Origin of the sequence: Lachnoclostridium sp. An196 (assembly GCF_002160135.1) — a bacterium.
Lineage (GTDB): Bacteria > Bacillota > Clostridia > Lachnospirales > Lachnospiraceae > Hominiventricola > Hominiventricola avistercoris.
This window is the reverse complement of record NZ_NFJZ01000006.1, coordinates 1-115,343: the sequence shown is the minus strand read 5'-3', so window position 1 is coordinate 115,343 and position 115,343 is coordinate 1. Positions and strand designations below refer to the sequence as shown.

112 protein-coding genes and 3 pseudogenes (1 of these 115 running past the window's edge) are annotated in these 115,343 nt (G+C 50.8%); 98 read left to right on the top strand and 17 right to left on the bottom strand.

Annotated features, from left to right (window positions below; genetic code table 11):
• From B5F29_RS08710 to B5F29_RS08700, 3 genes are all read right to left on the bottom strand, one after another.
• Window positions 1–56, bottom strand: the 5' end (the start) of a protein-coding gene (locus B5F29_RS08710) for a TrkH family potassium uptake protein (protein WP_087154234.1). The gene continues 1,249 nt to the left of window position 1, outside the view; only the first 56 of its 1,305 coding nucleotides appear in the window; its start codon is at window positions 54–56; its stop codon lies off the left edge, out of view.
• Window positions 57–154: 98 nt separating this feature from the next.
• Window positions 155–1,435: a 3-phosphoshikimate 1-carboxyvinyltransferase gene (gene aroA, locus B5F29_RS08705; RefSeq protein WP_087154233.1), complete on the bottom strand. Its 1,281-nt coding sequence runs from the start codon at window positions 1,433–1,435 to the stop codon at window positions 155–157.
• Between the two features lie 9 nt (window positions 1,436–1,444).
• Window positions 1,445–2,533 carry a prephenate dehydrogenase gene (locus B5F29_RS08700; RefSeq protein WP_087154232.1) on the bottom strand — a complete coding sequence of 363 codons (1,089 nt, stop codon included), beginning with the start codon at window positions 2,531–2,533 and terminating at the stop codon, window positions 1,445–1,447.
• 256 nt (window positions 2,534–2,789) lie between these two features.
• Here B5F29_RS08700 and B5F29_RS08695 point away from each other — a divergent pair, with 256 nt between their 5' ends.
• The 18 genes and pseudogenes from B5F29_RS08695 (at window position 2,790) to B5F29_RS08610 (ending at window position 20,636) form a co-directional block, all read left to right on the top strand.
• Window positions 2,790–3,506 (top strand): Crp/Fnr family transcriptional regulator, encoded by a 717-nt coding sequence (locus tag B5F29_RS08695; protein WP_087154231.1) that lies wholly within the window; start codon window positions 2,790–2,792, stop codon window positions 3,504–3,506.
• Window positions 3,507–3,521: 15 nt separating this feature from the next.
• Window positions 3,522–4,493 carry an adenosine deaminase gene (gene add, locus B5F29_RS08690; RefSeq protein WP_330397571.1) on the top strand — a complete coding sequence of 324 codons (972 nt, stop codon included), beginning with the start codon at window positions 3,522–3,524 and terminating at the stop codon, window positions 4,491–4,493.
• A gap of 17 nt (window positions 4,494–4,510) precedes the next feature.
• Window positions 4,511–5,347, top strand: a complete 837-nt coding sequence (locus B5F29_RS08685; RefSeq protein WP_087154230.1) for a purine-nucleoside phosphorylase — start codon at window positions 4,511–4,513, stop codon at window positions 5,345–5,347.
• A gap of 14 nt (window positions 5,348–5,361) precedes the next feature.
• A complete protein-coding gene (gene udp, locus B5F29_RS08680; protein ID WP_087154229.1) occupies window positions 5,362–6,141 on the top strand; it encodes a uridine phosphorylase in 780 nt (259 codons plus the stop codon).
• 81 nt (window positions 6,142–6,222) lie between these two features.
• A complete protein-coding gene (locus B5F29_RS08675; protein ID WP_087154228.1) occupies window positions 6,223–7,326 on the top strand; it encodes a BMP family lipoprotein in 1,104 nt (367 codons plus the stop codon).
• 32 nt (window positions 7,327–7,358) lie between these two features.
• On the top strand, window positions 7,359–8,903 hold the full coding sequence (locus tag B5F29_RS08670) for a YjjI family glycine radical enzyme (RefSeq protein ID WP_087154227.1): 1,545 nt from the start codon (window positions 7,359–7,361) through the stop codon (window positions 8,901–8,903).
• On the top strand, window positions 8,904–9,752 hold the full coding sequence (locus B5F29_RS08665; protein WP_087154226.1) for a YjjW family glycine radical enzyme activase: 849 nt from the start codon (window positions 8,904–8,906) through the stop codon (window positions 9,750–9,752).
• Window positions 9,753–9,787: 35 nt separating this feature from the next.
• A complete protein-coding gene (locus tag B5F29_RS08660; RefSeq protein ID WP_087154336.1) occupies window positions 9,788–11,314 on the top strand; it encodes an ABC transporter ATP-binding protein in 1,527 nt (508 codons plus the stop codon).
• On the top strand, window positions 11,307–12,374 hold the full coding sequence (locus tag B5F29_RS08655) for an ABC transporter permease (protein ID WP_087154225.1): 1,068 nt from the start codon (window positions 11,307–11,309) through the stop codon (window positions 12,372–12,374). The genes B5F29_RS08660 and B5F29_RS08655 overlap by 8 nt, the downstream gene beginning before the upstream one ends.
• A 1-nt stretch (window position 12,375) precedes the next feature.
• Window positions 12,376–13,311, top strand: coding sequence for an ABC transporter permease (locus B5F29_RS08650; RefSeq protein ID WP_087154224.1), 936 nt, complete (start codon window positions 12,376–12,378; stop codon window positions 13,309–13,311).
• Window positions 13,312–13,320: 9 nt separating this feature from the next.
• Window positions 13,321–13,953, top strand: a complete 633-nt coding sequence (locus B5F29_RS08645) for a YczE/YyaS/YitT family protein (protein ID WP_087154223.1) — start codon at window positions 13,321–13,323, stop codon at window positions 13,951–13,953.
• 32 nt (window positions 13,954–13,985) lie between these two features.
• A complete protein-coding gene (gene deoC, locus B5F29_RS08640) occupies window positions 13,986–14,651 on the top strand; it encodes a deoxyribose-phosphate aldolase (RefSeq protein ID WP_087154222.1) in 666 nt (221 codons plus the stop codon).
• A gap of 26 nt (window positions 14,652–14,677) precedes the next feature.
• Complete coding sequence (locus B5F29_RS08635) at window positions 14,678–15,100, top strand: cytidine deaminase (RefSeq protein ID WP_191430533.1); 423 nt, start codon at window positions 14,678–14,680, stop codon at window positions 15,098–15,100.
• Window positions 15,101–15,124: 24 nt separating this feature from the next.
• Entirely contained in the window at window positions 15,125–16,315 is a 1,191-nt protein-coding gene (locus tag B5F29_RS08630; RefSeq protein ID WP_087154221.1) for a phosphopentomutase, read from the top strand.
• Between the two features lie 125 nt (window positions 16,316–16,440).
• Entirely contained in the window at window positions 16,441–18,843 is a 2,403-nt protein-coding gene (leuS, locus tag B5F29_RS08625) for a leucine--tRNA ligase (protein ID WP_087154220.1), read from the top strand.
• 182 nt (window positions 18,844–19,025) lie between these two features.
• The gene (locus B5F29_RS17165; RefSeq protein ID WP_087154219.1) at window positions 19,026–19,238 is read left to right on the top strand and encodes a helix-turn-helix domain-containing protein; all 213 of its coding nucleotides are present in this window, start codon (window positions 19,026–19,028) and stop codon (window positions 19,236–19,238) included.
• A gap of 68 nt (window positions 19,239–19,306) precedes the next feature.
• Window positions 19,307–20,066: pseudogene (locus B5F29_RS08615) on the top strand (SPASM domain-containing protein); the annotation flags it as partial.
• 3 nt (window positions 20,067–20,069) lie between these two features.
• Window positions 20,070–20,636, top strand: a complete 567-nt coding sequence (locus B5F29_RS08610; RefSeq protein WP_087154218.1) for a DegV family protein — start codon at window positions 20,070–20,072, stop codon at window positions 20,634–20,636.
• Here B5F29_RS08610 and B5F29_RS08605 read toward each other — a convergent pair.
• On the bottom strand, window positions 20,623–21,282 hold the full coding sequence (locus tag B5F29_RS08605) for a Crp/Fnr family transcriptional regulator (RefSeq protein WP_087154217.1): 660 nt from the start codon (window positions 21,280–21,282) through the stop codon (window positions 20,623–20,625). The genes B5F29_RS08610 and B5F29_RS08605 overlap by 14 nt on opposite strands.
• Before the next feature lie 94 nt (window positions 21,283–21,376).
• Here B5F29_RS08605 and B5F29_RS08600 point away from each other — a divergent pair, with 94 nt between their 5' ends.
• Together B5F29_RS08600 and B5F29_RS08595 are read left to right on the top strand one after the other, a co-directional pair.
• A complete protein-coding gene (locus B5F29_RS08600; RefSeq protein WP_087154216.1) occupies window positions 21,377–21,967 on the top strand; it encodes an ATP-binding protein in 591 nt (196 codons plus the stop codon).
• 133 nt (window positions 21,968–22,100) lie between these two features.
• A complete protein-coding gene (locus tag B5F29_RS08595) occupies window positions 22,101–22,778 on the top strand; it encodes a DUF4405 domain-containing protein (RefSeq protein WP_087154215.1) in 678 nt (225 codons plus the stop codon).
• Window positions 22,779–22,790: 12 nt separating this feature from the next.
• On the opposite strand, the gene B5F29_RS08590 is transcribed toward B5F29_RS08595, so the two are convergent.
• Window positions 22,791–23,597 (bottom strand): aldo/keto reductase, encoded by an 807-nt coding sequence (locus tag B5F29_RS08590; RefSeq protein WP_242955615.1) that lies wholly within the window; start codon window positions 23,595–23,597, stop codon window positions 22,791–22,793.
• On the opposite strand from B5F29_RS08590, the gene B5F29_RS08585 reads away from it, so the two are divergent.
• The 3 genes from B5F29_RS08585 to B5F29_RS08570 all read left to right on the top strand — a co-directional run bounded on the left by B5F29_RS08585 (window position 23,589) and on the right by B5F29_RS08570 (window position 26,190).
• Window positions 23,589–23,897: a hypothetical protein gene (locus B5F29_RS08585; RefSeq protein ID WP_087154214.1), complete on the top strand. Its 309-nt coding sequence runs from the start codon at window positions 23,589–23,591 to the stop codon at window positions 23,895–23,897. The two genes, B5F29_RS08590 and B5F29_RS08585, sit on opposite strands and share 9 nt — an antisense overlap.
• Before the next feature lie 89 nt (window positions 23,898–23,986).
• Window positions 23,987–25,132, top strand: coding sequence for a cyclophilin-like fold protein (locus B5F29_RS08580; RefSeq protein ID WP_242955614.1), 1,146 nt, complete (start codon window positions 23,987–23,989; stop codon window positions 25,130–25,132).
• 20 nt (window positions 25,133–25,152) lie between these two features.
• Entirely contained in the window at window positions 25,153–26,190 is a 1,038-nt protein-coding gene (locus B5F29_RS08570; protein ID WP_087154213.1) for an aromatic acid exporter family protein, read from the top strand.
• Between the two features lie 84 nt (window positions 26,191–26,274).
• On the opposite strand, the gene B5F29_RS08565 is transcribed toward B5F29_RS08570, so the two are convergent.
• Entirely contained in the window at window positions 26,275–27,264 is a 990-nt protein-coding gene (locus B5F29_RS08565) for an alpha/beta hydrolase (protein WP_087154212.1), read from the bottom strand.
• 14 nt (window positions 27,265–27,278) lie between these two features.
• The gene (locus tag B5F29_RS08560) at window positions 27,279–27,500 is read right to left on the bottom strand and encodes a hypothetical protein (protein ID WP_087154211.1); all 222 of its coding nucleotides are present in this window, start codon (window positions 27,498–27,500) and stop codon (window positions 27,279–27,281) included.
• Window positions 27,501–27,678: 178 nt separating this feature from the next.
• Here B5F29_RS08560 and B5F29_RS08555 point away from each other — a divergent pair, with 178 nt between their 5' ends.
• The 7 genes and pseudogenes from B5F29_RS08555 (at window position 27,679) to B5F29_RS16425 (ending at window position 31,897) form a co-directional block, all read left to right on the top strand.
• Complete coding sequence (locus B5F29_RS08555; RefSeq protein WP_087154210.1) at window positions 27,679–28,569, top strand: LysR family transcriptional regulator; 891 nt, start codon at window positions 27,679–27,681, stop codon at window positions 28,567–28,569.
• A gap of 265 nt (window positions 28,570–28,834) precedes the next feature.
• Window positions 28,835–29,728: pseudogene (locus B5F29_RS08550) on the top strand (radical SAM protein); the annotation flags it as partial.
• Window positions 29,729–29,826: 98 nt separating this feature from the next.
• Window positions 29,827–29,982, top strand: coding sequence for a hypothetical protein (locus tag B5F29_RS16555; protein WP_164488376.1), 156 nt, complete (start codon window positions 29,827–29,829; stop codon window positions 29,980–29,982).
• Entirely contained in the window at window positions 29,982–30,350 is a 369-nt protein-coding gene (locus B5F29_RS08545) for a hypothetical protein (RefSeq protein WP_087154333.1), read from the top strand. The genes B5F29_RS16555 and B5F29_RS08545 overlap by 1 nt, the downstream gene beginning before the upstream one ends.
• Window positions 30,351–30,497: 147 nt before the next feature.
• Window positions 30,498–31,289, top strand: coding sequence for a protein-ADP-ribose hydrolase (locus tag B5F29_RS08540; protein WP_087154209.1), 792 nt, complete (start codon window positions 30,498–30,500; stop codon window positions 31,287–31,289).
• A 15-nt stretch (window positions 31,290–31,304) separates the two neighbouring features.
• Window positions 31,305–31,745, top strand: coding sequence for an Rrf2 family transcriptional regulator (locus B5F29_RS08535; RefSeq protein WP_087154208.1), 441 nt, complete (start codon window positions 31,305–31,307; stop codon window positions 31,743–31,745).
• Window positions 31,742–31,897, top strand: a complete 156-nt coding sequence (locus tag B5F29_RS16425) for a hypothetical protein (protein WP_162608391.1) — start codon at window positions 31,742–31,744, stop codon at window positions 31,895–31,897. Before B5F29_RS08535 ends, B5F29_RS16425 begins: the two co-directional genes overlap by 4 nt.
• 9 nt (window positions 31,898–31,906) lie before the next feature.
• Here B5F29_RS16425 and B5F29_RS08530 read toward each other — a convergent pair whose 3' ends face one another.
• Window positions 31,907–34,411 carry an excinuclease ABC subunit UvrA gene (locus tag B5F29_RS08530; protein WP_087154207.1) on the bottom strand — a complete coding sequence of 835 codons (2,505 nt, stop codon included), beginning with the start codon at window positions 34,409–34,411 and terminating at the stop codon, window positions 31,907–31,909.
• A gap of 211 nt (window positions 34,412–34,622) precedes the next feature.
• Here B5F29_RS08530 and B5F29_RS08525 point away from each other — a divergent pair, with 211 nt between their 5' ends.
• The 3 genes from B5F29_RS08525 (at window position 34,623) to B5F29_RS08515 (ending at window position 38,571) form a co-directional block, all read left to right on the top strand.
• Complete coding sequence (locus tag B5F29_RS08525) at window positions 34,623–35,048, top strand: amino acid-binding protein (RefSeq protein WP_087154206.1); 426 nt, start codon at window positions 34,623–34,625, stop codon at window positions 35,046–35,048.
• An 80-nt stretch (window positions 35,049–35,128) separates the two neighbouring features.
• Window positions 35,129–37,201: an elongation factor G gene (locus B5F29_RS08520; RefSeq protein ID WP_087154205.1), complete on the top strand. Its 2,073-nt coding sequence runs from the start codon at window positions 35,129–35,131 to the stop codon at window positions 37,199–37,201.
• A gap of 113 nt (window positions 37,202–37,314) precedes the next feature.
• A complete protein-coding gene (locus B5F29_RS08515; protein ID WP_087154332.1) occupies window positions 37,315–38,571 on the top strand; it encodes a chloride channel protein in 1,257 nt (418 codons plus the stop codon).
• 24 nt (window positions 38,572–38,595) lie between these two features.
• Here B5F29_RS08515 and B5F29_RS08510 read toward each other — a convergent pair whose 3' ends face one another.
• From B5F29_RS08510 to B5F29_RS08500, 3 genes are all read right to left on the bottom strand, one after another.
• Window positions 38,596–38,889 (bottom strand): hypothetical protein, encoded by a 294-nt coding sequence (locus tag B5F29_RS08510; RefSeq protein WP_087154204.1) that lies wholly within the window; start codon window positions 38,887–38,889, stop codon window positions 38,596–38,598.
• A gap of 7 nt (window positions 38,890–38,896) precedes the next feature.
• Complete coding sequence (locus tag B5F29_RS08505; protein WP_087154203.1) at window positions 38,897–39,220, bottom strand: hypothetical protein; 324 nt, start codon at window positions 39,218–39,220, stop codon at window positions 38,897–38,899.
• A 116-nt stretch (window positions 39,221–39,336) separates the two neighbouring features.
• Window positions 39,337–39,627: a hypothetical protein gene (locus B5F29_RS08500; protein WP_087154202.1), complete on the bottom strand. Its 291-nt coding sequence runs from the start codon at window positions 39,625–39,627 to the stop codon at window positions 39,337–39,339.
• Window positions 39,628–39,745: 118 nt separating this feature from the next.
• Between B5F29_RS08500 and B5F29_RS08495 the strand changes: the two genes are divergently transcribed.
• Both B5F29_RS08495 and B5F29_RS08490 read left to right on the top strand, forming a co-directional pair.
• Complete coding sequence (locus B5F29_RS08495) at window positions 39,746–40,543, top strand: zinc dependent phospholipase C family protein (protein WP_087154201.1); 798 nt, start codon at window positions 39,746–39,748, stop codon at window positions 40,541–40,543.
• Window positions 40,540–41,778, top strand: coding sequence for an MFS transporter (locus B5F29_RS08490; protein WP_087154200.1), 1,239 nt, complete (start codon window positions 40,540–40,542; stop codon window positions 41,776–41,778). Before B5F29_RS08495 ends, B5F29_RS08490 begins: the two co-directional genes overlap by 4 nt.
• Here the strand turns inward: B5F29_RS08490 and B5F29_RS08485 are convergent.
• A complete protein-coding gene (locus B5F29_RS08485) occupies window positions 41,766–42,710 on the bottom strand; it encodes a CobW family GTP-binding protein (RefSeq protein ID WP_162608390.1) in 945 nt (314 codons plus the stop codon). The genes B5F29_RS08490 and B5F29_RS08485 overlap by 13 nt on opposite strands.
• Window positions 42,711–42,880: 170 nt before the next feature.
• On the opposite strand from B5F29_RS08485, the gene B5F29_RS08480 reads away from it, so the two are divergent.
• From B5F29_RS08480 to rnhA, 12 genes are all read left to right on the top strand, one after another.
• On the top strand, window positions 42,881–44,335 hold the full coding sequence (locus B5F29_RS08480) for a helix-turn-helix domain-containing protein (RefSeq protein ID WP_087154198.1): 1,455 nt from the start codon (window positions 42,881–42,883) through the stop codon (window positions 44,333–44,335).
• Window positions 44,336–44,510: 175 nt separating this feature from the next.
• The gene (locus B5F29_RS08475) at window positions 44,511–45,650 is read left to right on the top strand and encodes a uroporphyrinogen decarboxylase family protein (protein ID WP_087154197.1); all 1,140 of its coding nucleotides are present in this window, start codon (window positions 44,511–44,513) and stop codon (window positions 45,648–45,650) included.
• A 39-nt stretch (window positions 45,651–45,689) separates the two neighbouring features.
• Window positions 45,690–46,715 carry an aldo/keto reductase gene (locus tag B5F29_RS08470; protein WP_162608389.1) on the top strand — a complete coding sequence of 342 codons (1,026 nt, stop codon included), beginning with the start codon at window positions 45,690–45,692 and terminating at the stop codon, window positions 46,713–46,715.
• A 123-nt stretch (window positions 46,716–46,838) separates the two neighbouring features.
• Window positions 46,839–48,581, top strand: coding sequence for an ABC transporter ATP-binding protein (locus tag B5F29_RS08465; RefSeq protein ID WP_087154195.1), 1,743 nt, complete (start codon window positions 46,839–46,841; stop codon window positions 48,579–48,581).
• Window positions 48,574–50,469 (top strand): ABC transporter ATP-binding protein, encoded by a 1,896-nt coding sequence (locus tag B5F29_RS08460; protein WP_087154194.1) that lies wholly within the window; start codon window positions 48,574–48,576, stop codon window positions 50,467–50,469. Before B5F29_RS08465 ends, B5F29_RS08460 begins: the two co-directional genes overlap by 8 nt.
• Window positions 50,470–50,564: 95 nt before the next feature.
• Complete coding sequence (locus tag B5F29_RS08455) at window positions 50,565–52,262, top strand: S8 family peptidase (RefSeq protein WP_087154193.1); 1,698 nt, start codon at window positions 50,565–50,567, stop codon at window positions 52,260–52,262.
• A 68-nt stretch (window positions 52,263–52,330) separates the two neighbouring features.
• Window positions 52,331–53,746 carry a 2-isopropylmalate synthase gene (locus B5F29_RS08450; RefSeq protein WP_087154192.1) on the top strand — a complete coding sequence of 472 codons (1,416 nt, stop codon included), beginning with the start codon at window positions 52,331–52,333 and terminating at the stop codon, window positions 53,744–53,746.
• On the top strand, window positions 53,743–54,423 hold the full coding sequence (locus B5F29_RS08445; RefSeq protein ID WP_330397567.1) for a GntR family transcriptional regulator: 681 nt from the start codon (window positions 53,743–53,745) through the stop codon (window positions 54,421–54,423). The genes B5F29_RS08450 and B5F29_RS08445 overlap by 4 nt, the downstream gene beginning before the upstream one ends.
• A gap of 34 nt (window positions 54,424–54,457) precedes the next feature.
• On the top strand, window positions 54,458–55,672 hold the full coding sequence (locus B5F29_RS08440) for an NADP-dependent isocitrate dehydrogenase (RefSeq protein ID WP_087154191.1): 1,215 nt from the start codon (window positions 54,458–54,460) through the stop codon (window positions 55,670–55,672).
• Between the two features lie 74 nt (window positions 55,673–55,746).
• A complete protein-coding gene (gene spoIVA / locus B5F29_RS08435) occupies window positions 55,747–57,237 on the top strand; it encodes a stage IV sporulation protein A (RefSeq protein WP_087154190.1) in 1,491 nt (496 codons plus the stop codon).
• A gap of 121 nt (window positions 57,238–57,358) precedes the next feature.
• Window positions 57,359–58,054: an MBL fold metallo-hydrolase gene (locus B5F29_RS08430; protein ID WP_087154189.1), complete on the top strand. Its 696-nt coding sequence runs from the start codon at window positions 57,359–57,361 to the stop codon at window positions 58,052–58,054.
• Window positions 58,048–58,524 carry a ribonuclease HI gene (rnhA, locus tag B5F29_RS08425; protein WP_087154188.1) on the top strand — a complete coding sequence of 159 codons (477 nt, stop codon included), beginning with the start codon at window positions 58,048–58,050 and terminating at the stop codon, window positions 58,522–58,524. Before B5F29_RS08430 ends, rnhA begins: the two co-directional genes overlap by 7 nt.
• Here rnhA and B5F29_RS08420 read toward each other — a convergent pair.
• Window positions 58,516–59,787, bottom strand: a complete 1,272-nt coding sequence (locus B5F29_RS08420; RefSeq protein WP_087154187.1) for a polysaccharide deacetylase family protein — start codon at window positions 59,785–59,787, stop codon at window positions 58,516–58,518. The two genes, rnhA and B5F29_RS08420, sit on opposite strands and share 9 nt — an antisense overlap.
• Before the next feature lie 242 nt (window positions 59,788–60,029).
• On the opposite strand from B5F29_RS08420, the gene alaS reads away from it, so the two are divergent.
• From alaS to B5F29_RS08305, 23 genes are all read left to right on the top strand, one after another.
• A complete protein-coding gene (alaS, locus tag B5F29_RS08415; protein ID WP_087154186.1) occupies window positions 60,030–62,669 on the top strand; it encodes an alanine--tRNA ligase in 2,640 nt (879 codons plus the stop codon).
• A gap of 119 nt (window positions 62,670–62,788) precedes the next feature.
• Window positions 62,789–62,965, top strand: coding sequence for a 30S ribosomal protein S21 (gene rpsU / locus B5F29_RS08410; RefSeq protein WP_021737899.1), 177 nt, complete (start codon window positions 62,789–62,791; stop codon window positions 62,963–62,965).
• A gap of 67 nt (window positions 62,966–63,032) precedes the next feature.
• A complete protein-coding gene (locus B5F29_RS08405) occupies window positions 63,033–63,521 on the top strand; it encodes a divergent PAP2 family protein (RefSeq protein ID WP_087154185.1) in 489 nt (162 codons plus the stop codon).
• Window positions 63,522–63,611: 90 nt separating this feature from the next.
• The gene (locus B5F29_RS08400; protein WP_087154184.1) at window positions 63,612–64,745 is read left to right on the top strand and encodes a D-alanyl-D-alanine carboxypeptidase family protein; all 1,134 of its coding nucleotides are present in this window, start codon (window positions 63,612–63,614) and stop codon (window positions 64,743–64,745) included.
• A gap of 16 nt (window positions 64,746–64,761) precedes the next feature.
• On the top strand, window positions 64,762–65,559 hold the full coding sequence (locus B5F29_RS08395) for a metallophosphoesterase (RefSeq protein ID WP_087154183.1): 798 nt from the start codon (window positions 64,762–64,764) through the stop codon (window positions 65,557–65,559).
• Between the two features lies 1 nt (window position 65,560).
• Window positions 65,561–66,304: a segregation and condensation protein A gene (locus B5F29_RS08390; RefSeq protein WP_087154182.1), complete on the top strand. Its 744-nt coding sequence runs from the start codon at window positions 65,561–65,563 to the stop codon at window positions 66,302–66,304.
• Entirely contained in the window at window positions 66,301–66,906 is a 606-nt protein-coding gene (gene scpB, locus B5F29_RS08385; protein WP_191393454.1) for an SMC-Scp complex subunit ScpB, read from the top strand. The genes B5F29_RS08390 and scpB overlap by 4 nt, the downstream gene beginning before the upstream one ends.
• A 59-nt stretch (window positions 66,907–66,965) precedes the next feature.
• Window positions 66,966–68,117: a D-alanyl-D-alanine carboxypeptidase family protein gene (locus B5F29_RS08380; protein WP_087154181.1), complete on the top strand. Its 1,152-nt coding sequence runs from the start codon at window positions 66,966–66,968 to the stop codon at window positions 68,115–68,117.
• A 132-nt stretch (window positions 68,118–68,249) separates the two neighbouring features.
• Window positions 68,250–69,686, top strand: a complete 1,437-nt coding sequence (locus tag B5F29_RS08375) for an acyl-CoA carboxylase subunit beta (RefSeq protein WP_087154180.1) — start codon at window positions 68,250–68,252, stop codon at window positions 69,684–69,686.
• A gap of 15 nt (window positions 69,687–69,701) precedes the next feature.
• Window positions 69,702–70,514 carry an OadG family protein gene (locus tag B5F29_RS08370; RefSeq protein WP_242955613.1) on the top strand — a complete coding sequence of 271 codons (813 nt, stop codon included), beginning with the start codon at window positions 69,702–69,704 and terminating at the stop codon, window positions 70,512–70,514.
• A gap of 19 nt (window positions 70,515–70,533) precedes the next feature.
• A complete protein-coding gene (locus tag B5F29_RS08365; protein WP_087154179.1) occupies window positions 70,534–70,926 on the top strand; it encodes a biotin/lipoyl-containing protein in 393 nt (130 codons plus the stop codon).
• 39 nt (window positions 70,927–70,965) lie between these two features.
• Complete coding sequence (locus tag B5F29_RS08360; RefSeq protein ID WP_087154178.1) at window positions 70,966–72,117, top strand: sodium ion-translocating decarboxylase subunit beta; 1,152 nt, start codon at window positions 70,966–70,968, stop codon at window positions 72,115–72,117.
• A gap of 20 nt (window positions 72,118–72,137) precedes the next feature.
• The gene (locus B5F29_RS08355) at window positions 72,138–73,550 is read left to right on the top strand and encodes an oxaloacetate decarboxylase subunit alpha (protein WP_087154177.1); all 1,413 of its coding nucleotides are present in this window, start codon (window positions 72,138–72,140) and stop codon (window positions 73,548–73,550) included.
• A 95-nt stretch (window positions 73,551–73,645) separates the two neighbouring features.
• Window positions 73,646–74,878 carry an NAD(P)/FAD-dependent oxidoreductase gene (locus B5F29_RS08350; protein WP_087154176.1) on the top strand — a complete coding sequence of 411 codons (1,233 nt, stop codon included), beginning with the start codon at window positions 73,646–73,648 and terminating at the stop codon, window positions 74,876–74,878.
• Between the two features lie 62 nt (window positions 74,879–74,940).
• Complete coding sequence (gene cmk / locus B5F29_RS08345) at window positions 74,941–75,597, top strand: (d)CMP kinase (RefSeq protein WP_087154328.1); 657 nt, start codon at window positions 74,941–74,943, stop codon at window positions 75,595–75,597.
• Window positions 75,588–77,513, top strand: a complete 1,926-nt coding sequence (locus B5F29_RS08340; RefSeq protein WP_087154175.1) for a bifunctional 4-hydroxy-3-methylbut-2-enyl diphosphate reductase/30S ribosomal protein S1 — start codon at window positions 75,588–75,590, stop codon at window positions 77,511–77,513. The genes cmk and B5F29_RS08340 overlap by 10 nt, the downstream gene beginning before the upstream one ends.
• A gap of 115 nt (window positions 77,514–77,628) precedes the next feature.
• Window positions 77,629–78,957 carry an electron transport complex subunit RsxC gene (gene rsxC, locus B5F29_RS08335; RefSeq protein WP_087154174.1) on the top strand — a complete coding sequence of 443 codons (1,329 nt, stop codon included), beginning with the start codon at window positions 77,629–77,631 and terminating at the stop codon, window positions 78,955–78,957.
• A 5-nt stretch (window positions 78,958–78,962) separates the two neighbouring features.
• Window positions 78,963–79,907: an RnfABCDGE type electron transport complex subunit D gene (locus tag B5F29_RS08330; RefSeq protein WP_087154173.1), complete on the top strand. Its 945-nt coding sequence runs from the start codon at window positions 78,963–78,965 to the stop codon at window positions 79,905–79,907.
• Window positions 79,904–80,506, top strand: a complete 603-nt coding sequence (locus B5F29_RS08325) for an RnfABCDGE type electron transport complex subunit G (protein WP_087154172.1) — start codon at window positions 79,904–79,906, stop codon at window positions 80,504–80,506. The genes B5F29_RS08330 and B5F29_RS08325 overlap by 4 nt, the downstream gene beginning before the upstream one ends.
• A gap of 3 nt (window positions 80,507–80,509) precedes the next feature.
• Window positions 80,510–81,211 (top strand): electron transport complex subunit RsxE, encoded by a 702-nt coding sequence (gene rsxE, locus B5F29_RS08320; RefSeq protein ID WP_087154171.1) that lies wholly within the window; start codon window positions 80,510–80,512, stop codon window positions 81,209–81,211.
• Window positions 81,208–81,783, top strand: a complete 576-nt coding sequence (locus B5F29_RS08315; RefSeq protein ID WP_087154170.1) for an electron transport complex protein RnfA — start codon at window positions 81,208–81,210, stop codon at window positions 81,781–81,783. Before rsxE ends, B5F29_RS08315 begins: the two co-directional genes overlap by 4 nt.
• Before the next feature lie 10 nt (window positions 81,784–81,793).
• The gene (locus tag B5F29_RS08310) at window positions 81,794–82,585 is read left to right on the top strand and encodes an RnfABCDGE type electron transport complex subunit B (protein ID WP_087154169.1); all 792 of its coding nucleotides are present in this window, start codon (window positions 81,794–81,796) and stop codon (window positions 82,583–82,585) included.
• Between the two features lie 27 nt (window positions 82,586–82,612).
• Window positions 82,613–83,290 (top strand): DUF554 domain-containing protein, encoded by a 678-nt coding sequence (locus B5F29_RS08305; protein ID WP_087154168.1) that lies wholly within the window; start codon window positions 82,613–82,615, stop codon window positions 83,288–83,290.
• Window positions 83,291–83,313: 23 nt separating this feature from the next.
• Here the strand turns inward: B5F29_RS08305 and B5F29_RS08300 are convergent, their stop codons facing one another.
• Window positions 83,314–83,937: a DUF3786 domain-containing protein gene (locus B5F29_RS08300; protein ID WP_087154167.1), complete on the bottom strand. Its 624-nt coding sequence runs from the start codon at window positions 83,935–83,937 to the stop codon at window positions 83,314–83,316.
• A 2-nt stretch (window positions 83,938–83,939) separates the two neighbouring features.
• Complete coding sequence (locus tag B5F29_RS16760) at window positions 83,940–84,059, bottom strand: DUF6019 family protein (RefSeq protein WP_242955612.1); 120 nt, start codon at window positions 84,057–84,059, stop codon at window positions 83,940–83,942.
• 364 nt (window positions 84,060–84,423) lie between these two features.
• On the opposite strand from B5F29_RS16760, the gene ruvA reads away from it, so the two are divergent.
• From ruvA to B5F29_RS08170, 26 genes are all read left to right on the top strand, one after another.
• Window positions 84,424–85,041: a Holliday junction branch migration protein RuvA gene (gene ruvA, locus B5F29_RS08295; protein WP_087154327.1), complete on the top strand. Its 618-nt coding sequence runs from the start codon at window positions 84,424–84,426 to the stop codon at window positions 85,039–85,041.
• A gap of 31 nt (window positions 85,042–85,072) precedes the next feature.
• Window positions 85,073–86,074: a Holliday junction branch migration DNA helicase RuvB gene (gene ruvB, locus B5F29_RS08290; protein ID WP_087154166.1), complete on the top strand. Its 1,002-nt coding sequence runs from the start codon at window positions 85,073–85,075 to the stop codon at window positions 86,072–86,074.
• Window positions 86,075–86,140: 66 nt separating this feature from the next.
• A complete protein-coding gene (zapA, locus tag B5F29_RS08285; protein WP_087154165.1) occupies window positions 86,141–86,569 on the top strand; it encodes a cell division protein ZapA in 429 nt (142 codons plus the stop codon).
• Window positions 86,570–86,636: 67 nt separating this feature from the next.
• On the top strand, window positions 86,637–88,823 hold the full coding sequence (locus tag B5F29_RS08280; RefSeq protein ID WP_206414192.1) for a peptidase U32 family protein: 2,187 nt from the start codon (window positions 86,637–86,639) through the stop codon (window positions 88,821–88,823).
• A gap of 3 nt (window positions 88,824–88,826) precedes the next feature.
• On the top strand, window positions 88,827–90,173 hold the full coding sequence (locus tag B5F29_RS08275; protein WP_087154163.1) for an FtsW/RodA/SpoVE family cell cycle protein: 1,347 nt from the start codon (window positions 88,827–88,829) through the stop codon (window positions 90,171–90,173).
• Complete coding sequence (locus B5F29_RS08270) at window positions 90,133–91,563, top strand: peptidoglycan D,D-transpeptidase FtsI family protein (RefSeq protein WP_242955611.1); 1,431 nt, start codon at window positions 90,133–90,135, stop codon at window positions 91,561–91,563. The genes B5F29_RS08275 and B5F29_RS08270 overlap by 41 nt, the downstream gene beginning before the upstream one ends.
• Before the next feature lie 9 nt (window positions 91,564–91,572).
• Window positions 91,573–92,949: an RsmB/NOP family class I SAM-dependent RNA methyltransferase gene (locus tag B5F29_RS08265; protein WP_087154162.1), complete on the top strand. Its 1,377-nt coding sequence runs from the start codon at window positions 91,573–91,575 to the stop codon at window positions 92,947–92,949.
• Window positions 92,946–93,662, top strand: a complete 717-nt coding sequence (locus tag B5F29_RS08260; protein ID WP_087154161.1) for a pseudouridine synthase — start codon at window positions 92,946–92,948, stop codon at window positions 93,660–93,662. Before B5F29_RS08265 ends, B5F29_RS08260 begins: the two co-directional genes overlap by 4 nt.
• Window positions 93,659–95,551: a YgiQ family radical SAM protein gene (locus tag B5F29_RS08255; protein WP_087154160.1), complete on the top strand. Its 1,893-nt coding sequence runs from the start codon at window positions 93,659–93,661 to the stop codon at window positions 95,549–95,551. The genes B5F29_RS08260 and B5F29_RS08255 overlap by 4 nt, the downstream gene beginning before the upstream one ends.
• Window positions 95,548–96,144: a hypothetical protein gene (locus tag B5F29_RS08250; protein ID WP_087154159.1), complete on the top strand. Its 597-nt coding sequence runs from the start codon at window positions 95,548–95,550 to the stop codon at window positions 96,142–96,144. The genes B5F29_RS08255 and B5F29_RS08250 overlap by 4 nt, the downstream gene beginning before the upstream one ends.
• Window positions 96,145–96,154: 10 nt before the next feature.
• Complete coding sequence (locus B5F29_RS08245) at window positions 96,155–97,126, top strand: RluA family pseudouridine synthase (protein ID WP_087154158.1); 972 nt, start codon at window positions 96,155–96,157, stop codon at window positions 97,124–97,126.
• Between the two features lie 7 nt (window positions 97,127–97,133).
• Complete coding sequence (locus tag B5F29_RS08240) at window positions 97,134–97,673, top strand: Holliday junction resolvase RecU (RefSeq protein ID WP_087154157.1); 540 nt, start codon at window positions 97,134–97,136, stop codon at window positions 97,671–97,673.
• 89 nt (window positions 97,674–97,762) lie between these two features.
• Window positions 97,763–98,941 (top strand): ATP phosphoribosyltransferase regulatory subunit, encoded by a 1,179-nt coding sequence (gene hisZ, locus B5F29_RS08235; protein ID WP_087154156.1) that lies wholly within the window; start codon window positions 97,763–97,765, stop codon window positions 98,939–98,941.
• A gap of 13 nt (window positions 98,942–98,954) precedes the next feature.
• Window positions 98,955–99,590 (top strand): ATP phosphoribosyltransferase, encoded by a 636-nt coding sequence (gene hisG / locus B5F29_RS08230; RefSeq protein ID WP_191393475.1) that lies wholly within the window; start codon window positions 98,955–98,957, stop codon window positions 99,588–99,590.
• Between the two features lie 10 nt (window positions 99,591–99,600).
• On the top strand, window positions 99,601–100,908 hold the full coding sequence (gene hisD / locus B5F29_RS08225) for a histidinol dehydrogenase (protein ID WP_087154154.1): 1,308 nt from the start codon (window positions 99,601–99,603) through the stop codon (window positions 100,906–100,908).
• 1 nt (window position 100,909) lies between these two features.
• Window positions 100,910–101,500, top strand: coding sequence for an imidazoleglycerol-phosphate dehydratase HisB (gene hisB, locus B5F29_RS08220; RefSeq protein ID WP_087154153.1), 591 nt, complete (start codon window positions 100,910–100,912; stop codon window positions 101,498–101,500).
• On the top strand, window positions 101,497–102,741 hold the full coding sequence (gene hisIE / locus B5F29_RS08215) for a bifunctional phosphoribosyl-AMP cyclohydrolase/phosphoribosyl-ATP diphosphatase HisIE (protein ID WP_330397566.1): 1,245 nt from the start codon (window positions 101,497–101,499) through the stop codon (window positions 102,739–102,741). Before hisB ends, hisIE begins: the two co-directional genes overlap by 4 nt.
• 59 nt (window positions 102,742–102,800) lie before the next feature.
• Window positions 102,801–103,070 carry a hypothetical protein gene (locus tag B5F29_RS08210; protein ID WP_087154152.1) on the top strand — a complete coding sequence of 90 codons (270 nt, stop codon included), beginning with the start codon at window positions 102,801–102,803 and terminating at the stop codon, window positions 103,068–103,070.
• A gap of 67 nt (window positions 103,071–103,137) precedes the next feature.
• Window positions 103,138–103,722, top strand: a complete 585-nt coding sequence (locus tag B5F29_RS08205; RefSeq protein WP_087154151.1) for a xanthine phosphoribosyltransferase — start codon at window positions 103,138–103,140, stop codon at window positions 103,720–103,722.
• A gap of 158 nt (window positions 103,723–103,880) precedes the next feature.
• The gene (locus B5F29_RS08200; protein ID WP_087154150.1) at window positions 103,881–105,365 is read left to right on the top strand and encodes an aspartate aminotransferase family protein; all 1,485 of its coding nucleotides are present in this window, start codon (window positions 103,881–103,883) and stop codon (window positions 105,363–105,365) included.
• 34 nt (window positions 105,366–105,399) lie between these two features.
• Entirely contained in the window at window positions 105,400–106,515 is a 1,116-nt protein-coding gene (locus B5F29_RS08195; RefSeq protein WP_087154149.1) for a class II aldolase/adducin family protein, read from the top strand.
• Window positions 106,516–106,520: 5 nt separating this feature from the next.
• The gene (locus tag B5F29_RS08190; RefSeq protein ID WP_087154148.1) at window positions 106,521–107,177 is read left to right on the top strand and encodes a TetR/AcrR family transcriptional regulator; all 657 of its coding nucleotides are present in this window, start codon (window positions 106,521–106,523) and stop codon (window positions 107,175–107,177) included.
• On the top strand, window positions 107,161–108,774 hold the full coding sequence (locus B5F29_RS08185; protein WP_087154147.1) for a xylulokinase: 1,614 nt from the start codon (window positions 107,161–107,163) through the stop codon (window positions 108,772–108,774). Before B5F29_RS08190 ends, B5F29_RS08185 begins: the two co-directional genes overlap by 17 nt.
• Window positions 108,771–109,196: a GtrA family protein gene (locus B5F29_RS08180; protein WP_087154146.1), complete on the top strand. Its 426-nt coding sequence runs from the start codon at window positions 108,771–108,773 to the stop codon at window positions 109,194–109,196. Before B5F29_RS08185 ends, B5F29_RS08180 begins: the two co-directional genes overlap by 4 nt.
• 34 nt (window positions 109,197–109,230) lie before the next feature.
• Entirely contained in the window at window positions 109,231–110,022 is a 792-nt protein-coding gene (locus tag B5F29_RS08175) for a nitroreductase family protein (RefSeq protein WP_087154324.1), read from the top strand.
• A gap of 168 nt (window positions 110,023–110,190) precedes the next feature.
• A complete protein-coding gene (locus tag B5F29_RS08170; RefSeq protein WP_242955610.1) occupies window positions 110,191–111,510 on the top strand; it encodes an ATP-binding protein in 1,320 nt (439 codons plus the stop codon).
• 11 nt (window positions 111,511–111,521) lie between these two features.
• On the opposite strand, the pseudogene B5F29_RS16755 reads toward B5F29_RS08170, so the two are convergent.
• A pseudogene (locus tag B5F29_RS16755) lies at window positions 111,522–112,145 on the bottom strand (ABC transporter permease); the annotation flags it as partial.
• A gap of 54 nt (window positions 112,146–112,199) precedes the next feature.
• On the opposite strand from B5F29_RS16755, the gene B5F29_RS16750 reads away from it, so the two are divergent.
• Window positions 112,200–112,763 (top strand): hypothetical protein, encoded by a 564-nt coding sequence (locus B5F29_RS16750; protein ID WP_330397564.1) that lies wholly within the window; start codon window positions 112,200–112,202, stop codon window positions 112,761–112,763.
• A 254-nt stretch (window positions 112,764–113,017) separates the two neighbouring features.
• Window positions 113,018–113,656: an SAM-dependent methyltransferase gene (locus B5F29_RS08160; protein ID WP_087154143.1), complete on the top strand. Its 639-nt coding sequence runs from the start codon at window positions 113,018–113,020 to the stop codon at window positions 113,654–113,656.
• 271 nt (window positions 113,657–113,927) lie between these two features.
• Here B5F29_RS08160 and B5F29_RS08155 read toward each other — a convergent pair whose 3' ends face one another.
• The gene (locus B5F29_RS08155; RefSeq protein WP_087154142.1) at window positions 113,928–115,241 is read right to left on the bottom strand and encodes an IS30 family transposase; all 1,314 of its coding nucleotides are present in this window, start codon (window positions 115,239–115,241) and stop codon (window positions 113,928–113,930) included.
• Window positions 115,242–115,343: the final 102 nt, after the last annotated feature.

Below are 115,343 nucleotides of genomic sequence, written 5' to 3'. Positions count from 1 at the left end.
CCCAGAGCGATGATGCGGCCGGGCGGCTGCCGTTTGATAAATTTTGCAGGTGTCATAAATTTGTACCTCAACATTATTGTATTGTATAGTAAGCACTACGTGCCCATTATACCATGTATTCTGTAAAGAAGGTGCTAAGCTTTACAACTTTTAATTAATTTACGTTCAGGGATCTGAGATCTTCATAAAAATCCGGATAGCTGATGTTGACGCAGTCTGCTCCCAGTATGCGTGTCTCTCCGTCCGCGGCCAGCGCGGTGACGGCAAAAGTCATAGCGATGCGGTGGTCCAGATGGCTGTCGATGACAGCTCCGTGAAGCGGTCTGCCGCCCCTGATGATCATCCCGTCGTCCGTGGCCGTGACGTCCGCTCCCATGGCGCGCAGATTCTCTGCCATCACATCAATTCGATTGGATTCTTTGACTTTCAGTTCCTGTGCGTCCCGGATCACGGTGGTTCCCTCCGCGAAACAGGCGAGAGCTGCGACGACCGGGAGTTCGTCGATCAGCGAGGGTATTATGGCGCCTCCCACGTCCGTTCCGTGCAGGTCGCTGCTTTTGACCAGCAGATCCGCATAAGGTTCTCCTGCATCCAGACATTCATTCAACAGCGTCACATCAGCGCCCATTTTCCGGCATACCCTGAGAAGACCGTCTCTGGTGGGATTAATGCCTACATGACGGATGAGAATCTCAGAACCGGGCACAATCAGACCGGCGGCAATGAAATATGCCGCAGATGAAATATCGCCGGGAACATGGATTTCCTGAGCATGCAGTTCCGGACCCGGCTGAAGGGTGACGGTAGTACCCGTTGTTGTCAGATCTGCTCCGAAGTACCGCAGCATGATCTCGGAGTGATTCCGCGAGAGACTGGGTTCTGTGACGCTGACCGGGCTGTCTGCATAGAGCCCGGCCAGCAGCAGGCAGGATTTTACCTGTGCGGAGGCCACTGGAGAGGTATAGCGGATGCCGTGCAGGGCGGAACCGCGGATCTTCAGAGGAGCGCAGCCATTACCCTTCAGGCTCTCGATACTTGCGCCCATCCGGGACAGCGGATCTATAATCCGTTTCATGGGACGGGTTCTTATGGAATCGTCTCCGTCCAGCTGCGAGTTAAAAGACTGTCCCGCCAGTATGCCGCAGATCAGACGGGTGGTGGTGCCGCTGTTTCCCACGTCCAGGATGGAAGAAGGCGCGGAAAGTCCGTGCAGTCCTTTCCCGTGCACCAGGATCTCCTGGGGAGATTCTTCGACCTCAATGCCCAGTTTGCGGAAACAATCGATGGTGGACAGACAGTCTGCGCCGCGCAGAAAATTAGTGACGCGGGTGGTCCCTTCCGCCAGCGCGCCAAACATGACGCTGCGATGGGAGATGCTTTTGTCTCCCGGCACGGTAACGGTTCCTTTTAAAGTGTTTGCTCTGGTAAATATCATGGCTGCTCCTTAACGTTCATATATAATATAGCGGTATTTTCGAAGAATGTCGGCGGCCTTTTTCATAGTCGGCCCGTCGTAGAATTCGATGCGAAGGACAGCGTCGATGAATTCTCTGCTGTGGACAATGCCGATATTCTTAAGATTGATCTGGTTGCTGGCAAGGATCGTGGCAAGGGCGGCGATTCCGCCGGCCTCATCCACCATTTCACAGTAAATTTCGTAAGCAGGTTCTATCGGCCCGTGCCCCTGGATGGGGAGGCTGTTCCGGTAGTCTCTGGAGCTCTCAAAAAGATTATAGATAGCGTCCGACCGGGCTTCGTCCAGTTCCTGGCGGATACTGGTCAGAGAGTCAATATAATCCTGCAGAATCGAGGAAATATTTGCCCGGTTAGTCATGCAGATCTGTTCCCACATCTCGGGAGAAGAAGACGCTATCCGGGTAATATCGCGAAATCCGCCGGCAGCAATCATTTTCATAATCCCGTCCCTGGTATCTGAATCCCGCACCAGATTTACCAGAGCGGAAGCGATGATATGGGGCAGGTGGCTTACACCGGCTGTTACATAATCGTGGGTCCGGTAATCCAGAACCAGGGGAAGCGCCTTCAGACTGGCAATAAAATCGCGGAATGCCAATACGGTTGTTTCCGGTATCTTTTCGGTGGGCGTAATCATATAGTATGCGTTCTCGATCAGGATCCTTTTAGAATTGGCATAGCCGGTCTTTTCAGAGCCAGCCATGGGATGGCCTCCGATAAAGCAGCTTTCCATGTCCAGTTCCTTCACTCTTGCGTGAATATCACTTTTGGTACTCCCTACGTCCGAGACAATGCATCCCGGGGAGAGAAAAGGCCGGAGACTGGCCAGGTATGCGGCGTTACAGGATACGGGAGCGCACAGAAATATGTATGTACAGTCCGAAAAATCCGGTCCGATCCGGTCCGCGATCCGGTTTACTACGCCGTCTTCGACTGCCTGTTCCACAGAGGCTCTTGTGCGGGAATGGACGACGATCTCTGCGTCCGGATAAAAATGGCGGATGGCTCTGGCGATAGAGCCGCCGATCAGACCCAGTCCAATAAATCCAATTTTCATATCAGGTTCTCCTATTCCTTTCATAAACGCCGTAAGTATATCATATTTAAAAAAAAATGAAAAGTGTGAACAAAATATGTTAAACGAGACATATGTCCTTTTATATTGTAAAAAGTGACGGTAAAATATGAAAAAAAGGAACAAAACAGAAAACTTTTCACGAAAATATGGCAGGCTGTGATATAATTAAATTGGTAACTGTTCTGAACGGTTGCTCAAGTTGCAGAATTATAAAAACGGTATGTTGAGGTGACGCATGAATCTGCAGGTATTGATGGCACAGCTGGGTTTTATGTCCGCAGAGAACAGAGAATATTTAAGACGGATGTTCAGCCGCGCGCCGGAAGGTTTTCTGGAACATCTTTCCCTGAAAAAAATTGAACAAGGAACATTGTTCATCCATGAGAATGCTCCGGTGGGGAAGGTATTTTTCCTGTTGAATGGACGTGTACGGGGAATGGAGCACCGGGTGCTGGGAGTGAAATACCAGTATACTCAGTTTGAACCGGTGGAAATCTTCGGCTCTATGGAGATTCTGCTGGGATTTGACCGATATATGGCTACTTTGGAGACGGGGACAGACTGCTGGTTTCTGATCACCGGAAGAGAGGACTATCGCCGCTGGATCAGCCAGGATATTGATGCCCTTCTGATGGAGACCAGAAGCATGGGCCGGTATCTTCTGGAGCAGGGGCGCAAAGAAAGGCTGCTTTTGTTTTTACAGGGGCGGGATCGACTGTTTTTCCTGTTCTGTCAGGAGTACCAGATTACCGGCTCTGAAGAAAAATGTACGATCCGTTGGACGAGGCAGGAGTTGTCCGACTGTTCAGGGCTTTCCACCAGGACGGTGAACCGTCTGGTAAAAACCATGCAGGAAGATGGTTATATCGAATATCATCGGGGACGGATCCGTATAACCCGTGATCAGTATGAGCGGATGCAGGAATACCTGAACGGTATTACATTTGAATAGAAAGAGGTGAGGGCATTGGAAGACGCAGTGCGGCTTATGCCGAAGATAGATCTTCATTGTCATCTGGATGGTTCTTTGACCCTGGAAAGCGTCAGGAAAATAACCGGACGGAACGTGGCGCCGGAGGAACTGCAGGCAGATGACAGGTGCCGGGATCTTGCGGAGTATCTGAAAAAATTTGATATTCCCATCGCGTGTCTGAAAACCGCAGAGGCGCTGAGGATTGCGGCGAGAGATTTCCTGCTGGACGCGGCGAAAGAAAATATTTGTTATATCGAGACCAGATTTGCGCCCCTGCACTCGGCGGGAGAAGGCCTGAACAGCAGGCAGGCGGTGGAGTCTGTGCTGGAAGGGCTGGCGGAGGCAGAGAAAATCTGTCATGTACGGTATGGAGTTATTGTCTGCGCCATGCGTCATCACCGTCAGGAGGACAGCCTGGCTATGTTCAGAACATGCCGGGAATATCTGGGCGAAGGAGTCTGTGCGGCAGATCTGGCGGGAGACGAAGCTTCCTGGCCCATGGAGAATTACCGGGCATTGTTTCAGGAAGTGAAGAAACTGGATTTTCCTTTTACTATTCACGCAGGGGAATGCGGGAACGCGGAAAATATACGGGAAGCAGTGGAATGCGGCGCCGCCAGGATCGGACATGGCATCGCCATGAGCGGGCGGGCGGATATACAGAAACTCTGCGCGGAGCGCGGGGTCGGTATTGAGATGTGCCCGATCAGCAACCTGCAGACCCGGGCGGCAAAGTCGCCGGATCATTATCCGCTCAGGGAATTTCTGGATGCGGGACTGAAGGTGACTTTGAACACGGACAACCGTACCGTAAGCAGGACCAGCATTACCCGGGAGATGGAATTTGCCAGGAAATACTGCGGAGTGACGGATGAGGAACTGCTGCGTCTGGAACAGAACGCGGCGGATCTGGCTTTCGCAGACGACTCGGTAAAGCATGAACTCTGGAAATTATGGAATCATTAGAAGGTCAGGAGGAATATATGGAAAACGCAGTCTATGAGAAACTGATGAGATGTTATAAGACAGTAAAAGAGAAAGTGGATTTTCAGCCGAAAGTAGCGCTGGTGCTGGGGTCGGGCCTGGGAGACTACGCAGACCGGATGGAGATAGAAGCGGAACTGGATTATCATGATATCGACGGGTTCCCGGTCTCTACGATCCCCGGGCACAAGGGAAGATTCGTATTCGGACATGTGGGAGAGGTCCCGGTGGTGGTTATGCAGGGACGCGTTCATTATTATGAAGGTTATTCGATCCAGGATGTGGTGCTGCCTGTCCGCCTGATGCGTATGATGGGCGCGGAGGTGCTTTTTCTTACCAATGCGGCAGGGGGCGTCAATTATGATTTTCATGCGGGAGACCTGATGATGATCACAGACCAGATCAGTTCGTTCGTTCCTTCTCCGCTGATCGGACCGAATATGGAAGAATTGGGTGTGCGTTTTCCGGACATGAGCGATGTATATGACAAAGAATTACAGAATGTGATCCGTGCCACTGCAAAAGAGCTGAATATTCCGCTTCAGGAAGGCGTATACCTTCAGCTGACCGGACCTGCCTATGAATCTCCGGCAGAAGTACGGATGTGCCGGATCCTGGGGGCCGACGCGGTGGGGATGAGCACCGCCTGCGAGGCGGTGGCTGCAAATCATATGAAGATGAAGATCTGCGGGATTTCCTGTATCTCTAATCTGGCGTGCGGTATGACAGATCAGCCATTGGATCATAAGGAAGTACAGGAAGCGGCCGACCGGGTGGCGCCGCTGTTCCGGAAACTGGTGACAAGAAGCATTCAGGAGATTGGAAAACAGTTGTAGGAGGGACGGAGACGATGCATTATTCGGAAGATCCTGATAAACAGTATCATATTCAGGTGGGAAAAGGAGAGGTGGGACGTTATGTGATCCTGCCGGGCGATCCTAAGCGCTGCGCGAAAATCGCCAAGTATTTCGACAACCCCAGACTTGTGGCGGACAGCAGAGAGTTTGTTACTTATACCGGATATCTGGACGGAGAGATGGTAAGCGTGACGTCCACAGGGATTGGAGGTCCGTCTGCATCCATTGCCATGGAAGAACTGGTGAAATGCGGGGCGGATACTTTTATCCGGGTTGGGACCTGCGGAGGTATGCAGCTTAAAGTGGAAAGCGGCGATCTGGTAATTGCCAGCGGGGCGATTCGTATGGAAGGGACCAGCCGGGAATACGCACCGATTGAATTCCCCGCCGTAGCGGACGTGGGTATCGTGAATGCTCTGGCAGAGGCTGCGGAGGCGCTGGGAAAGAAACATCATGTGGGAGTAGTGCAGTGCAAGGATTCTTTTTATGGACAGCATGAGCCGGAGATTATGCCGGTCAGTTATGAGCTTCTGAATAAATGGGAAGCCTGGAAGAGACTGGGATGCCTTGCTTCCGAGATGGAGTCTGCGGCGCTGTTCGTGGTGGCCAGCGCGCTGGGAGTCCGTGCAGGTTCCGTTTTCCTGGTAGTGGCCAATCAGGAACGCGAAAGAGAGGGACTTTCCAATCCGGTTGTCCACGACACAGATCTTGCGATCCGAACCGGAATAGAGGCGGTCCGCAGGCTGATCTGCCGGGAGAAAACGGACAGATAAAATTGCCGCTTTTCATTTTGGCATAAGGATGGTATGATAGAAATAAGGCCCAGGCCTAAAAAAAGAAAAGGAGAGAAACATATGAAAAAGAAAGTACTGGCAGTATTACTGTGCGCGGCTATGGTAATGTCCATGACCGCCTGTGGTAACAGCAGCACCGAGGAGCCCGCAGAGACCGCAGATACGACTGAGGCAGCGGACGACAGCACGGAGGCGGCAGACGAGAGCACTGATACGGCCGCAGCCGGAGGAGACTTCAAGATCGGTCTTGTTACCGATGTAGGAGGAGTAAACGACGGCTCCTTCAACCAGTCCGCATGGGAAGGCCTGCAGAGAGCCGCGGAAGAATTCGGCATCGAGGCAAACTATCTGGAATCTTCCACTGACGCGGACTATACCCCGAATCTGGAGACCTTTATCGATGAAGAATATGACTTGATCATCAGCGTAGGATACATGCTGGCAGACGCTACCAGGGCGGCGGCCGAAGCGAATCCGGATGTGAATTTTGCCATTATCGATGACGCGACCATCGAACTGGACAACGTGACCTGCCTGATGTTCGAGCAGGAGCAGGGATCTTATCTGGTAGGTTATGTGGCAGGTATGATGACTGAGACAGACAACGTCGGTTTTGTCATCGGCATGTCCAATGAGAATATGAACCTGTTCGGATACGGTTACTGCGCGGGTGTTCTGGATGCAAATCCGGATGCGACGATCCAGCAGTTCAACGCAAACTCTTTCGCAGATTCCGCTACCGGTAAATCCATGGCGAATACGGCGATTACCAACGGCGCCGACATCGTCTTCCATGCGGCAGGCGCAACCGGTCTGGGCGTGATCGAAGCATGCCAGGAAGCCGGCGTATACGCGATCGGCGTTGACAGCGACCAGTCCAGCATCGCGCCGGAGACCGTCATCACCTCTGCTATGAAGAGAGTAGACAATGCGGTATATGATTCTGTAGAATCTCTGATCAACGGCACCCTGGAGGGCGGCGTGGTAACCTATGACCTGTCTATGGGCGGCGTAGACATCGCACCGACTCAGGATCTGCTTCCGGAAGATGTGATCTCTGCAGTAGAGGATGTAAAACAGCAGATCATCGACGGAGAGATTGTAGTTCCGAACGATCAGGCAAGCTTTGAAGCTGCACACGGAGATGTGTACGAATTAGACTAATGAATGAATCGGGATGGAGGAGTGATTAAGTAATGAGAGATATTTCCATGGAAAGGGTAAACGCGACGCGTGAGCAGATCCTTGAGATTATCAAGAGCCCCACGCTGACACATGAGCAGAAGCTGACCAATCTGGCGAACCAGGCGGATTCACTGATGGAGGTTCTGGATCTGCCGGAAGGACTCGACGAACTTCTGAATACGGATATTGAGACGAAGTGCATCTGTGATCTGTCGGAGGGACATGCTCCGGTGCGTCCGCGGTATATTGTCCCGGACTATGCGAAATTCATGAAGGAAGGCTGCAGCTTTCTGCAGCTTCCTCCTCCAACCGATCTTCTGGAAGCATTGAACGGCCTGCTGATCTTTTATAAGCATGTGCCAAGCGTGACCAATTATCCGGTGTACGTAGGACAGCTGGATGAGCTGCTGGAGCCGTTTATGGACGGAGTAGACGACGAGCAGGCTAAAAAGCTTCTTAAAATGTTTATGACTCATGTGGACCGTACTGTGCTGGATTCGTTTTCACACGCGGATATTGGTCCTAAAGCGACCAGGGCAGGGCGTCTTCTTCTGGAAGTGGAAGCGGAACTGGAGAACGCGGTTCCGAACCTGACCCTGAAGTATGAAGAAGGAGTGACAGACGATGACTTCGCCCTGGCGGCGGTGAACTGCGCTCTTCACAGTGCGAAACCCAGTTTCGCCAACCATGCCATGTTCAAAAAGGAACTGACGGAGAATTATGTGATCGCCAGCTGCTACAACGGTCTTCCGTTGGGCGGCGGTTCCTATACGCTCTGCCGTCTGATTCTGGGCAATATTGCAAAGAGGGCGAAGAACATTCAGGACTTTAAAGAGAATCAGCTTCCGTATGTACTGGATATCATGGCGCGCTACATGGATGCCCGGATTAAATTTGAGGTAGAAGAGAGCGGATTCTTCGAGAACAACTTCCTGGCCAAGGAAGGATTCATTCACAGAGACCGGTTCACCGCGATGTTTGGAATGGTGGGCATGGCAGAGTGTGTGAATATCCTGCTTGAAAAGGAAGGCAGAGAGGGAAGCTTCGGCCATGATAAAGCGGCTGATGACCTGGGTGTGGAGATCATGGAGATCATTAAAGATTTCAATGATCATCATGTAAATCCTTATTGCGAAGTGACAGGAGGACATTTCCTGCTTCATGCGCAGGTGGGGCTGGCGGACGATGTAAATGTGACGCCTGGTACCCGTATCCCCATCGGGGAAGAACCGGAAGAACTGGTTGATCAGCTTCTGGTGCTGAGCCGTTTCCATAAGTATTTCCCGTCAGGAACCGGCGATATTTTCCCGATCGACGTAACGGTGCATAAAAATCCGGAATTTGTACTGGATATTGTGAAAGGAGCGTTCCGGAAAGATCTGAGGTATCTTTCTTTCTATTCCAGCGACAGCGACGTGATCCGGGTTACCGGATATCTGGTCAAGCGTTCCGAGATGGAAAAGCTGGATCAGGGTAAGGCTGTACTGCAGAATACGACCGGTTTGGGACTTGGAGCGTCCAAGAACGGACATATTCTGGAGAGAAAGGTTCGATAGATGGAGACAAAAGCAGTGGTGAACCGGATCATCCCGTTCAGCAGCGTGGATGGTCCGGGCAACCGGACGGCAGTATTTCTTCAGGGATGCAATATCGACTGTAAATACTGTCATAATCCGGAGACAAGGCACATGTGCGAGGAGTGCGGCGTCTGTGTGGAACAATGTCCTGTGGGCGCGCTGTCCATGGGAGAAAACGGAAAGATAGACTGGAAGGAAGAACTCTGTGTCCAGTGCGACACCTGTATTCATGTCTGTCCGCACGGAAGTTCACCCAGGACGCATGTGATGACGGCGGGGGAAACATATAAGAAAGTTAAGAAACAGATTCCTTTTATCAGAGGAATCACCGTGTCCGGAGGCGAGTGCATGCTGCAGCCGCAGTTTCTGTTGGAGCTGTTCCGCCTGGCGAAAGAAGACGGGCTGTCGACGATGATTGACAGTAATGGAATGGTTCCGTTTCAGGACTATCCGGAACTTTTGGAGATAACGGACGGGGTTATGCTGGATATTAAAGCGTTTGACCGGGAGGAGCACAGGAAAGTGACCGGCGCCTACAATGATATTGTTCTGGCGAATGCAGAGTATCTGGCCCGAAAATCGAAACTGTTCGAAGTGAGAGCCGTAATTGTTCCCGATCTGTATGACACAGAAAGAAGTGTGCGTCAGATGGGAGAATTTCTGGCCCCTTTTTTAAAAATAAATAAATTCAGGATCAAGGTAATCGCCTATCGGCCCATGGGAGTCAGGGAGATCTATTCTCATTACGAGGTACCGTCCCGAGAATATCTGGAGTATCTGGCCGGGATCCTGAGAGAACAGGGATTTGAGGATATTATAATCATCTGAACAAAGGAGGCAGGGAAGTGGGAAAAGAGAGCCATATGGATGAAAGCACGGTCGTGATCTCCATGAAGGACATCGTGAAGAAGTTCGGGGACTTTGTAGCGAATGACCACATTAATCTGACTGTGCACAAAGGCGAGGTACACGCGATCCTGGGTGAAAACGGAGCCGGGAAAAGTACCCTGATGAATGTGCTTTGCGGGCTGTATAAGCCTACCAGCGGGCAGATCTTCATCAATGGGAAAGAAGTTCAGTTTTCAAGCCCGAAGAATGCGATTGACATGGGAATCGGTATGGTACACCAGCATTTCATGTTGATTCAGCCGTTTACCGTAACAGATAATATTATTCTGGGCGTGGAACCTACCAAAGGCCTGGTGGTGGATAAAAAAACGGCAAGAGAGAAAGTGATGGAACTCTCTGAGCGGTATGCGATGAAGGTGGATCCGGATGCCAGGATTGAGGATATTTCCGTAGGCATGCAGCAGCGAGTGGAGATTCTGAAGGTTTTGTACAGAGGCGCAGATACGCTGATTCTGGACGAGCCTACCGCATCCCTGACTCCGCAGGAGATCGAAGGTCTGATGGAAATTATCAGCAATCTGACTGCCGATGGAAAGAGTGTGATCCTGATCACGCACAAACTGAAGGAGATCACAGCATGTTCGGACTACTGCACCATTATCCGCCAGGGCAAATATATCGATACCGTAAAAGTGGACGGCGTCAATGAGAATGAACTTGCAGCCATGATGGTAGGCCGCGAGGTTAATTTCCGCGTGGAAAAGAAAGACCAGGAACCGGGAGAAGTGGTGCTGGATGTAAAAAATCTCCATGCGAAAGATTATCGGGATGTGGAGATTGTAAAAGGCTTGAATCTTCAGGTCCGCCGGGGCGAGATCGTAGGTCTGGCAGGCGTAGACGGCAACGGACAGACAGAGCTGGTAGAGGTGCTGACCGGACTTCGCAAGGGAGAGAGCGGAGAAGTAAAGGTACTTGGAAAAGATCTGTTCAACAAAAGTCCGCATGATACTTTTGAGGGAGGAATATCCAGCATTCCTGCTGACCGTCAGAAACACGGACTGATTCTGGAGTTTTCCAATGAGGACAATCTGATTCTTCAGCATTTTGAAGAAGAGCCGTTTGCCAGAAAAGGCATTCTGAACCGGAAAGCAATCCGGGAACATGCTACAGAACTGATCGAGAAATTTGACATCAGACCAAGAGGGTGCGAAGAGGCACCGTCGGGTACGTTATCCGGCGGTAATCAGCAGAAAGTGATCATCGCCAGAGAAGTTACGAATGACAAGGATCTCCTGATAGCAGTAAATCCGACCAGAGGTCTTGATGTGGGCGCTATTGAGTTCGTGCATAAATATCTGGTGGAGCAGAGAAACAAAAACAGGGCGGTGCTTCTGGTTTCTTTTGAACTGGATGAGATTATGAGCCTGTCCGACCGGATCGAAGTAATCTTTGACGGACAGATCACGGGAAGTGTTCCAGGCAAAGATGCGGACGAAAAGGAACTGGGATTCATGATGGCGGGAGGTAAAAAGCATGAATAAAAAGAAAAGTATTTTAGAGAGCAATGTGCTTTATACCATTATCGCAATTTTAGTCGGTTTTGTGATCGGCGCAGTGTTTCTGCTGATTGCCGGTATCAGTCCGGCCGTGGCGTATGGGAAATTGATTGACAGTGTATTCAGCAAACCCAAATACCTTATCTGGACTCTTACCTATGCGAGTCCGCTGATCTTTACCGGCCTTAGCGTGGCGTTTTCATTCCGCACAGGTGTTTTCAATATCGGCGCGGAGGGACAGTTTGTAGTGGGATCCCTGGCGGCCTGCGTATTGGGAATTCTTCTGGATCTGCCGCCGGTGATTCATGCGATTGTATGTATTGCTGCCGCCGCGGCTGCCGGATGTATCTGGTCTTTGATCGTAGGTATCCTGAAAGTGAAAAGAGGCATTCATGAAGTGCTTTCTTTCATTATGTTTAACTGGATAGCTTTCTACCTGTCCAATTATGTGGTAAATATTCCCGCTATCCATAAAGGAAGCGGAGAGGCCACGAAAGATGTGCTGGAATCAGCCCGTATATTATTTCCGGAAAGTCTTCGCTCTTTCCTGGACTGCAGTGCTGCGAACTGGGGCATTATACTTGCAGTGGCCGCAGGTATTGTTATGTGGGTGATTATCGAAAAGACGACGCTGGGCTATCGTTTGAAAGCAGTCGGATACAACAGCCACGGAGCGCTGTATGGCGGTATTAATGCCAATAAGTCTATACTTACGGCTCTGGGGATATCCGGGGCATTAGCAGGACTAGGCGGAGCAGTACAGATCCTTGGTATGTCCGGCCGTCTGAGCCAGTTTGCCGCTCAGGAACAATATGGATTCCAGGGAATTACAGTAGCGCTGATTGGCTCCTCCAGTCCAATCGGGTGTATTTTTGCGGGAATCTTTTACGGGGCTATGAAGTATGGCGGCTCGAAGCTGAGTATTATCAAGGCTCCGTCGGAAGTCGTGGATATTATTATGGGGTGCGTGATTTTGTTTATCGCTGTTTCCCAGGTATTCCGTATCTTACTGAAGAATCTCACAAAGAAGAAGGAGGTATCATAGTATGGATGTTATCATCAAAGATCTTGGGCTTTTGATCAATGCGACGCTGATTGCCACGCCTCCTCTTCTGTTTGCGGCGCTGGGTTCCTGTTTTTCCGAACGATGCGGCGTGGTAAATATCGGTATCGAGGGAATGATGACGATCGGCGCTTTTACAGGGGCCGTGGTTGGTCTGTTCAGCGGGAACGGCTGGCTTGCTTTTCTGTGTGCCGGACTTGCAGGGGCGGTCTTTGGAGTGATTCATGCGATTGCGTGTGTTTCATTTCATGCGGACCAGACGATTGCCGGTACCGCTATCAATTTCTTAGGGCCTGGACTTGCGGTATTTCTCTGTAAGGCCATGTTCGATAATTCTTCGGATACGCCGGCTATGGATCCGGCGAGCAAGCTTCCAAAGCTGTTTGAAGGGGTGTTCCCGACCGGATCTTTCTTGAGCAATGTGCTGAATGTATATTCGGTGGCGTATCTGGTGTTTGTAGTTGCGCTGGTGTGTTGGTTTGTCTTCTATAAGACCCGTTTCGGAGCGCATCTGCGCGCGGTGGGAGAGCATCCGGAAGCATGTGAGTCTCTGGGTATCGACGTATATAAGATCCGCTATATCTGCGTGATTCTCTCCGGATTTCTGGCAGGACTTGGCGGAGCGTTTGTGACGCTGGCGACGATTAACCAGTTCCGGCCGAATGTGATCGTGGGACAGGGCTTTATCGCGATCGCGGCGGTCATTTTCGGCAAATTCTCACCGGAAGGAGCTGTAAAAGCGTGCCTGCTGTTCGGTTTCTGCAGCGGTATCCGAAGTCTGGCCAGCCAGAGTAATATGGTATCGCCGAATCTGATCTCCATGATCCCGTATATTGTGACGATCCTGGCGCTGGTGCTGTTTGTGGGCAAGGCTCATACCCCGGCTGCCAACGGAAAGATTTTTGTAAAGTCGAGATAGTGGTATTTTATGGAACAAGGTAAGGTAACGGCAAAAAGCGTGCTCATCGCGCTCATTGGCGTCCTGCTGGTGGGCGTGGGAGTCGCGTTTAACAACTGCGCCGGACTGGGCAACGATCCGGTCGGCATTGTATATGATGGAATCCGGAATGTGACGGGCATGGGCGCGGAACAGTTGGGCCTTGCGTCCAATATTGTGAACCTGTCGCTCGCACTTCTTGTATTTTTCACAGGCAGAAAGTATATCAGCGTGGGAACGCTGGTATATTTTCTTCCATATGGTTTTTTCGTGGAGCTGGGCATTCTGCTGTATCAGCTTCTGGCTCCGGAGACCGGCGGCCTGGCGGTGCAGATTGCATTCAGCGTGGTCGGGTGCCTGCTGCTGTATCTGGGTGTGGCGGTTTATATCACCATGGATATCGGGGTGGATCCTTTTACGGGAATTGTGCTGGTGATCCGCGACGCTGTGAAAAAGGAATACCGGATAGTTAAAATTATATTTGATATAACTATGATTATCCTGGGAACAGTTCTGGGAGGAAAGCTGGGGGCAGTGACGATCATCACGGCACTGACCGCCGGACCGGTGATCCAGTTTTTCTCGGGAGAACTGCACAGACTTCTGATACGTGAACCATCATAACAGAGAAACAATAGCGGAGGGGAGAAGAGAACATGGATAACAAAGAAATCCTGAAACATGTGGATCATACATTACTGGCGCAGGGAGCTACCTGGGATGAGATCCGGAAGATCTGCGATGACGCCATAGAGTACGGTACTGCTTCGGTGTGCATTCCGCCCAGTTACGTGAAGCAGGCAAAAGAATATGTGGGAGACAAGATGGCTGTCTGCACAGTGATCGGATTTCCTAACGGGTACTCTACGACGAAAACAAAAGAGTTCGAGACGAAGGACGCGCTGGCAAACGGCGCGGACGAGATCGATATGGTCATCAATATCGGCTGGGTAAAAGACAAAAAATACGATCTGGTGGAGGAAGAGATCCGTACGCTGAAGGCAGCATGTAAAGATAAGATCCTGAAAGTGATTATCGAGACCTGCCTCCTGACAGAGGAAGAAAAGATCCGTATGTGCGAAGCGGTGACAAAAGCAGGGGCAGATTATATCAAGACCTCTACCGGTTTTTCCACAGCAGGAGCTACGTTTGAAGACATTGAACTGTTCTCCGGACATATCGGACCGGATGTGAAAATGAAAGCGGCCGGCGGAATCTCCTCTCTGGCTGATGCGGAGAGATTTCTGGAACTGGGGGCGGATCGGCTGGGAACCAGCCGGATCGTCAAACTGGTCAGGAATGAAGAAGCGTCAGGATATTAAGAACGGTTGGAAGGGAGAACGGTTGCATGCTGGATAATACACGTATAAAAGAACTGATAGAGATCGCATTACAGCAGCTTCCTTATGCCTATGTTCCTTATTCACATTTTCATGTGGGAGCCGCGCTGCTGGCAAAAAACGGGAAGATTTACACCGGCTGCAATATCGAAAATGCAGGATATACGCCCAGCAACTGTGCGGAGCGCACGGCTTTTTTCAAAGCAGTCAGCGAAGGCGTGAAAGAATTCGACGCAATCTGCGTGACCGGAGGAAAAGACGGAGTGCCGACGGAACTTACTGCTCCATGCGGTGTATGCCGCCAGGTGATGATGGAGTTCTGCGATCCGGAGACATTTGAGATCATTCTGGCGGTCAGCACGGAGGAATATCAGATATTCAGACTGAAAGATCTGCTTCCCATGGGATTCGGACCGAAGAATCTGGCATAAACGAGGGAAGAGGAAAGGAGCAGCATGGAAAAATATAAGCGTATTTTTGTGGTAGTGATGGATTCTCTGGGCGTAGGCGCCATGGAAGATTCTCCGGAATTCGGGGATGTGGGGGTCAATACCCTGGGACATATCTCCCAGGCGGTAGACAGCTTTGAGATCCCGAATCTGCAGAAGATGGGTATGGCAAATCTCTGCCCCCTGAAACAGGTGGGACCGGCAGTAAAGCCGCTGGCCTATTACACAAAGTTGAAAGAACGCAGCCGCGGGAAAGATACGATGACCGGTCACTGGGAAATGATGGGGTTGGAAGTGACGAAGCCCTTTAAGACATTTACAGAGACGGGATTTCCGCCTGAGTTGATTCGGGAACTGGAAGAACGGACCGGACACAAAGTGATCGGCAATAAGAGTGCCAGCGGAACTGAGATTCTGGACGAACTGGGAGAGGAAGAGATCGCGACCGGGCACATGATTGTCTATACATCAGCGGACTCTGTGCTGCAGATCTGCGGAAACGAAGAGACCTTCGGCCTGGATGAACTGTATCGCTGCTGTGAGATTGCCAGAGAAATTACAATGAAAGATGAGTGGAAAGTGGGCCGCGTTATCGCCCGCCCGTATGTGGGCAGAAAGAAGGGCGAGTTCAAGAGGACCAGCAACCGCCATGATTATGCGCTGAAGCCTTTTGGAAAGACGGCGCTGGATGCACTGAAAGCGGCCGGATTTGACGTGATCTCCATCGGGAAGATCAAAGATATTTTTGACGGGGAGGGAATCACGAAAGCGTTGAAGTCCAAGAGCTCCGTGCATGGTATGGAGCAGACCATCGATACGGCGAAGGAAGAATTCCATGGGCTTTGCTTTGTGAATCTGGTGGATTTTGACGCGCTTTGGGGCCATCGCAGAGATCCGGAAGGGTATGCCCGCGAGATTGAGAAATTTGACAAAAATCTGGGCGTGCTGATGGATACGCTGAAGGACGACGATTTACTGATCATTACAGCGGATCATGGGAATGACCCGACATATACCGGAACGGATCATACCAGAGAAAAGGTGCCGTTCCTGGCATGGTCTCCTTCCATGAATGGAAGCGGAGAATTGCCGGAGACGGATACATTTGCGGTGATCGGAGCGACTGTGGCGGATAATTTCGGGGTGCCGATGCCGGAAGGGACGATCGGCACGTCGCTGTTGGATCAGCTGGCATGACATAGATGACGACAATTATAAAGGGCTGCCATGGGCAGCCCTGATTTTGTTTTGTTGACAAAAAAGCCCGGCTATATTAAACTTATATAGTTGATTCCGGTATACGGAAAAGGAGGATGTACGAAATGAAACATAATTTCCGGAAAATAGAGGCAAAATGGCAGCAGAAATGGGAGGACGCCAAGATCTTCCGGGCGGTGGACGGAAGTCCGAAACCGAAGTTTTACGGTCTGGTGGAATTCCCTTATCCCAGCGGCGCGGGTATGCACGTGGGGCATATCAAGGCATATTCCAGCCTTGAAGTAATCTCCAGAAAGAGAAGGATGGAAGGGTATAATGTGCTGTTCCCCATCGGGTTTGACGCGTTTGGTCTGCCTACGGAGAATTATGCGATTAAAACGGGCACGCATCCTCGGATTATTACGGACGAAAACATTGCGAAATTTACGAATCAGCTGAAGAAGGTCGGCTTTTCCTTTGATTGGGACAGAGTGATCGACACGACGGATGAAGATTATTATAAATGGACCCAGTGGATTTTCCTGAAAATGTTTGATGCAGGACTTGTGTTCCGCAGCAAGGCGCTGGTCAACTACTGCCCGTCCTGTAAGGTGGTGCTTTCCAACGAGGACAGCCAGGGAGGCAAATGCGATATCTGCCACAGCGATGTGGTTCAGAAATCCAAAGACGTATGGTATCTGCGCATCACCGAGTACGCGGACAAGCTGCTGGAAGGCCTGGATCATGTGGATTATCCGGCGAACATTAAGCAGCAGCAGGTCAACTGGATCGGAAAATCCACAGGCGCTTTCGTGGATTTCACGCTGGACGGACTGGATGAAAAACTGGAGATCTATACCACGAGGCCGGATACCCTGTTCGGCGTGACTTTTATGGTAATTGCTCCGGAACATCCGCTGATCGACAAATATGCGGACCGCATCGCCAATATGGATGCGGTAAAGGCATACCGCGTGGAATGCGCGAAGAAGACCGAGTTTGAGCGTACTCAGCTGGTAAAAGATAAGACCGGTGTGAGACTGGAAGGGATCGAAGCGGTCAATCCGGTGAACGGAAAGAAGATACCGGTATTTATCGCAGACTATGTCATGATGGGATACGGTACCGGAGCGATTATGGCGGTGCCTGCGCATGACCAGAGAGACTATGATTTCGCCAAGGCGTTCGGCGCTGATATTATAGAAGTCATCAAGGGCGGAGATATTTCCAAAGAAGCCTATGCGGGAGACGGAGAGATGGTAAACTCCGGTTTCCTGAACGGTTACACGAATAAAAAAGACTCCATCGAGCGGATGCTGGAAGAACTGACGAAGATGGGCGTGGGACATGCGGGCGTTCAGTTTAAGATGAAAGACTGGGCGTTCAACCGCCAGAGATACTGGGGAGAGCCGATCCCGATCATCCACTGCCCGCACTGCGGCGTAGTGCCGGTACCGTACGAAGAGCTTCCGCTGCGTCTGCCGCCGGTGGAAAATTTTGAGCCGGGCGAAGAAGGCGAGTCTCCGCTGGCGAAGATTGAATCCTTTGTGAATTGTACCTGTCCGAAGTGCGGCGGCAAGGCGAGAAGAGAGACGGATACCATGCCTCAGTGGGCAGGGTCATCCTGGTATTTCCTGAGATATATTGATCCGCACAATGACGAAGCGCTGGCAGATCCGGAGAAATTGAAATACTGGATGCCGGTGGACTGGTATAACGGCGGTATGGAGCACGTAACCAGACATATGATTTATTCTCGTTTCTGGCATCACTTCCTCTATGACATCGGGGTGGTGAATACACCGGAGCCGTACGCAAAGCGTTCCGCGCAGGGACTGATCCTTGGGCCGGACGGCGACAAGATGAGTAAATCCAAAGGAAACGTCGTGGATCCGCTGGACATCGTGGAAGCATACGGTGCAGATACGCTGCGTACCTATGTGCTGTTTATGGGAGATTACGGCGCCGCGACTCCGTGGAGCGATAACTCTGTAAAAGGCTGCAAGCGTTTCCTGGAGCGTGTGGCCGGATTTACGGATCTGCTCTCCGAGGATCCGGAGACGCAGAAGCTGGAGACGGCGTTCCACAGGGCGATCAAGAAAGTCAGCTCCGACATTGAGGATATGAAGTTTAATACGGCGATCGCATGTCTCATGTCCCTGACCAACGACATTTACAATCTGGGCAAGATCAGTAAAGAACAGCTTCAGATCTTCATCGAACTGCTGTGTCCGTTTGCTCCGCATCTTTGTGAGGAGATCTGGGAGTTCACAGGCGGAGAGGGATTCCTTTCCCAGCACGCATGGCCTCAGTATGACGAGAGCAAAACGGTGGAAGCTCAGACAGAGATCGGCGTACAGGTGAATGGAAAAGTCCGTGGAAAAGTGGTGATCCCCACCGGAGCGGAGAAAGAAGAAGTATTCGCCATCGCGAAGGCGGATTCCAGAATCGCTTCGTTCCTGGAAGGCAAGACTCTGGTAAAAGAAGTGTATGTGCCGAACAGACTGGTGAACTTTGTAGTAAAATAATGAAAACGTGGAAGAACGGGACAGCTTGCCTGCACCCGTTCTTTTTCTCGTGAGATATTTTCTTGACATAGCCGTACGGCTAAGAATATAATAATAAAGAATAAATTAAGCCGTACGGCTAAGAAAAATCACGTGGATATAATTGAAAGCCGTACGGCTATATCTATAAAGGGAAAGGTAATATGAAAATCGTAGACGCGGAAAGTCTGGGAAAAGCTATCAGACGGAGAAGGAAAGAATTGCATTATACACAGGCGTATTTAGCAGAATACACAGGATTCAGTGCCAGTTTTATTTCCGATTTGGAACGGGGAAAAGAAACGGCAGAGATTGGTAAAACCATTTTTTTGATTCAGATCCTCGGTATGGATTTATGCTTGGAGAAGAGAGGATAATATTTTGAGAAAACTGCAGGTATATGTAGAATTAAGCGGTAAACAGGTGCATGTAGGGAATATTCATGGAAATGGTCCGGATGATTTTTGTTCCGGCCATCAGTCTGGAAGGATTCGAGGAAGCCAACGACGGCCGAGAGGCAGCGGAGTCTATCAGAAAGTGCAGAACGCCATGGCCCTGCTGAAAGAGCATAAACTGCCGTTTGGCATTTCCACCTGTTATACCAGCAAAAACGTGGACGACGTCAGCAGCGAAAAATATTTTGATATGCTGGTGGACTGCGGGGCGCTGTTTGTATGGTTCTTCATTATATGCCGGTGGGAAGCGACGCGGCTACGGAGCTTCTGCCTACGCCCGAACAGCGGGAGAAGATGTACCGCCGCATCCGGGAATTCCGCGGCAGCAAGCCTATCTTCAGCATGGACTTTCAGAATGACGCCGAGTATGTGGGCGGATGTATCGCGGGAGGACGCAGATATCTCCATATCAACGCGAAGGGAGATGTGGAACCTTGCGTATTTATCCACTATTCCAACGTGAATATCCATGACACCTCCCTGTTGGATGCGCTTAAGAGCCCCATCTTCATGGCGTACCACAAGGGACAGCCTTTCAATGACAATATGCTGCGCCCATGTCCAATGTTGGAAAATCCGGAATACTTAAGGAAGATGGTCAAGGAAACAGGCGCGGTCAATACGGACTACCAGAGCCCGGAGGAAGTGGACGCCCTGTGCGACCGGACGACGCCTTATGCCGAGAACTGGAAACCTACGGCGGACAGACTCCGGGAATCAAGCAAAAGCGGATGCCGCAAAGGAGAGTAATTTATGGCGGACTATCAGATCTTTACGGACGCCACTGCGGATCTTACCGCCAAGATGGTGGAAGGCTTGCCTTCCGTGAAGGTCATACCCATGCTGCAGGTTGAAATCGGAGGCAAAGAATATACATACGGTTCTTCCGGAACGATCACAGCGGAAGAATTTTACGGATTGCAGAGAAGCGGACAGTTTGGCTCCACTTCTCAGATCAATCCGGCAGTCTATCTGGAGTATCTGGAACCTGATCTGGCAGAAGGAAGAGATGTCCTCTATCTGTGCTTTACCTCCGGAATGTCGGGAACCTACCAGACTTCCCGGCTGTGCATGGATGATCTGCGGGAGAAATATCCGGAGAGGAAAATCGTCTGCGCAGATACTTTGTGCGCATCCGTGGGAGAAGGACTTCTTGTGACAGAAGCGCTGAAAAAACAGGCGGAAGGATTTACGATAGAAGAACTGGAGGACTGGGTCATGGAACACCGGCTCCAGGTCTGTCACTGGTTTTCCGTGGATACGTTTGATCATCTGCGTCACGGCGGCCGTAAAGCGGACATAAACTTTACAACAAAATAAAATGGTTCTTTTGAAAATCAATCAGGCCTTCATTTTTCATTTTGCTCAGCTCATTGGACATTGCGCTCCTGTCAACGGATAGAAAATCTGCCATCTGCTGACGGTTGAAAGGGACTGAAAAACGGTTGCTGCTCTGGCGTTTCGCCTCATCAGAGAGATAAGCGATCAGTTTTTCGCGGGTTGTGCGCTTTGACATATAACCGAGCTTCTGCACCAGCGACCGGTTTCTTTCGGAAATCGCATAGACAAGATTCTCCACCACAGCCGTATGGAACCGGCAGGCAGAAGAACAGACCGTAAGTATTTTTTTTACATCAAAGAATATCACATCGCTGTCTTCCACAGCCATGACGTCATTCATCACGAAGCCGCTTTCCGGCGCCGCATAGGATTCTCCGAACATTTCCCCGGGATTTACGACATTGAGAATACTCCGGTTCCCCCAGTAATCATCCTGTTGGATGTATAATTTTCCATCGAGAAGAATCAGGAGGTTGTCCAGTCTCTGCCCCTGGCTCAGCACAAATTCGCCTTTTTTGAAATGGTATTTTTTCGCCTGCAGGCAGGAAAGCATGAATTCTATTTCGCTTTCTTTTACGCCGGAAAACAGCACGGTCTTTTTTAAAATTGGTATATAATTTTTCATAAAAACCTCAATTTAGTTGTAAAAACAACATACTTGCTGCAAAAATCATAATATACTTGATACAGAAAGTCAAGAGAACGGGAGATGAAGAGCCATGATTAGAAAAATTATTAAAATTGATGAAGAAAAATGCAACGGCTGCGGAGTCTGCGCCAACGCCTGTCATGAGGGGGCGATTGAAATGATAGATGGAAAAGCGAAGCTCACCCGGGAAGATTACTGCGACGGGCTCGGGGACTGTCTACCCGGCTGTCCCACGGGCGCGATCACTTTTGAAGAAAGGGAGGCTCCGGCCTATGACCAGGCCGCTGTCCTTGCGGCAAAGAAGTTGTCCCAATGGCCGGTACAGATCAAGCTGGTACCGGTAACTGCTCCTTATTATGAAGATGCGAATCTTCTGATTGCGGCAGACTGTACTGCCTACACCTACGGAAACTTCTATGCTGATTTTATCCGAAAATATATCACGCTGATTGGATGCCCGAAGCTGGATAACGTGGATTATACTGAAAAACTGACTCAGATCATAGCGAATAACAACATCAAAAGCGTCACCATCGTGCGGATGGAAGTTCCCTGCTGCGGCGGCATAGAGCATGCCGTAAAGAACGCCCTGCAGGAGAGCGGGAAATTTTTCCCATGGAATGTTGTGACGATTTCAACAGACGGAAGAATCTTAGACTGACCGACTGGTCCCAATGACCCCGATGGCCCTCAATGCGTTTTCTGTATGAAAGGCGATAATCTACAAGTATTTTACTTGTGCGCAATTTGCAGATATAATCAGAACTGAGAAACAGCAGAATGGAGGACAGCCTATGAAATCGAAGGCGACTTTGAAGATAGTGATTGACCTGGCGATGACGGCGGCGCTTCTTTTCCTGATGGGATATCAGTTCTGGAGCGATACGGCGCACGAATGGGCGGGAGCAGGGATGTTCGTCCTGTTTATCGCGCATCATATCCTGAACCGGGGATGGTACAAGGCATTATTCAAAGGAAAATATACACCCGCGCGCTGCTTTCAGCTTGCAGTCAGCCTGTTGTTGCTCCTGACAATGCTCGGACTGATGGTCAGCGGTATTTTGTTGTCGCGCCATGTGTTTGATTTTCTGAATATCAGCGGCGGCACGGCGTTTGGACGGCTGCTGCATATAGTCTGCGTACATTGGGGATTTGTATTGATGGCGCTGCATCTGGGATTGCACTGGAGTATGGTGATGAGCAGGATCTGGAAGGCGGCGCATGCAAAGGAAAATTCCCGCGCGAGGCGGACCGCTTTCCGGATCGCGGGAGCGTTGATAGCGGTATGGGGATTCTATCAGTTTATTCACAGGAATTTCCTGACCTATATGTTTCTTCAGGCCCATTTTGTCTTTTTGAATTATGAAGAGCCGATCTTTTTGTTTTACCTGAATTATCTGGCCATGATGGGATTCTTCATTTTCATCGGCCATTATGTGTCGGGATTTTTGAAACGGAATAAAAAAGCTTAGTTTATAGCTTTGTTACAAAGCTTCTTCAAATCTCTCGGCAACTTTTTTCAGCCATTCTCGGATAGGAATGTGCTGCGGGCACATCTTTTCGCATTGTCCGCACTCGATGCAGCTGCTTGCTTTTCCAAACTGTTCCGAAAAATGGCTGTACAACATTGTTTGTGCAGTCCATGCTTTTGCTTCTAACTTACGCATATCCGCATTGTAGAGGGAAAAGTATTTTGGAACGGCTATATTTTTCGGACAATTGTTGATACAATAGGCGAACCCCGTACAGGGTATGGCAATACTGCCATTGATAATATCTGCCGCTTTTTGAACCAGCGTATATTCTTCCTTTGTAAATGGGGTGAAGTTTTCCATATAGGACAAGTTATCTTTGACCTGTTCCAAATCGCTCATGCCGCTTAAAACCAACATCACATTTTCATGGCTTGCCGCAAATCGGATTGCCCATGAAGCGCCAGACAGATCAGGACGGCAGGTGCGGAACAGATTTTCCGCTTTCTGCGGGATATCGGCAAGAGTTCCGCCCTTGACCGGCTCCATAACAATCACAGGTTTTCTGTGTCTTTTTGCGGTTTCATAGCATTTACGGGATTGGATCGTATCGTTTTCCCAGTCAAGATAATTCAGCTGTATCTGAACAAAATCAACTTCGGGGTGTTCGGTCAAAATCCCGTCCAGCACATCGGCGGTATCATGGAATGAAAACCCGATATGCTTTACAAGTCCGTCTCTTTTCTTCTCGGAAAGGAACGCAAAGACATGCGTATCTTCTGCCGCTTTGCGGCGGTTGCCGCCCATGTCATGGACCAAATAGTAATCGAAATAGTCTACACCACACCGCTCAAGGCGGGGCTTCTAATAAAAGATATGCAGCATTATATTGCTTTGGCGTTAAAAGGTGAAAGCACTTTGCAAGAGCGATATGATATTTTTTTGGAGCAAGAAAAAGTTCTTAAACATAAGATTGAAGTATTGCAAAATGCTATGGAGGTAACTCAAAAGAAGCTTGCATATTATAAAACCGCAATAGAAAGTGGTTCGGAGAAAGATTTGCCGCCGGCATTTAACCTCAGCAGGTCAGGCTCAGGGTCAGCGGTTAAGAATCCATAGATAAAACGCATGGAGAGGCATAAAATACGGGTATTAGACATTGAACGCCTCCTTACTTATAATGTACACAAAGGAAGGAGGAGATTTGAATGAGAAGAATAGGTTCCCTTTTTATGGCTTTGACGTTGATCCTGTCTCTTGCGGCGTGCGGGAGTACAGGGGAGGGAACGTCGGGATCAGAAAGCTCTGTGAGCGTGTCCGGACAGGAAACGCCGGCATCCGATTCCGCAGAGGATGCGGAATCGGACGCGGATACGGCAGATACAGCGGAAGAGACCGCGGCAGCTGGAGATACGGAAGAGAGTTCTCAGGACAGTCGTATCCTGGTAGCATATTATTCCTGGGCGGATAATGCCGTCCTGGCGGAAGATGTGGACGCGGTAGCGTCGCCCAGCGTGATTCCTCCGGGAAATGTACAGCAGCTGGCAGGCTGGGTACAGGAAGCAACCGGCGGAGATCTGTTCTCAATCCAGGTGACAGACCCTTATCCCAGCGACTGGGATGCCTGTCTGGAGAGGGCAAATCAGGAGCGTGGAGATGATGCCCGCCCGGAACTGGCCGCAGATGTGGAGAATATGAATCAGTATGATGTGGTTTTCCTGGGGTACCCTAATTGGTGGTACGGCGTGCCGATGGCGCTTCTTTCATTCCTGGAGCAGAATGATCTTTCAGGAAAAGAAGTATATCTGTTTTGTTCCCATGGAACCGGAGGGCTTGCCAACAGCGTGTCGCTCATCACGGAGGCAGCGCCCGGCGCGGTGATCTCCGATAATATTTTTGACTGTTACGAAGAGGATGCTTCTTCCTCGCAGGAGAACATTCAAAACTGGGTGGCAGAACTGGGATATACAGATATGGACGATACAGAAACGGAGGCAGATGATATGGCGCGTCAGATCGCGGTACAATTTGGAGACAACACGGTGATCTATGAACTGAACGACAGCACGGCTGCGGATTCTCTTTACACGCAGCTGCCACTCACAGTGGAAGTAGAAGATTACAGTACGAATGAGAAAATCTTTTATCCGCCGCAGGAGCTGGATACCGGCGATGCTCCGACGGCGCAGAGTGGAGCAGGAACTCTGGCTTATTACGCTCCGTGGAGAGATGTGGTCATGTTTTATGATGCTTACAGTCCCAACGCGTCTCTGTATGAACTGGGACAGGTAGTGTCCGGAGGCGAACTGGTAGGGCAGATGACCGGGACGGTTACGATCGATATCGCAGAGTAAGAGATGAAACGGGGGTAAACATGAGCAGAAAAAAGGAATGGAAGAAGATCGTGATACAGACGGGGAAAATCGCGGTAGGGAGCAGCGCGGCAATTTATATTGCCCAGACTCTCGGATTGGAGAACGCGGCCTCGGCAGGGACGATTACTTTACTCACGATTGTGACTACGAAGTGGGAGACGTTAAAACTCTCTGCATATCGCCTGATTACATTCGCGGTCTCCGTTCTCCTGGCGGCGATGACGATCGGCTGCCTGGAGAGCGTGTGGATCGCCTATGCGGTCTATATCTTTGCGGTCATTTTTATCTGTCAGATGTTTGGCTGGCAGGCGACCATATCGGTCAATTCCGTGATCGGTATTCATTTTCTCACATCAAAGGATTTTAGTCTGTCATTTATTTTCAATGAATTTCTCCTGGTTTTTATCGGCATCACCATCGCCGTGCTGTTAAACTTGTTCCATGATTATAAATCTCAGGAAGATAAGCTGATTCAAAGTATGCGCGATACGGAAGAATGTCTGCAGATGATCCTGGGCGGACTGGCGGCTTATCTTTCCGGCAAAAACATGCAGTGGGATATATGGAACGATATCCGACGGCTGGAACAGGATCTGGAGGGCTATATTAAAAACGCCTATGAATACCAGGGCAATTCCTTTCAGTCGCATCCCGGTTATTACACAGAATATTTTGAAATGCGGTTAAATCAGCTGGGTATGCTCCATAACCTGCATTATGAAGTGAAAAAGATCCGCAGTATGCCCCGTCAGGCTATGGTGATTGTGGACTATATCCTGTACATGATGGATTATGTGGTGGAGGTCAATTCTCCGGATGAGCAGATCGCCAGGCTGGAAGAAATTTTCGCTGATATGAAAAAAGAGCCGCTGCCCGAGAGCAGGGAAGAATTTGAAGCAAGGGCAGTGCTGTACCATATTCTGATGGACATTGAGGAATTTCTGCTCTTCAAAAAAAGATTTGTGGAAAGCCTGGATGAAAAGAAACTGGAAAGATACTGGAAAAAGGACAAGGAGACAGGATCTGACGTGAAATAAAAGATATGTGAAGAAATACATTGGAAAAGGAGAGCTGCCCATAAATCTGTGAGGCAGCTCCCCTGCGTGCAGCATATCTTTTATTTACTGCAGATATTTTTTGAAAAATTCCGTCATTTTATCAAAGGGAATGATGTCTGTCCGGTCGTACAGATCTGTGTGCACAGCGCCCGGGATGATCAGCAGTTCTTTATTGTCCGTATACGGATTATTCTTTATCATATTTGCATAAGCATCTTTGCTGAAATAGCAGGAGTGCGCTTTTTCTCCGTGCATGATCAGTACCGCGCTGCGGATCTCATTGCTGTACTGCAGGATCGGCTGGTTCATAAAGGACATGCATCCGGTCACGTTCCATCCTCCGTTGGAGTTCAGAGAACGCGCATGATAGCCGCGGGAGGTCTTGTAATAGTCATGATAGTCTTTTACAAAGAATGGCGCGTCTTCCGGAAGCGGATCCACCACGCCGCCGCCCAGGGCGTAGGAGCCGTTTTTGCAGTCCTGGATTCTCTGCGCGTTCAGCGCTTTCTTTTTCTCATAGCGGGCTTCTTCGCTGTCCTCGGAATCAAAATATCCTTTCGCGTTTACCCGTGTCATATCGTACATCGTGGAAACGACCGTCGCTTTGATCCGGGTATCCAGCGCCGCCGTATTCAGAGCCATGCCTCCCCAGCCGCAGATTCCGATGATGCCGATCCGCTCCGGATCCACATTTTCTTGAACAGAGAGAAAATCTACCGCTGCCTGGAAATCTTCCGTATTGATATCAGGAGACGCCATATAACGGGGAGTACCGCCGCTTTCTCCGGTATAAGAGGGATCAAAAGCGATCGTGAGAAATCCTCTCTCCGCCATGGCCTGCGCGTACAGCCCGGACGCCTGCTCCTTTACTGCCCCGAACGGTCCGCAGACTGCGATGGCAGCCAGTTTTCCCGCTGCTCCCTTCGGCTCATACAGGTCCGCAGCCAGCGTGATGCCGTAGCGGTTGCGAAAAGTCACTTTGCGGTGGTTTACTTTGTCGCTCTGCGGGAAGGTTTTGTCCCATTCTTTTGTTAATGTCACTTTCTCTTCCATGTGAAATCCTCCGTTTAATTTTTTTCTTCTTTCTGCATGGTATAGACCATGTAGTCCAGACAGTCGATTTTATACTGTTCCTGATGAAGTTCTTCCAGAAGCGAGGCTCTGTGCTGAGATAGTAAGCGATATTGCGCCTGACGGTCTTTTTCCTGCTCCATTTTGAGAAAGTGTTCAATCTGGGATTCGTCGCATCCGGCGTCCGACAGATTTCGTCGTATTTTGAATATTTCCATCTGAGCCTGCCTCCTTGTTGTTATCATTATAATTCCATGCCTGAACAATGGCAAATGCCAGTTTTTTATGGAGTGATATGCTTTACGGGTATATGATAAAGATGTATAATAAAAGAAAATACGTAACAGTTCGGGACGTCCTGAGCAGTTATAAAAAGCAAAAGAGGAGAACAGAAACATGGAGATACGGGTACTACGTTATTTTCTTGCCATTGCGCGGGAGAGGAATATCACAGGTGCGGCCAACTACCTTCATCTGACGCAGCCCACCTTGTCAAGGCAGATTCATGATCTGGAAGAAGAACTGGGACAGCAGCTGCTGATCCGCAAAAGTCATCGGGTTGAACTGACGCCGGAGGGTGTCCTGCTCAGGAAACGCGCGGAAGAGATCATCGCCATGGTGGATAAAACGGAAGCAGAATTTGCCTCTATGGAAGATACCGTAAGCGGAGATATCTACATCGGGAGCGGAGAGACTCAGGCCATACGTCAGATCGCAGAGCTTATCAAAGACCTGGGAGAAGCATGCCCAAACATTCATTACCATCTGCACAGCGGCAATGCGGAGGATGTGACAGAACGGCTGGACAAGGGCCTGCTGGATTTTGGCATTCTGATACAGCCTGCGGATCTTACAAAATATGATTATCTGGATCTTCCGGCCAGAGACCGATGGGGTGTCATCATGCGAAAGGACAGTCCGTTGGCAGAGAAAGAAGCCATTGAGAAGAATGAGCTTCTGGAAATCCCGCTGCTTTGTTCCAGACAAGTGGTAGGATCCCGTCATTCCGAAAATAAATTTGCCGAGTGGTTTGGAACAGACTATGAAAAGCTGAATATCGTAGCGACCTATAACCTTATGTATAATGCGGCGATTCTGGTGGAAGCGGGGGTGGGATATGCGCTGACGCTGGACAAGCTGGCGAATACCTCCGAAGACAGCGTGCTGTGTTTCCGACCTCTGCGTCCGGAACTGGAGTCCGGCCTGAATGTGGTCTGGAAAAAATATCAGGTCTTTTCCCCTGCGGCGGAACTGTTTTTGAAGACTTTGAAAGAAAGATTTTCATAGGGAGTTTCTGCTCCGTTGAAATTATAATGAGTCAAAATACAAGATATATTTCTCATCAACATTAACAATTCCCAAACATTTCAATAACAAATTCAAAATAAAAATCAGATAATCTGTCCATGCAGGCCGGAACTCAGGAGGAAGAGGCGGCACATGGGCAGATTTTTTTAGGTAAACAAAAGAAGAAAGGAACAATATTTATGGCAATCAAAGAAAATGTAGAAGCATTTGCAGTGAAACAGGCACTTTCATATCTTGACAAGGATCCGGAGGAGAACCGTTGGTGCGGAAAAAGGATATCATCCGTCTGTGCGAGGATCATCCGGACTGTGTATTTTCTGCTTTTACCAACGGGACGCTGATAGACGAGGCTTTCGCGGAGGAGATGCTGCGGGTGAAGAATTTCGTTCCCGCGATCAGTATCGAAGGATTTGAAGAGGTGACGGATTCCAGACGGGGCGGCGGTACCTACCGGAAGATTATCAGAGCCATGAACATTCTGAAGGAGCGAAAGCTGCCGTTCGGAATCTCCTGCTGTTATACTTCTGCCAATGCGGAGGTCATCGGAAGCGAAGCATATTTTGACCAGATGATCGAGATGGGAGCAAAATTCGCATGGTTTTTTACTTATATGCCGGTGGGAAAAGCAGCCGTGCCGGAGCTGATGGCGACCGCGGAACAAAGAGAGATGATGTACCATAAGATTCGGGAATACCGTCAGACGAAACCGCTGTTTACCATAGACTTCTGGAATGACGGAGAATATGTGGGAGGCTGCATCGCCGGAGGACGTTCTTACTGCCATATTAATGCCAACGGGGACGTGGAACCCTGTGCATTTATCCATTACTCGGATTCCAACATCCGTGAGAAATCCCTGCTGGAAGCATGCCGCTCTCCTTTGTTCATGGGATATCATGACAATCAGCCCTGGAATGACAATCTGCTGCGCCCCTGTCCGGTACTGGACAATCCGGGGAGACTGACGGAGATCGCAGAGAAAAGCCATGCACAGAGTACCGACTATCAGAATCTGGAAAGTGCGAAAGAGTTCTCCGATAAATGTGTAGAGACTGCCGCGAAATGGGCTCCGGTGGCGGAACGGCTGTGGAACGAGACACAGACTGGATGTGCTTCCTGCGGCAGATGTCAAAAATAATATGTGATTTTAACATTTTGGAAACAAAACAGAAACGCTTTACCAACATCACGGGATTATTCTTATATCATCAAAGGAAAACAAGGAGGTCGAATGATATGGCAAAGTCCAGACTGGTAGAAGTCAATGAAAAGATAGCAGAAAAAGTTGTTGGCAGTTACAAAAAGATCGAGGAAGGAGTGGTAGGAGGCTACAAAAAGATAGAAGAAGCCAAAGAAAGACTGGCAAAAGAGAAAAAGGGAGATGTGGAATGATGAAAAAGAGTAATTTTGTCGCGATGATTTTGGGAACAATCGGAGGTATCCTTTTTGCGCTTGGCATGTGTATGGCGATGATTCCGGAATGGAACGCGTTCCGTCCCGGCGTAGTGATGGGGGTGGCCGGCGCGGTTGTGCTCCTGATCATGGTGCTGGTATGGAGAAAAATGGAACATAAAGATCCGATTCACATATCCGGAAAGACGATAGGGAGCATGCTTCTGGGTATTGTCGGCGCACTGCTCCTGGGAGTGGGCATGTGTCTGACCATGGTGTGGAGCCACATGGTAGCAGGCATCGCGATCGGGCTGATCGGCATCGTGCTTTTGCTGTGTCTGATTCCTTTGACAAAAGGATTGAAATAAAAACTTTATCATAGTATATTCTATGTATGAGCGCTGGAATAATCCGGCGTTCATTTTTTCTGCATATTTATAATGTAATTGTTGACATTACAACAAAAAGATGTAATAATAGCTGTTACAAGAAAGACTGAGTGGAGGAAAACAGCCATGAATGATAAAAAACAGAAAGAACGGAGAATCTGGCTGATCCGGGAATTACAGAGAGAAATGCCTCAATATCAGGATATCAGGATTCCGGTCACGGAGGAAGAGCAGTGGAATCTTCTGCGTTCGCTGTTCAATGTACGTCCTCCATATCCGGCTTCACAGGAATTTTTGAAGGTGCAGGACGAGTATCTGTCAGAACTGGTCCGCAGCAGAGGAATCGTGGATGCAGAAAGTCTTCCCGCATCAGAACTCGATCCCAGGATCACGCTCTGGCAGGGGGATATTACGACACTGCGCTGCGATGCCATCGTCAACGCCGCCAACAGCGCGCTCCTGGGATGCTGGCAGCCTTGTCACTCTTGTATCGACAATATGATCCATTCGCTTTCCGGAGTCCAGCTCAGGATCAAATGCAACGAGATTATGCAGGCGCAGGGGCATGAAGAAGAGACCGGCACTGCCAAAATCACGCCGGCTTATAACCTTCCATGTAAATATGTGCTGCATACAGTGGGGCCGATCATCTCAGGACCGCTTCGGAAAGAAGACTGCGATTTGCTGGCAGGATGCTATCAATCCTGTCTGGAGCTTGCCGAGGGGAACAATGTCCGGTCTGTGGCGTTTTGCTGTATTTCAACCGGAGTATTCCATTTTCCGCAGCAGCGGGCGGCTGAAATCGCGGTAGAGACCGTAAGACAGTTTCTTGAAACGGACAGTTCCATTGACCGGGTGATATTCAATGTCTTTACGGACCGGGATTTGGCGATTTATCAGAAATTGCTCGGAGAATAAAGGAGGAGCCTTAAGATGCAGATATCAAGCAGATTTACCATAGCCATACACATGCTCACTTGTATGGAAACATTTAAAGATGAATACAAAGTTACCAGTGATTTTCTGGCGGACAGCATCAATGTAAATCCGGTAGTGATCCGAAGAATTCTGTCCCAGCTGCGGGACGCCGGGCTGGTTCAGGTGAAAAGAGGTACCGGCGGCGCGGCGGCGGCAAAACCGCTGAAAGAGATCACCTTTCTGGATGTGTACCGGGCGGTGGAGTGTATCGAAGACAACACTCTGTTTCATTTTCATGAAAATCCCAATATGGAATGTCCTGTAGGAAAGAATATCCACAATATTCTGGATGACAAGCTGGTCCGGGTACAGGAAGCTATGGAGCGGGAACTGAAGGCAATCACACTGGAAGAAGTGATGGATGATTTGAAGAGAATATTGAATAAAAACAGATGATTGCCAGACTGAAAAAATGCACGGATGTGATCGCGGAGACAGATCTGGCCATGCAGGAGATCCGCCGGCAGATGGAAAGAGCGGCGGACCAGCCTGCAGATGAAGAAGTGATTTACGAGAAACTGAAGAAATTTGATATTCCGATTGTTTGATGTTTTCTGTCACAGATAACGGCCGGTGACACTTTCCGGCGTATGTCTGATCTCATCCGGCGTGCCGGCGGCGACGATACGTCCTCCTGCTTCGCCGCCGCCCGGCCCCATATCAATGATATAGTCCGCGCTGCGGATCACGTCCAGATCATGTTCGATCACGATCACGGTCGCTCCCTGACTGATCAGTGTGTGAAATACGTCCAGCAGTGTCTGGACATCAAGAGGATGCAGGCCGATGGTGGGTTCGTCGAAGACGAATACAGAATCCGACTGTATCCTGCCCATCTCGCTGGCCAGCTTCAGCCTTTGCGCTTCGCCGCCGGACAGGCCGGGCGTTTCTTCTCCCAGAGTCAGATATCCTAATCCCAGATCTTCCAATACCTGGAGCCTCTGCCGGACGGTTTTCAGATCCCCGCAGGCTTCCAGCGCCGTGTGTATGTCCATGGACATCAGCTCCGGCAGAGAATAGATGTTTCCTTCTTTGTTTTGATATTTGATTGATTCTGCTGTCTTCGCGTAGCGGGATCCCCGGCATTCCGGACAGGGGATATCCACGTCGGGCAGAAACTGTACGTCGAGGCTGATGACGCCGGTTCCGTCGCAGACCGGACAGCGCAGTTTTCCGGTATTGTAGGAAAAATCACCTGCTTTCAGGCCGGCCTTTTTTGCGTCGGGAGTCCTGGCGAAATGTTTCCGCAATTCGTCATGCACATTGGCGTAGGTGGCGACCGTGGAGCGGACATTGATGCCGATGGGAGTGGCGTCGATCAGTTTGACATGTTCGATGCCGTCCGCCTGGACGGAGAGTACATGCTCTGGAAGTTTTTTCCCTTGAATCTGCGCGTCCAGGCCGGGTACCAGGCTTTCCAGGATCAGGGTCGTCTTGCCGGAACCGGATACTCCGGTTACCACGGTCAGTTTCCCTTTGGGAATCCGGACTTCCAATGGTTTTACTGTGTGAATGGGGCCGGTGGAGAGCCGGATGATCCCGTCATGGTACAGATCTGTCCCAGCTTCTTCTTTTGCAACGTTTTCTGTATCGGCGTGTTTGGCAGCATGCCCGGCAGACCATGCGGACAGAAAGGGTCCGATCCGGGAATCCGGATTTCCGGAAAGATCTGAGACGGTACCTTCCGCGATCACCTGCCCGCCTTCCGCGCCTGCGCCCGGCCCCATCTCGATGATCCAGTCGGCTTCAGCCAGTACCTGGGTATCATGATCCACCAGGACGATAGAGTTGCCGTCGTCGATCAGGTCGTGCATGACTCCGGTAAGCCCGATGATATTGGATGGGTGAAGTCCGATGGACGGTTCATCCAGTACATACAATACGCCGGTGGTGCGGTTGCGGACGGCGCGGGCAAGCTGCATCCGCTGGCGTTCTCCGGTGGAAAGCGTGGAAGAAGCGCGGTCCAGCGCCAGATAACCCAGTCCCAGATCCAGAAGTCTTCTGGCTGACGTCTGAAAGGATTCACAGATGCTGGCCGCCATGGGACGCATCTCCTCCGGAAGAGAATCCGGTACGCCGTCCACCCATACAGCCAGGTCGGACAGAGACATCCGGCAGGCTTCGTCCAGGGAGATGCCCCGCAGTCTGGGAGCTCTTGCCGCGTCGGACAAACGCGTGCCGCCGCAGTCCGGACAGGTGTCCTGACGCAGAAATTTTTCCACACGTTTCATGCCTTTTTCATCTTTGACTTTTGCCAGGGCATTTTCTACCGTATATACTGCGTTGAAGTAGGTGAAATCCAGTTCGCCCGCCTGATTGGAATTTTTGGGTTTATAGAATATATGTTTCTTTTCCGCAGGCCCGTTATAGACGATATCTTTCTCTTTTTCTGTCAGGTCACGGAACGGCACGTCGGTGCGTACACCCATGGCGCGGCAAACATCGGTCATCAGCGACCACATCAGGGAATTCCATGGCGCTACGGCTCCTTCGTCGATGGTCAGCGATTCGTCCGGGACCAGTGTGGAGCGGTCTACAGTCTGTACCGTACCGGTGCCGCCGCAGGTGCGGCAGGCGCCCTGGCTGTTGAATGCCAGTTCTTCCGCCGATGGAGCGTAGAAATGCGCGCCGCATTCCGGACAGACCAGTTCCTGGCCGGCGGCGACCGCCAGAGAAGGAGCCAGATAGTGCCCGTTTGGACAGCGGTGTTCTGCCAGCCGGGAATACATCAGGCGCAGACTGTTCAGAAGTTCCGTACCCGTGCCGAAGGTACTCCGGATACCGGGAACGCCGGGACGCTGGTGCAGCGCCAGAGCCGCAGGCACGTACAGGATCTCGTCTACCTGCGCTTTGGCCGCCTGTGTCATGCGCCTCCTGGTATAAGTAGAAAGCGCGTCCAGATATCTGCGTGAGCCTTCCGCGTACAGAACGCCCAGCGCCAGGGACGATTTGCCGGAGCCGGATACACCGGCGATGCCTACGATTTTGTTCAGCGGTACGTCCACATCGATATTTTTCAGATTGTGCACCCGGGCGCCCCGGATCAGTATTTTATCATGCATGGTTATTACCTCTCTTTACTACCGATTGTACCAGAGGCAGAGCGTCTGTTCAATCGGATAGTTGCATGTGACAGGCGAAAAGATTTGGGAAAAGATCTATGTCAGCAGCCGACATTGACAAAAAATGCAGATTCTTCTATACTTCTACACGAAGACTTTGACCGCCGGAATCAGGATCGGCCGGACGGTCTGTTGTATGGAGGAGTAAGAGATGTTAAAACAGCTTTCCATCTATGTGGAAAACAAGAAAGGTCGTATGCAGCATATCACCGGGCTGCTTGTAGAAAATGAAATCAATATTCTGGGTTCTATGACCAACGACGGGATTGAGTTCGGTATTATCCGCATGGTGGTCTCTGACCCGGAAAAAGCAGAGAAAGCCGTGAAGGACGCCGGATATCTGTGCTGCCTGACAGATGTTCTGGGCATTGAGATGGATGATGAGGTGGGAAGCCTGCATAAAGTACTGCTGGCTCTGTCCGACAGCAACATCAATGTGGATTACAGCTATCTTTCTTTTAACCGGGAGACAGGAACGCCAATCATGGTGATCTATGCGGAGGATATTTATGAGGTAGAAAACTGCATGGAGTCCAAAGGGTTTGTGTCAGTGAGCAATATTTCCCGGAAATTGTAACTATTCATCAAAAAACCTTGCTATTTCCTCTGGTGTTTAGTATAATTCTTACATGACTAAATGTATTGGAGGAGATTTCTATGAACGTTTACACGACTGACAGTATCCGCAACGTAGTTCTTTTAGGACATGGCGGGAGCGGTAAGACCAGTCTGGTGGAGGCTATGGCATATGTATCCGGCCTTACCAGCCGCATGGGGAAAGTACCGGACGGCACGACCATCAGCGATTATGACAAGGAAGAGATTAAAAGGAAGTTTTCCATCAATACATCCGTGATTCCGATCATCTGGAAAGATGTAAAGGTCAATGTATTGGATACGCCCGGATATTTCGACTTTGTGGGGGAAGTGGAAGAAGCGGTGGCAGCGGCGGACGCGGCGATCATCGTAGTATCCGGAAAGGCCGGCGTAGAAGTGGGTACGGAGAAGGCGTGGGAGCTTTGCGAGAAGTATAAGCTGCCGCGTATGTTCTTTGTCTCCGAGATGGATGTGGACCATGCTTCTTTCCGCGGAGTGGTAGAGAAACTGACGGAGCTGTACGGCAAGAAGATCGCACCGTTCTATCAGCCCATCCGTGAGAATGAGAAGTTCGTGGGGTATGTCAATGTCATGAAGATGGCCGGACGCCGCTTTACAGGCATCGGCAGCAGAGAAGAATGTGAGATCCCGGACTATTGCCGTCCGAATCTGGATATTTACCGTGAAGCCATGATGGATGCGGTGGCGGAGACCAGTGAAGAATTCATGGAGCGGTATTTCGCGGGAGACGAGTTCTCTGTAGGAGAGATTCGCGCGGCTATGAAGATGAACGTGGATGACGGAAGCATCGTTCCGGTTTCCATGGGGTCCAGTACGGAATTAAGAAACATCCACAACCTTCTGAATGATATCGTGGAACTTCTGCCGTCTCCGGATAAGATGGAGCGCGCAGGTATCAATATGAAGACCAATGAGATCTTTCAGGCGGATTATAATTTCTCAAAATCGAAGTCCGCATATGTATTCAAGACGATCGCGGATCCGTTTATCGGGAAATATTCTCTGCTGAAGGTTTGCTCCGGCGTTCTTAAGCCGGACGATGTGCTGTATAATGCTTCTACAGAGACCGAGGAGAAGCTGAATAAACTCTATGTATTCAGAGGCAGCAAACCGATCGAGGTACCGGAGCTTCATGCGGGAGACATCGGCGCCGTCGCGAAAGCAGGCTGTCATACGGGGGATACCCTTTCTACCAAAGCGGTTCCGGTGATGTATGGAAAAGCCGAGATCTCCAGACCATATACTTATATGGCTTATAAGGCAAAAAACAAAGGCGATGAAGATAAAGTTTCCCAGGCACTTTCCAAGATGATGGACGAGGACCTGACGCTCAAGGCAGTCAACGACGGAGAGAACCGTCAGTCGCTGCTCTATGGTATGGGAGACCAGCACCTGTCAGTGGCGGTCAGCATCCTGGCAGATAAATATAAAGTCGATGTGGAACTGGTAAAGCCGAAGGTTGCGTTCCGTGAGACGATCCGCAAGAAAGCGGACGTGGAATATAAGTATAAGAAGCAGTCCGGCGGTCACGGCCAATATGGTCACGTAAAGATGACCTTCGAGCCGTCCGGAGATCTGGAGAGTTCATATGTATTTGAACAGACGGTAGTAGGAGGAGCGGTTCCGAAGAATTATTTCCCGGCAGTCGAGAAAGGTATCCAGGAAGGAGTTACCAAAGGACCTCTGGCCGGATATCCGGTAGTCGGCGTGAAAGCGGTACTGTATGACGGCTCTTATCATCCGGTAGATTCCTCAGAGATGGCATTCAAGACTGCAGCGCTCCAGGCGTTCAAAAAAGGTTTTATGGAAGCGTCGCCGGTGCTTCTGGAGCCCATCGTGACATTGACTGTGGTCGTTCCGGATAAATATACCGGAGATGTTATGGGGGATCTGAACAAGAGAAGAGGACGTGTTCTTGGTATGAATCCATCCGGAGCAGGGAAGACGGAAGTGGTAGCCGACGTTCCGATGATGGAGATCTTCGGATACAATACGGATCTTCGTTCCATGACCGGAGGAAGCGGAACCTATTCCTATGAGTTTGCGCGCTATGAGCAGGCTCCATCGGATGTACAGGAAAAAGAAGTGGCGGCAAGAGCTGCTGAGTCATAGACAGTCGGTTTGACAGAATAGTGAAAGACAGACGGTATCTTTTGGAAATCAAAGGCCGTCTGTTTTTTGCGGAATGCCGGATTGCATACAGATCCCGGCAGAAGGAGAGAAAGATGAAAAAGATGATAGAGGAATGTCTGAAAAAATGTGCCGAAAGAGCATTCATCCTGCTGCGATGGCTTGCTGCCGCCGGACTTACAGGATGGATCCTGGGCGTAGTCGGGGGTTGGTTCAATCTGGCAGTCGCGAATGTGACGACATTTCGTGGAAATCACCCCTGGATGCTGTATCTTCTGCCTGTGGCCGGACTTGCCATAGTGGTGCTTTATAAGCTGGATCCTTACCACTCCAGTACGAATCTGGTGCTGAAAGGAATCCAGACAGGCGCTTATGTGCCTCTGCGGATGGCTCCGCTGATCGTAATATCTACAGTTTTGACGCATGCTTTTGGCGGTTCCGCAGGACGCGAAGGGGCGGCGCTTCAGCTGGGAGGCAGTCTGGGAGGAACTTTTGGAAAATGGATGAAGATGGATGAGTATGACCGTAAGATCATGATCATGTGCGGGATGAGCGCGGCGTTCTCCGCGTTGTTCGGCACTCCTCTGACAGCCACGGTATTTGCCATGGAAGTGATCAGCGTGGGCATCATGGAATATGCGGCTCTGGTTCCCTGCGCGATGGCTTCGCTGGCTGCCAGGGGTGCGGCCGCATGGGTCGGCGCGCATGGAGAACAGTTTACGATCACAGAGATCCCTGCTGTGGATGTCCGGAGTGTAGTCCTGACAATCGTGCTGGCTGTGCTCTGCGCGGCAGTCAGTATTTTGTTCTGTATGGTTCTCCACCACACGGAGCACTGGTATCAGAAATGGATTCCCAACGAATGGGTGCGCATCATTTCCGGCGCCCTGCTGGTCATCCTGATGACCATCCTTCTGGGCACGACGGATTATCTGGGAGCCGGGATGGACGTGGTGGCAAAGGCAGTGGCAGGGGAAACAGCAGCCGCGGCCTTCCTGATTAAAATGGTATTCACAGCCGTGACTCTGGGGAGCGGATTCAAGGGAGGAGAGATTGTTCCTACTTTGTTTGTTGGAGCCACGTTTGGCTGCCTGTTCGGACAGGTTACGGGACTCGCGCCGTCCCTGGCGGCAGCCTGCGGTATGGCAGCGGTCTTCTGCGGCGTTACAAACTGTCCGATTTCTTCTTTGCTCCTGAGTTTTGAACTGTTCGGGTTCCAGTGTATGCCGTTCTTTTTGCTGTCCGTATCGATCAGCTATCTGGAATCCGGATATTTTGGTCTGTACCACAGCCAGAAGATCCTGTACTCCAAGACGAAGCTGCAGTTTATCAACCGGCAGACAAAAGAATGATCCGGGGCGGCGTTTGGGTTTCCCCTATCTGCCGCCTTTGCCCCGCATCATCTTCCGGGCTTTTTCCAGCGCGTCATCCATCTGACGTTTCTCTTCTTCGCTTTTGCCTTCTTTCATGATCTGAAAGATCAGATCAAATTCATCTTTGGTGAAATTCAGACGCTGCCGGTTGGCGGACGCGATGGCGCCCATGATGACGGGCATGGCTTCTTTCTGCGATTTTCCTTCGATCTGTTCCGCCAGATTCAGAAGGAGTTGCAGTTTGGCCGGCGCGATGTTCTGGATACGCTCGTCGTGAAACCACTCAGGGACTTTCATATTCTGATCATTCCTCCTTTTGTTCGGGAGCGGAGGAGAATCCTTCGAACATCTCCCGATACAGGTCTATATTTTCAAACATATCCGCGAATTGTTCCATCTGAGCCTGTTCCTCCGGAGGCAGGAATTCCTTTATACAGTTCATCAGGTTTCCCGCTTCCATCGGCTGCTGCAGAGGCGGATTCCGGTTGTAGTATTCGATGGTGTACTGAAGTTCGCTCCATTTAATATAGATGGCCATCAGTTTCTGCATCGGAGCAGGAAGAAAGGGCAGGAAGATTTTCAGCGCCTGCAGCTCTTTGGGACAAAATGCCTGGTCAAAAGGTGTCATGGCAGATCTTCTCCCTGCGTCTTTCTTCAATATATGAACGGCCGCCGAAAATCATGCGGTTTCCGGTACCGGTTTTTCATAGCGGGCCGCCCGGTAAGGGCGGCCCGGGTGGTATTTTAGCATCCGCAGGAATTGCATCCGCAGGAGTTGCATCCGCAGGAGCTTCCGCCAAACCCGTTTCCGCAGAAGAGCAGAAGCAGGATGATCCACAGACAGCTGTCGCTGCCGCCGCATCCGTTGTCGCATCCGCAGCCACTGTTTCCGAAGAATCCGCTGCCGTTGCCGCAGCAGCAGGAGAGCAGCAGGATGATCCAGATCAGGCTGCAGCAGGAGCTGCCTCCGAACAGACCGTTGCCGCATCCGTTGTCACAGCCGCATCCGCAGCCGTTTCTTGATAAATCGCCCATGAGAAAACCTCCAAAAACTATTTACACTTCATCATATGCAGGATAACGGAAATGTGTTATACTAAGGAAGCGCTGATTTGACCAGCACTTCCTTAGATCGGTGAAAGGAGAGAACATCATGCCAGCGGTTTATGCGCACTATCTGTTTGGAAAAAAAGTATATAAAGCGCTTCCGGAAGCGGAGAAAAAGATGGTCCGCCAGGGGAAAGACGCGTTTCTGATCGGGCTTCACGGGCCTGATCTGCTGTTTTATTACCGTCCGTTCGGGAAGAACAGGATCAACCAGCAGGGAACCCGGATGCACCGGGAACTGGCTGCCGGTTTTTTCGAGAAAGGGAAAGAAGAATACGAGAAGGATCATGATCCGGTGCTGAGAGCATATTTATATGGTTTCCTGTGTCATTTTATACTGGACAGCGAATGCCATCCATATATCAGCTGCTACATGGAAGAGCATGGTCTTGGCCATCTGGAGATAGAGACAGATTTTGAACGGTATTTGCTTGAGAAAAGCGGACATGATCCGCTCTGCTATGTGCCGACCCATCATTTGATCAGCCGCAGGCATACCAGAGAGCAGATCTCGCGCATGTTTGAGAATGTGACGCCTAAGCAGATCGACGTCTGTATCAAGATGTTCCGCAGGATTATCGCGTTTTTTATCTGCGCGTCTCCGGTGAAAAGGAGAATACTGCGGACAGTATCCCGTGTCACAGGGCAGGACAAGGAATTAGGCGGATTGATCATGGACGGAATTGTTCATCCGGGATGCGGGGAAAGCAATGACTTTCTGGAAGAACGGATGGAAGCTTCGGTAGAAACCGCAGTACAGGAGATTGTAAATTACAGCCGGGTGCTGGAGGGGAAAGGCCTCCTGTCCATACGGCTGTATCGCGACTATGAGGAGACCATATGAAAAAGCTGACGGGACTGGAACGAAACTGGATACTGTACGATGTGGGAAATTCTGCTTTTGTGATGCTGACTTCCACAGTGATTCCCATCTACTTTAAAAATCTTGCGGAAGGAGCCGGGGTGTCGGCAGGAAATTCCACCGCGTATTTCAGTTATGCCAGTTCTCTGGTAACTGTGCTGGTAATGATACTGGGACCGCTTCTGGGGACCGTGGCAGACGGGAAAGGGCGGAAAAAGGAGATTTTTACCGGATGCATGCTCGTGGGAGCGTTGGGATGCGCAGCTCTGGCAGTGCCTGCAGGATGGCTTGCATTTCTGGGCATTTATGTGCTTGCCAAGACAGGATACCAGGGCAGCCTGATCTTTTATGATTCCATGCTGGGAGATGTGACGGAGGAGGACAGGATGGATCAGGTGTCCGCACACGGTTATGCCTGGGGATATATCGGGAGCTGCATCCCGTTTGTGGCGAGCATCCTGCTGATCCTGAATGCGGATACGCTGGGGCTTGGAAGCGTGCGCGCCACCATGCTGGCATTTTTGCTCAATGCTGTGTGGTGGAGCTGTATGACCCTGCCGCTTCTGAAAACTTACCGGCAGCGTTCCGGAGAAGGCAGCAATAATAAGGACGGGAGCTTTGTCAGCCTCGCCAGGACCGTGCGCGGGATCCGGCAGAACCCCAAAGTGCTCTGGTTTTTACTTGCCTTTTTCTTCTATATAGATGGTGTCTATACGATCATCGATCTGGCCACTTCCTATGGCAAGGACATGGGGATCTCGGATACCAGCCTGATGCTGGCGCTTCTTCTGACCCAGGTGGTGGCGTTTCCCTGTTCGATCCTGTTCGGGAAACTGACGAAGAAAATAGAGAGCGGGAAACTGATCGCCGTGTCGATTCTGGGATATCTGTGTATTGTAATCTTTGCCCTGCAGCTTGACAAGACCTGGGAATTCTGGTTCCTGGCAGTCTGTGTGGCGGTCTTCCAGGGAGGCATTCAGGCGCTGTCCCGGTCGTATTTCACCCGCATCATTCCGCAGGAAAGGGCGGCGGAGTATTTTGGCTTTTACGACATCTTTGGAAAAGGAGCCGCGTTCATGGGGACGCTGATGGTAGGCGTGGCGTCGCAGGTGAGCGGCAGTTCCAGGACGGGCGTGGGACTTCTGGCAATTTTATTCCTGATCGGGTTTTTCCTGTTCCGGAAAGCGGACCGGATCGGAAGCGCTCAGACGCCCTGATCCAGCGCTTCCAGCTGGCTCTGAAGCCAGGACAGGTCTATTTCTTCCCCTATGATTACGAGTTGGTTAGTTTTGCTTCCGTCAAAGCTTTTCAGCTCTTCCTGGAACTGGTCGCCGTATGCGATATCGATTTTCCGGACGCCGCCGTCCGCCATTTTCAGATAGCCTTTGACGCGCCAGATCTTCTCGCATTCTCTGCGGCGGAATAGTTCCATCAGGCGCTGCAGGGTCTCTTTCCGGAGATCATGCCGGAACTCATAGTTCCAGACAGAGAAAGTCTGTCCTCCTTCGGAGCGCATGCGGACAGTCCCGTATAATTTTCCCAGGCCGCTTCTTCTGGGGAGCATATCCTGCGCCAGGCCTTCCGGGAAAGTGTCCGGACCGACTGCGTCCAGAGGGACGGCGGCCATACGGAGTCCCGGATTGATCTTCCACAGCGCTGATTTCACTTCTTCCAGTTCTTCCGGGGATATCTGGTCCGCAAAATTCAGATAGACTGTCTGCGCGCTGCAAAACTGTTTCAGATAAAACTTCCCGATTACTTTCAGAAGCTTACGCTGTTTCCTGGCATCTGCCACCATGATGATCCGGTTCAGGACCGCCATGCCGGAGTCCGTGCAGGCGGATACCACGTCTGTCAGGCTGGCCACGCCGGACGGCTCTACGATGATGTATTCCGGATGCTCCTGTTCTGCCAGACGCCGGATCGCCTCTGTAAAATTCCCCTTTACCGTACAGCAGATACAGCCCGATGTGATCTCCCGCACGCAGATAGAGCTGTCCTTCAGCAGTTCCGCGTCCAGGTTGACTTTGCCGATCTCGTTTTCGATCACCGCCGTCTTGTGCCCGGCATAGGCGGACGCAAGCATCTGCCTGATCAGGGTCGTCTTCCCTGCCCCAAGCAGGCCGCCGTAGATATCCAATTTTACCATATATACCTCAATCCTCCTTTTTGACATCAGAAAGAACTTGCGGGTCGCTTCCTCGTTTCCTATAATAATATTATCGCCGCAATACCGTCTGCTGTCTATGTTTCTGCGGTACAAACGGAGGCTGCCGGGGAGCGGTTTCTTTGTCTGTATCTGCCAAATGGAGGTTGAATATGAAATTAAGTATGTCTATGGTCCAGTGGTATTTGAGGGATTATATGCAGAAAGCGCACATACAGAACGATTCGTTGTCCATACAGGGGCTTCGCTTTCTGTCCGGGAATATGCCGCGGATGCATGCGGATTTTATGTACCTGGGGGAGGCGTCTGATTATATCTCGGATAAACGGTACGACCAGGCGTATATTATTGTCCACCGGGAGAACTATATCCTTTTCTTCCAGGCAGATTTCGAGGACCTGCTGAACGGGCTGCTCGCCGCATTTGATTTCTACGGCACATGGGAACACGAGATGGCCCATGCGTCGGCTTTCGGGCTTTCGCTGCAGAAGATCCTGGATCTGTCCCATGAAGTTTTGTACAATCCGGTTACCGTCATGGATCTTGAGGGCAATATTGTAGCGCTCAATTCTCTGGATGTCCCGGAGGACGACCTGTACTGGAGATACAAACAGGAAAATGGCCAGGAGCATCCCGCCATATTTTCGAATCAGTGGTTCACGCCCGAGGGCGCGCCGGTCCGGGAACTCTCCCGGACCCCTCAGCTGGTGCAGAATGTCCAGCAGGGACAGCCGCCTCTGATCATGATGTACCTTTTTCAGGATGAGGAACCGGTCGCGGTATTCTATATACTGATTGCCAACAGAGACCTTCTCACGATGGACATGCAGCTGGCAGGCGAGATCAGCAAATACCTGATCTTTTCCGAAGAATTTTTTAAACGGAACGTCCGTCTCCGTTCTACGGAAAAGCTGATGCAGGAATTTCTGGACTGTCGGATGGAACACGGAGCGGAAGGCGAATCCGCGGCGGAAAAGCTGCAGAAATCCGTCGGCGACGGACAATGGCGTCTGGCTCTGCTTCGCCACATATCCCGCAAGGATCTGATTTTTTCAAAATCCATGCTGCGCATGCTGAAAAATGAGACAAAGGTTCCGTGTATCTTTTACCGGGATGATATCCTGCTTCTGATACCCGAGTCCCGCCAGGCGGAGATCCTCGAGTTCCTCGACCGGCAGATCCCATCGGACAGCCTGTTCCTGGCCATGTCCATGCCCACGACAGATTTTTTCAGCCTTCCCCTACGCTATGAGCAGACGGTCTTTACGGTGGGACAGGCTGCGGACAGGCCGGGAGTCCACAAGTGCGAAGCGTTCGCGTTCCCTTATATTAAAGAACAGATATCGCAGATGCTTTCCGCCGCGAAGTTCCGGCATCCGGCTTTTGCGATCCTGGAAGAATATGACCGTACGCACCATACGCTGCTGCGGGAAAGCCTTTCTGTATTCCTGAATCACAAATGCAGCATCCTGGATACGGCAAAAGCGATGTATGTGCACCGGAATACCATAAAATACCGGATTGCCAGGATCCAGGAGCTTACAGGGATATCTTTTGAAGACGAACAGGAGCTCCAGTACCTGTGTCTGTCGGACTGGCTGCTCTGATTTGTCACTTTGTGACAAAAAGAATTTTTCTGACAACTTTCGTTTTTCATATGCAGCCATAGGAATCGCTGCAGTTTTGCTCTATGATGACATCATAACCAAGAGGGAAAAGGCCTGGTTATGATGTTATTTTTAATATCATGACCTGGGCGGCACCGATCAAAGGAGGGCTATTATGGCAAAATTTGAAACGACCTATGAGAAGCGTCTGGAAAGAACCATGAACGCGGTCAGTATGAAACCTGTTGATAAGATCCCGTTCCATTACAGCGGCCCTGCCTGTATGGCGGCCATGGAAGGCATATCGATCAATGAATTTGTCCATGATTTTGACAGGGCCACGGATGTGTGTATCCATTTTCTGAACGAGCATCCCGCAATCGACGCGATCCATTCACCTACGATATATCCGCCTGTGCTCGCGAATCTCTGGCTGTCCGAGATCAGGACGCCGGGAGAGGAACTGCCGGACAACGAACTCTGGCAGGTGGTGGAACACAATAATATGCAGATGGAGGACTACGAACGCATCATTAAAATGGGATACGGCGCGTGGCGTGAGGAATATTTTAAAAAATATCTTGGAAATTATGCGGAAAAGATAAAGCCGTTTCTTGACTCTGTCCCGAAGACCTATGAACGGATCCGCAGGGAGGCAGGAGTCCCCATCATGAAGGAAGGCCCTGACGCGGCAAGCCCGATCGAAGGGTTCGCCGGGGCCAGAGGACTGGTGGATTTCTTTATGGATATCATGGATGAGCCTGAGCTGGTGAAGAAAGCCATGGATTCTGCGTTTGATTATCTTTACCGGACCTATACCGGTTCCCTGGACAGCATGGCGGCGGCCGGCGCGAAGCCTTCCAGCTGCTGGATAGGCGGATGGAGAGGGGCTCCCGCCATGTTGAGCCATGATACGTGGATGGAATTTGTATGGCCTTATGTCCGTAAATTTATCGAGGCGACTCTGGAAAGGGGCATCCTTCCGATACTCCATTTTGACTCCTGCTGGGACAGCGAGATCGAGACGCTTCTGGAGCTTCCTCCGAGAAGCTGCCTGCTGATGCTGGACGGCAGCACGGATATGCGGCGGGCAAGAAATATTCTGGGCGATCATATGGCCATGATGGGGGACGTTCCTTCCAACATGCTCGCGTTTGGGACAGATACCCAGGTCTATGATTATGTCACCAGCCTGATCGATGACTGCGGGTCAAAAACAGGGCTGATCATCAGTTCCGGCTGCGACAGCCCGATGAATGCAAAACCTGAAAACGTCAACGCTATGATCCAGGCTGCAATGGATTATCCTTGTTGAGACTGATGCCGTCTGTCAGACGGCGGAATGGAGGCTGTTATGAAAAAAAGAATGCTTGGTACAATCGAAGTCGGCGCCATCGGGATGGGGTGCATGGGGTTTTCGCATGCCCACGGCGATCCGGCCCCGCGGGAAGAATGTATAAAAATGATGCGTACGGCGCATGAACTGGGCGTAACGCTCTACGATACGGCGGACGCCTATGGGAACGGCCACAATGAAATACTGGTGGGCGAAGCGTTAAAACCGATCCGCGCAGAGGTGGTAATCCTTACCAAATTTAATCCGGAGAAAGACCCGCTCAACGATCCGGACGCTTCTCTTGCCGACCAGATCGAAAAGCGTCTGGACGCTTCTCTCAGACGCCTGGATACGGATGTGGTGGATATTTATATGTGCCACCGGATTCCGGAGGGCGTCCCTATCGAGGAAACCGCGGAGGCCATGTCCAGTTTTATTAAGAAAGGAAAGATCCGCAGCTGGGCCATGTCCAGGGCGGACGCCGATCAGATCGAACGGGGCAACGCGATCGCGCCGGTCAGCGTCATCCAGAACGAATTTTCCATGATGGAAAGGTCTCCGCTTACGGACGGCACGCTGGAGGCCTGCGCAAAGCACGGCATAGGATTCACGCCGTATATGCCTCTGGCTTCGGGATTTCTCAGCGGGCAGTTCAAACCGGGCATGACGTATAAGAACGATGATATCCACCGTACTTCTACCTGGTTTACAGATGAGAACCTGAAGAGAAATCAGCCGGTCCTGACCATGATCGACAAGCTTGCGTCTGAGAAGAACGCTACGTACTCCCAGATCGCCCTTGCTTACCTGATGCACAAATACGACAGGCTCGTCCCGATACCGGGTATGTATGAGATGCGGTTTGTCAAAGAAAACATCCGCGCGGCAGAGATCGAACTTACGGCGGAAGACATGCAGTTTATAGACAGTACCCTGGACAGCCTGACCATATACGGGGACTGTAAAGAGGATAAGGTTTATGCCCTGGGAGACATGCTGAAAGAAGAAGGATACGTCATCGGGAAGTCCTGGGAGAACAAGTAAAATCTTTCTTGACAATCATTTTTTTTCTGTATAAAATATGTTTGAGACAAACGGGAGAAAAGGAAACTTTTCTCTCGTTTCATACTGATAAACAGAAATATTTGAAAGGAGAAATGGGGAACGATGATAAGAATACTGATGAAGTCGATCCGGGAGTACAAACGTCCTTCGATCCTCGCTCCGGTGTTGGTGGGTCTGGAAGTCGTCATGGAATGTATCATACCGTTCGTGGTGGCTCAGCTTGTGAACCAGATCAAGGCCGGGGCAGGTCTGGGAGTGATCGGTCAATATGGCCTGATACTGGTAGTGCTGGCAGTACTTTCCCTGGCGTTCGGAGCCGGAGCCGGAGCTAACTGCGCGACGGCATCCTGCGGTTTTGCCAAGAACCTGAGAAAGGATATGTTCTACCGGATTCAGACATATTCCTTTGAAAACATTGATAAATTTTCCACTTCGTCTCTGGTGACCAGAATGACCACAGATGTGACAAATGTGCAGCTGGCATACATGATGCTGATCCGTCTGGCTTTCCGGAGTCCTCTGATGATCATTTTTTCTTTTGTGATGGCTTTGTACATGGGCGGCCGTCTGGCGCTGGTCTTCCTTCTTACGATTCCGGTGCTTGGATTCGGTCTTTTTATGGTGATCAGCCATGCGATGCCGTTGTTTAAAAAGGTATTTAAGAAATACGACGCCCTGAATGAATCAATACAGGAAAATGTAAAAGGCATGAGAGTGGTAAAATCCTATGTGCGCGAAGAATACGAAAAAGAAAAATTCGGGCGTGCGGCAGAGGATGTTTGCAATGATTTCACACGCGCCGAAAAGATTCTGGCGTTCAATAATCCTCTGATGCAGTTTTGCCTGTATTCAGTCATGATTTTCGTGCTTACGGCAGGGTCTTATACCATCATTTCCAGCGGCGGCATGGATCTTGATGTGGGACAGTTTTCAGCCATGCTGGTTTACAATTTCCAGATTCTTTCAAGTCTGATGATGTTCTCCATGGTGTTTGTTATGGTGACAATGGCTGTGGAGTCCGCGAGACGTATCGTGGAGGTGTTGACAGAGGAAACTGCTCTGCACAATCCGGCGGATCCGGTGTATGAAGTGCCGGACGGCTCTGTTGACTTTGATCATGTGAATTTTAAGTATTCTAAGCAGGCAAAAAAGATGGCGCTTGCCAATATCGACCTGCATATTCGTTCCGGTGAAACCATTGGTATTATCGGAGGAACCGGATCATCCAAATCCTCGCTGATCCAGCTGATTTCCCGTCTGTATGATGTTACGGAAGGAAGTGTGAAGGTAGGCGGTATTGATGTGAGACAGTACGATCTTGAATCCCTGAGGAATCAGGTGTCAGTAGTGCTTCAGAAAAATGTATTGTTTTCCGGTACCATCAAAGAAAACCTGCGCTGGGGGAACCAGAACGCTACAGATGAAGAGATCGAGGAAGCGTGCCGTTTGGCGCAGGCCGATGAGTTTATCCAGCGTTTCCCGGATAAATACGATACTTATATCGAACAGGGAGGATCTAATGTATCCGGCGGACAGAAGCAGCGTCTGTGCATTGCCCGCGCCCTTTTGAAAAAACCGAAGATCCTGATCCTGGACGATTCCACCAGCGCGGTGGATACCAAAACCGACGCGCTGATCCGTAAGGCGTTTGCGGAATATATTCCCGAGACCACAAAGATCATTATTGCGCAGAGGGTTGCTTCCGTACAGGATGCGGACCGGATTATCGTCATGGATGGCGGCACGATCCAGAACATTGGAACTCATGAAGAACTGCTGAAGACCAGCAGTATTTACCGCGAAGTATATACTTCGCAGAATAAGGCAGGTGATCAGAATGAGTAAACCGACTGCAACGAGAAAAGGCACTGCTGTGCGTCTGATAAAATTGTTATTTGAGTTTTATCCGGTGATGCTGCCTCTGGTTATTGTCTGTATTCTGCTTAACGCACTGATCAGCTCTCTGCCGGCAATATTCCAGCAGAATGTTATTTCTATCGTGGAGCAGACCTGGCAGACCAGGGATTGGGCATCTGTTTCCGGACAGGTGTTCGGGCTGGTGAAATTGCTGGCTTTCTTTTATGTGCTGTCTTTGATCGCGGGATTTACTTATACCAGAACTATGGCGGTGATTACGCAGGGATCTCTGATGAAATTGCGTGAGAAGATGTTCAACGGCATGCAGGATCTGCCTATTAAATATTTTGACACGCATAACCACGGCGATATCATGAGCTATTATACCAACGATATTGATACCCTGAGACAGCTGATTTCTCAGAGTATACCGCAGCTTCTGATCTCTCTGGTTTCTGTAACTACAGTAGTGTGTATCATGCTTTATTACAGTGTCTGGCTGTTTCTGGTAGTGATTGTCGGAATCGGACTCATGACGCTTGTGACGAAAAAAATCGGCGGCGGTTCCGCGAGGTATTTTATCCGCCAGCAGGAACAGATGGGAAAGACGGAAGGTTTTGTCGAAGAGCTCATGAACGGCCAGAAAGTCGTAAAAGTATTCTGTCATGAAGAGCAGACGAAAGAGGATTTCGACCGCATTAATGAAGAACTGTTCCATGTGGCGGAGCGTGCAAACAAGTACGCCAACACGCTGATGCCGATTCTGGCGAATATCGGAAATATCCTCTATGTGATAGTGGCTCTGGTGGGAGGCGCCCTGCTGTATTTTCATGTGCCGAATCTGAGTTTGTCCGGGATGGCTCTTAGTATCAGTATTACAGTGCCTTTCCTTAACATGACCAGACAGTTCAGCGGAAATATCGGCCAGGTGTCCAATCAGGTCAACGCGGTTGTTATGGGTCTGGCCGGCGCGCAGCGTATCTTTAATCTGATTGACGAGCAGCCGGAAGCAGATGACGGCTACGTGACGCTGGTTAACGCAAAAGAAGAGAACGGCGAGATTGTGGAGTGCCAGGAACGTACCGGTATGTGGGCATGGAAACATCCGCACAAGGCAGAGGGCACGGTTACTTATACAAAGCTGGCCGGAGATGTGCGCATGTACGATGTGGACTTCAGCTATGACGGCAAAAAGACGGTTCTGCATAATATTACGCTTTACGCGGAGCCGGGCCAGAAGGTGGCGTTTGTAGGAGCTACCGGCGCGGGCAAAACAACGATCACCAACCTGATCAACCGTTTTTACGATATCGCAGACGGAAAAATCCGTTATGACGGCATCAATATCAATAAGATCAAGAAAGCCGACCTGCGTCGTTCTCTTGGTATTATTCTGCAGGATACGGTGCTTTTCAGCGGAACGGTTATGGACAATATCCGCTATGGCAAACTGGACGCCACGGATGATGAGTGCATTGAGGCGGCAAAACTGGCGGGAGCCGACGATTTTATCACCAGACTGCCCAACGGATATGACACTCTGATCGCGGCAAACGGATCCAACCTGTCACAGGGGCAGCGTCAGCTTATCGCGATCGCGAGAGCAGCGGTGGCAGATCCTCCAGTTATGATCATGGATGAGGCTACCTCTTCCATCGATACCCGTACTGAGGCGATCGTACAGAAAGGCATGGACGCTCTTATGAAGGGACGTACAGTATTTGTGATTGCGCATCGCCTTTCTACAGTGCAGAACTCGGATGTGATCATGGTACTGGAACAAGGCCGGATCATCGAGCGTGGAAGCCACGAAGAGCTGATCGCTCAAAAAGGAAAATATTATCAGCTTTATACCGGCGCGTTCGAGCTGGAGTAAGGGCGGAGACAATCTGTATCAAAGCGCTTCTGTGTGTCAGCAGAAGCGCTTTTTTCATATGGTAAGATGAATGGAATGAGCCGGAGGATTCACAGATGGGATGCAGGGAAGAGATTCTGTCCGACGATTATATTGATTATATTTGGAAGGTGGACGCACAGACAGCTTTAAGAGAAGCGGAACGTCTTGGAATATGCGGGCAATATGTGACAGACGGGCTGATGATATTCTATATGAACCGGGAAGAAGTGGTCCGCAATCCGTCGGGGATGCTGATTGGCGATTATGCAGTCACGTACTGTCATACTCAGATGGACACAGAAAGTCTGGAGGAGACCAGAATTCTTACCATTCAAAATCAGCCGGCGCTGCAGCTTCGGGGGCGGGGGGTTCTTCTTGGATTTCTGGATTCGGGAATCGCGTTGGAGAATGCGGCTTTTCGGAATCCGGACGGAAGCACCCGGGTCATCGGCCTTTGGGATCAGACGGATCAGAGCGGTACGCCTCCGGGAGATATGCATTATGGGACCGCTTATTCTGGAGAAGAGATTGATCGGATGCTTCAGGAAGGAGAGCAAAATCTGCCGGGTGAGGATGATAATGGACATGGAACAAAAGTCGTATCCATTGCAGCAGGATCTTTGCTGGAAGATTTGAACTTCATCGGCGCTGCTCCGGAAACATCCATCGCGTTTGTAAAACTGAAGCCTGCAAAAGCCTCGATTCGCCGCCTGCAGCAGATTCCTCTGGATGCGGTTGCATATGAAGAAGCGGATATGATGCTGGCGGTCCGGTATCTGGATATGCTGGCGTTGGAACTGGGGATGCCTCTGGTTATCTGCCTGGCGCTGGGGAGCAATTCGGGAGGACATACAGGTGCCACGCCTTTGGGATTGTATTTGAATGAATTTGCCAGAAGGGCAGGCAGAGCGATTGCAGTGGCGGCAGGAAATGAGGGGAACCGGGGGCATCATTTTTTTGGAGTAATTCCGGGAACTACCGGATATCTGGATGTAGAACTGCGTGTTGGGGAGGGAGAAAAGGGTTTCCAGATGAATCTCTGGGGAAATACACCTGGACTATTTTCGGTGGAGGTGACCTCACCGGCAGGAGAGCGGATTCCCAGGATCTTTGCGAGGCCTTTGGAGCGTCAGAGATATGAGTTTGTTTTTGAGAAGACAATTCTGGATATTCAATACGAACTGACAGAAGTGATTTCCGGAGACGAGCGGCTGCTGCTGGTTTTCCGGGATCCTACTCCCGGTATCTGGAGAATCCGGGTGTACGCCCGGGGCGCTCTGGACAGCAGTTTTCATATCTGGCTTCCGGTCACGGGATTTATCACTGACGAGACCTATTTTCTGCGGTCTTCTCCGGATACCACAATAACGGAGCCTGCTAATGCGGAGGGGATTATCACTTTTGCGGGTTATGACGCGAAATCAGGCAGCATCTGGCTGGATTCAGGAAGAGGCCTTAACAGGTATGAGCGTCAGAAACCTGATCTGGCAGCGCCGGCCGAGGAAGTCTCTGCAGTGGATCGGCTCGGCAATGCGGCGATGCTGACCGGTACCAGCGCTGCGGCTGCCCTGGGAGCCGGAGCCTGTGCGCTGATGATGGAGTGGGGGATTGTCAGAGGAAACGTACCTACCATGGACAGCGTCACAATTCAAAGATATCTGGTGAGAGGGGCCGACAGACCGTCTGTATTTGAGTATCCTAACCGGATCTGGGGATATGGGATTCTGGATCTGTATGGGGGTTTTCAGGCAATCAGCGGAAAAACCGATTGACAACCATAGGAAACATGATACAATGGTTACATTAAGATTGTATACAAGAATACAAAGGAGAGAAGACCATGGATCATAACAGAGCCGTTCATTTTGACAGACATACCAACCTGCTTCAACTGGAAGAACATATGTATCCGCTGGTGGATGTGGAATATCCGAATACGTTCCGGAATCTGTTTCCCTATACGGAAGTTCCGAAAATCGCATTCAACGACCGTATTGTGCCGCATCATATGCCGGATGAAATCTGGATCACGGATACTACGTTCAGGGACGGACAACAGTCCAGGACGCCTTACACTACAGACCAGATCGTAACGATTTTTGATTATCTGCATAAACTTGGCGGACCGAGAGGGATCGTGCGCCAGTCAGAGTTTTTTCTGTACAGCAAGAAGGACAGAGACGCGGTGTATAAGTGTCTGGAACGTGGATATAAGTTTCCTGAGGTTACGAGTTGGATCCGTGCCAATCATGAGGATTTTAAGCTGGTCAGGGATCTGGGCCTGAAAGAAACAGGTATTCTGGTCAGTTGTTCCGATTATCATATATTTTATAAAATGAAGATGACGCGCCGTGAAGCCATGCAGCATTACCTGGACATTATCAGAGACTGTCTGGAGATCGGCGTAAGTCCCAGGTGCCATCTGGAAGATATCACCAGAGCGGATATTTACGGATATGTGATTCCGTTCTGCCTGGAACTTAGAAAACTGATGGATTTTTACCAGATACCGATTAAGGTACGGTGCTGCGATACTATGGGATACGGCGTGAACTATCCGGGAGCGGTGATTCCCAGATCCGTGCCTGGTATTATCTACGGAATCCAGGTACATGCAGGTTTTCCATCCGAACTGATCGAGTGGCACGGGCACAATGATTTTTATAAGGCAGTCAGCAATTCTACCACGGCATGGCTCTACGGTGCTTCCGGTGTAAACTGCTCTTTGTTCGGAATCGGAGAACGTACAGGAAATACTCCGCTGGAGGCCATGGTATTTGAGTACGCCCAGCTCAGAGGCACACTGGACGGCATGGATACGACAGTGATTACGGATCTGGCTGAATATTATGAAAAGGAGATCGGATATCGGATTCCGCCCAGAACTCCTTTCGTGGGACGCAGTTTTAACGTGACAAGAGCAGGTATCCATGCGGACGGACTTCTGAAAAATGAAGAAATCTATAATATTTTTGATACGGAAAAGTTCCTGAAACGGCCTCCGGTGGTAGCGGTGTCCAATACCTCCGGACTTGCCGGTATTGCGCACTGGATCAATACCTGGTTCCACCTGAAGGGAGAGCAGGCTATTGACAAAAATACAGAGCTGGTTCATATGGTGAAGGCATGGGTGGATAATGAGTATGAAAGCGGCAGAGTAACAGTGCTGACCGACGAAGAGCTGCTTGCCGTGATCCAGGACGCCTGCGATAAGCTGGGCATTACACTGGAGCAGGGAGGTACATCAGAATCATGAATGAGATGCACGACCCCAAAGAGAACCGGGACAGGTATTCTCTGAGGGGGAGAGTATATGAGAGCATACGTGAAGACATCCTGAGCGGAAAATATGAGCAGAATACAGAACTCAAGGAAACAGCCATCGGTACGGAACTGGGAGTAAGCAGAACTCCGGTTCGGGAGGCCCTTCGCCAGCTGGAACTGGAGGGACTGGTGACGATTATTCCCAACAGGGGAGCGTATGTAAATGCCATTACAGCAAAAGATGTAAAGGATATCTATAATATCCGCTCCACGCTGGAAGGGCTCTGCGCCAGATGGGCAGCGGAGCAGGTGACAAAAGAGCAGCTGGACAGCATGGAGGAGATTATTTGCCTGACAGAATATCATACCGAGAAGAATAATTATGAAAAACTCCATGAGCTGGACAATCTGTTTCACGAACAATTGTATGAAGCGTCCAATAGCCGTATTCTGCAGCATGTGCTTTCGGATCTGCACGATTATGTAAAGCGGGTACGAAAAGCGACGATCGCGTTCCAGAACCGGTCGGTCAAATCGACCCAGGAACACAGAGCGATCTTTGAAGCCATCCGGGACAAGCGCCCGGATCTGGCGGAGGAACTTGCCAGGCAGCACATCAGCCGGGCGATAGAAAGTATCCAGATGTACGGACTGGACAATATTTTATAGTCAGACCAAATAGCAAAGTAAGGAGAACAGACAGATGGAAAAGATCAAGATGACGACGCCTCTGGTAGAAATGGACGGCGACGAGATGACCAGGATTCTCTGGCAGATGATCAAAGAGGAGCTTCTGCTTCCGTTTGTGGATCTGAAGACAGAGTACTATGATCTGGGACTTAAGAACCGCGACCGCACCAACGACCAGGTGACGGCAGACTCTGCGGAAGCCACCAAGAAATACGGCGTGGCGGTGAAATGCGCCACCATTACTCCCAATGCGGCGAGAGTGGAGGAATATGGGCTGAAGGAGATGTGGAAGAGCCCCAACGGTACGATCCGCGCTATCCTGGACGGCACCGTGTTCCGCGCTCCGATCATTGTAAAAGGGATTGAGCCTTATGTGAAGACCTGGAAGAAGCCGATCACTCTGGCACGTCATGCCTATGGAGATATTTATAAGGGCGTTGAGATGTCCGTCCCGGGACCGGGGAAGGTGGAGATGGTATATACGGATACAGAAGGGAACCGGGAATCCGTAACTGTCCATGAATTCAAGGGTCCGGGTATCGTACAGGGCGTGCACAATCTGGACGACTCCATCGAGAGTTTTGCGAAGAGCTGCTTTCAGTACGCGCTGGATACGAAGCAGGATCTGTGGTTTGCTACAAAAGATACTATTTCAAAGAAATATGACCATCATTTCAAAGACATTTTTCAGGAAACTTATGAGAAAGAATACAAAGAAAAATTCCAGGAAGCGGGCATTACATATTTCTACACTCTGATTGACGACGCGGTAGCGCGGGTGATTAAATCTGAGGGCGGATTTATCTGGGCCTGCAAGAATTATGACGGCGACGTGATGAGCGATCTGGTGGCGACGGCATTCGGCTCTCTTGCCATGATGACCTCTGTGCTGGTGTCGCCTCACGGATATTATGAATATGAAGCGGCTCACGGGACAGTTCAGAGACATTACTACAAGCACCTGAAAGGGGAAGAGACTTCCACGAACTCTATGGCGACGATCTTTGCCTGGAGCGGAGCGCTCCGTAAGAGAGGAGAGCTGGACCGGCTTCCGGAACTGGTACACTTTGCGGACGTGCTGGAGCAGGCTTCCATTCACACGATTGAATCCGGCAAGATGACGAAGGATCTGGCGCTGATCACGGAACTGAAAGATGTGACGGTGCTGAACTCACAGGATTTCATCCGCGAGGTACGTGCAGAGATGGAGAAGATGCTGGACGCATGATAAAATTTTCCGGCTGACATCATAAAATAAGAATCCCTCCCATATATTTAGAACAAATGTGGGAGGGTATTTTTATGGAATCAGTTCAGGACAAGAAAGAATTTTACCTGTATCAGGATATTAAAGAGCGTACAGGGGGTGAGATCTACATAGGAGTGGTCGGCCCTGTGCGGACCGGAAAATCCACGTTCATCAAAAGATTCATGGATCTTCTGGTACTTCCGAATATGGAAGACATACACGAAAGGGAGCGTGCCACAGACGAACTTCCCCAGTCGGCAGGCGGCAAGACAATTATGACCACGGAACCCAAATTTGTTCCTAAGGAAGCGGTTGAGATCAAGGTGGGAGGAGAGATCCCTGTGAAGATCCGCCTGATCGACTGCGTGGGCTATATGGTGAACGGTGCGGCAGGGCATCTGGAGAACGAGGTGGAACGGAAAGTGAAGACGCCCTGGTTTCAGGAAGAGATCCCTTTTACAAAGGCAGCAGAGATCGGGACTCATAAAGTGATCCATGATCACTCCACCATCGGGATCGTCGTCACCTGCGACGGCAGTTTTGGAGATATCCCGGCGGCAAACTATCAGCCGGCGGAAGAACGGACAGTGGAAGAACTGAAAAAGCTGGGGAAACCGTTCGTGATCCTGCTTAATACCACGAGACCCTTCAGCGACAGCGTCCGGAAGACGGCAGAGGAAAAGTTCGCAAAATACCAGGTGCCCGTACTTCCGGTCAACTGCGAACAGCTGAAAAAAGAAGATATCTCCATGATCCTGGAGCAGATCCTGCTGGAATTTCCTCTGATAGAGGTGGAATTCCATATGCCAAGCTGGGTGGAAATGCTTCCCGTGGAACATCCCGCGAAGCAGGAAGTGATCCGCAAGGGAAAAGAGATGATGGGAGAATTCCGCGTACTCCGGGACGTGGGAAATGTGAGAACCGACTGCGAAGGGCCCGCCATCCGTAAGATCAAGCTGGAACAGGTGGCGCTGAGCCGTGGAGTGGTGATCTATACAGTTACGATGGAGGAATCCGGGTATTATCAGATGCTCAGTGAACTGACCGGTATGGAGCTGCGGGATGAATACGACCTGATCGGACAATTGAAAGAGCTGTCCGCCATGCAGCGGCAGTACGGAAAAGTGATCCGGGCTATGGACGCGGTCCGCCAGAAAGGATACGGCATGGTACTGCCGGAACGGGATGAGATCACCATAGAAGACCCGGTGCTGATCCATCAGGGAGGAAAATACGGCGTGAAACTCCGGGCATTTTCACCGTCGGTACACATGATCCGGGCTGATATCGAGACGGAGATCGCGCCTATCGTGGGCAGCGAGGAACAGGCGAAAGACCTGATCCGTTACATTCAGGAAGGCCGAGCGGAAGATGATGGGATTTGGAAAATCAACATCTTCGGGAAAACTGTAGAAGAGCTGGTGGAGGACGGTATCCGGAGCAAACTGTATCAGATCGGGGAGGAAAGTCAGGAGAAGCTGCAGGATACCATGAAAAAGATCGTAAACGACTCCAACGGCGGACTGGTGTGCATCATCATCTGACGGATGCCGGCTGGTACAGGATGTTTGACTTCACAGCCTTCGTAAGGTATATTAATAGAGAGCGCGGATCTGCGGGAATATCACCCGCTATAGATCCGCGCAGGAACAAAAGGAGCCAAAGATGAAAGTTACATATATTTTTCACAGCAGTTTTGCCGTGGAACTGGAGGAAAATGTCCTGATTTTCGATTATTACGGGGAAGGAGACCTGCCGCGTATCCCGGATGGAAAAAAAGTATGGTTTCTGAACAGCCATGCCCATCAGGATCATTTTCAGAGAAAAATCCTGGAATTAAAAGCGGTATTTCCCGATGCGGAATATATCCTGTCGAGGGATATCCGTTTCCGGCCGGAGGAACGGAAGGACTGGATCCACAGCGTGAGAGCGAGAGAAGAGTATGAGTTCGGCGCTCTGAAGGTGCGAACCTTACGTTCTACGGACATGGGCGTAGCCTATGTGGTCCGGGCAGATGGAAAGAAGATCTATCATGCGGGCGATTTGAACTGGTGGCACTGGGACGGCGAGGACAAGGCATGGAACAACAATATGGCCGCCAACTATAAGCGGGAAGTGGACAAGCTGGAGGGGGAAGAGCTGGATGCGGCATTTGTACCGCTGGATCCCCGGCTGGGAGACGCTTACTATTGGGGAATGAAGTATTTCCTCGAGCATACTCATGCAGAGGCAGTATTTCCCATGCACTGCTGGGGAGACTATTCGGTATGCCGGAAGGTCAGAAAACTGGATGAAATGAAAGGCCTGCTCGGGCCTTTCCAGGATGTGGCATATACGGGACAGGAGTGGATATTATGCTAGTGAAGATTTATACAGACGGGTCGGCGCGGGGCAACCCCGACGGACCGGGAGGGTACGGGACGATCCTGTCCTGTACCGACAGCAAAGGAGAAGAACATATCCGGGAATTGTCCCAGGGATATAAAAAAACGACGAACAACCGCATGGAACTGATGGCGGCCATCGCCGGGCTGGAGGCGCTTACGCGCCCCTGCCAGGTGGAATTGTATTCAGATTCCAAATATCTTGTGGACGCCTTCAATCAGCACTGGATTGACTCCTGGGTGAAGAAGAACTGGGTCAACAGCCAGAAAAAGCCGGTGAAAAATCCTGATCTGTGGAAACGTCTGCTGAAAGCAATGGAACCGCATCAGGTGACTTTTATCTGGGTCAAGGGCCATGACGGCCATGCTCAGAATGAACGCTGCGATAAACTGGCCACTTCGGCGGCAGACGGAGACGACCTGATCGACGATGTGGCATCACTTTAATTCCGGACGCGCCGGATCCAGCACTTTTGAGACATCGATCAGATCAGCGACTGCTTCCGGGCGGGTTTTCATGGTGAGTCCGTCCAGATTGCAGCGGGTCTGACGCACATAGGTGTCTTTTACGGACACGAAGGCCTGGGTAGACCATACGCCGCAGAAGTAGCGGAAGCCTTCGGATTGGAGAAGCGTCAGCTTATCGCCGGGATACTCGATCTCTTCTCCATAGGGATAGATGTATACATCCGTATCGCCTACCAGACTGCCGACTTCTTCTCTCCACCGGGAAGTATCGGCTGCCAGAGAGTCATAAGAGATCTGTGCCGTGTGCTTGTGACCGTAGCCGTGGCAGGCGAACTGCCATCCGGTCTCTTTTAGACGAGCGGCGACGGAGCGGACGGTCTCTTTATCCTGTTCCAGATTCGGGTTTTCCGGGTCGTTGGTACGGTATCCCAGAGCTCCTTCATAACCGGTCAGCGCCAGCAGCCCTTTGGCTCCGCGCAGAGAAAAATCCGGATGCTCTTCCACGAACGCGTCCAGGATCGGAACCACATCATAGTCGCCGACCGTTTCCTGGCCGTTTTCATCTATGTAGAGATTCTTTACGTTTCCCTCTTCATCCAGCATCAGATTTCGGGCGAATCCGTCGGTTTTCATATAGTCATAATAATTCACGTCGTCTACGGACAGTACCAGGGGGATCTTTCCCTCCGGCACCATGGGAGCGGACGGGACCAGAGCAACAGTACCGTCTTTTGCAGTCTGCACGTCATTCAGGTCATGAATGTCGATCAGAATGTACTGATTGGCATACAGTTCTTCCAGTATGGCCCGGAATTCATCCACGGTCGTCATCCAGTAATTATACCCGTTTTCCATGTAGTCTCCGTCAAACGCCAGATCCGTATCCACGATCAGAGAATGAAAGAAGATATGGCGCACAGGCTGCTCATAGGGGACAAAAGCGTCTTTGGCGGCAGAATAGGAAGTGGCTGCCTCTGTAACCTCCGGATCCTCTGAAAATTCGTCCGGAACACGGGACAGGCAGGCGAGCGCTTCATCATAATAATATCCTTTCGCCAGTCCGGCGGCCTCGTCAAGAATGGGTACCAGTTCCTCCTCCCGGCGCATGGCGGCCAATTCTTCTTCTGTGTACTGAGGTTCGATCCGCACCGCCTCGGGAGCCTTTACCGTTCCAAAAGAACATCCGGACAGAGCTGTGAGACTAAAGAAAATCATTCCGCAGATTTTTGATATATTGCTCATAGGAATCCCTCCCGTAATCATGCTGTGTATGAATTAAAATCATCATAACATGGATGGGATCGGAAGTGTTTACAGTAGTATTAAGAGATATGGAAGAGTTTATTAAGATTGTGAAAGATTGAAAGCGCCCTGAAAGCGTCCCGGGCGTATTTTCATCTTGCGGTCGCCCCGAACGTGTGCTATCATAATCAACATGTGAGTATGTCAGCCGCGGACGCGGTTTTCGATAGGAGGAAATAAAAGTGAAGCAATACGGCGTAAATGAGCTGCGCAGGATGTTCCTGGATTTTTTTGAGAGCAAAGGGCATCTGAAGATGAAGAGTTTTTCGCTCGTTCCACACAACGACAAGAGCTTGCTGCTGATCAATTCAGGTATGGCTCCCCTGAAGCCATACTTTACAGGCGCGGAGATCCCGCCCAGAAGAAGGGTGACGACGTGCCAGAAATGTATCCGTACCGGAGACATTGAGAATGTGGGAAAGACTGCCCGCCACGGCACCTTTTTCGAGATGCTTGGAAACTTCTCTTTTGGCGATTATTTTAAGAGAGAGGCGATCCACTGGTCCTGGGAATTTCTGACAGAAGTGGTGGGACTGGATCCGGACCGTCTTTATCCATCCGTATATCTGGACGACGACGAAGCCTTTGATATCTGGAATAAAGAGATCGGGATCCCGGCGGACAGGATCTATCGTTTCGGCAAAGAGGACAACTTCTGGGAGCACGGCGCAGGTCCCTGCGGCCCCTGTTCTGAGATCTACTATGACCGCGGAGAGAAATACGGCTGCGGAAAACCGGGATGCACAGTAGGATGCGACTGCGACCGCTATATGGAGATCTGGAACAATGTGTTTACCCAGTTTGAAAATGACGGAAACAACCATTATACCGAGCTGAAACAGAAAAATATCGATACCGGTATGGGACTGGAGCGTCTGGCGTCCGTAGTTCAGGACGTGGATTCTATCTTTGATGTGGATACTGTGCGCGCGCTGCGTGACAAGGTCTGCGAGTTCGCCCGCTGCGCGTATCATGAAGATGAGAATAAGGACGTGTCTATCCGTCTGATCACGGACCATATCCGTTCTGCCACTTTCATGATCTCTGACGGAATCATGCCCACCAATGAAGGACGCGGCTATGTGCTCCGCCGTCTGATCCGCCGTGCGGCCCGTCACGGACGTCTGCTGGGGATCGACGGAAAGTTCCTGTCCCGTCTGAGCGAGACCGTGATCGAGGGTTCCGAAGACGGTTATCCGGAACTGGAAGAGAGAAGGGAGTTTATCTTTAAAGTCCTTTCTCAGGAAGAAGATAAATTCAACAAGACCATCGACCAGGGCTTAAGCATTCTGGCAGACCTGGAAAAGAAGATGCAGGAGACAGGGGAGAAGACGCTGTCCGGAGCAGACGCGTTCCGCCTGTACGACACCTATGGATTCCCGCTGGATCTGACGAAAGAGATCCTGGAAGAGAAGGATTACGGAGTGGATGAAGAAGGCTTCCGCGCCTGTATGGAAGAGCAGAGGGTGAAGGCCAGAGAGGCGCGCGAAGTGACCAACTATATGGGAGCGGACGCTACCGTATATGATGAGATCGATCCGTCTGTAACCACAGAATTTGTAGGATACGATCACCTGGAATACAGATCTGAAGTGACCGTGCTGACGACGGAGAATGAGATTGTAGAGGCGCTGACCGACGGACAGGCAGGCACGGTCTTTGTAAAAGAGACTCCGTTCTACGCCACCATGGGCGGCCAGGTAGGAGATAAAGGCGTGATCACCGTGGACGGCGCGGAGTTTGTGGTAGAAGATACCATCAAACTGCTGGGCGGAAAAGTAGGTCATGTAGGACGTATGACCAAAGGCATGATCCGTGTGGGCGATCAGGTAACGCTGCATGTGGACGAAGCAGAGCGTTCCGCCACCTGTAAGAACCACAGCGCTACCCATCTGCTGCAGAAAGCCCTGAAGACGGTGCTGGGCAACCATGTGGAGCAGAAAGGATCTCTGGTGACTCCGGACCGCCTGCGTTTTGATTTCGCTCATTTCCAGCCTATGACAGCGGAAGAGATCGCTCAGGCAGAGGCACTGGTCAATAAAGAGATCAGTGCGGCTCTTCCGGTGACGACACAGGTGATGAGCCTGGAGGAAGCGAAGAAGAACGGGGCCATGGCTCTTTTCGATGAAAAATATTCCGAGAATGTGCGCGTGGTATCCATGGGAGATTTCTCCAGGGAGCTCTGCGGCGGCACCCATGTGGCGAATACCGGCGTGATCACGGCGTTCAAGATTGTTTCGGAATCCGGTATCGCGGCCGGTGTGCGCCGTATCGAAGCGCTGACCGGCGAGGGCGTGTTCGCGTATTACAGAGAGCAGGAAGCAGTGCTCGCGGAGGCGGCGAAGCTTCTGAAAGCGTCCCCGGCGTCTGTACCGGAGAAGATCGGACATCTGCTGGCCGAGGTAAAAGCTCTGCAGAGCGAGAATGAGTCTCTGAAGAGCAAGGCTGCGAAGGACGCTCTGGGCGATGTGATGGATCAGATAAAAGAAGTAAAAGGCGTGAAGGTTCTGGCTGCCCGCGTGGACGGCGTGGATATGAACGGCCTTCGGGATCTCGGAGACCAGCTCAAAGAGAAGCTGGGAGAAGGCGTGGTTGTCCTGGCGTCGGCGGCGGACGGCAAAGTCAGTCTGATGGCTACAGCGACGGACGGAGCGATGAAAGCAGGAGCTCATGCAGGAAATCTGATCAAAGCCATCGCCGTATGCGTAGGCGGAGGAGGAGGCGGACGTCCGAACATGGCGCAGGCCGGAGGCAAGAATCCTGCCGGCATCGATGAGGCGCTCGCTAAAGTAACAGAAGTCCTGGAAGACCAGATGAAATAAAATTGAAAAATCTGTTGACAAAACGAGATGTGCCCCATATAATAAATGCAGTGCGATAAAATACCCAGACAGTTGTATTTGGCACAATACACAACTGGAGGGAGGTTAGGTGTGATAGTATGTCAAATGTAATCGTTAAAGAGAACGAGACTTTGGACAGCGCATTACGTCGTTTCAAAAGAAACTGCGCGAAAGCGGGAATTCAGCAGGAGATCCGCAAGAGAGAGCATTATGAGAAGCCAAGCGTAAAGCGCAAGAAAAAATCCGAAGCTGCAAGAAAGCGTAAATATAACTAGAATTGTGCAGTAATGCCTTGACTGTAAAGTCAAGGCATTTTTACTCAGTTTACAGGAGCAAAAAGATATGTACGAAGCGATAGGAGCGCTGCTGAGAAATCATATACTGATCTGCGGAGCATGTGCCTGGGCAGTGGCTCAGGTGCTGAAAACCATAATCTACGGGCTGGTACACAAAGAGATCCGGTGGGAGCGCATGTTCGGAGACGGAGGTATGCCCAGCGGACATTCCGCGACGGTCAGCGCCATGGCGACAGCGGCAGGGATGCGCTACGGGCTGGATACGTTTGAATTTGCCATCACCTGCATGATGGCGATTATTGTCATGCATGACGCCATGGGCGTACGCATGGAGACCGGAAAACAGGGGAAAGTTCTGAATGAAATGATAGAGTTTTTCCGGGTAGAGGGTTTTACGGAGGCTTTTAAGAAAAATGATAAAAACTATGCGTTCTGGGAAGCAAGCCTGAAAGAATTTGTGGGACATACGCCGCTTCAGGTGATTGTGGGCTGTGTTTTGGGCATCATTGTCGCCCTGCTTTTGAACCTCTGGTAAAAACAAGGCATATTTTTCGGTTTCCATGCTACACATATAGCAAAGGGATTCCGAGGTGATATTCTGAAAAAGATAGGTGCCTGTATACTGATGCTGACGCTTTTGTTCCGGCCCGTATCTGTATATGCGGAAGAAAATCAGGTGGCAGCGGAGGTGGCCGCGCCCCATGCCCTTCTTATGGAGGTATCTACGGGAACTGTACTGATGGAAAAGGCGGCGGACGAAAAGGTTCACCCGGCCAGTGTGACCAAGATCATGACCATGCTGCTGATCCTGGAAGCGGTCGAGGAAGGCAGGATCGGTCTGGACGATGTGGTGACGGTATCGGAGCACGCGGCGTCGATGGGAGGATCCCAGGTGTATCTGGAACCTCATGAACAGCAGACAGTAGAGACACTGCTGAAATGTATTGCGGTTGCCAGCGCCAATGACGCCTGCGTCGCGATGGCAGAATATGTCAGCGGAAGCGAGGGTGATTTTGTCCAGCAGATGAACAGCCGTGCGGAAGAGCTGGGAATGTCAAATACGCATTTCGCGAACAGCTGCGGCCTGGATGAGGACACACATCTGACTACAGCCAGGGATGTGGCTTTGATGTCGCGGGAACTTTTGCTCAATCATCCTCAGATTCATGAATACTGTACCATATGGATGGAAAATATTGTTCATACTACGGCGAGAGGAAGTTTTGAGTTCGGACTGACCAATACAAACAAATTGATCCGCCAGTACGAATATTCTACGGGACTTAAAACGGGATATACCAGCGTTGCGGGATTCTGCATTTCCGCCAGCGCGAAAAAGGACGATATTGAACTGGTGGCGGTGATCATGGGAGGAGCAGACAGTAAAAGCCGGTTTCAGGATGCGGTTACGCTGTTGAACAGCGGATTTGCCTGCTGCAGTCTCTACCGTGACGAAGACCGGGAGACGCTTCAGAATCTGCCGGTGGAAGGAGGCGTCGAGGAAGAAGTTCCGCTGAGATATGCGGGAGATTTTTCTTATGTATCAACTGACGGACGCAACCTTGCCCAGGTCGAAAAAACACTGGAACTTCCGGAGAGTATGGAAGCTCCGGTGGAAGAGGGACGCGTAGTAGGCAAAGCAGTTTATTCGCTGGACGGCGAGGTGATCGGCACCACGGAGATTCTGGCGGCGGGCACTGTCGAAAAAGCTGGATATAAAGATTATTTTCATAAGACATTCCGAACATTTTTACTGTAATGGTGTGATACCTGATATGGAGATTAAAACTTACGAGATACAGACAAAGAAGATTAAAAAAGAAGAAAAAGCTCTTCGGCTGGTAATGCTCTCGGATCTGCATGACCGGCTGTGGGGGGAAAAGCAGAAGATCCTTCTGGATGCTATAGATCGGCTGAACGGGGACCTGATACTCTGTGCGGGAGATATGCTGATCGGTAAAGAACAGTCAAGGATGGAGAACGCGATCCTGCTTTTTCGGGAACTGGGGAAAAGAGATGTCCCTGTTTACTGCAGCAACGGCAATCATGAGTCCAGAATGCGCCAGCAGCTCGCAATTTATGGGCGGCAGTATCAACAGTATGCCAGACAGCTTCGCAGTTATGGCATAAAGATATTGGAGAATGAGACGGAAACGGTAAAGATCGGCACGGCGAGGCTGCAGATACATGGCTATGAGATGCCGCTGAAATATTACCGGAAACTTTGCATGCTTCCTTATGATACCAGAGACCTGCGTCAGAAGTTTGGAGGAATCCATGATGGGGATTTTCATATTTTATTGGCGCACAATCCGGTATATTTCGAAACATATGCTCATTGGGGGGCAGATCTGACGCTTTCCGGTCATTTGCATGGCGGGATTATCCGTCTGCCGGGAATCGGCGGTCTGATCACCCCGCAGGCAAAGCTGTTTCCCAAGTACGACCGAGGATTTTTTGAAGAAAACGGAAAATATATGGTGGTCAGCGCGGGGCTGGGAGAACACACGGTACCGATTCGGTTCCTGAATCCTCCCCAGCTGATCTGTATTGTGGTAAAGGGGACAGGCTGAGATGGCGTTATCGGTAAAGCTGGATAATTTTGAAGGACCGCTGGATCTGCTTTTACATCTGATTGACATCAACAAATTCAATATTTTTGATATCCCCATCGTTGAGATCACGGACCAGTATATGGAGTATATTAAGAATATGGAGAACCGGGACCTGAACACCATGAGCGAATTTCTGGTCATGGCGGCCACGCTGCTGGAGATCAAGGCCAGGATGCTCCTTCCCGTGGAAGTGGACGAGGAAGGGGAGGAAGTGGATCCCAGAGAAGAACTGGTTCGTAAATTGCTGGAATACAAAATGTATAAATATATGGCGGCAGAACTGAAGGACCGTATGGTTGTGGCGGAAAGGGCTTTCTACCGAGGGCCGGCGATCCCTGATGAGGTCGCAGCCTATGAACAGCCTCTGGATATAGAGGAACTGGTGGGCGATCTGACCTTAAGCCGCTTAAACCAGATATTTCAGAATGTCATACGCAGACAGAATGAAAAGATTGACCCGATCCGGAGCCGGTTCGGAAGGATTGAACAGGAAGAGATCAGTCTGGATGAAAAGATTATAGAGATCCGCGAATATGTGGCCGGGCATGAGTCTTTCTGCTTTTCCGGGCTTCTGGAACGTCAGAAAGGACGTATTCAGGTGATTGTTACTTTTCTGGCAGTGCTGGAACTGATGAAAACAGGAGAGATTCAGGCTGTACAGGATCATCCGTTCGGGGATATCCGCATCCGGAGGGTTTCATGAGCGGAGAATTACGGAGAAACGAGGACACAGATTTGGAACTGGAAAAACTGGAGGCTGCCGTGGAAGCAGTGCTTTTTGCCATGGGAGACGCGGTAGAAGTGGACAAAATCGCTGCCGCTATAGGACATGATACAGATACTACAAGACGGCTGGTACATCAGATGATGGACCGGTACAACAGCAGAGCAGGCGGGATGGAGATTATAGAACTGGAAGATTCTTTTCAGCTCTGTACAAGGAAAGAGTATTATGACGCGCTGATCCGTGTGGCGAAACAGCCGAAGAAATACTCTTTGACAGATGTTCAGCTGGAGGTGCTTTCCGTGGTGGCATACAGACAGCCGGTTACACGTCAGGAGATTGAGAAGATCCGCGGCGTAAATTCCGATCATGCGCTGAATCGTCTGGTGGAGTACGGACTGGTACAGGAAGCCGGCCGTATGGACGCGCCGGGAAGACCGATTCTGTTTGGAACCACGGAGGAATTTCTTCGTAACTTCGGGGTCCGCTCCACAGAGGATCTGCCATCTGTTCAGCCTGAAGTAGCGGAGGAAATGAAAAACGAAGCAGAAGAAGAAGTTCAGCTTAAACTGAATCTTTAGCATGAACCAGGAATTCCTGCCATACATTATGAAAGAGAGAGTACAGGTGCAGGTGTTCCATGAAGAAACGTTTAATAATATATACAAGTGTTTTTCTGGCTTTGCTGGCGCCGGATATAAGTGTGCGCGCCCAGGAAGAGCCGGAAAATCTGTATGCCCGGTCGGCAGTGTTAATGGATGCTGATACCGGGCGTATTTTGTATGAAAAAAACGGGGAGGAAGTCCTTCCCATGGCCAGTACCACCAAGATCATGACGCTGCTGGTGACGCTGGAAAATGCGGATCTGGAAGGAACGGTAACCGTATCGTCTTACGCGGCTTCCATGCCCGATGTGCAGCTTAACATCCGGGAAGGGGAACGGTACCGGCTGAAAGATCTGTGTTATTCTATGATGCTGGAATCTCACAATGACGCCGCGGCGGCAATCGCGGAGCATGTGGGAGGCAGTGTGGAAGGATTTGCGTCCATGATGAATCAAAAGGCCAGGGATCTGGGATGTTATCATACTTATTTCATCACGCCCAACGGTCTGGACGCGGAGGACGAACATGGAGTTCATTCCACCACGGCGGAAGATCTGGCCAGAATCATGCGATTCTGTATGCAAAATGATACTTTCCTTTCTATTACCCGGGAACCTTCCTGGAATTTTACAGATCTGGACGGGACCAGAAGCTTTACGGTAAATAACAAAAATGCGTTTCTGAATATGATGGAAGGGGCGCTGACGGGAAAGACCGGTTTTACCAACGATGCAGGGTATTGTTATGTCGGAGCGCTGGAACGGGAGGGGAAACGGCTGATCGTAGCGCTGCTCGCCTGCGGATGGCCGGGTAACCGCACCTGGAAATGGTCGGATACACAGACATTGATGAATTATGGTCTTGACACTTATCATCATGAGACAATCGGGGAGGAAATGATCCGTATGGAACCGGCGGCAGTACAGGACGGACGTAAAGAATCAGTGGAACTCAGGGCAGACATCGGTACGGTACAGATGCTCCTGAAAGAAGACGATCTGTTTCGAATAGAAACAGACCGTCCGTCCGAACTGCAGGCGCCGGTGGAAGCAGGGGAGATCGTAGGAACGGTCGCCTACTATCTGAATAATGAGATTGTAGACATTTTTCCTGTATACGCGGCGGAAACAGTTCAAAAAATTGACTATTGGTGGTGCCTGAACCGGATATTGCAAAAATGGATTTAAAATATAAATGTCTCAATAAATGGTCAAAATGAGTAATCATACAAAATTGCCTTGAAAAAACTTGTACAAATTGCTACAATATTAGACGATAAAATAAGGTTTTGCTATAAATTAATATATGGAGGGCTAAAAATGAGCAGTACAGCACAAAGCTTGGCAGGCGGCAGAATTCAGGCGCTGCTTGACGAGAACAGTTTTGTTGAGATCGGTGCGGCAGTTACAGCGCGGGCCACAGATTTCAACATGAACAACACGGATACGCCGTCGGATGGCGTTATTACCGGATATGGCGTGATTAACGGCGGCCTTGTGTATGTATACAGCCAGGATGCGTCCGTTTTAGGCGGATCCATGGGTGAGATGCATGCGAAGAAGATCATCCGGATTTACGACATGGCAATGAAGATGGGTGCTCCGGTTATCGGGCTGGTGGACTGTGCCGGTTTAAGGCTGCAGGAAGCCACAGACGCGCTCAACGCGTTCGGCGATTTGTATCTGAAACAGGTGATGGCCTCCGGCGTTATTCCCCAGATCACAGCGATATTTGGCAGCTGCGGAGGCGGTATGGCTGTCGCGTCGGCACTGTCGGATTTTACTTTTATGGAGAGCGGCAAAGCGAAATTGTTTGTGAATGCGCCCAATGCGCTGAAAGACAACGATGCGTCCAAATGCGATACAGCTTCAGCAGCGTTCCAGAGTGAAGAGGCGGGAATTGTAGATGTGACCGGCGGCGAAACAGAACTGATCGCCAGGATCCGGGAACTCGTTTCGCTGATTCCGGCTAACAATGAAGACGATCTTTCTTATATGGACTGTGACGATGACCTGAACCGTGTCTGCGCAGATCTGAAGGACGCCGCAGCGGATCCGGCAGTCGCACTTCCCATGATCTCCGATTCCGGAATTTTCTTTGAGACAAAATCGACATATGGAAAAGACATGGTGACCGGATTTATTAAATTAAACGGCAATACGGTGGGAGCGGTGGCGAACCGCGCCGCACTTTATGATGAGAACGGTTCTCTGGTACAGGAATTCGGACCGGAGCTGTCTGCGAGAGGCTGCGAGAAAGCGGCGAAATTCGTGAAGTTCTGTGACGCGTTCAATATTCCGATCCTGACGCTGACCAACGTGACCGGTTTTAAGGCGGCGAAATGTTCTGAAAAACGGTTGGCAAAAGCTGTGGCGGGGCTTGCCTACGCTTTTGCGGACGCCAGTGTGCCGAAGGTAAATGTGGTGACCGGCAAGGCTTATGGAAGCGCCTGCGTGGTTATGAACAGCAAAGGCCTGGGTGCGGATTATGTCTATGCATGGCCTGACGCGCAGATCGGCATGATGGACGCAGGCATGGCGGCAAAGATTATGTATCCGGATGCGGGTGCGGATTTGCTGAAAGAAAAGGCAGAAGAATACGCGGGGCTTCAGAACCATGTGGAATCCGCCGCGAGAAGAGGTTATGTGGATACGGTGATCGAAGCGCAGGATACCAGAAAATATGTTATCGGCGCGTTTGAGATGCTGTTCACCAAGAGAGAGGACCGGCCGGCGAAAAAGCACGGAACGGTTTAAAGCGGGGTGAAGAGGATGAAACATTATAAAACAAAAATATTCACCGTCCTTGTCCTGGCAATGACGGTAGCAGGAGTGACCGCGTGCGGACAGAACGCTTCTCAGAATGCCGTTACATACAATGAAGCGTATCTGGATTCTGTAGCGGACTTCCTGATTGCCAACTGGGCAGGAATGTCCGAATCAGAGATTGCTTCTATTTCGGAGCTGGATGCTGATGACGCGCAGGCGCTGATTGACGCCAATGGACTTCCTTTTGAAGCAGACGCGTTCACTACCGGTTTCAGCGCCTATGCAGGAGTTGCCGAAGATCTGGGCGCTTATGTGGATACGGTCGAATACAGTACGCCGGTGGTCAGCGGTGACGAGATTACGCTGGACGTGGAGGTACAGTATGAACACCGCACCGCGGACATCAGCCTTGTATTTGATGCGGACAGCATTGTACAGTCGGTGGATGTCAGTCCCCATTATACTATGGGAGAGATCCTGTATAAAGCGGTCATGAATACCATCATAGGTATGGGAACCGTGTTCCTGGTACTGATCTTCATCAGCCTGGTAATCTACTGTTTTAAATTTATCCCGGCGATTCAGAAGAAATTCGGCAGGAAGAAAAAGAGCGGGGACGCAGAACCTGCGGCTCCGGCAGCTCTGGAACCGGCATCTGCGGCGGCAGTGCAGGAACCGGAAGAAGAACTTGCGGATGATACAGAGCTGGTGGCAGCCATTACAGCGGCCATCTGCGCATATGAAGGAACTTCCGCAGACGGATTTGTAGTACGTTCCATCCGGAGGGCGGACAGAACCTCCTGGAACAGAGCTTGAGATATAGGAGGATATAAAAATGAAAAATTATACCATTACTGTAAATGGAACTGTATATGATGTGACTGTAGAAGAGAATGTTTCCGGAAGGGCTCCTGCACCGGCAGCCCCGAAGCCTGCGCCGAAGCCGGCACCGGCTCCTGCAAAAGCGGCTCCCGCACCGGAAAAACCCGCTCCTGCACCGGCAGGCACTGCCGGATCCAAAGAAGTGACCGCCCAGGTTCCCGGGAAAGTATTCAAAGTACCGGTATCGGTGGGACAGGCCGTGAAGAGGGGAGAGGCGGTCATCGTTCTGGAAGCTATGAAGATGGAGGTTGACGTGGTGGCTCAGGAAGACGGGACGATCGCCAGCATCAACGTGGCGGTCGGAGATGCTGTGGAATCCGGAGACGTGCTGGCAACCATGAACTGACTGGATGAAGCGCATGAATAAATCATTGGAGGTTACGACATGAGTTATATTGCTGATACTTTAGGGAACCTCGTGCAGCAGACCGCATTTTTCAACCTGACCTTTGGAAACTTCATCATGATCATTGTTGCATGTATCTTCCTTTATCTGGCTATCGCCAAAGGGTATGAACCCCTGCTGCTGGTGCCTATTTCTTTTGGTATGCTGCTGGTCAATATCTATCCGGATATTATGCAGGCTGCCGAAGAAACGGCAAACGGCACAGGCGGTATGCTCTGGTATTTCTATAAACTGGACGAATGGTCCATTCTGCCGTCCCTGATCTTTATGGGAGTAGGTGCAATGACAGACTTCGGCCCGCTGATTGCCAATCCCAAGAGTTTTCTGCTGGGCGCGGCCGCGCAGTTCGGTATCTTTGCGGCGTACCTGGGAGCTATGGCGATGGGATTCTCTGACCGCGCGGCAGCGGCGATCTCCATTATCGGAGGCGCGGACGGCCCCACATCCATATTCCTGGCCGGGAAGCTGGAACAGACTGCGATTCTGGGGCCTATCGCGGTGGCAGCGTATTCTTACATGGCACTGGTGCCGATCATTCAGCCGCCTATTATGAAGCTTCTGACAACGGAAGAGGAGCGCAAAATCAAGATGGAACAGCTTCGTCCGGTATCTAAGCTGGAGAAAATTCTGTTCCCGATTATTGTTACCGCAGTTGTCTGCCTGATCCTTCCGACGACGGCTCCGCTGGTCGGTATGTTGATGCTTGGAAATCTGTTCCGTGAAAGCGGAGTGGTTCGCCAGCTTACAGAGACTGCGTCCAACGCCATGATGTACATAGTGGTTATTCTGCTGGGAACATCCGTAGGAGCGACTACCAGTGCCGAGGCATTTCTGAACTGGGATACTCTTAAAATCGTAGCTCTTGGTCTGATCGCATTTGCTTTCGGAACTGCTGCAGGTGTTCTTTTCGGACGCCTGCTCTGCAAGGTAAGCGGAGGCAAGGTGAATCCGCTGATCGGTTCGGCAGGCGTGTCTGCGGTGCCTATGGCGGCCCGCGTATCACAGAAGGTAGGATCAGAGGCAGATCCCACAAACTTCCTTCTGATGCACGCAATGGGTCCGAACGTGGCCGGGGTGATCGGTACCGCAGTGGCGGCCGGTACGTTTATGGCTATCTTTGGTGTGATGTAAATAAGTAGGAGGAAAAGATCATGACAGAAATCGCAAAAAAACCGATTAAAATTACAGAAACCATCCTGCGTGACGCGCATCAGTCCCTGATTGCCACTCGTATGACGACGGAGCAGATGCTGCCGATCCTGGATAAACTGGATCGGGTAGGATATTATTCTCTGGAGTGCTGGGGAGGCGCCACTTTTGACTCCTGTCTTCGCTTCTTAAAAGAAGATCCATGGGACAGACTGAGAAAGATCCGTGATAAGGTGAAAAATACAAAGCTGCAGATGCTGTTCCGCGGACAGAATATTCTCGGATACCGTCCGTATGGAGACGATGTGGTAGAGTATTTTGTGCAGAAGTCTATTGCCAACGGCATCGATATTATCCGTATTTTTGACTGTATGAACGATCTGCGCAACCTGCAGACAGCGGTAAAGGCAGCCAATAAGGAAAAAGGACATGCGCAGGTGGCGCTGTCTTACACGATTGGCGACGCGTATACGCTTGAGTATTGGACTAATATTGCAAAAGAGATTGAGGAAATGGGAGCGGACTCTATCTGTATCAAGGATATGGCAGGTCTTCTGCTTCCGTATACGGCAACAGAGCTGATCAAGGCGCTGAAAGAGACTGTGAAGATTCCGATTCAGCTCCACAGCCATTATACATCCGGCGTGGCTTCCATGACTTATCTGAAAGCAGTAGAAGCGGGCGTTGACGTGATTGATACGGCTGTCTCTCCGTTCGCTCTTGGAACTTCTCAGCCGGCAACAGAGGTTATGGTAGAGACCTTCAGAGGAACTCCGTATGATACCGGTTTCGATCAGACGCTGCTCTCCGAGATTGCAGATTATTTCCGCCCGATTCGTGACGAAGCTCTGGACAGCGGTCTGCTGAATCCGAAGAACCTGGGAGTCAATATCAAGACGCTTCTGTATCAGGTGCCGGGAGGCATGCTGTCGAACCTGACTTCCCAGCTGAAAGAGCAGCATGCGGAAGACAAATTCTATGATGTGCTGGAAGAAGTTCCCCGCGTTCGGGAAGATTTAGGCCAGTGTCCGCTGGTAACGCCATCCTCTCAGATCGTAGGCACCCAGGCTGTGTTCAATGTGCTTACGGGCGAGCGTTATAAGATGGTTACCAAAGAAACCAAGGATGTGCTGCTTGGCAAATATGGCAAGACCGTCAAGCCTTTCAATCCGGAAGTGCAGAAAAAATGCATCGGCGACGAGGAAGTCATCACCTGTCGTCCTGCGGATCTGATCGGAAATGAGCTCCCGAAACTGGAGTCCGAGATGGAGCAGTATAAAGAGCAGGATGAGGATGTTTTGTCCTACGCGCTGTTCCCGCAGGTTGCAACAGAATTCTTCAAGTATCGGGACGCGCAGAAAACAGGGGTGGATGCCGCGGTGGCAGATACCAAGAACGGAGCCTATCCTGTCTGAGAAAAGACAGCGATATAAGTGAAAACGGGAGGATGCCTTTGCAGGCTGTTTAAAGCCTGAAGGCACCCTCCTTTTTATGGGAAGGGAAAAAGCAGATGGCGACACTTGCGATCGTGGGCGGCGGAGCCGCCGGAATGCTGGCTTCGGTCTTTGCCGCAAGACGGGGACTGGAAGTCCATCTATATGAAAAAAATGAAAAGACAGGGAAAAAATTATATATTACCGGGAAGGGCAGATGCAATCTGACCAATGCCTGTTCTATGGAAGATCTGCTGGAAAGCGTCAAGAGCAATCCGAAGTTTTTATACAGCGCGTTCTACGGATTCACCAATCAGGATGCCATGGATTTCTTTGAGAAGGAAGGACTTGAATTGAAGGTGGAACGCGGCGGCCGGGTATTCCCGGTCTCCGACCGGTCCGCGGATGTGCTTGATACACTAAGGCGTTCCATGAAAAAGGCAGGTGTCCATATACACCTGCACAGCGAAGTAAAAAAACTCCGCCAGGAGCCGGACGGCAGCTTTGTGCTTGAATTCTCCGAAGGGGCGAAAAAAGAGGCGGACGCTGTATTTGTAGCGACCGGCGGGGTCTCTTATACAAGCACCGGATCCACCGGAGACGGATATCGTTTCGCGGAAGACTTTGGCATGAAGATTGTGTATCCATGCCCTTCATTGGTACCTTTCAACGTGCGGGAAGAATTTGTAAAAGAGCTGCAGGGGCTGTCTCTGAAGAATGTATCCATTCAGATTGCAGACGGAAGAAAAGTTCTGTATGAAGATTTTGGAGAGATGCTTTTTACACATTTCGGCGTCAGCGGACCCCTGATCCTTACGGCCAGCAGCGTCTGCGCGAGAAAACTGAAAGAAAAGGAACTGAAACTGACCCTGGATCTGAAACCGGCGCTGTCGGAAGAGCAGCTGGATGCAAGGATCCTGCGGGAGTTTGAGAATAACCGGAACAGGCAGTTCAAGAATGTCCTTCCGTCTTTCTTCCCCGCCAAGCTGGTCCCGGTGATGCAGAAACTGTCAGGGATCTCGGCGGATAAGAAGATCCATGAGATCACGAAGGAAGAAAGATTCAGGTTCCTGCGTCTGATGAAGGGGCTGGAGATGACAGTCACCGGCCTTCGGGGATATAATGAAGCGATCATTACCAAAGGAGGCGTGTCCGTCAGGGAGATCAATCCTTCTACTATGGAGTCAAAGAAAGTGCCGGGACTCTTTTTTATCGGGGAAGTGCTGGACCTGGACGCGGTGACCGGCGGATTCAATCTTCAGATCGCCTGGTCGACGGCGTATGCGGCGGCGAATGCCGTTAAAATGTGATTGCATAGAAAATGCAATTCGGATATAATGTATCGAAAAGAAAACAGGAACAGGTGAAAGGTATGAGTTATCAGATCGCGATCGACGGCCCGGCGGGAGCCGGGAAGAGCACTGTGGCCAGGGCAGTGGCAAAAAAACTTGGTTATATTTATGTGGACACCGGTGCCATGTACCGTGCCATGGCTCTGTATCTGCTTCGTCTCCACATTTCTTCGGCTGATGCGGACAGGATCAGTGAGGCCAGCCGTGATGCTGTGATCAATATTGCCTACGAGAACGGTGTGCAGCAGGTGTTTTTGAACGGAGAAAATGTCACGGCGTATCTGCGGACAGAAGAAGTAGGAAATATGGCGTCCGCTTCTTCCGTGAATCCGGATGTCCGCAGAAAGCTGGTGGAGCTGCAGCAGGATCTGGCCGCCAGAGAGAATGTGGTGATGGACGGCAGAGATATCGGTACGTGCGTTCTGCCGGATGCCGATGTGAAAGTATATCTGACCGCCACTACGGCGTGCAGGGCCAGGCGCCGGTACGACGAACTTGCCGCAAAAGGCGAAAACTGCGATCTGGCCGCGATAGAGGCAGATATCAGAGAGAGAGATGAAAGGGATTCCAACAGAGAATACGCACCTCTCCGCCAGGCGGATGACGCAGTGCTCATCGATTCTTCGGATCTTACTATAGAGGAAGTTATAGAAAGGATACTGGCTTTATGCAGGTAAAGACAGCAAAGAGCGCCGGTTTTTGTTTTGGAGTACAAAGAGCGGTGGATACGGTATATGAACAGGCGGATGCAGGATATAAACCGATCTATACGTATGGCCCTATTATTCATAATGAAGTGGTAGTCCGTGACCTGGAAGAAAAAGGAGTACACGTTTTAAACAGCAGGGAAGAGCTTGAACAGCTTGCCGAAGGCACTGTCATTATACGGTCTCATGGAGTAGGAAAAGAGATCTATGATCTGATTCAGGACAAAGGACTGATATGCGTGGACGCCACCTGCCCGTTTGTGAAGAAGATTCATCGTATTGTGGAAAAAGAAAGCGCGGCGGGAAGGCATATTATTATAATCGGAAATGACAGACATCCGGAAGTGGAGGGAATCAAAGGATGGTGTCACAGTCCCGCAACTGTGATTGAAAATGCGCAGCAGGCGGAAACTATCGGCATTTCAGAAGGAACCCCGGTGTGTATTGTTTCCCAGACGACATTTAACTACAAGAAATTTCAAGATTTAGTTGAAATTCTGGATAAAAAGAGGTATGATAGACTTGTTGTAAATACAATATGCAATGCGACGGAAGAGCGTCAGACAGAAGCCCGCCAGATTGCAGGAGAGGCAGACGCCATGATTGTAATTGGCGGCAGCCACAGTTCAAATACACAAAAGCTATTTGAGATTTGTAAAAAAGAGTGTGCGGATACTTTCTATATACAGACGGTTCACGATTTGAATTTAGAAGTATTACGATCTACTGGGCTTGTAGGTATTACAGCAGGGGCTTCCACCCCAAAGAAAATAATTGAGGAGGTTCAAAAACACGTGGCAGATTTAAGTTTTGAACAAATGCTGGAAGATTCATTAAAAACTATCAGAACAGGAGAAATCGTAGAGGGCACGGTCATTGATGTCAAAGAAGATGAGATCATCTTAAATATAGGTTATAAGTCCGATGGTATCGTATCCAGAAGCGAGTACACAAATGTACCGAATGCCGATCTTACTGCGATGGTTCATGTGGGAGATACCATGGAAGTAAAAGTTCTGAAAGTGAATGACGGAGAAGGACAGGTTCAGCTGTCTTACCGCAGAGTGGCTGCGGAAAAAGGAAGCAAGCGTCTGGAGGAAGCCTTTGAGAACAAGGAAGTACTGAAAGCAAAGGTGTCTCAGGTTCTGGATGGAGGACTGAGCGTAGTTGTAGATGAGACGAGGATTTTCATTCCGGCCAGCCTGGTATCCGATACGTATGAAAAGAATCTTGGAAAATATGCGGATCAGGAGATTGAGTTCGTCATCACCGAGTTTAATCCGAAGAGAAGAAGGATTATCGGAGACCGCAGACAGCTTCTGGTTGCCAAGAAGGCAGAGATGCAGAAAGAGTTGTTCGCACGTATCCATGAAGGTGATGTGGTAGAAGGAACTGTGAAGAATGTGACGGACTTCGGCGCATTTATCGATCTGGGAGGAGCGGACGGACTGCTTCATATTTCCGAGATGTCCTGGGGACGCGTAGAGCATCCTAAGAAATTGTTTAAAGTCGGAGATAAAGTGAAAGTCCTGATCAAGGAGATCAAGGATTCCAAGATTGCTCTCAGCATGAAGTTTGAGGATTCCAATCCGTGGCTTACAGCGGATGAGAAGTATGCGGTTGGCAACGTAGTAGAAGGTATTGTTGCGCGTATGACAGATTTCGGTGCGTTTGTAGAACTGGAGCCGGGTGTGGACGCATTGCTCCATGTATCTCAGATTTCCAAAGAACATGTAGACAAGCCGTCTGATGTTCTGAAGATCGGTCAGGTGATCACTGCGAAAGTTGTAGATTTTAACGGCGAGGACAGAAAGATCAGCCTGAGTATGAAAGCGCTTGAGAACAATGAAGCGGAATCCGATCAGGAAGAAGAAACCGAAGAATAATCAGGATAACTGAATAAAAGAATTGTGCAAGGAGGACATGCGGAGCTGATCTGTATGTCCTTCTGTTGGTGTTAAGGGTTCGTCCATTTTTTCACAAGCAGGAAGGAAAATTGTTATGGCATTATTGACATTTAAAGGCGGCGTGCATCCATATGATGGAAAAGAACTGTCCAAAGACAGGCCTATCACGCCCTGTCCGCCGAAAGGCGATCTGATCTATCCTCTTTCTCAGCATATCGGCGCTCCGGCGCTCCCGGTGGTGAAGAAAGGCGACCGGGTGCTGGCAGGACAGAAAATCGCGGAGGCGGGGGGATTCGTATCTGCGCCCGTGTATGCTTCTGTATCCGGAATTGTTAAAAGTATTGAGTCTCATATGACTCCTTCGGGAAACAAGGTCGATTCAATTGTGGTAGAGGATGACGGGATGTACGAAGAGGCTGCGCCATTTCCGGTAAAACCTCTGGCCGAGATGAGCCGGGACGAAATGATCCAGCTGATCCGGGAGGCCGGAGTGGTTGGCCTCGGAGGAGCCGGATTCCCTACTCATGTAAAGTTGTCTCCGAAAGAGCCGGACAAGATCGATACGATCCTGGTAAACTGTGCGGAATGCGAGCCGTATCTGACTTCGGATTATCGCCTCATGATGGAACGGCCGGAGAAAATCATCGGCGGGCTTCAGGTTATCTTAAGTATTTTTGACCGGGCGGCCGGGTATCTCTGCATCGAAGACAATAAACCGGAGGCTATAGAGATACTCCGGAAAGCGTGCGAGAATGAGTCCCGTATCCAGGTGAAGGTATTAAAGAAGAAATACCCGCAGGGAGCCGAAAGAATGCTGATTTATGCGGCGACGGGGAGAAAACTGAATTCGTCCATGCTTCCCGCGGATGTGGGTTGTATCGTGGACAACTGCGATACGGTCTGTTCGATCTATGACGCGGTTGTTCTGGGCAGACCGCTGCTGTCCAGGGTGGTGACGGTATCCGGCGACGGAGTCGTAAGCCCGGGAAATTTTGAGTGTAAAATAGGAACGAACGTGAATGTGATTCTGGAAGCGGCAGGCGGCCTGAAAGAAGGCGCGGAAAAAGTGATCGCCGGAGGACCAATGATGGGAGTTGCCATGTTTGATCTGGATGTACCGACAGTAAAGACCACATCTGCGATCACCTGTTTTCTTCATGATGACGTAAAATCATCGCCGGTGACCGCGTGCATCAACTGCGGCCGGTGTGTGAAAGCATGCTCAGAAGGCCTGGTTCCCGCAAGACTGTCCCAGTTCGCGGAGAAGGGAGATCTGGAGTCTTTTGAAAAATGGCACGGTATGGAATGTGTGGAATGCGGATGCTGCAGCTACGTCTGTCCGGCGAAAAGGCCGCTGGCGCAGATGATCCGCAATACAAGGCGCATAGCCATGGCAGAACGCAAGAAGCAGGGAGGAAAATAGAATCTATGAACGACTTGAGAAATGTGTCATCATCTCCGCATGTGAGAGCACAGGAGAGCAGCGCGGATCTGATGCGGTGGGTGCTTATCGCGCTTTTGCCCGCCTCTTTGTTTGGAATCTGGCATTTTGGCCCGAAAGCATTGTTTTTAATCGTGCTTACGGTGCTTGTCTGTGTGGCGGCGGAGTTTTTATATGAAAAAGGTATGCATAAACCAGTGACGATCACCGATGGCAGCGCGGCGGTGACGGGACTTCTGCTGGCGCTGAACCTGCCGGTAAGCGCGCCCTGGTGGCTGGCGGTTCTGGGCGGTGTTTTCGCCATTGTGGTGGTGAAACAGCTGTTTGGAGGACTGGGTCAGAACTTTATGAATCCTGCCCTGGCAGCCAGATGTTTTCTGTTGATATCTTTTGCGGCCAGGATGACGGATTTTGCATATGACGCGGTATCCGGCGCGACGCCTCTGGCAGCCATGCGGGCCGGAGAAAGCGTGGATCTTGTATCCATGTTCGTGGGAACCACAGCCGGGACCATCGGTGAGACGTCTGTGATCGCGATTCTGCTGGGAGCCTTGATCCTGCTTGGGAAAAAAGTCATCAGTATAAGGATTCCGGGCATCTATCTGTTCACATTCGTGATTTTTATTGCGCTGTTCGGAGGTCACGGACTGGATCTGTCTTATCTTGCGGCTCAGGTATGCGGAGGAGGACTGATGCTGGGAGCCTGGTTTATGGCTACCGATTATGTGACAAGTCCGATCACGCCGGCCGGTCAGATCGTATACGGCGTCTGCCTGGGCCTATTGACCGGCGTGTTCCGTTGTTTCGGCGCTTCGGCGGAAGGAGTTTCTTATGCGATTATTCTTTCCAACCTTCTGGTGCCTCTGATTGAACGGGTCACGATTCCCGCGGCCTTTGGGATCGCAAGGATGAAAAGGGGGAAAAAGGCATGAACAGGATACTGAAAAACACCCTGATCCTGACGGCGATCACCGTGGTATCCGGATTACTGTTGGGATTTGTATATGAACTGACAAAAGAACCGATTGCACGGCAGGAGGAGCTGGCAAAGACGGAGGCTTACGCGGAAGTTTTTCCGGATGCGGATTCATTCCGTGAACTGGAAGATCTGGAAGGCGCCGCTGTGTACCTGGCTTCCACAGAATATAGCACGGTGGAGATCAACGAAGTGGCAGAAGCATGTGATGCTTCCGGAAATGTTCTGGGGCATGTATTCAATCTGACGACGCCGGAAGGTTATGGCGGAGATATCCAGCTGACGGTAGGAATCCGGAACGACAAGACGATTCTGGGCATCTCTTTCCTCTCCATCAGCGAGACCGCGGGACTGGGCATGAACGCGGACACGGAAGAATGGAAGGCTCAATTCCGGGGAATCCAGGCGGATGAGATCGTGTATACAAAAACCGGGAAGAGCGCGGAGGGTGAGATCGACGCGATCAGCAGCGCGACGGTCACTACAGGCGCGGTGACCGGAGCGGTCAACGCGGCGCTTGGTCTGGCAGATTATTATGCGGAACAGGGGGTATAAGATATGAGTACGGCTATGGAACGTCTTTGGAACGGGATGGTGAAGGAAAATCCCACTTTTGTACTGATGCTCGGCATGTGCCCCACGCTGGCCGTGACGACCAGCGCCATCAACGGAATCGGTATGGGGCTGACGACGACGGTGATTCTTGCGCTGTCAAATCTGATGATCTCCATGCTCCGGAAGATCATTCCGGATGGAGTCCGGGTACCGGCTTTTATCGTAGTAGTGGCGTCTTTTGTGACGATTGTACAGTTCCTGCTGGAAGCGTACATCCCGTCTCTAAATGACAGTCTGGGACTTTATATACCGCTGATCGTTGTAAACTGTATTATCCTGGGACGCGCGGAAGCGTACGCGTCCAAAAATCCGCCCGCGGCGTCTCTTTTTGACGGGATCGGTATGGGTCTTGGATTTACGATCGGTCTGACCAGTATCGGTATTATCCGTGAACTGATCGGTGTGGGAACGATCTTCGGTTTCCAGATACTGCCGGAATCTTATGAGCCGGTGTCCATTTTCGTCATGGCTCCCGGAGCGTTCTTTGTACTGGCGTTTCTGACCGCGGTACAGAACCGGGTGAAGATGAATCTGGCGAAAAAAGGTAAAGATACTTCGAAAATTCAGAGCGGATGCGGCGGGGACTGCGCCGCCTGCGCGTCCGGATGCGGCAGTATGACGGGACAGGGAGGAACGAAAGCATGAGAGAATTGTTATTGATCGCCATCGGATCAGCGCTGGTCAACAATGTGGTACTGAGCCAGTTTCTGGGAATCTGCGCGTTTCTTGGCGTGTCCAAAAAGATCGATACGGCGGCCGGTATGGGCGGAGCCGTAGTATTTGTCATTACACTGGCATCTTTTGTGGCCAGTGTACTCTATGAGTTTTTGCTGGTGCCTACTCATACGGAATATTTACAGACCATTGTCTTTATTCTGGTTATCGCCTGTCTGGTTCAGTTTGTGGAGATGTTCCTGAAAAAGACGATGAAAGGACTGTATGAGGCGCTGGGCGTTTATCTGCCTCTGATCACCACCAACTGCGCGGTGCTGGGTGTGGCGCTGACCAATGTGCAGAGCGGATACGGAATCCTGACCAGTACGGTAAACGGCTTTGCTGTGGCGACCGGGTTTTTGATCTCCATCGTCCTGATGGCGGGAATCCGCGGAAAACTGGAATACAGCGATATTCCGCAGACCCTTCAGGGATTTCCAATCGTATTGGTGACGGCCGGGCTGATGGCGATTGCATTCTGCGGATTTTCCGGGATGATATAGGAGGCGTGCGATGAGTATTACAGGAATTATCATTGCCACCGTAATTGTCGGCGGCGTGGGCGTATTTATCGGTCTGTTTCTGGGAGCGGCCGGTGAAAAATTCAAAGTAGAGACAGATGAGAGAGAGGAAGCGGTCCGGGAACTGCTTCCGGGCAATAACTGCGGAGGCTGCGGTTATGCAGGCTGCGACGCCATGGCCGCGGCGATCGTCGCCGGAGAGGCTCCGGTGAACGGATGTCCTGTGGGAGGAGCGCCGGTGGGAGAGAAGATCGCGGCTGTCATGGGTGTGGAGGCCGGAGAGACGAAGAAGATGACCGCGTTTGTCAAATGCGCGGGTACTTGCGGGATTGCTCCAAAGGCATACGAATATTCGGGAGCAGACGACTGCCGTTTTGTGAGCATGATGCAGAATGGAGGCGACAAGGCCTGCGCGTACGGATGCCTGGGATATGGCTCCTGTGTGAAGGCCTGTGAGTTTGACGCAATCCATATCGTGGACGGCGTGGCCGTGGTGGATCCGGACGCCTGTAAGGCCTGCGGCCGGTGCGCGGCTGTCTGTCCGAAGAATCTGATCGAAATCATTCCGGCGGAAGGCGTGTCAAAGGTGCGCTGCGCGTCCAGAGATAAAGGAAAAGATGTCATGAAGGTCTGCAAGGCAGGATGTATCGGATGTATGAAATGCACGAAGGTATGCGAAGCCGGCGCCATCACGGTTGAGGGCAGTCTGGCGCATATTGACTATGATAAATGTACCGGCTGCGGGAAATGTAAAGAAGAATGTCCCAGAAAGATTATTGAGTAATCCGGGAAGGCAGAGGATTATAAAGATATGATCGGAACCATTGTGAACACCTGTACGATCCTGGCGGGAAGCGTGATCGGAAGTGTGCTGAAAAAAGGAATTCGAAAAGAACAGCAGAACGCTCTTTATACAGCTATGGGGCTGGCCGCCACGGGACTGGGTATCAATGCGGTGGTCCAGAATATGCCGGACAGCAATTATCCGGTATTGTTTATCGTGAGTCTGGCCCTGGGAAGTCTTCTGGGAACAATGCTGGATATCGAGGGTCGTTTTAAAAAGCTGACGGACCGGCTGTCCGTGGGAGAACTCAGCCGGGGCCTTTCTACGGGGATTCTTTTATTCTGTATCGGCACTCTTTCGATCCTGGGGCCGATTCAGAGCGCGCTTTATGGAGATCATACATATCTGTTCACCAATGCCACGCTGGATTTTGTGACTTCCATGGTATTGGCGTCTACCTACGGGATCGGGATGGCGCTGTCGGCGGGCGTGCTTTTCTGCTGGCAGGGCCTTATCTATGTATGCGCGCTGGCGCTGGGGAATTTCATGACGGCGGACATGATGACAGAACTGTCCATCGTGGGAGGATTCCTGATCGCCAGCTCAGGAATATCGATCCTGAATATCAAAGACTGCAAAACCATGAATATGCTGCCGTCTCTGGTGATACCCGTGGCGTTCTGCTGGGTGATGGGGCTTTTCTGAGATATTTTGAAATAATATATTGTTTACGGCTTCAGGCGGTTCAGCAGGTGTGTAACCGCAAACATCAGTGTTTCATAGTGCATATAATCCAGGATGTTCTTGTCCACAAAGATCTGCAGGCTTGCGGGGAATTCTTCGTCGGACTCCCAGAAGCGCAGACAGACGGGAAGAAAGGGAAACAGATCCAGTTCATAGGCCACGTCGCCTCTTTCGATCTTTTTCCCGTGTAAAGATTCACATGCGAGGGCAAGAGCATCCTTTTTCCTGTCAAAATATTCTCCGGCGTTCTGAAAAAAATTACTTCCTTTGGATAAGGATCCGCCTTGAACAGAAGATAAGCTGCCTATATTTACCCATTCATGGGAGAGATGGCAGTGTTTTTTGGAAGAGCAGAGCACGTCGTAGATGGTCATCGCTTCATTATAATCCGCATCTTTTTCGGTCCGGAAAGCGTCTTCGGACCAGGTTATTTTCCCGCTCAAACGGTCAATGCGGTATTTCCGGCATACAAAATAAATATAGAGATAGTTTTCGTCATGCTCCAGATTGAATTTGTGTATCATGGCGTTCTGGTCGTACCGCAGAAACTCGCCCGCCATGTCGTTTTTCATTTTTTCATAATTGGAAATTTTCTTTTGTTGTTCCATAGTTACTCCTCCGTGATATTATTGGCGTCTTTTTTGGCGTCTTTGATACCGTCTCTGACTGCCGCTCGAATTATCCAATATAGAAGTACTAATATAATAATGATTACACCGATCAAACCCATACGAATACTCTCCCTGTTTTGAGTGAAAACATATAATTATTGCTGCATTGCTAAATCTATTATATAACTGCAATTTGCTTTTGAAAATAGATAATGTGGAAAATAAGGTGATAAACTATGTTATACGGAACCGGATATTACTTCCAGATACTGGAAAGCCAATGAACAGTATCTTTAATAAGAGCAGACAAAGAATTATATATGGATCCGTTTTTAGATATTAATGGTGTAAAATGCAGGTTTTATGCAGCCTGCAAGTACTTTTTTGATTATTCAACTGTCAAACCGGATCGAACATACGGTTGCAGTTTTTCTTCCCCCGTGGTATGATTTTAAAGAATCGAAAAGGATAAGGACGAAAAATATGATTGCATTTTTGAGAGGCACGGTGGCTGATCTGACAGAAGGCAGCGTGGTATTGGATGTAAATGGCGTGGGATATGAGGTGCTGGTGCCGGGACAGCTGATCGATATGCTGGAAGGTGTCGGTCAGGAACTGAAGCTGTATACATATATGCAGGTGAGAGAGGACGCGGTGGCGCTGTTTGGTTTTCTGACCAGGGATGATCTGCAGATGTATAAGATGCTGATCGGAGTAGGCGGAGTGGGGCCAAAAGCGGGCCTTAGTATTCTTTCTGCACTGGGAGCGGATGATCTGCGTTTCGCGATTCTGGCGGACGACGCCAGGAAGATCTCGAAGGCGCCGGGGATCGGAGCGAAGACGGCGCAGAAGATCATCCTGGAACTGAAGGATAAGCTGGATGTGGAAGAAGCCTTTGAGAAGAAACTGGCTTCTGAACAGAGTTCGCCGGAAGCGTATGCGCTGTCCGGGAACGGAGCGGTACAGGACGCGGTGGAGGCGCTGACTGCTCTGGGATACGGAAGTACGGACGCCTTGAAGGCGGTACGGCAGGTGAAGCCGACGGAAGACATGGATGCGGAGGCGATCCTTAAGGAAGCGCTGAAACGGATGGCTTTCTGACAGAGAGAAGAAACGGGCAGGAGAGTTGGACATGGAGAAGCGCAGGATTATCACTACGGAGGCGGCGGAGGAAGACATCCGCATCGAAGGAAGCCTCCGGCCCAGGAGCCTGGATGAATACATCGGACAGGAAAAGGCAAAAAACAATCTGAAGATTTATATAGAGGCAGCCAAAACCAGAGGCGAGCCGCTGGATCATGTGCTGTTTTACGGCCCTCCGGGTCTTGGCAAGACGACCCTGGCAGGGATCATTGCCAACGAGATGGGCACGCACATGAAAGTGACCAGCGGCCCGGCCATCGAAAAACCGGGGGAGATGGCGGCGATCCTGAATAATCTGCAGGAAGGGGACGTTCTCTTTGTGGATGAGATCCACCGTCTGAACCGGCAGGTGGAGGAGGTGCTGTATCCGGCCATGGAGGACTATGCCATTGACATCATGATCGGGAAAGGCCCTTCGGCCAGAAGCATTCGGCTGGACCTGCCGAAGTTTACTCTGGTAGGCGCCACCACCAGAGCAGGGCTTCTGACGGCTCCGCTGAGGGACCGTTTCGGAGTCGTGCATCATCTGGAGTATTATACTGTGGGAGAACTGACCACGATCATCCGCCGGTCGGCGGTGGTCCTGGGAGTGGAGATCGATGAGAAAGGAGCGGCAGAGCTGGCCAGACGTTCCAGAGGCACGCCGCGCCTTGCCAACCGTCTTCTGAAGAGAGTACGTGATTTCGCGCAGGTAAAATATGACGGCAGGATCACAGAAGATGTGGCCATGTTCGCGCTGGATCTTCTGGAAGTGGACCGTCACGGACTGGATCAGTCCGACCGCATGATCCTGCGCACGATTATTGAAAAATTTGCCGGCGGGCCGGTTGGGCTGGATACGCTGGCGGCAGCCCTTGGAGAGGACGCGGGGACGTTGGAAGACGTCTATGAACCATATCTTTTGCAGAACGGATTTCTGAACCGCACGGCGCGGGGACGGGTGGCGACGGAAGAGGCCTACCGTCATTTGGGGATTGCTTTTCCGGGCTAAACCGGTATAATATACATAGAAACGGTCCCGAAGGGCCAGACCCGGAACGGAAGGAAAAGGGATGATATGGCAAAGAAAAATACGGCCGATGTACTGATAGGCGGAAAGGTATATACCATCAGCGGATATGAAAGTACGGCGTATCTGCAGAAGGTTGCCGCCTATCTGAATGAGATAGAAGAACAGGTATCCGGTATGGAAGGGTACCGCCGTTTAAGTTCGGAGGAGAAGCAGCTTTTGAAGAATATGAATCTGGCAGACGCTTATTTTAAAGCCAGCGATGCCAGAGATCAGCTGGAAAAGGAGATTGAGCAGAAAGACAAGGAGATCTATGGTCTGAAGCACGACCTGATCGACGCCGAGATGGATAAGGAAAAGCTCCAGAAACAGATTCGGGATCTGGAAGCCCGCCTGAAGGATGAGGAGAAAAGGCAGAACCGTCTGGCTCAGTCTGCGGCGAATCGGAAGCTGAACAGACCGGAACAGAAATTATAGATAGATACTACAGCAGGCCAGCTCTTTTACGCGCTGGCCTGTGATGTTCGTGCAGAAGGATGAGAGTATGGAAGAGAGAGGACTGGAACTCCTGGCCCCGGCGGGTTCTTTAGAAAGTCTGAAAGCGGCCGTTCAGGCAGGAGCGGACGCTGTTTATATGGGTGGAACCCGTTTTGGCGCGCGGGCTTACGCGGAGAACCCGGGAGGAGAAGCCCTCCTGGAAGCGATTGATTATGCCCATTTATATGGAGTGAAGCTGTATCTGACTGTCAATACGCTTCTGAAGGACGCGGAGCTGGAACAGGAATTATACGAGTACCTGCGGCCCTGCTATGAGAGGGGCGTGGACGCGGTGCTGGTTCAGGATATGGGTGTGCTTGCCGCCATACGAGAATGGTTTCCGGACCTTCCGGTGCACGCCAGCACACAGATGAATCTGTGCGGTTCGGGAAGCGTCCGTCTGCTTGAGGAGGCCGGGGTCAGCCGCGCGGTGCTGGCCAGGGAACTGTCCCTTGCGGAGATTGCCCGGATTCATCAGGAGACGGGCATGGAACTGGAAACCTTTGTGCATGGCGCGCTTTGCTACTGTTATTCGGGCCAGTGTCTCTTCAGCAGCATTCTGGGAGGCAGGAGCGGGAACAGGGGGCGCTGCGCCCAGCCATGCCGCCTGTCCTATGAGGCTCTGGATCATGGAAATCCGGTCTCCGGAAAAGCAGTAAAGCCCCTGCTTAGTCCCAAAGACATCTGTACGCTGGATCTGATTCCCCGGATCGCCGAAGCGGGAGTGTATTCTCTGAAGATCGAAGGACGCATGAAACGGCCCGAATACGCGGCCGGAGTGGTACGCATCTATCGGAAATATATAGACCGTTATCTGAAAGACGGAAAGGAAAAGTACCGGGTGGATGAGGCTGACCGGCGGGAGCTTCTGCGTCTGTTTAACCGGGACGGTTTTTCCGGAGGCTATTATGAACAGCACAACGGGAAAAATATGATGGCGCTTTCGGACCGGCCGGCAAAGGACGCGGAGAAAAAAGCGTATGAAAAATTGATCGGCCGTCTGCGGGCGGCTTATGTGGAGACGGAGAAAAAGATCCCGGTCAGAGGGACGTTCCTGGCTGCTGAAGGGACTCCGCTGACTCTGCATGTCCGGGGACGCGGTGCAGAGATAACTGTTGAGGGAGAGATGCCCCAGGTCCCTAAAACCCGTCCGATGGAGGAGGAACAGATCTGCAGACAGCTTATGAAGACAGGAAATACTCCGTTTGTCTGGGAGGACCTGCAGATCCGTATGGAGGGACCGCTTTTCATCCCGGTGCAGGAACTGAACCGGATCCGGAGAGAAGCGTTATCCGGATATGAAGCAGCGCTCCTGGCGCACGGGAGAAGGGCAGCGGGTAAAGCCCGGGAATGTATAAATCCTCTCCGGCGTCCGGTCCCGGCAGAACGGACGGCTCTCCATATTTCCGTGGAGACGGAGGAACAGCTGGGAGCAGTGCTTTCCGCGGCAGAAGATCTGAGACGGGACAGAATCCCGCTTACGGCTATTTTCCTGGAGCAGGAGACCATGGAAGAATATATGTCAGAGCTGACGGAGAAAGTACACAGACAGGGTCTGGAAGCATGGACGGCTCTGCCGCACATCTTCCGTATGGGGACGGAGAACCGTTTTTATAGACATCCGGAACTCTGGAACGGGGCATACATGGACGGTTTTCTGGTCAGGAATCCGGAAGAGTATATGTTTTTGAAAGAGAACAGGGCGGACGGCAGGATCATCCTGGATCACAATGTCTATACCTGGAACCGACGCAGCCGCCGGTTCTGGAAAGAACAGGGCGCGTGGATGTTTACAGATCCGCTGGAACTGAATGCGGGAGAACTGAGGGCAGTTTCCGGTGAGGACAGCGTCCGCATGATATATGGGAGATATCCCATGATGGTCACGGCGGGATGTCTGCACCGGACTCTGGACCGGTGCGGGAATAAGCCGGAGGTCTGGACGTTGAGAGACCGCTATGCCAAAGAGTTCCCGGTGAAAAATTACTGCAGGGACTGTTATAATATCATATATAACAGCCAGCCGCTCTGCCTGCTGGATCTGGAAGAGAAAATAAGAGGAATCGGCGCGTTCCGGCTCAGCTTCACCACAGAGGGAAAAGAACAGGTATCAAAAGTCCTGGATGCATGGATGAAGCGGGAGCGGCTGGAGGCGGAGATAACCAGAGGACATTTTAAACGGGGCGTGGAGTAAACAATGGTAAATATTATTACCGATCTTGCAAAATATGTCATGATAATATTACTGGCAGTCTTTACGCTGCTGGGATTCCGGCTCGTGCGGGGGCCGGAGGAAGAAAAACGCGCCGCTCTCTGGGTACAGGATTTTCTACTGTTTGCGCTGCATTTCACAGGGAACGCAGTGTTGTTCCTGAATACGGAGAATAAAGAGCTTCTGTATTTTTACGGGATGCAGCTTCTGGCATTTCTGATATTTCTGCTGCTGCAGAGGATCGTATATCCCAGATCGGATAAACTTTTGAATCATAATCTGCTCTTGCTGCTCAGCGTAGGTCTTCTCATGCTGTCGCGGCTTTCCTTTGACCGGGCGGAGAGACAGTTTCAGATCGCCGTGCTGGCAGGAGGACTTACTTTTCTGATTCCGTGGATCATTCGGAAGGCGGGAAGGCTCCGGGAACTGTACTGGGTTTACGGAGCGGGCGGACTGCTTACGCTGATCGCCGTGCTGATTCTGGGCAATACGGCTTTTGGAGCCCGGCTGTCTCTGACGATTTACGATGTGACGATACAGCCGTCTGAATTTGTGAAGATTCTGTTTGTCTTTTTTGTTGCCGGTATGCTCTATGAGACACAGGATCTGAGAAGAGTCGTGATCACTACCTGCGCGGCGGCGGCCCATGTTCTGGTGCTGGTTTTGTCCAGAGATCTGGGCGGCGCTCTGATATTTTTTGTGACTTATCTGGTCATGCTTTATGTGGCGACGAAACAGCCGCTGTATTTTCTCGCCGGTTTGGGCGCCGGATGCGCGGCGTCATTTGTGGCATGGCGCCTGTTTTCGCATGTCCAGGCACGCGTGCTGGCATGGAGCAATCCTTTTGCGGTGATTGAAGAGGAAGGATATCAGATTGCTCAGTCTCTGTTTGCCATCGGAACGGGAGGATGGTTCGGTATGGGTCTGGGGCAGGGGATGCCGAATAAGATCCCTGTGGTGGAAGAGGACTTTATTTTTTCTGCTATTGCCGAAGAGATGGGGATTTTGTTTGCTGTTCTGCTGGTGTTTGTCTATCTTTGCTGTTTTTATATGATTTTGAATATTGCCATGTGTCTGAAGGATGCCTACTACAAACTGGTGGCCCTGGGCCTGGGGACATTGTTGATCTTCCAGGTGTTCCTTTCCATCGGCGGCGTGATTAAATTCATACCGTCTACGGGGGTGACGCTTCCGTTCATCAGCTACGGGGGAAGTTCTCTCCTGAGTATGTTTGCGGTCTGGGCGATTGTACAGGGAATGTATCTGAAACGCGGCGATGAGGTGGCTGAAAATGAAAAGGAAAAAGGAAAAGGGCAAGGCAAAAAGAACTAACCGGGAATACACAAATGTGCTCTGGATCATCACAGGCGTTTTCGTGCTGATGGTGGGATATCTGGTCTGGTTTCAGATTGTGGACAGCCGTGATGTGATCAACAACCCATACAACGCCAGACTGGATACTTTTGAGGAAAAGGTGGTCCGCGGTAATATTCTGGCATCAGACGGTCAGATCCTGGCGTATACCCGGGTGGAATCGGATGGAACGGAGAACCGGATCTATCCTTTCGACTGCACATTTTCTCATGTTCTGGGATACGCTGACTATGGGAAAACCGGGATCGAAAGCCTCGGAAATTTCCAGCTGCTCACATCCAATGCTTATTTCATTGAACGGTTCCTCAATGAGCTGCAGGGCGAAAAAAACATCGGGGACAGTCTGGTGACGACGCTGGATGTGGACCTGCAGACCGCGGCCCACGACGCGCTCAGTACCAGAGAAGGCGCTGTGATCGTGATCGAACCTTCCACCGGGAATGTGCGGGCGCTGGTGTCCAAACCGGATTATGATCCGGGCACGGTGGCGGAGAATTGGGAGGAACTGAGTACCTCTGAGGACAGTATCCTTTTGAACCGGGCCATGCAGGGGCTTTATCCGCCGGGTTCCATATTTAAAACAGTTACGCTCCTGGAATACCTGCGTGAACATAATATGGACGAAGACTTTTCGTTTACCTGTACCGGCAGTGTCGGCGTGGGCAATTCTTCCATCAGCTGTTATCATGGAAATGCTCATGGAGACCTGGATTTGAAAGAAGCGTTTGCAAAATCCTGCAACAGCGCGTTTGCCGATATGGGAAGAGATCTGGATGTGGAAGAGCTTCAGAACCTGGCTTTCCAGCTTTTGTTCAACTCCGATTTGCCGTTGTCTTTTCCATACAGCAGGAGTTCCTTTTCTCTGGAAGAAAATGATACGGAAGCCATAAAGATGATGACAGCTATCGGACAGGGAGACACGCTGGTGACGCCTATGCATATGGCGATGCTGGCATCTGCTGTTGCAAATGACGGAGTATTGATGGTTCCACGTTTCCTGGATCGGACAGAGAATTATACTGGACAGTTGGTGGAGCGCTATTCTACGGAGACTTACGGAGCGCTGATGACGCAGGAAGAGGCGCAGGTCCTGCAGGAATATATGCGGGCAGTCGTTGAGGACGGCACGGCTTCGGCGCTTCAGAGTGACTCTTACACGGCTTCCGGTAAAACCGGCACCGCAGAATACAGCAGTGACAAGAGCAAAAGCCACGCATGGTTTATCGGGTACGTGACTGGCAGCAAGCCGGATCTGGCGGTCTGCGTGCTGGTAGAGGAGGCGGGGTCGGGCAGCGAATACGCGGTTCCGATCGCAAAAAGAATATTTGACGCATATTATGCGGAGTAAGGAGCAGTTATGGGACTTCCTGTTGCATTTATAAAAAATATGAGAGAGATCCTGGGAGAGGAGGGGCTGGCCGAATATCTGGACAGCTTTGAGAAGCCTAAGTTTACCGGGCTTCGGGTGAATACTTCCAAGATTTCCGTGGAAGAGTTTCTGCGCATCAGTCCGTTTAAGCTGCGCAGAGTTCCGTGGACGGAGAATGGGTTTTATTATACAGAGGAAGATTCGCCCACACATCATCCCTATTATTATGCAGGGCTGTATTATATCCAGGAGCCCAGCGCCATGGCTCCGGCGGCTGTCCTGCCGGTGGAGAGAGGGGAACGGGTACTGGATCTGTGCGCGGCTCCCGGAGGAAAAGCCACCGAACTGGGCGCGAAGCTGAATCATACGGGACTTCTGGTAGCCAACGACGCCAGCGCCTCCAGGACGAAAGCGCTTCTCAAGAATCTGGAAGTATTCGGAATCCCGAATCTTCTGGTGACCAGCGAGATGGGAGACCGTCTGGACCGGTATTTTCATGAGTATTTTGATAAGATCCTGATTGACGCGCCGTGCTCGGGCGAGGGCATGTTCCGCAAGCAGGCCCATATGATCCCGGCGTGGGAGAAACAGGGGCCGGAAGTATTCGCGAATATGCAGCGGGAGATCCTGCGCCAGGCGGCAGAACTGCTGAAACCGGGCGGGACGATGCTCTACTCCACCTGTACTTTTTCAAAGCTGGAGAATGAGGGCAGTATAGACGGATTCCTGGCAGAACATCCGGAATTCACACTGGAAGAGATCCCCCGGCAGGAGGGTTTCTGTTCCGGCATGCCGGAACTGGTGGGAAGTCGTTTCCCGCTGGAGAGATGCGTCCGGCTGTTCCCTCACAAGATAGATGGGGAAGGCCATTTCCTGGCTCTTCTGAAAAAAGCGGGAGAGAAGATCCCGGGCGCGCCGGAACCTGCCGGCAGACCCGGCAGGATTCCCGCGGAGCTGGAAGCTTTTTTACAGGATGTATCGATGCCCATGGAACTGTCCAGGATTGTGGTCAAAGACACAAAGGTATTTCTGATGCCGGAAGGAGTGGGACGGTGCCCAGGGCTTCGGTTCCTGCGTTCCGGACTGTATCTGGGCGAGCTTTTGAAGAAACGCTTCGAGCCCAGCCAGGCATTCGCCATGGCGCTGAAAAAAGAAGAATACGCTTCGGTGATTGATCTTTCCGCAGCGGACGACCGGGTCATCCGTTATCTGAAGGGGGAGACTCTGGAGATCGAAGACGGCGAGAGTTCCAGGCCGGAAGGCTGGCAGCTGGTCTGCGTGGACGGTTATCCTCTGGGCTGGGGAAAACTGATCCGGGGAACTCTGCGCAATAAATATTTCTCCGGATGGAGGATGAACGCATGATGCGGCTGGACAGATATCTGTGCGAGACCGGTTTTGGTACCAGGAGCCAGGTGAAGGCCCTGTTGAAAAAAGGACTGGTGCAGGTAGACGGAGAGATTGTAAAAAAGGCGGAACTGAAGATTGACGAGGAACGGGCGCAGGTGTTCTGCGGCGGAGCGGCTGCGGTTTATCAGAAGTATATCTATTTGATGATGAATAAACCGCCGGGAGTGCTTTCTGCCACGGAGGACCGCCGCCAGAAGACGGTGCTGGATCTGGTGGAGGAGCCTGTCCCGGACGGGATTTTTCCGGTGGGCAGACTGGATAAGGATACAGAAGGACTGCTTCTGCTGACCAATGACGGGGAACTGGCACACAGACTGCTGTCTCCCAAAAAGCATGTGGATAAGATCTACGAGGCAAGGGTGGAAGGAAGGGTGACAGGGGAGCATGTCCGCCGGTTTGAAGAAGGTCTGGAGATCGGAGAAAAGAGGCCGACGCTTCCCGCGGTGCTTGAGATCCTGTCATCCGGGGAAGAAAGCCGCGTGCGCATCACGATCCGGGAAGGAAAATTTCATCAGATCAAAAGAATGTTTGAAGCGGTGGGGTGCCGGGTTCTGTGGCTTAAGAGATTGTCCATGGGAAGCCTTCAGCTGGACGGGAGTCTGGCACCGGGAGAGTACCGGGCGCTGAGACCGGAGGAGACAGAACGTTTGAAGGAGCAGACGGAATGAGAGAAGATTTTCTGCCTGTGAACCGGGCGGATATGGAGAAACTTCATATAGAACAGCTGGATTTTGTCTATATTTCGGGGGACGCTTATGTGGATCATCCGTCTTTTGGCACGGCGATCATCAGCCGGCTGCTGCAGGATCATGGATATACGGTAGGGATCATTCCCCAGCCGGATTACCGGGACGTGGAGAGCATCGCTGCCCTGGGCAGGCCGCGGCTGGCGTTTCTGGTGTCTGCCGGGAACATGGATTCCATGGTGAATCATTATACCGTGGCGAAAAAGCACCGGAAGACAGACGCCTATTCTCCGGGCGGCCAGATGGGCCGCCGGCCGGACCGGGCAGTGATCGTCTACTGCAATCTGATACGCCAGGTATATAAGGATGTACCGGTGATTGCCGGAGGCATCGAGGCGTCTCTGCGCAGACTGGCTCATTATGATTACTGGTCGGATTCCCTGCGCCGTTCGGTTCTTCTGGAGAGCGGGGCGGATCTGATCTCTTACGGGATGGGAGAGCGGTCGATTCTGGCCATCGCGGAAGCGCTGGACGCGGGGATCGCGGTCCGGGATCTGACTTATATCCCCGGAACAGTCTGTAAAGTCCGTTCTCCGGAGCAGATCAAGGACTGTATCCTGCTTCCGGACTACCGGGACATGCAGAAAGACCGCAGAAAATACGCCGAGAGCTTTTATATCCAGTACTGCAATACGGATCCGTTCCTGGGAAAACGTCTTGCAGAGCCGTATTCGGACCATTGCTTTGTAGTGCAGAATCCGGCGTCAAAGCCTCTGTCCACAGAAGAGATGGACGACGTGTACGGGCTTCCTTATCAGAGAACCTGGCATCCCATGTATGACGAGGCAGGAGGCATCCCTGCCCTGGCGGAAGTAAAATTCAGTCTGACCAGCTGCAGAGGGTGTTTCGGCGCCTGTTCGTTCTGCGCGCTGACCTTTCACCAGGGGAGGATTGTCCAGGCCAGAAGCCATGATTCTCTGCTTCGCGAAGCCGGGATTATGACGCAAGAGCCGGATTTTAAGGGATATATTCATGATGTGGGAGGCCCCACGGCGGATTTCCGGGGACCGGCCTGTGAGAAACAGGGAACGAAAGGAGCATGCCCTGGACGCCAGTGCCTGTTTCCGGAACCATGCCCTCGTCTGAAGGCGGATCATGAAGATTATATCGCGCTGCTTCGGAAACTGAGAGCATTGCCCGGGGTGAAAAAGGTCTTTATCCGCTCCGGCATCCGTTTTGACTATGTGCTGGCAGATAAAAAGGGCCGTTTCCTGGAAGAACTTTGCCGCTATCATGTGAGCGGACAGCTGAAAGTGGCGCCTGAGCATGTGTCGGACAAGGTGCTTGCCTGCCTGGGAAAACCAAAGCATGCGGTCTATGAGGAATTTGCCGCGCGTTACCGGAAGATGAATGAAAAACTGGGAATGAAGCAGTATCTGGTACCGTATCTCATGTCTTCCCATCCGGGAAGCACCATAAAAGAGGCGGTGGAACTGGCAGAATACTGCCGGGATCTGGGCTACATGCCCGAGCAGGTGCAGGATTTTTACCCGACTCCGTCCACGATCTCTGCCTGTATGTATTATACGGGCCTGGATCCCAGGAACATGAAACCAGTGTACGTGCCGAAGGATCCTCATGAAAAAGCCATGCAGAGAGCGCTGATCCAGTACCGGGATCCAAAGAACCGGCCGCTGGTGGAGGAAGCCCTGAGGAAGGCGGGCCGTACGGATCTGATCGGTTATGGCCCCAAATGCCTGCTCCGGCCTGCCGGGAACGGACAGAAAGCCGCCGTTTATGGGAAAAAGCAGGATGGCAGGAGAAAAAAGAAAACAATCCGCAATATTCATCGCAGGAGCAGTCAGAAATGAAAAAATTACAAAAAGGAACTTACGGATATCTGAATCAGAATAAAAAAAGAGCCTGGCTCAAAGCGTTTTTGATGCTGCTGGGGCCTTTTATTCTTTTGATCGCGGGATGGGCGGTGAACGGCACGCGCCTGAACGTGGTCACGGTGATCGCGGTGGTCCTGTGTCTTCCGGGCTGCAACCAGATCGTGCACGCCATCGTCTCCAGCCGGTATCATTCCATAGACCGGACGTTATACGAGGAGACGGAAGAGGCCCGGGGCGCCTGCCCGGCGCTTTACGAAAATGTGCTGACCAGCTATGAAGAGACGTATTATATAGACTGCCTGGTGGTTTCGGGACGGGACGTGGCCGGATACACCAGCGACCCAAAGACGGACGCGAACCGGGCGGGAGAACATGTCAAAAAGACGCTGAAGGCCAATTCCTATAAGCAGAATGTGAAAATCTTTACGGAGAAGAAGGCATTTCTGGAGCGTGTGTCCGTGATTGCAGGGCATACGCCGGAGGAGGTTCCCTTTAAAGGAGACGACCGGTATCCGGGGCTTTCCAGGGATGAGATCATACAGAGTCTGATTACGGCAATTTCTTTGTAAGGGCGGGATTATGAAACAGATATTGATAAAGGAGAACGATGCGGGGCAGCGCCTGGACAGGCTGCTTGGAAGGTATCTGAAGGAAGCGCCGAAGAGCTTCCTGTACCGGATGCTGCGTAAGAAGAATATCATCCTGAACGGGAAAAAAGCGGACGGCAGTGAACGTCTCTCTCCCGGAGACGAGATCAGAGTATTTTTTTCGGATGAGACCTGGGACAAATTCGCCGGGAAGCAGGAAGATACCGGGAAGGCAGAGTTTCCCCGGGCAAATCTGGATATTATCTACGAGGACGAGCATGTGCTGCTGGTCAACAAGCCGCCCGGCATGCTGTCCCAGAAAGCGAAAGCTTCCGATATCTCCCTGAATGAATATGTGCTGGGATACCTGCTGCGCGGCGGGCAGTGGAAAGAATCAGATCCTTTCCGGCCTTCCGTCTGCAACCGTCTGGACCGGAATACCAGCGGGATCGTGGTCTGCGGGAAATCTCTGCCGGGACTTCGGGTCATGTCCCAGGTCCTGCGGGACAGAAGCCTTCACAAATATTACCGCTGTCTGGTCAAAGGAGCACTGCGGGAAGAGCAGTATCTGGAGGGATACCTATGGAAAGATCCGGCTGCCAATCGGGTGCGGATCCTGGACAAGGAGCGGGAAGGGGCACAGTATATTGCCACAGAATACCGTCCGGTGGGGCGGGTCCGCGAAGACACGCTTCTGGAAGTATGTCTGATCACCGGAAGATCCCATCAGATCCGGGCGCATCTGGCTTCTACCGGCCATCCGGTGGTGGGAGATACAAAATACGGCGATCCGGAAGTCAACGACAGATACCGGAAGGAATATGGACTAAAGAGCCAGTTTCTGCACTCTTTCCGCCTGGAGCTTCCAGAACTTCCGGCTCCGTTGGAAGCTCTGTCCGGCAGGGTGTTTGAGGCGGAATTCCCGCCTGTCATGAGACGGATACTGGACAAGAAGGGAACATAAAAATATTATGTCAACTTGGAATACCAGAGGACTCCGGGGATCGACTCTGGAGGATATGATCAATCGAACCAATGAGCGTTATCGGGAACAGGGGCTTGCTCTGATCCAGAAAGTGCCTACGCCGATCACCCCGATTAAAATCGATAAAGAGAACAGGCATATCACGCTGGCATATTTCGACCAGAAAAGTACGGTGGACTATATTGGGGCGGTACAGGGGATTCCGGTCTGCTTCGATGCCAAGGAGTGTCATGAGAAGACTTTTCCTCTTCAGAACGTGCATGAGCATCAGATGGCATTTATGAGGGACTTTGAAAACCAGGGAGGAAAGGCCTTCCTGATCATCCACTATACCTCCGAGCAGCGGTTTTATTACCTGCATATCCGCCAGCTTCTGAAGTTCTGGAAAAGGGCGGAGGAAGGAGGGCGGAAGAGCTTCCGGATGGAAGAACTGGATCCGCAGTATTTCTTTGAATCATCCAAAGGATATCTGGTTCCGTATCTGGAACCGCTCTGCATGGATCTGGAGTCAGAAGTTGACAACTGACGGGGCCATGGTATACAATACTGATGCTGGCTTTTTCATAGTAGCACTTTACCATACGAAAGCATCGAGAGACAAGGAGACTGACAGGAATGTATAATCAGATTCTGCATACGCCGGAAGGCGTTCGGGATATTTATAACGGGGAATGCCGGAGGAAAAAATATATTCAGGAGTCGCTGTGCCGGGTACTGCAGAGTTACGGATACGAGGATATCCAGACGCCTACTTTTGAATTTTTCGACGTGTTCAGCCGGGAAGTAGGGACCGTGCCGTCAAGAGAATTATATAAGTTTTTTGACCGGGAAGGCCACACGCTAGTGCTTCGTCCGGATATCACCCCGTCCATCGCCAGAGCAGCGGCAAAATATTTCACTGAGGAGGATATGCCGGTCCGTCTGTGTTATATGGCGAATACATTTATCAACCATTCGGATTATCAGGGCCGCCTGAAAGAGACGACGCAGACCGGCGCGGAGCTGATCGGGGACGGCAGCGTGGAAGCGGATGCCGAGATGATCGCCATGGTGATTGAATCCTTGCTGGCGGTCGGCCTGGAAGAATTCCAGGTCAGCGTGGGCCATGTGGGCTTTTTCAAAAGTCTTCTGAAAGAATCCCATCTGGATGAAGAGATGGAGCTGGAACTTCGGGAATACATCTCCAACAAAAATATATTCGGCGTAAGGGAACTCCTGGAGCCTCTGCCGGTGGCTGCGGCGCTGAAGGAATCCTTTGCGGAGCTGCCGAATCTGTTCGGTTCCGCGGAAGTGCTGGAGAGGGCAGAGCGGTGCGCGGTGACAGAGGATGCCAAACGCGCCACGGAACGTCTGAGACGGATCTGGGATCTGGTATCCTGCTATGGATTTGAAAAATACCTGACTTTTGACCTGGGAGCCGTGAGCAAGTATAAATATTATACGGGCATTATCTTCCAGGCATATACTTACGGAACCGGAGAGCCGGTGGCCAAGGGCGGCCGTTATGACACGCTGATGGATCATTTCGGCAAGCCGGCGCCTGCCACCGGATTTGCGTTTGTGGTGGACCGGCTGATGAGCGCGCTGTCCAGGCAGAAGATCGAAATAGATACACATATCCCCAGAGCGCTGATCATATACCGGGCTTCCCAGGCGGAAAAAGCCATCGCGAAGGCGAGAGAGCTCCGCAGGGAAGGAGTCGCGGCAGAACTGGTGCAGGAACGCATAGGCAGAGATTACGCGTCCTACGCAGAAAAGAACGGGATCCAGGATATAATCTTTATAGAAGGATAGAGGACTGTATAGTATGAGATATTTGACATTTGCCCTGTGTAAAGGGCGCCTGGCGAAAAAGACCATGGAGCTGCTGGAGAAAGTGGGCATTACCTGCGAGGAGATGAAGGACCCGGATACCAGAAAACTGATCTTTGTAAATGAAGAGAGAAAACTGAAATTTTTCCTGGCCAAAGGGCCGGACGTACCTACTTATGTGGAATACGGGGCGGCGGATATCGGGGTGGTAGGAAAAGACGTGATCCTGGAAGAAAACCGCAGAATGTATGAGGTTCTGGATCTGGGATACGGAAAATGCAGGATGTGCGTCTGCGGTCCGGAATCTGCCAGGAATCTGCTTAAGAAACAGGAACTGATCCGGGTGGCCACCAAATATCCGCACATTGCCAGAAATTATTTCTATGACCAGAAACACCAGACAGTGGAGATCATCAAACTGAACGGTTCCATAGAACTGGCGCCTATCGTAGGCCTGTCGGAAGTGATCGTGGATATCGTGGAGACCGGATCTACGCTGAGGGAGAACGGACTGAAGGTTCTGGAGGAGATCTGCCCGCTGTCCGCCCGCATGGTGGTGAACCAGGTCAGCATGAAGATGGAAAACGACCGGATCGGGAAACTGATCCAGGAATTAAAAGCGGTACTATAGGAGGCGGACTATGCGGACAGTAAAACTGGATGATACAACGAAAAAAAATCTGCTGGACACTCTGTTAAAGAGAAGTCCGGGCAATTACGGAGAGTATAACGATACGGTCACGGAGATCGTGGAGCGGGTGCGCACGGAAGGGGATCAGGCGCTTTTTGAGCTGACCCGGAAATTCGACTGGGACGGGATCGGAGCGGCCAATGTGCAGGTGACGGAAGAAGAGTTTCGGGAGGCGTATGAGAAAATTGACAAGAGGCTTCTTGAAACGATTCGGAAATCTCTGAAAAACATCCGTGAATATCATGAAAAACAGCGTCAGTACAGCTGGTTTGACTCCACTCCGGAAGGGACGATTCTGGGGCAGAAGGTGACGCCGCTTCGGGCGGCAGGCGTATATGTGCCGGGCGGAAAAGCAGTGTATCCGTCTTCTGTGCTGATGAATATAGTTCCGGCAAAGATTGCCGGGGTCAGCCAGGTAATTATGGCTACGCCCTGCGGCAAGGACGGCAGGGTCAATCCGTCGGTTCTGGTAGCTGCGAAAGAGTCGGGAGCAGACGCCGTATATAAAATAGGCGGCGCGCAGGCGATCGCCGCCATGGCATTCGGTACGGAAAGTATCCCCAAAGTTGACAAGATCACAGGCCCGGGAAATATTTTTGTGGCACTGGCGAAAAAAGCTGTATCCGGGTATGTGGGAATCGATTCCATCGCCGGTCCCAGCGAGATTCTGGTATTGGCGGATGAGACTGCCAATCCCAGGTACGTAGCGGCAGACCTGCTTTCTCAGGCGGAACATGACGAGATGGCCAGTGCGATTCTGGTGACCACCAGCGAGGAGCTGGGCAGAAGAGTGTCCGAGGAAGTGGATGAGTTTGTAAAAGGTCTTTCCAGGAAGGAGATCATCCAGAAATCCCTGGACAATTATGGCTGGATTCTTCTGGCGGATTCGCTGGAAGACGCGGTGGAGACGGTCAATCTGATCGCTTCCGAACATCTGGAGATCGTGACGCGCAATCCCTTTGAAGTCATGACGAAGATCCGCAACGCGGGGGCTATTTTCCTGGGAGAATACAGCAGCGAACCTTTGGGAGACTATTTTGCGGGGCCGAACCACATCCTTCCAACCAACGGAACGGCGAGATTTTTCTCCCCGGTGTCTGTGGATGATTTCGTAAAGAAATCAAGTATTATTTATTATTCCAGAGAGGCGTTGGAAAAAGCACACGAAGATATTGAATATTTTGCGAAGCAGGAGCAGCTCACGGCGCATGCCAACTCTATCCACGTGCGCTTTGAAGAGCCGGGAAAGGAGGTATGAGATGGATCGCAGGGCGACGATAGAGAGGAATACCAAAGAGACCAACGTCAGTGTGACCCTGAATCTGGACGGAAGCGGAACCGCGCAGCTGGATACAGGGATCGGTTTTTTTGATCATATGCTGGACGGATTTGCCAGACACGGTTTTTTTGATTTAGCAATAAGCGCGGACGGAGATCTGGAAGTGGACTGCCACCATACCATCGAGGATACCGGGATTGTGCTTGGAAAAGCCATCAAAGAGGCAGTAGGAGACAAAAAAGGAATCCGGCGTTACGGCAGCTGCATCCTGCCGATGGATGAAGCGCTGGTACTCTGCGCCGTAGATCTTTCTGGCCGTCCTTACTATGTGTCCAATGTGGAGTTCCCGTCACAGAAGATCGGAGACATGGATACAGAAATGGTACGGGAATTCTTTTACGCCATTTCCTACAGTGCGGAGATGAACCTGCATTTCCAGATGCTTTCGGGAAGCAACAGCCATCATATCTGCGAGGCTATGTTCAAGGCATTTGCGAAGGCGCTGGATATGGCGGTTTCCATAGATGAGAGAATCACAGGTGTATTATCAACGAAAGGCAGTTTGGAATGATGAAAAAAAAGTATCTGGTTCCTGTAATGCCTCTGCGCGGAGGCAGGGTCAACGGACAGGACGGCGTAAAACTTGCAGAATTTTACAGTGATAACGGAGCGGACGCAATCCTCCTTTTTGATTTGTCCGAGTCGGATGAAGAGCACGAAGCAAATATCGGACTTATGAAAGAGATAACGCGCGCGGCGGAGATCCCGGTCTACGCAGGAGGACACATCCGCCGTACAGAGGATGTGAAGAAAATCCTTTATGCGGGGTGTGAAAAAGCTATTTTGAATTATGGCCGGGAAAGCAATGTGGACATGACGGATGAGGTCTCAAAGCGGTTCGGCAGGGAAAAGATCGGTTTTTCCATTGCGGATGAGACGCAGCTCACCAGAGAACTGGATGAGAAAGGAAGTCTGATTCTGTGGTCCGGATCGGATACCCATTGTCCATATACAGGAGAACTGCCTGTGATCAGCGTCAGCTCCGCTGCTACAAAAGATGCGGTCATTAATGTGCTTGCCAATAAATGGGCAGCAGGGATCGCCAGTATTTATTTTTCCACAGAAGTGGCGGATTTTATGGGATTGAAAGAAGAAGCGGCAAAGCGGGGCCTGGAGATGAACGTTCTGGAGAGCAGCATTCCATGGAGCGAGATGAAGACGGACGCGGACGGACTGGTTCCGGTCATCGTGCAGGACTACCGGACATCGGAAGTTCTGATGCTCGCCTATATGAACGAAGAGGCGTTTCAGACCACGCTGCGTATCGGAAAGATGACATACTGGAGCCGCAGCCGGAACGAACTCTGGACCAAGGGGATGACCAGCGGCCATTTTCAGTATGTAAAGTCTTTATCTATAGACTGCGACAATGATACGATTCTGGCCAGAGTCAGCCAGATCGGCGCGGCCTGCCATACGGGAAACCGGACCTGCTTTTACCGCGATCTGGTAGAGCGGGAGAATGAAGGCAAGAATCCGCTTCATGTACTGGAAGACGTGTATCATGTGATACTGGACCGGAAAGTGCATCCCAAAGAAGGTTCCTACACCAACTATCTGTTTGACAAAGGAATCGACAAGATTTTGAAAAAGGTAGGAGAAGAAGCGACGGAGCTGGTGATTGCCGCCAAGAATCCGGATCCGGAAGAAGTAAAATACGAGATGTCGGATCTTCTGTACCATGCCATGGTTCTGATGGCCGAGAAAGGCGTGACCTGGGAAGATATTACCGAAGAGCTGGCAAACCGTTAGAAACGGAAGGCATGTTTTCTTCCTCCGCATCATAAGATACAACAGGAGGAGGAATGAAGATGGGTGCATACAGAGAACAACTTCTCAGAGAGACATACGGCGGACGAAGCGATCAGATCTACGGACATCCCGTGGAGGAGACTCCGTCCCGGACGCTTGCTCTTTTTAAACTGAAATTTATGATATGCCTGCTTTTGTTTGCCGGATTTGCGTATCTGAGCTTTACAGGCGGAAGTATTTTTCATATAACAGCTGATGAGATTGTGGAAGCGGTGACGGACAATGATCTGCAGACGCGGCTGTCCGCATTTGCGGAGTCCTGGAACTGACTCTTTACGAGCGGCTGTCCAGATGATACAATAGACAAAATCAAACTGGAAAACAGAGGAAAAAAGTATGGAATTGTTGGAGAGAAGAATCCGGGAAGACGGGATCGTAAAGAAAGGGAATGTGCTGAAGGTGGATAACTTTCTCAATCATCAGATGGATATCGATCTGTTCAATGAGATGGGGAAAGAGTTCCGCAGGCTGTTCGAAGGAAAGACGATCAACAAGATTTTGACTATCGAAGCGTCAGGGATCGGGATCGCATGTATCGTCGCTCAGTATTTTCATGTGCCGGTGGTCTTCGCGAAAAAGACACAGAGCATCAATATCGACGGAGAGGTTTACAGTACCAAGATCGAGTCTTTCACCCACAAGAGAGTGTACGATGTGATTGTCTCCAGAAAATATTTGGGGCCGGAAGACCATATCCTGATCATCGATGATTTCCTGGCCAACGGCTGCGCGGTAAGCGGCCTGATCGATATCATCGAACATGCCGGCGCTACGGTGGAAGGAATCGGGATCGCCATCGAAAAGGGTCAGCAGATCGGCGGACGCATGCTCAGGGAGAAGGGATATCAGGTGGAATCCCTTGCCATCATAGACAGCATGGACGATGAGACCGGGGAAATCCGTTTCCGTCATGAAAAATGATAGGTAAAAGAGTGCATGAAAGATGACTGGACAGTCAAAGCATGTGCTCTTTTTATTTTGGCAGACAATAAGTTGTTGTCAAGGCGGTCTGACTGGTGGTAAAATAGCATCAGAAAATACGTGAACAACTATTCACAAGGTAGAACAGGAGGCAAGCCATGGCGTACAACGGATTTGCGATTGACAAGTATCTGAACGCGGAAGAAGTGACCAGACAGCTGGACGAGCTGATCAAAAAGCCGGTCTACTCCATCCGCCCGGATAAGCTGGACGATTACGTGGAGAACTATTTTGAGAAAAAATGCGCGAAATCAAAAGAGATGATCGAGAAAGCCAAAGAGGTGATCCCCGGAGGTGTGCAGCACAATCTGGCGTTCAACTATCCTTTCCCCATCGTGGTCAATAAGGCGGAGGGAGCGAAGCTCTACGACATCGACGGGAACTGGTATTATGACCTGCTGCAGGCGGGCGGCCCCACGATCCTGGGCAGCAATCCGCCGGAAGTGCGGGAACGGGTCATCGATCTTCTGAATACCTGCGGTCCTTCCACAGGACTGTTCCATGAATATGAATATAAACTGGCGAAGAAGATCTCGGAGATGGTTCCTTCTGTACAGAAGTTCCGTATGCTGGGGTCCGGCACCGAGGCATGTATGTGCGCGGCCAGAATCGCCAGATTAAAGACCGGGAAAAAGAACATCCTGAAGATGGGCGGGGCTTACCACGGCTGGTCGGACCAGCTGGCGTACGGCATCCGTGTGCCGGGCACGAAAGGACTTATGTCCAAGGGAGTACCCGGGTTCGTATTCAGGCATACAGATGAGTTCTTCCCGAATGACCTGGAAGATCTGGAGAGGAAACTCCAGAGAAACCGTCTGTCCGGAGGCACGGCAGCCGTCTATATCGAGCCAGTGGGGCCGGAGAGCGGGACCAGGCCGGTATCCAAACGTTTTATCAAAGGCGCAGAATATCTGGCGCATAAATACGGGGCGCTTCTGATTTTTGACGAAGTGGTGACCGGATTCCGCATCGGGCCGGGAGGCGCGCAGAGCTATTTTGACGTGGATCCGGATCTTACAATTTTCGGAAAGATTATTGCGGGAGGATATCCTGGAGCAGGCGGAGTCGGCGGCCATGACGACTGTATGGCATACCTGGGCGCAGGGCTCGACTCTTCCGGAAAGAAAGTGTCCAAAGCCATGTGCGGAGGAACGCTGGCGGCGACGCCGATTTCCTGCGTGGCAGGATATTACACGCTGTGCGAGATCGAGAGAACCAATGCCTGCGAGAAAGCCGGGCGAATGGGCGACCGTCTGACAAAGGGACTGCAGAAGCTGATCGAAAAGCATCATCTTCCGTTCGTGGCGTTCAACCAGGGTTCTATCTGCCATCTGGACAGTGTGGGAACCATGCATTTTGTGGTGGACTGGTCGAAGCCCTGGACGATTCCGGAGGTGTTGAAGCAGACCGGCATCCGTCAGAAGGAAATGGAACACATGGGAGCCGCTTACATGGCGGAGGGGATCGTGACGCTGGCCGGTTCCAGGCTGTATACCAGCGCGGCATATACCGAAGAGATGATCGACGACGTGCTCGCTCGTTTCGACAGAGTCTTTGAAAACTGTGGACGCATCGACGTCTGAGCACAGCAGACATACAGCAGGGGAGGTTATAGAGATGGCTTATACAGAAGAAACTGCAAGAAATCTGGTGACAGAGTCTGCCAGGAAACTGCTCCGTACCGGACTGGTGGCAAGGACATGGGGCAATTTAAGCGCCAGGATATCTGCCACCCAGTTTGTCATCACTCCCAGCGGGATGGGATATGAGCATATGAGGCCGGAAGATCTGGTGACGGTGAATATCGAGGACTGTTCTTACGACGGTCCCCGGAAACCGTCCAGTGAAAAAGGAATCCATGCGGCTGTTTACAGTATGCGCCCGGAAGTGAATTTTGTCATTCATACCCATCAGGAGGCAGCTTCTGTCTACGGAATAACAGGCAGGGATCTGACGCATATAGATTCTGAACGGCTGGGAACGGAAGTTCCCTGCGCGCAGTACGGCATGCCGTCCACGAAGAAACTTAAGAATGCGGTAGTGGATGTGCTGCAGGGTTATCCGCAGACCAAAGCTGTGCTTATGAGATATCACGGCGCTCTTTGTATGGGAACGGACGAGGAGGACGCGTTTCTTGCCGCCAGAGAACTGGAGCGGGTCTGCAGGGAGCAGATCGGACTTCTTGGAAATAAGAACCGGGAGCAGCTTCCTCCTGCCCGTGATTACGGGAGAAGCATACGCAAAGACAGACGATTCTGTCTGCAGCTGAACGGAGAGAAAAAAGTCTACTGGCTGAACAGGCTGCCGGATGACCTGCCGGAAGAAGCGGCTTTCCATGCGGAGATTTACCGGCATACGGACGCAAAATATATCCTGTGGGACACCAGCAACGCAGTGCGCAGAGTGAGCCGGAGCGGAGAAGATTTTTCTCCCTATCTGGAAGATCTGATTCAGATCGCGGGGACTACGATCCGCTGCGCGGACGGCCATGATCCGGCGGGCGCGGCGAAAAAGCTTGCGGGCAGAAACGCAGTTCTGATCCGCGGGGAAGGAGCGTTCTGTACCGGCAGGACAAGAGACGACGTGGGGGCAGTGGCGGCCCTTTTGGAAAAAGGCTGCAGAGCGGCGCTGTTCGCGGAAAACTTTCCGGAATGTAAGCCTCTGGGCAGACTGGACGGCCTGATCCAGAGAACGGTCTATGTGAACAAATACTCCCGGAAGAAGGAGAGGTAGTCCGGATGCATGAAAAGCTGACAGAAGCAAAACTCGCGGAGATCCTGGAAGCAGGGATCCATGAGTTCGCGGAGAGGGGCATGGAAAAGGCCAGTATGGCGTCCATCGCCGGAAGAGCGGGCATCAGCGTAGGGGTACTGTACAAGTATTATTCGGATAAAGAGAGTTTTTTCCTGGCCTGTGTACGCCGCAGCGTGGGCAGGCTGGAAGAGGCGCTGAAGGAAGTGCTTGTCCGGGAGGATAAGATACTGGGGTACGCGGACCAGGTGATCCGCATACTGCAGAGGCATGCGGCGGAGCACGGGGATGATATCCGCATGTATCACGAGATCACATCCGTCAGAAACAGCCGCTGCGCGGCGGACCTGGCGGAGGAGATCGAGAAGATGACGGCAGGACTATATACAGACATTATAGGAAAAGCGCAGAAGAACGGGACTGTCAGAGAGGACATGGATCCCGGGACGGCTGCGTTTTTTTTCGATAATCTTCTGATGATGCTGCAGTTCGGACTCTGCTGTGATTATTACAGGGAACGGTGGAAACTGTACTGCGGCGGGGATCTGCCGGAGGATGATATGGTCAGGGAACAGCTGTTAAGATTTCTGGAATCCGCGTTTACATTTTCCAGGGAGGATGTTCCCCATGAGGGAGGAAAATGAAGATATGATTTATGTGCTGGCTTACGATATCGGAACGACAGGCGTAAAAACCTGTCTGTTCCGTGTGGATGATACGATCACGCTGCTGGCAGGCGTGAGCAAAGGATACCGTCTCTATATTCTGGAAGACGGCGGAGCCGAACAGGATGAAGAAGAATGGTGGCAGGCAGTCTGCGATACGACAAAGGAACTGTTTGCCGGGACAGAAGTGAGACCGGACGAAGTGGCAGGGATCTCTTTCTGCTCCCAGATGCAGGGGCTGGTGCTGGTGGACAAGGATGGGAAGCCGGTGCACCGCCCTATGAGTTATATGGATCAGCGGGCAAAGGCTGAGATACGGAAAGGCCTTGCTTACGGTCCGCAGATCGCCGGAGCCAATGTGTTCCGGCTGCTGAAATGCCTGCGCATCACCGGAGCCGTGTCCACCAGCGTCAAAGATCCTATGTGGAAATATAAATGGATCGAAAATCATGAACCGGAGAACTTCCGGCGGGCAGACAAGTGGCTGGATGTAAAAGAGTATTTTATCCGCCGGCTGACCGGAGAATGCGTCATGACGGAAGACTCCGCATTCGCGACGCTGCTCTATGACACCAGAAAAGGGAAAGAAGGGTGGAGCGCAAGTCTCTGCCGCATGTTCGGCATTCAGATGGAGCATCTGCCGCGCATCATCAGATCTTCCGACCGGGCAGGATCCCTGACCGCGCAGGCGGCGGAGGAACTGGGGCTTCCGGCGGGCATTCCGGTCTTTGGAGGAGGCGGGGACGCTTCCCTGATCGGCGTCGGCTCCGGGTGCGTGGGCGTGGGTGAGACGCATATCTACTGCGGCACCTCCGGATGGGTCGGTACCGTGACAGACCGGCAGATAGTGGACGTCTCCGCCATGATCGCGGCGATCGTGGGAGCACAGACCGGAAGATATAATTATTTTGCAGAGATGGAGACAGCCGGGAAATGTCTGGAATGGGTAAAAGACCATCTGGCGCTGGACGAGATCGGGATTTATCTGAAGAAAGTAGATGTGTCGGAAAGCCATGAGGCGGTATACCGGAGCCTGTACGATTATATGACCGAAGTGGTAAGCCAGGTGCCGGAAGGCTCCGGCGGCGTGATATTCACACCCTGGCTGCACGGAAACCGCTGTCCTTTTGAAGATCCGGCTGCGGCGGGCATGTTTTTCGGCATCCGCCTGGAGACGGGAAAATCAGAACTGATCCGCGCGGTGCTGGAAGGCATCTGCTATCATCTGCGCTGGATGCTGGAGTGTGAAGAAAGAAAAGTAAAGACTTCCTCTGTAATACGGTTTGTTGGAGGAGGCGCTTTGTCCCCGGTGACTTCTCAGATCCTGGCGGATATAACGGGACGTACCATTGAAGTAGTGGAGAATCCCCAGAATGTGGGCGCCGTAGGCGCGGCCGCTGTGGCTGCCGTGGGACTGGGCGCCATCGGGGATCTGGACCGGGTGAAAGATTTCATCCCTGTGTCCGGCCGCTTTGAGCCGGATCCGGAGAAAAAGAAGATCTATGATAAATACTTCGACATCTTCAAAAGACTGTATCAGAGCAACAAGAAAAACTACAGGAGGCTTTCTCAATGAGCAATGTCAGGCATAAGGAGCTTTTGCGCTCGCTGAAATTTTTATTATTTTCTATCTCTGCGGGAGTCATTGAGATCGCGGCCTTTTCCCTTCTCAATGAACTGACCGGATGGAGTTACTGGCCCTGTTACCTGATTGCGCTGGTACTGTCGGTGCTGTGGAATTTTACACTGAACCGCAGATACACGTTCCAGTCTGCCAGCAACGTGCCGGCTGCCATGATTAAGGTTTTTGCCTTTTACTGTGTGTTTACGCCGGCTTCCACGGTACTTGGCAATTTCCTCGTGGAAAGCCTGCACTGGAATGAATACCTGGTAACCGTCATCAATATGGTGGCAAATTTTACCCTGGAGTTTTTGTATGACCGGTTCTTTGTGTTCCGGGACAGCCTGGATACCAATGAGCTGGCGAAGAAGCATTAGTATGAAATTTTTATTGGAAAAGGAGAGCAGCGGTATGGTTGAAATTGATGAGAAAAAATGTGTGGGATGCGGTCTTTGCGCCAAGGACTGTCCGGCGGCGAAGATATCGGTTCATGACGGAAAAGCGGTCTACACACCGGAATGTATCCAGTGCGGCCACTGCGTGGCTGTCTGCCCGAAAGGAGCGGTAAGTATTCCGGAGTACGATATGGCGGATGTGGAAGAATATGATGCGGAAACATTTTCTGTCGCTCCGGAGAATTTTCTTCACGCGGTAAAATTCAGAAGAAGTATCCGTAATTTCCGCGATAAAAAGGTCGAAAAAGACTGCATGGAGCAGATCCTGCAGGCCGGAAGATATACTGCCACGGCGAAGAACAGGCAGGCCTGCCGCTTTATCGTGATTCAGGAGGAACTTGACCAGTTTAAGGACCTGCTCTGGGATCAGGTTCTGGAGATGGTGGAGAAGATGAAAGCGGAGATGCCCCATTATGCTGCGCTGTTTAAATTCATGCACCGCAGACGGAGCAGGCACCCGGAGGATGACGGATTGTTTTTCAATACTCCCGCCTGCATCATGATCGCCGCGGATAACGCGCTGGACGGCGGGCTTGCGGCAGCCAATATTGAAAATATGGCGGTTGCCAAAGGACTGGGCGTCCTCTACAGCGGATATCTGACCCGGATCATAAAAGCCTGTCCGGAACTGGAAGAGTGGCTTGGAATCCCGGATACGCCTCTGGTCTGCTGTATGCTGATCGGATATCCGGCCGTATCCTATAAGAGGACAGCCCCCAGGAAAAAGGCGGATATTGTGTGGAGATAAGGGATATGGATATAAACATTTTTTATTTTCGTTAAAATATTACATAAAACATTTCTTATTTTCGTTAAAAATACAAGGTATACTTTTCTTGTTTTCGTGATATAATGCTTTTAAAAGAAACGGAGTGTATATAAAGTGATTTTTAAAAGGAAAGTATACGATAAACTTTTGGAATGGAAAGAGTTGTCTGCGGGTTCTTCGGCCATATTGCTGGAAGGAGCAAGGCGTATTGGTAAAACTACAATCGTAGAAGAATTTGCCAAGAATGAATATGATGATTATATGATCCTTGATTTTGCCAGAGAGAGCGAAGATATTCGGAATAATTTCACAGAAAACATAAATGACTTGGATACTTTTTTTCGAAATTTGTTCCTGCTTAAAGGAAGAGCGCTTCAGGGGAAAAAGTGTGCCTTGATTTTTGATGAGATTCAATTGTTTCCTCTTGCCAGACAAGCAATCAAATATCTGGTGGCGGATGGAAGATATGAATATATAGAGACAGGATCTTTGATCTCAATCAAAAAAAATGTAAAAGATATTCTGATCCCATCAGAAGAATATCGCATCAAAATGTATCCGATGGATTTTGAAGAATATCTCTGGGCATTAGGAGATACTGTTACAATTCCGATCATTCAGGATGCATTTAAAAGGAAAAAGCCATTAGGAGACAGCATTCACCGAAAAGTCATGAAAAATTTTCGTACGTATATGGCGGTAGGAGGAATGCCTCAGGCTGTGGAAGCTTTTGTAAACGGCAGAACTTTTGCACAAATCGATTTTATAAAAAGAAATATTCTGGATTTGTACGAAGAAGATTTGAAAAAATACGATGATGAAAATAGAGAAAAGGCTTCCGTCATATATAAAACAATACCGGAACAGCTGGAAAACAAAAACTCACATTTTAAATGGTCTTTAATAAATAAAAATGCGAGATTCCAGAATTACATGGATGCGGTCAGTTTTATCTCGGAGTCGATGATAGGAAATGAATGCATTAACGTTACAAAACCAGAAGTTGCGTTGGAGTTGTTCGCGGATAGAAGTAATTTTAAATTGTATATGGGGGATACAGGACTTCTGGTAACCAGAATTATGCAAAACCGGGACGACTTAGATGAAGATCTGTATAAGTCCTTGATCATTGACCGGTTAGGAATTAATCAGGGAATGATTTTAGAAAATATGGTTGCTCAGATGTTGAGGGCCGCCGGATATTCATTATATTTTCACGAATATCTCTACAAGCCGGATGGATCAGCCATGGAAAAAAAGTACGAAGTGGATTTTTTGGTGGTAAAAAAGAAAAAAATATGTCCGATAGAAGTCAAATCTTCCAATTACCTGTCCCATAAATCTTTTGATTATTTGGTAAAGAAATACCAGATGAAAATGGAAGACAGGTATATCATATATACCAAAGATCTGAATTATCAGGATGGTATTATGTATATACCTGCCTATATGACCATGCTGATTTAAAAAGCGAAAAGTTACTCCGTCCGCAGCGCCGTCACCGGGTCGCTCATGGCCGCTTTTCTGGAAGGGATCAGTCCACCCAGAAGCGTGAGAAAGACGCTCAGCGCGATCAGGATGACTGCGTATCCGGCGGGCAGGAACGCATTGATGTTGTCAGTGCCTGCCAGGTGATGGATCAGCGCATTGCCGGGGATCAGCAAAAGCAGCGTCAGTCCGATGCCGATCAGTTCGATAATGAAAGTCTCGGCGTTGAAGACCTGGGAGATATTCCCTTTGGAAGCGCCGATGGCCCTGAGGATCCCGATCTCCTTTTTCCGTTCCAGTACGCTGATGTAAGTGATCACCCCGATCATGATGGAAGATACAACCAGGGAGATGGCCACAAACGCGATCAGCACGTAACTGATGATATCGATGATATCTGTGACGGAGGACATCAGAGTACCCACCATGTCCGTATACGTGATCACCTGATCGTCCATTCCTTCCGCCTCCATGCGGCTGTTGTATGCGCTCAGGATCTCGGCTACATGTTCTTTGCTGTCAAAGTCGACCGGGTAGATGCTGATTTCACTCGGATTATCAAAATCCACATATCCCAGTGAAGCCAGATTGTTCTCCCGGGTAGCGCCCTGGGCGGAGTTCATGCCAATGTCCTCTATCAGATTCCGGAAGACGAGACAGGACTCCCCATGGTATTTCTTCATGGATACGGACAGTCCCGTATGGGATGGATGACGACTCCGGACGGCCGGGAAGGCTGGTCTGACATGTTCCTTCGGATGGGCCACAGTGTATTTCTGATCGACGAGCCGAGAAGAGGAGAGGCAGGAGCGACTTCTGTCAGCGGAGAGATCAGTACAAAGACACTGGACCAGAGATGGTATACACAATTCCGTATCGGCCGCTGGGAGAATGGAGAATCTGTTCCGAATGAAGGATCGCAGTTCCCCAATGATGAAGAATCTTTGGACCAGTTCTTCCGTCAGATGACTCCCGATACCGGTATGACATCGGATATGGGCGCCGACTTTGACAACGAGACAGTGGCGAGAGCCGTGGCGGCGAAGATCGATGAAGTATATGACCGGACAGGAAAAGATTCCATACTGGTAACACACTCCCAGGGCGGCAACTGTACGGTTGTTGATCTGCCTGAAGAAGGTATCACCGGAAATGATCATTTCATGTTCCAGGATCTGAATAATGACGTAATTGCAGAACACATAGAGAACTGGATCCGGCAGAACGTGTAAATGATAGATACCACGGACTTTTTCCGGCAGGGCGGACATAGCCATTTTTACACATCTTACTTTGATAATTGATAGAATTTTGTCGTTTTTTTGAGTTTAGCCCTGCCAGAAACTGGCCGGTATTCTATACCTAAAAGGTATTGTTTATTATGAAATTTAAGTATTAGACGCGGCAGTCATGGCAATTTATATTATTAATGGCAGGGTCTGAGAATTCAGACACCAGGAATGAAAGATATAAGGAGTGACTGCACATGAAATCATTTCTGCATGATATATTCTGTGGAATCTGGCAGTGGTTCGCACGCCTGAATGACCGGATATTCCGCGGAAACGCGGACTTTTCCGGATGGGTGTCCCAGGAAAATGCCGGATTCTCCCAGGACCACGGCAATCAATATCAGCCGTCTACAGACGCGTTGGTACGTATCCTGAAAAGATATCCGATCAGCCAGGAGGACCGCATCCTGGATATTGGCTGCGGGAAGGGAAAGGCCATGTATCTGATGAGCCGTTATCCTTTTGGCGCGGTCCGGGGATATGATCTGTCAGAAGCCCTGACCAGGACCGCCAATGATAATTTTCACAGGCTTGGAATAGAGGACCGCTGTCAGGCGTTCCAGGCAGATGCGCTGGAATTTCAGGACTATGACGAATATAATTATTTCTATCTGTTTAACCCGTTTCCGGAGGAAGTATTCCGTGTCATGATCGGTCATCTTATGGACAGCCTGAAACGAAAGCCGAGATCCTGCACGATGATCTATCTGCATCCGGTATGCCATGAATATATTATACAGAATACTCCATTTAAGCTGACCTGGAAGAAAAAATCATGGATCGACTGGTTCGATTATTATTGCTATTCCTATACTGTGCCGGAAGAACAGTGATTTTGACATAAATCGACGCTAAATTGAAATTTTAAATTCCAGTGCAGAGGTAAATTCCACCATACTTTATTTTTTGCTGATTTTGCAGGAAATTTTTGAGCGAAATCTCCTGTTTTCTGCTATAATTAGCTAAACTCATCGAAAAATACTTGATTTCTGGGTATGGGAAACGGACCGCTGAAAAACAGTGTGCGAGACTGAATTCCACCGGCCACATCTAAAAAATGTGAAACGTTTACTTCCAGTCTGACAGCAGGTTTCGATTAGTTGATTAGTGGTTAAAGCGGATCAGCTTAGGCGTCAGGTTTACCTCATCCGGGGCAATCGGCCTAAGCTGAAATGCGTTTAAGACCTCTTCTCCAAGTGTTTCCAAGGCGACGCTGTATGGCGTCCTTCCATCCAGGCTTTCCCTGGGTGTGGAATTGATATGGTTTACGATCAGGTTTATGTCCCATTGTGTAAGGAACTCAAAACAGGTTCCCTTTGGCAGAACCATCCGGAGCATCGTATGTGCCTGTTCCAGCCCGCCTTTCTGCCCGCTCTGCATCGGGTCACAGTAATAAATGCTGGAACGCTGTATTCCGTTCACGCCGGTTTCCAAAGCATCCGGATCACCAAATTCAGAGCCCCGGTCCGTCAGGATATATTCAAACACGGAAGCGAATTCATAGGTTCCCATACGCTTTTCCAGACGGTCAAAAACAAGGCGGACAGCGCCTTTCGTACATCGGTTCATCAGAAAAGCAAGGAAGAGTTTTTCTTTGGTGAAAAACATGGTCAGCAAGGTCTTTTTTGATTCCCTGGAAGAATGGACCGTATCCATTTGGACATAGCCTGTAAGGGCAAGGGAACAGAAGTCACGATATAATCGGTTGGTAAAGACTGTCCTGTCCGTGATCTGTGTTTTATGGCACTTTCTTGGTTTGAAATGGGCTTTCCGCTTCAGATCTATGTTCCTTGCCGTAAAGAGCCCCTGGTCAAGATACGAATACAGGGTGCGGACGGACATATCCAGCTCCGGGTGGTTTGTCAGGATATGATAGGGGGACTGTCCCTGTTCGATCAACGGGGAAATGATCTGATCCTTTTTGTGAAGCTCCCGTTTGGTCATGTTGATCCCTGTTCTGGAATCCCGGAGTTTTTCCCGGTATTTCCTGTCAGCGAACCTGGCGTTATAAGAGTATTTGTGGGCAATCGTGCAGTGATTGATTTTTTTCGTACAGCCGTTGCAGACATAGGGAGCCCGGTCAAGCCTGACGCAGTGCTCTTTCTCAAAGTCTCTGCAGGTTTGGTTGCAGGTAGGACAGGATGCGCATTTGATTCCGCACAGGATAATCTTTCCGCAGGCGTTAGTCTTCTTGCAGTGATAGCGGTGGATGCAGAAGTTTTTGGCATTATAGAAAGTCCCTTTGTGATACCAGTCTGAGAGACGGTGAGCCCTGATTTCTTTAGAGATCGTGGTAGGATCCTTACACAGGAACCTGGCAATATCCTTAAAGGAAGTGCCCTTATTCAGTTCGTTTTCGATATAGATACGGTTTTCAAGGGTAAGGTGTTTTTGGTTACCAGGAATATATTTACTCATGATGAGCCTCCTTCTACTGCTGTCAGAAGGAGAGATAACCATACCATGGATGTATGAAAGAGTAAATATCAACTGTGCAGAAGTAAACGCTACTACCCGTAG

Excerpts from the sequence above, each read along its gene's own strand:
- aroA (WP_087154233.1), bottom strand. The coding sequence starts at position 1,435 with ATGATATTTACCAGAGCAAACACTTTAAAAGGAACCGTTACCGTGCCG.
- B5F29_RS08700 (WP_087154232.1), bottom strand. The coding sequence starts at position 2,533 with ATGAAAATTGGATTTATTGGACTGGGTCTGATCGGCGGCTCTATCGCC.
- B5F29_RS08695 (WP_087154231.1), top strand. The coding sequence starts at position 2,790 with ATGAATCTGCAGGTATTGATGGCACAGCTGGGTTTTATGTCCGCAGAG.
- B5F29_RS08685 (WP_087154230.1), top strand. The coding sequence starts at position 4,511 with ATGGAAAACGCAGTCTATGAGAAACTGATGAGATGTTATAAGACAGTA.
- udp (WP_087154229.1), top strand. The coding sequence starts at position 5,362 with ATGCATTATTCGGAAGATCCTGATAAACAGTATCATATTCAGGTGGGA.
- B5F29_RS08675 (WP_087154228.1), top strand. The coding sequence starts at position 6,223 with ATGAAAAAGAAAGTACTGGCAGTATTACTGTGCGCGGCTATGGTAATG.
- B5F29_RS08670 (WP_087154227.1), top strand. The coding sequence starts at position 7,359 with ATGAGAGATATTTCCATGGAAAGGGTAAACGCGACGCGTGAGCAGATC.
- B5F29_RS08665 (WP_087154226.1), top strand. The coding sequence starts at position 8,904 with ATGGAGACAAAAGCAGTGGTGAACCGGATCATCCCGTTCAGCAGCGTG.
- B5F29_RS08660 (WP_087154336.1), top strand. The coding sequence starts at position 9,788 with ATGGATGAAAGCACGGTCGTGATCTCCATGAAGGACATCGTGAAGAAG.
- B5F29_RS08655 (WP_087154225.1), top strand. The coding sequence starts at position 11,307 with ATGAATAAAAAGAAAAGTATTTTAGAGAGCAATGTGCTTTATACCATT.
- B5F29_RS08650 (WP_087154224.1), top strand. The coding sequence starts at position 12,376 with ATGGATGTTATCATCAAAGATCTTGGGCTTTTGATCAATGCGACGCTG.
- B5F29_RS08645 (WP_087154223.1), top strand. The coding sequence starts at position 13,321 with ATGGAACAAGGTAAGGTAACGGCAAAAAGCGTGCTCATCGCGCTCATT.
- deoC (WP_087154222.1), top strand. The coding sequence starts at position 13,986 with ATGGATAACAAAGAAATCCTGAAACATGTGGATCATACATTACTGGCG.
- B5F29_RS08635 (WP_191430533.1), top strand. The coding sequence starts at position 14,678 with ATGCTGGATAATACACGTATAAAAGAACTGATAGAGATCGCATTACAG.
- B5F29_RS08630 (WP_087154221.1), top strand. The coding sequence starts at position 15,125 with ATGGAAAAATATAAGCGTATTTTTGTGGTAGTGATGGATTCTCTGGGC.
- leuS (WP_087154220.1), top strand. The coding sequence starts at position 16,441 with ATGAAACATAATTTCCGGAAAATAGAGGCAAAATGGCAGCAGAAATGG.
- B5F29_RS17165 (WP_087154219.1), top strand. The coding sequence starts at position 19,026 with ATGAAAATCGTAGACGCGGAAAGTCTGGGAAAAGCTATCAGACGGAGA.
- B5F29_RS08610 (WP_087154218.1), top strand. The coding sequence starts at position 20,070 with ATGGCGGACTATCAGATCTTTACGGACGCCACTGCGGATCTTACCGCC.
- B5F29_RS08605 (WP_087154217.1), bottom strand. The coding sequence starts at position 21,282 with ATGAAAAATTATATACCAATTTTAAAAAAGACCGTGCTGTTTTCCGGC.
- B5F29_RS08600 (WP_087154216.1), top strand. The coding sequence starts at position 21,377 with ATGATTAGAAAAATTATTAAAATTGATGAAGAAAAATGCAACGGCTGC.
- B5F29_RS08595 (WP_087154215.1), top strand. The coding sequence starts at position 22,101 with ATGAAATCGAAGGCGACTTTGAAGATAGTGATTGACCTGGCGATGACG.
- B5F29_RS08585 (WP_087154214.1), top strand. The coding sequence starts at position 23,589 with ATGGACCAAATAGTAATCGAAATAGTCTACACCACACCGCTCAAGGCG.
- B5F29_RS08580 (WP_242955614.1), top strand. The coding sequence starts at position 23,987 with ATGAGAAGAATAGGTTCCCTTTTTATGGCTTTGACGTTGATCCTGTCT.
- B5F29_RS08570 (WP_087154213.1), top strand. The coding sequence starts at position 25,153 with ATGAGCAGAAAAAAGGAATGGAAGAAGATCGTGATACAGACGGGGAAA.
- B5F29_RS08565 (WP_087154212.1), bottom strand. The coding sequence starts at position 27,264 with ATGGAAGAGAAAGTGACATTAACAAAAGAATGGGACAAAACCTTCCCG.
- B5F29_RS08560 (WP_087154211.1), bottom strand. The coding sequence starts at position 27,500 with ATGGAAATATTCAAAATACGACGAAATCTGTCGGACGCCGGATGCGAC.
- B5F29_RS08555 (WP_087154210.1), top strand. The coding sequence starts at position 27,679 with ATGGAGATACGGGTACTACGTTATTTTCTTGCCATTGCGCGGGAGAGG.
- B5F29_RS16555 (WP_164488376.1), top strand. The coding sequence starts at position 29,827 with ATGGCAAAGTCCAGACTGGTAGAAGTCAATGAAAAGATAGCAGAAAAA.
- B5F29_RS08545 (WP_087154333.1), top strand. The coding sequence starts at position 29,982 with ATGAAAAAGAGTAATTTTGTCGCGATGATTTTGGGAACAATCGGAGGT.
- B5F29_RS08540 (WP_087154209.1), top strand. The coding sequence starts at position 30,498 with ATGAATGATAAAAAACAGAAAGAACGGAGAATCTGGCTGATCCGGGAA.
- B5F29_RS08535 (WP_087154208.1), top strand. The coding sequence starts at position 31,305 with ATGCAGATATCAAGCAGATTTACCATAGCCATACACATGCTCACTTGT.
- B5F29_RS16425 (WP_162608391.1), top strand. The coding sequence starts at position 31,742 with ATGATTGCCAGACTGAAAAAATGCACGGATGTGATCGCGGAGACAGAT.
- B5F29_RS08530 (WP_087154207.1), bottom strand. The coding sequence starts at position 34,411 with ATGCATGATAAAATACTGATCCGGGGCGCCCGGGTGCACAATCTGAAA.
- B5F29_RS08525 (WP_087154206.1), top strand. The coding sequence starts at position 34,623 with ATGTTAAAACAGCTTTCCATCTATGTGGAAAACAAGAAAGGTCGTATG.
- B5F29_RS08520 (WP_087154205.1), top strand. The coding sequence starts at position 35,129 with ATGAACGTTTACACGACTGACAGTATCCGCAACGTAGTTCTTTTAGGA.
- B5F29_RS08515 (WP_087154332.1), top strand. The coding sequence starts at position 37,315 with ATGAAAAAGATGATAGAGGAATGTCTGAAAAAATGTGCCGAAAGAGCA.
- B5F29_RS08510 (WP_087154204.1), bottom strand. The coding sequence starts at position 38,889 with ATGAAAGTCCCTGAGTGGTTTCACGACGAGCGTATCCAGAACATCGCG.
- B5F29_RS08505 (WP_087154203.1), bottom strand. The coding sequence starts at position 39,220 with ATGACACCTTTTGACCAGGCATTTTGTCCCAAAGAGCTGCAGGCGCTG.
- B5F29_RS08500 (WP_087154202.1), bottom strand. The coding sequence starts at position 39,627 with ATGGGCGATTTATCAAGAAACGGCTGCGGATGCGGCTGTGACAACGGA.
- B5F29_RS08495 (WP_087154201.1), top strand. The coding sequence starts at position 39,746 with ATGCCAGCGGTTTATGCGCACTATCTGTTTGGAAAAAAAGTATATAAA.
- B5F29_RS08490 (WP_087154200.1), top strand. The coding sequence starts at position 40,540 with ATGAAAAAGCTGACGGGACTGGAACGAAACTGGATACTGTACGATGTG.
- B5F29_RS08485 (WP_162608390.1), bottom strand. The coding sequence starts at position 42,710 with ATGGTAAAATTGGATATCTACGGCGGCCTGCTTGGGGCAGGGAAGACG.
- B5F29_RS08480 (WP_087154198.1), top strand. The coding sequence starts at position 42,881 with ATGAAATTAAGTATGTCTATGGTCCAGTGGTATTTGAGGGATTATATG.
- B5F29_RS08475 (WP_087154197.1), top strand. The coding sequence starts at position 44,511 with ATGGCAAAATTTGAAACGACCTATGAGAAGCGTCTGGAAAGAACCATG.
- B5F29_RS08470 (WP_162608389.1), top strand. The coding sequence starts at position 45,690 with ATGAAAAAAAGAATGCTTGGTACAATCGAAGTCGGCGCCATCGGGATG.
- B5F29_RS08465 (WP_087154195.1), top strand. The coding sequence starts at position 46,839 with ATGATAAGAATACTGATGAAGTCGATCCGGGAGTACAAACGTCCTTCG.
- B5F29_RS08460 (WP_087154194.1), top strand. The coding sequence starts at position 48,574 with ATGAGTAAACCGACTGCAACGAGAAAAGGCACTGCTGTGCGTCTGATA.
- B5F29_RS08455 (WP_087154193.1), top strand. The coding sequence starts at position 50,565 with ATGGGATGCAGGGAAGAGATTCTGTCCGACGATTATATTGATTATATT.
- B5F29_RS08450 (WP_087154192.1), top strand. The coding sequence starts at position 52,331 with ATGGATCATAACAGAGCCGTTCATTTTGACAGACATACCAACCTGCTT.
- B5F29_RS08445 (WP_330397567.1), top strand. The coding sequence starts at position 53,743 with ATGAATGAGATGCACGACCCCAAAGAGAACCGGGACAGGTATTCTCTG.
- B5F29_RS08440 (WP_087154191.1), top strand. The coding sequence starts at position 54,458 with ATGGAAAAGATCAAGATGACGACGCCTCTGGTAGAAATGGACGGCGAC.
- spoIVA (WP_087154190.1), top strand. The coding sequence starts at position 55,747 with ATGGAATCAGTTCAGGACAAGAAAGAATTTTACCTGTATCAGGATATT.
- B5F29_RS08430 (WP_087154189.1), top strand. The coding sequence starts at position 57,359 with ATGAAAGTTACATATATTTTTCACAGCAGTTTTGCCGTGGAACTGGAG.
- rnhA (WP_087154188.1), top strand. The coding sequence starts at position 58,048 with ATGCTAGTGAAGATTTATACAGACGGGTCGGCGCGGGGCAACCCCGAC.
- B5F29_RS08420 (WP_087154187.1), bottom strand. The coding sequence starts at position 59,787 with ATGAGCAATATATCAAAAATCTGCGGAATGATTTTCTTTAGTCTCACA.
- rpsU (WP_021737899.1), top strand. The coding sequence starts at position 62,789 with ATGTCAAATGTAATCGTTAAAGAGAACGAGACTTTGGACAGCGCATTA.
- B5F29_RS08405 (WP_087154185.1), top strand. The coding sequence starts at position 63,033 with ATGTACGAAGCGATAGGAGCGCTGCTGAGAAATCATATACTGATCTGC.
- B5F29_RS08400 (WP_087154184.1), top strand. The coding sequence starts at position 63,612 with ATGCTGACGCTTTTGTTCCGGCCCGTATCTGTATATGCGGAAGAAAAT.
- B5F29_RS08395 (WP_087154183.1), top strand. The coding sequence starts at position 64,762 with ATGGAGATTAAAACTTACGAGATACAGACAAAGAAGATTAAAAAAGAA.
- B5F29_RS08390 (WP_087154182.1), top strand. The coding sequence starts at position 65,561 with ATGGCGTTATCGGTAAAGCTGGATAATTTTGAAGGACCGCTGGATCTG.
- scpB (WP_191393454.1), top strand. The coding sequence starts at position 66,301 with ATGAGCGGAGAATTACGGAGAAACGAGGACACAGATTTGGAACTGGAA.
- B5F29_RS08380 (WP_087154181.1), top strand. The coding sequence starts at position 66,966 with ATGAAGAAACGTTTAATAATATATACAAGTGTTTTTCTGGCTTTGCTG.
- B5F29_RS08375 (WP_087154180.1), top strand. The coding sequence starts at position 68,250 with ATGAGCAGTACAGCACAAAGCTTGGCAGGCGGCAGAATTCAGGCGCTG.
- B5F29_RS08370 (WP_242955613.1), top strand. The coding sequence starts at position 69,702 with ATGAAACATTATAAAACAAAAATATTCACCGTCCTTGTCCTGGCAATG.
- B5F29_RS08365 (WP_087154179.1), top strand. The coding sequence starts at position 70,534 with ATGAAAAATTATACCATTACTGTAAATGGAACTGTATATGATGTGACT.
- B5F29_RS08360 (WP_087154178.1), top strand. The coding sequence starts at position 70,966 with ATGAGTTATATTGCTGATACTTTAGGGAACCTCGTGCAGCAGACCGCA.
- B5F29_RS08355 (WP_087154177.1), top strand. The coding sequence starts at position 72,138 with ATGACAGAAATCGCAAAAAAACCGATTAAAATTACAGAAACCATCCTG.
- B5F29_RS08350 (WP_087154176.1), top strand. The coding sequence starts at position 73,646 with ATGGCGACACTTGCGATCGTGGGCGGCGGAGCCGCCGGAATGCTGGCT.
- cmk (WP_087154328.1), top strand. The coding sequence starts at position 74,941 with ATGAGTTATCAGATCGCGATCGACGGCCCGGCGGGAGCCGGGAAGAGC.
- B5F29_RS08340 (WP_087154175.1), top strand. The coding sequence starts at position 75,588 with ATGCAGGTAAAGACAGCAAAGAGCGCCGGTTTTTGTTTTGGAGTACAA.
- rsxC (WP_087154174.1), top strand. The coding sequence starts at position 77,629 with ATGGCATTATTGACATTTAAAGGCGGCGTGCATCCATATGATGGAAAA.
- B5F29_RS08330 (WP_087154173.1), top strand. The coding sequence starts at position 78,963 with ATGAACGACTTGAGAAATGTGTCATCATCTCCGCATGTGAGAGCACAG.
- B5F29_RS08325 (WP_087154172.1), top strand. The coding sequence starts at position 79,904 with ATGAACAGGATACTGAAAAACACCCTGATCCTGACGGCGATCACCGTG.
- rsxE (WP_087154171.1), top strand. The coding sequence starts at position 80,510 with ATGAGTACGGCTATGGAACGTCTTTGGAACGGGATGGTGAAGGAAAAT.
- B5F29_RS08315 (WP_087154170.1), top strand. The coding sequence starts at position 81,208 with ATGAGAGAATTGTTATTGATCGCCATCGGATCAGCGCTGGTCAACAAT.
- B5F29_RS08310 (WP_087154169.1), top strand. The coding sequence starts at position 81,794 with ATGAGTATTACAGGAATTATCATTGCCACCGTAATTGTCGGCGGCGTG.
- B5F29_RS08305 (WP_087154168.1), top strand. The coding sequence starts at position 82,613 with ATGATCGGAACCATTGTGAACACCTGTACGATCCTGGCGGGAAGCGTG.
- B5F29_RS08300 (WP_087154167.1), bottom strand. The coding sequence starts at position 83,937 with ATGGAACAACAAAAGAAAATTTCCAATTATGAAAAAATGAAAAACGAC.
- B5F29_RS16760 (WP_242955612.1), bottom strand. The coding sequence starts at position 84,059 with ATGGGTTTGATCGGTGTAATCATTATTATATTAGTACTTCTATATTGG.
- ruvA (WP_087154327.1), top strand. The coding sequence starts at position 84,424 with ATGATTGCATTTTTGAGAGGCACGGTGGCTGATCTGACAGAAGGCAGC.
- ruvB (WP_087154166.1), top strand. The coding sequence starts at position 85,073 with ATGGAGAAGCGCAGGATTATCACTACGGAGGCGGCGGAGGAAGACATC.
- zapA (WP_087154165.1), top strand. The coding sequence starts at position 86,141 with ATGGCAAAGAAAAATACGGCCGATGTACTGATAGGCGGAAAGGTATAT.
- B5F29_RS08280 (WP_206414192.1), top strand. The coding sequence starts at position 86,637 with ATGGAAGAGAGAGGACTGGAACTCCTGGCCCCGGCGGGTTCTTTAGAA.
- B5F29_RS08275 (WP_087154163.1), top strand. The coding sequence starts at position 88,827 with ATGGTAAATATTATTACCGATCTTGCAAAATATGTCATGATAATATTA.
- B5F29_RS08270 (WP_242955611.1), top strand. The coding sequence starts at position 90,133 with ATGAAAAGGAAAAAGGAAAAGGGCAAGGCAAAAAGAACTAACCGGGAA.
- B5F29_RS08265 (WP_087154162.1), top strand. The coding sequence starts at position 91,573 with ATGGGACTTCCTGTTGCATTTATAAAAAATATGAGAGAGATCCTGGGA.
- B5F29_RS08260 (WP_087154161.1), top strand. The coding sequence starts at position 92,946 with ATGATGCGGCTGGACAGATATCTGTGCGAGACCGGTTTTGGTACCAGG.
- B5F29_RS08255 (WP_087154160.1), top strand. The coding sequence starts at position 93,659 with ATGAGAGAAGATTTTCTGCCTGTGAACCGGGCGGATATGGAGAAACTT.
- B5F29_RS08250 (WP_087154159.1), top strand. The coding sequence starts at position 95,548 with ATGAAAAAATTACAAAAAGGAACTTACGGATATCTGAATCAGAATAAA.
- B5F29_RS08245 (WP_087154158.1), top strand. The coding sequence starts at position 96,155 with ATGAAACAGATATTGATAAAGGAGAACGATGCGGGGCAGCGCCTGGAC.
- B5F29_RS08240 (WP_087154157.1), top strand. The coding sequence starts at position 97,134 with ATGTCAACTTGGAATACCAGAGGACTCCGGGGATCGACTCTGGAGGAT.
- hisZ (WP_087154156.1), top strand. The coding sequence starts at position 97,763 with ATGTATAATCAGATTCTGCATACGCCGGAAGGCGTTCGGGATATTTAT.
- hisG (WP_191393475.1), top strand. The coding sequence starts at position 98,955 with ATGAGATATTTGACATTTGCCCTGTGTAAAGGGCGCCTGGCGAAAAAG.
- hisD (WP_087154154.1), top strand. The coding sequence starts at position 99,601 with ATGCGGACAGTAAAACTGGATGATACAACGAAAAAAAATCTGCTGGAC.
- hisB (WP_087154153.1), top strand. The coding sequence starts at position 100,910 with ATGGATCGCAGGGCGACGATAGAGAGGAATACCAAAGAGACCAACGTC.
- hisIE (WP_330397566.1), top strand. The coding sequence starts at position 101,497 with ATGATGAAAAAAAAGTATCTGGTTCCTGTAATGCCTCTGCGCGGAGGC.
- B5F29_RS08210 (WP_087154152.1), top strand. The coding sequence starts at position 102,801 with ATGGGTGCATACAGAGAACAACTTCTCAGAGAGACATACGGCGGACGA.
- B5F29_RS08205 (WP_087154151.1), top strand. The coding sequence starts at position 103,138 with ATGGAATTGTTGGAGAGAAGAATCCGGGAAGACGGGATCGTAAAGAAA.
- B5F29_RS08200 (WP_087154150.1), top strand. The coding sequence starts at position 103,881 with ATGGCGTACAACGGATTTGCGATTGACAAGTATCTGAACGCGGAAGAA.
- B5F29_RS08195 (WP_087154149.1), top strand. The coding sequence starts at position 105,400 with ATGGCTTATACAGAAGAAACTGCAAGAAATCTGGTGACAGAGTCTGCC.
- B5F29_RS08190 (WP_087154148.1), top strand. The coding sequence starts at position 106,521 with ATGCATGAAAAGCTGACAGAAGCAAAACTCGCGGAGATCCTGGAAGCA.
- B5F29_RS08185 (WP_087154147.1), top strand. The coding sequence starts at position 107,161 with ATGAGGGAGGAAAATGAAGATATGATTTATGTGCTGGCTTACGATATC.
- B5F29_RS08180 (WP_087154146.1), top strand. The coding sequence starts at position 108,771 with ATGAGCAATGTCAGGCATAAGGAGCTTTTGCGCTCGCTGAAATTTTTA.
- B5F29_RS08175 (WP_087154324.1), top strand. The coding sequence starts at position 109,231 with ATGGTTGAAATTGATGAGAAAAAATGTGTGGGATGCGGTCTTTGCGCC.
- B5F29_RS16750 (WP_330397564.1), top strand. The coding sequence starts at position 112,200 with ATGGTATTTCTTCATGGATACGGACAGTCCCGTATGGGATGGATGACG.
- B5F29_RS08160 (WP_087154143.1), top strand. The coding sequence starts at position 113,018 with ATGAAATCATTTCTGCATGATATATTCTGTGGAATCTGGCAGTGGTTC.
- B5F29_RS08155 (WP_087154142.1), bottom strand. The coding sequence starts at position 115,241 with ATGAGTAAATATATTCCTGGTAACCAAAAACACCTTACCCTTGAAAAC.